The organism is Xanthomarina spongicola (assembly GCF_003148645.1).
In the GTDB taxonomy this organism is placed as follows: Bacteria; Bacteroidota; Bacteroidia; order Flavobacteriales; family Flavobacteriaceae; genus Xanthomarina; species Xanthomarina spongicola.
In genome coordinates this window covers 173,014-288,356 of the sequence record NZ_QGGP01000004.1, presented here as the reverse complement: position 1 = coordinate 288,356, position 115,343 = coordinate 173,014, and the positions used below count along the sequence as shown (strand labels likewise).

The following is a 115,343-nucleotide window of genomic DNA, read 5'->3' as shown; positions in this document are numbered from 1 at the left end:
CTAAAAAATTTGCACCAATATGAGAGAAGCTAACTGTTCCAAAAGCAATGGCAACAATAATCATGATGTCGGTTAAAGAAGGGTTTCTATTAACGCTTTTTGCAAAAGAGGTTACTTTTTCTTTTAAAGACTCAATGGCAGAATTATCTGCACCTAACCATTTATCAATGGCTTTAGATCTTCCAATTCCAATTAATATGATAGCCATCCATATATTTGCAACTACAATATCTACAAATACCATTTTACCATATTCAGATTGATTATACTCAAATATCTCAAGCATGGCAGTTTGGTTTGCACCTCCACCAATCCAACTTCCAGCTAATGTAGAAAGCCCTCTCCAAACAGCATCTGGACCAACACCACCAACAGTTTCTGGAGAAACCATAGAAATTAATAGAATGGCAATTGGGCCTCCAATAATAATTCCAACCGTTCCAGTTAAGAACATAACTAAAGCTTTCCAGCCTAAATTATAAACAGCTTTTAAATCAATACTCAAAGTCATAAGTACTAAAGCAGCAGGTAATAAATAACGACTAGACATATAATATAAACTGGTACTATGTTCTATAACTTCTCCAGTTTCTGAGGTTGTTTGCCATTCAGGAGCTATTAGTCCTAAAGTAGTTAAAACGGCAGGAAGCATGTAGGCCATAAATAGTCCTGGAACAATTTTATAAAATTTTGGCCAAAACCCTGTTTTTATAGATTCTGTGTAAAAAATAAAACCTAACGTCAACATTAGGAGTCCAAATACAATTGTATCGTTAGTAAAAATAGGTGGCTGTTGCATATTTATAATTTTGAACTGCAAAATACCAAAATAAAAGGTTATAAAAAAAGCAACTTTTTTAAAGTTGCTTTTTGTCTGTTTTTTTTGGCTCTCTGTTATGTTCTTTAAGGTACTGCATAAGTATCCACTCAATTTGTCCATTGGTGCTCCTAAACTCATCTGAAGCCCATTTTTCTATGGCTTTGAGCATCTCTTCATTTATTCTTAGTGCAAAGGCTTTCTTTTTCGACATATTATTTATTTATAAAAGTGTCTATACTATTTATCAATTCTTCAGATAAAGGAAAATCTGGTGAATAATAAGATTTTATATTGTCTTCGTCTTTTTCAATAGTTTTTAAAACATGATTCATATTTTCAATAATCACTAATTCAGAATTTGGTTTTTCTTCATGTAGTTTTTCAGCTTCTTCAACTTTAACCTGAAGATCTTTTGTTCCGTTAATAATAAGAACAGGAATTTCTAATTTTTTTATTTCAACTGAAGGATTATAAGCCATCCAAGTAATAAAGAAAGGTTGATTGGGTTTACTAAATAAATGTGCTAAAGCAGGATTTACAGTCTTTATGGTTCCAGTTTCTTTAAGCTCTGTTATATGTTCTTTTGCCATGTTGCCCATTTCTTCACTATATACTTTATAGCTATTGATAATAAAATTTCCCATATCATCACTTACACCAGCTATAGAAACATATCTATCGACATCTTCTTGAGATGCTAACATGGCAACTAAGGATCCTTGACTATGACCAATTAAAGTGATGCTATTAAATCGATTGTCGTTTTTAAAATTTGCTACGGCTAAATTGGCATCATCAACAAAACAATAAAAATCCAAATCGTCCATCATGAATTTTAAATTTTCCTTAGATGCACTTCGTTTGTCATATCGATAGAAAGCAATTCCTCTAATGTTTAAACTATCAGCTAATTGCTTAATATAATTGGCTTTTATGTTAACTCCATCTTGATTACCATTTCTATCTACATTTCCTGAACCATGAATAAAAATAACTAATGGCTGACTTTTTAAATCTTTGTTGTAAGACAAAGTACCAGGAAGTTTAATACTATCATTCATTAATAGAATCTCCTCTGAAATTATATTTGTTTGAGAATAGCTAATATTAAAGCTTATAAAAATGAATATATAAATTAATAATTTCATCTATCTGTTTTTATCTCGTTCTAATACAATTCTTGCTGAATTCTCAGCAATGTGAATTACTCTCCAGCCAGAAACAGCATGTTGATTTAAAGTTTCTTCTAAGCGTTCGTTGTTTTTACTTAAACCCATTTTCCAAGATATTACTTTGTATTCTTTCATAGATTTTTACTGTTTATCATTTTCATTTTTAAAGTAAGTTAAAGTTAAAAGGACACCAATGCAAGAACCAATAATGGAACCATAAACTATTCCCATAGCCACATCTCCAATAACAGTTCCTATGGTTGTTCCAAAACTCGAACCTAGCGCAACTCCTATTGCAATACTATAAGTTTGCTTTTTGTTCATTTTAATGACTTAAAGTTCCTGTGTTTAAAACAGGCGAAGCATCTTTGTCTCCACATAAAATTACCATGAGGTTACTTACCATGGCTGCTTTACGTTCATCGTCTAAATCTATAATTTGTTTTTTACTCAATTCGTGCAGAGCCATTTCTACCATGCTTACAGCTCCTTCTACAATTTTGTGTCTGGCTGCTACAATGGCAGTTGCTTGCTGACGTTTTAACATAGCATTTGCTATTTCTTGAGCATAAGCTAAATATCCAATTCTAGCCTCTAGAACTTCAATTCCAGCAATAGATAAACGTTCGTCAATTTCTTTTTCTAGTGCATTGCTTACTTCATTAACACTTGAGCGAAGTGTAATATCTTCTGTTAGACCTTCATCTGCAAAATTATCGTATGGATACATACTAGCTAACTTTCTAACTGCAGCATCTGTTTGTACGCGTACAAAATTTTCGAAATTATCTACATCAAAAGCTGCTTTGTATGTGTTTTGAACCCTCCAAACAAGTATAGTACTTATCATTACTGGATTACCAAGTTTGTCGTTCACTTTTAAACGTTCACTATCGAAATTACTAGCTCTTAATGATATTTTCTTTTTAGTATAAAATGGATTTACCCAATAGAATCCATTCTTTTTTACTGAACCAACATATTTTCCAAAAAGTAATAAAACTCTTGAATTATTTGGTTGAACCATTATAAAACCAGCTGCTATTATAATAGCTAACGGAATAAATAATAAGAATGCAGGGTTTTGTGCCAAAATAGCTATAGCTATTGTACCAAAAAATAATAATAAAAAAACAAATAGCATTAAGTAGCCATTTGCAGGAACGATAATTTTTTCTTCTTTCATGTTTATAAATTTATATAGTTAATTTAATATGATATTAAAATGATATCATAAAGATATGTATTATTTATTTAACTACAAAATAAAGTTTGGCACGATGATTGAAATGTATATTATACAAAAATTTACTACACAAGACTTTTTACAGAGTGTGGTTACTTTATAAAAAGGTAGTAATTCATATTTTTGGTTGGTTAGTTGGAAAAGCATCTGTTTTACAGATGCTTTTCTTTTTTAATATTATGTAATATGAAGATCTATTTAATAAATTCTACAATAGCAGGAATAAGCTCTGGACTTAATTGTCTAAAAGATTCATTATAAGATTTTGAGTTTTCTAGATCGTCTCCAAGAATAGGAAACATAACATGGTTCATGTTCTCAAGAATTAAAACACTACCATTTTGAGAAGCTTCTTTTAAAAGTTGTGCTTCTTCTATTGGCACTTGTAAATCTTTAGTTCCATTAATAACAAGTGTGGAGATATTAAGTTCTGAAATTATTTCTTGAGGATTATATTGCATCCAGCTACTAACAAAAGATTGGTTTTCTAAACTAAAAATAGACTCAAGTGCTGGAGGATAGTTTGTTGTGGTTTTTCCTTCTTTTAGAATTTGAAAAGCAATTTTAGATTCTTCTTCAAGTCCAGGAACTGTTAGTTTAATTTGTTCTAAAATTACTTGATCTATAGACTTTCCAGAACCTGCAATGGAAATAAATCCAGCTATATGTTCTTTAGAAGCAAGCATACCAACTAAACTACCTTGACCATGACCAATAACATATATATTTTTAAAAGTACTTTTTTCGTTAAAGTAATCTATAATTGAAACTGCATCTGAAACAAAGTCATTGAAACTAATATTTTTATCAACTCGCCCTTTTCTAATTTGTTTAACAATGCGTTTATCATATCTAAAGGTTGCAATGCCATTATTGGCTAACCCTTCTGCTAGTTTTTTTATACTATTATTTTTTTGAAAATTCTGATTTCCATTTCTATCAATAGGACCAGAGTCGCCAATAATTATTGTTAACGAAGGTTTGTCAATAGTTGTAGGTGTAAGTAAAGTACCATCAATAAATTGATTGATAGAAATATCTTCAGCTATAAAGACATTTTCTTGTGAATTAATTCTAGATACACTGCATAGTAATAATACAAATAGAACTTTTAGTTTCATAGCGTTTTAATTTAAACAGAGTGACAAAAGAATTTTATATCTCTTTATAACGTAAAATTACTTTAAAATTATCTTTTAATTGGATAAAAATTACTGATGATATATAATTAAAAATTGTGCATTTCGTCGATTATATGTGTTATTTCACCTTCAAATGTTAAAAAAAGATGCATTTCATCGAAAATAATAGCTTTTAAACGTTGAAATTGAAATATAATTTTACATTTGAAGTGTACTAAAATATTACTTTTTAGTTCAATGGATTAATTAATTAATATTTGCATTATGTTGTTGATACTAGAGACCCTAAATCGAACTACATAATAAAATGCAAGTAAAACTAAACCGAGGTTGAGGGACCTCGGTTTTTTTTATGCAATAAACCGAAATGTTAGATTAATTCGTTCTCCTATGTCTTTCTTGGTTTTCGGGATTTGGTGTAACCAAAAATGCTGCATTTCTCCCTTCATGATTAATAAACTGCCATGTTCTAATTCTAATTTATAGTTTTCATGTTTTAATGTTCTGTGTTTAAACTTAAAAATTCTAATTGCTCCTAAACTAACTGAGGCAATTACTGGATTGGTTCCTAATTCTTTTTCGTTGTCTGCATGCCAACCATTACTGTCCTTCCCATCTCTATATAAATTTATAAGTACCGAATTAAATGTATGTTTTGAAACAGACTCAACATCATTCTTTATTTTTAGTAACAACTTGCTAAATGGATGTGGTTTCATTGTAATACCAGAATAGGTATAATAGTTGTTGTTTTCAGCATACAAAGCAGTTAATCTAGGCTGTTTGTGTGTTTTGCCAAACAAAGTAATGTTGTCTTGTTGCCATATAACATTATCCAATAAGTTTTTAAAAAGAGAATTGGCTTCAGTTTGTTTATAAAACTGTGGTATGTAAATAAGTTCTGCTTGTGGCAGATTGTAAATGGTTTTTTCTGAAGAAAATAAATCCATCATTTAATTTTTCTCTAAATTAGCATAACTCTATGAAAATAAAAATAACCATATTAGTTTCTCTTTTTTTGATTCTTGTTTCATTCAAGCAAGATAAAAAGAGCTTACCCGAAGGTTTTGTATATGCAACGGCTATTATTCCAGATTTAGTTGTAGAATTAAGATATTACTCGACCCATAACTTTGTTGGTGATACTATTGAAGGCTACCATGCCAATAAATTAATTGTTACTAAGCAAACTGCAGAAGCTTTAAAAAATGTTCAAAACGAATTATTACTAAACAATTTATGCTTAAAAGTTTTTGATGGGTACAGACCTCAAGAAGCTGTAAACCATTTTATGACTTGGGCAAAAGACTTAAACGACACTATAAATAAACAGCAGTTTTATCCAGAAGTTAAGAAGAAACATTTGTTTCAAGAAGGTTATATTGCTTCTAAATCTGGGCATAGCAGAGGAAGTACCTTAGATTTAACCATTATAGATGCAAATACTCATGAAGCTTTAGATATGGGAAGTCCTTACGATTTTTTTGGGGAAGCTTCTTGGGTTAACTATCCAGATATTTCTGATGCACAAAAAACCAATAGACAGCTTTTGCAAACTATTATGTTAAAGCATGGTTTTAGAAATTATCCAAAAGAATGGTGGCATTTTACTTTAAGGCACGAACCATTTCCTGATACTTACTTCAATTTTCCTGTAGAATAACTCTCTAAAACTGCATACAAATCTTGTTTAATTTGTGAGTCCAAAACATTGTTTTTTGAAAATTTCTGATTGATTTCAAGCTCAATACCTATATAATTTTCTAAAAACTGTTTTCTTAAATAAGTTGTAAAACCATCTGCCTTTCCTAGATATGGATAATTATAACGAACTTTGTAATAAGGATTTATTTTTAAGATATCTTCTTTTAAGCTTATACTGAATTGCTTTTCTGAAGATCTTCTGGAATCAAATAATAAACTGAAATCACAATTCCTAAAATCGTCATTTAATATTGGTGTAAACGAATGAATTGAAAGATGCAAAACGGTTTCTCCAGCATTTATAAAGTTTTCTATCTGATTTTCAACTTTATTTCTATAAACTAAATAGTAGGATTCGATAAGCTGTTTTTTCTCTGTTTTTGAAAGGCCATTTGAAAATTCCGAAAACAGTTTTCTATGATGTAGCGATCTGTTAAGTTCTATTAATAAACGACTGGTTTCACTTGAAATAGAAAAGTTTGAAAGAGGTTTTAAATGTTTAAATAAATCTAAAGAACCTAAATCGTAACCTCTATGTGAGTTTAGAATATCTTGTTGATCATTAAAAAGTAATTTATAATTTTTTGGAATAAAATTTCCTCCATGTTCACAAGTTAAGACTAGTTTCATGGCAAGAAAACAGTGTTTTCTTGCAAGCAATCTGCTAGTTTTGAATAGACTTTTTTAATGTTAGGCTCAGAATAATCATCTCCAATTGCTTTTAAAATTCTGGTTGCTAACGTGCCTTCATTTAAAATAATTTCAATGGCTTCATGGTGTGATTCATGAATATTCTCTTTAGCCAATCCATATAAATGTTTCCAGATATTCTTTACTGAAATAGTTTCTTCAATTAAAAACAGGCTTAAATAATCCAAGTTTGAAATGGTGTAATTTTCAGCATCTTTGATAATTGGATTTAAAATATCAAATAGTTCCTGTTTTAACCATTTTTTCTGCTGTTGAATTGGTGCTAATTTTTTATAAACCAAAAGTTTTAAGACTTCAATAATTAACACACAAATAGCCATATCAGCTTTTGGACATTCTTGAATGTCTACTAATCTTATTTCAATGGCATTTCTATCGAAACGTGCTATAGCACCACGAGAGTTTAAAAAATGATGATCTAATATTTTCTTTGTGTCATGTGGTCTAATGGCTCTTTTAATAGGCTCGAAAATAGTAGCATAATAATCAACTTTACTAAAAACACGTTCAGGAATTACCAATCCTGTTAGTTCTGGAATTTCTTTCTGGTTAGTTTTGTAGTATTCCAAACGTGTGTCTTTAAAGCCTGTTTTTTTTCCTTCCAATATTGGAGAACTAGCGCACAAACCAGGGATTAAAGGCAGTATAATTCTAATAGCTGCATGGAGTTTCTCAAATTCTTTATCGTCGAAAAACGGTAAATTTATATGTGTACTTTGTACATTACTCCAGCCATGACCATTGCAATCAAAAATCCTGTTGTATAACTCGTAAACTTCACTATAGCTATGCTTCCAAAGCTCTGTGTCTTTTGCAGGGTTTAATAATGGATGTGCTGCAGTAGGTAATAAATGTGATTCTAATGGTTTTAGAAGCGCATTAATTTCTAAAACATTTTTATGAAATGCCTCAGATAAATCGTCTAAATTATTAGTTGGGCCATTGGTTTTTAATTCAACCACATGAGCTACCAATTCGTTACTCCAGGCTATGTCTCCATTTTCAATATCAGCAGTTAATTCACCAGCTTTTTTGGTCAATAATTTATCGACTATTGGAGCAGCTTTAAAAGATTTATTATAAACCAGCATGTATTCTAGTTCAATGCCGTAAACTTCAAATAAGTGATATTTTTTACTCATCTTAATCCAATCTATTTTTTAAAGCAGTTAGAATTTCAGTATAAACAAGCTCTCCATAATAGGCGTCTTCTACACCAAAATCAATATTCGGATTGTCGTTAATTTCTATAACCATAGGTTTATTATCTACTACTTTTATGTCAATTCCATAGAGTCCTTTTCCCATTAACTTAGCGGACTTTAATGCCATATCTAATACTTTTTTTGGTACTTTCTCTATAGGTAAGCAGTCTGCATTTCCATCCTGTTCGTTTTTTTTCTTAGCATCCCAATTATAGATTTGCCAATGTCCTTTAGCCATGTAATATTTGCAAGCAAAAAAAGGTTTGTCATCTATAATACCAATACGCCAATCGTAATCTGAAGGACAAAATTCTTGTGCTATAATTAAATCAGATTCTTTTAACATGTCTGAAACTAAGCTATTGTATTCTTCTTCTGTTTTAGCTTTTTTTACACCAAAAGAAAAGGTAGAGTCTGGAGCTTTTAAAACACAAGGTAAGCCAACTTGTTTAATAACATCGTTTCTATTTTCTTTATGGACAATAACTGTTTTAGGCGTGTCTATATTGGCATTGTTTAATGCTTCGGCCATAAAAACTTTGTTGCAGCATTTTAAAATTGCATCCGGATAATCTATAATGGCAATACCATCTTGTTGTGCTTTTCTTGCAAACGCATAAGCTTCGTTGTTAACTTCTGTGCTCTGACGAATAAATAAAGCATCGAACGAAGATAATCGAGACAAATCTTTTGGCTCGATAATTTCAGCATAAATATTCATCTTTTCAGCAATATCTATAAACTTTTTAAGCGCTTTTGGATTGCTTGGAGGAGCAGGATCGTTAGGGTTTACTAAAATAGCTAAATCGAAATCAGATTTAATCAATTTTGGAGTATCGTAGCGTTTTTTTGAAAAATATTGATTTGCAAAAACATGTACACTTTCCATATGTTCTAAAGGAATTTCAGATTCTGAAATGGCACGAATACTTTGCACGTTCCATTTGGTTGTGTGGTTAAATTTTACACGTAAAAAAGGAGCCTGAAAATGCTTGTAAAATAAGGTGCTCAATTCCTTATATTTTTGAGCTACATTTTGTCCAAAATAAATACTTAAGGTAAAATCTTGAGACTTGATGTTTTTTAAACTTTGCTGAATGACATCGTCAAATTCATCTGAAACGATTCGAACTAGTTTCAAGGCTTTTAAATCTACTATATTCTTAACTGTAGGAATAGGTAAATGCCCTCTAGCTTCAGCTAAAAGAGACACATAATAACCTTTAGTTTGATATGAATAATCTTTACAAAGGTTAAAAATTCGTGCATTTTTTAATAATGAAAATTTAGGATTGGTAAGATATTCTTGCGAAGAAATTACTGTAATATTCTCAATCGAAAAATGCCATTTTTCAGGTTGATTGACAACAATGTATTTTTTCATTTAAAGCGAAATCGCGATATATATTTTAAGCAAAATTATAGTATTTTTTAATATCTTTTACAAATGGGAATAATATTTTTATTGCATGTAACTAATTGTTTTTAAAATACTTAAAAAGCATGTTTATAGAAATTAATGTCCAGGCACCTTCTAAAAGAATAAAAGGAATATATTTTAGTAGTACAGATGCTAAACACGCTATTCCAGCTCCAATTAAATTAAGTAGAATAAATGGTAAATCGGTGTTTTTTAATCTACCTGTTACATTTAAAAAGTAAGCCAATAAAATTAAAAACACACCAATAAAACCTATCCAATCTAGCAATATCATTTTTTGCGAAGTTCAAAAATGTCTTTACGTCTGTCTTTAAGATTTCTAACACTTCCAAACTGATTTAATTCTCTTAACAAATCAATATCAACATCTGCAATTAATATCATTTCTGTATTAGTCGTTGCTTCAGCTTTAATGCCATTTGCTGGAAAAGAAAAATCGCAAGGTGTAAATACCATAGATTGTGCAAACTGGATATCCATATTATGTACTTTTGGTAAGTTACCAACACTTCCAGCAATAGCAACGTAGCATTCGTTTTCTATAGCTCTGGCTTGTGCACAGTGTCTTACACGAGAGTAACCGTTTTGAGTATCAGTTAAAAAAGGAATGAACAAAATATCCATGCCTTCGTCTGCTAATAATCTACTTAATTCAGGGAATTCAGAATCGTAACAGATTAAAATACCAATTTTACCACAATCAGTATCAAAAGCTTTTAATTGTGTGCCTCCTTGTAAACCCCAAACCTTTGCTTCGTCTGGAGTAACATGAAGTTTTTCATAACGTTCTATAGAACCATCTCGTTTACATAAATATCCAGCATTATAGAGTAAATCGTCTTTAACTTCTGGCATACTACCAGTAATTATATTGATGTTGTAGGTAATGGCAAATTCAGAAAATTTTTGAACAATAGATTCTGTGTGTTTTGCTAACTCTCTGATGGCTTCAGACTCAGATAAATGATTATTTTCAGCCATTAAAGGTGCATTAAAAAACTCTGGAAATAACGCAAAATCTGAACGATATCCTGATACTGCATCTATAAAGTATTCAGCTTGTTGCATCAGTTCTTCCAAATCTTTATACAGTCGCATTTGCCACTGAATAAGTCCTAAACGAACAATTTTCTTTTTTGTAGCTGCTTTTTTTGTAGGTTTTTCATAATAAATATTATCCCATTCTAACAAGACTGCGTATTCACCAGAAGCATTATCTCCTTCTAAATAGCCTTTTAGAATTCTAACAGGATGAAAATCATTAGAAATTTGAAAATTTAAAACAGGATCATGAATTTCCTTTCGTCTTACTTTATCAATGTATTCCTTAGGAGTCATCTCCTTAGAATATTTATGAAAGTTTGGTATTCTACCTCCAAAAGCAATGCCTCTTAAATTTAATTTTTCACAAATTTCTTTTCTGTAATCGTATAAACGTCTTCCCAAACGTAGACCACGAAATTCAGGTTTAATAAAAACATCTATGCCATAAAGAGCATCACCTTTATCTGCATCATGTGTGTTGAAGGTATAATTCCCTGTAATATCTTCGTAGGTATGTATGTCATCTATACTGTCGTAATCCACAATAATTGATAACGCACAACCAGCAATTTGATTATTAATTTTTATAACTACTTGACCTTCAGGAAATTTATCAATCAGTGTTTTTATTTGATTTTCTCTCCAAAATAATTCAGGCATTGAACTATATGCTTGTTGCATGGCACCTTTTAATTCTTGATAGTCGTCTAAAGTTAGATATTGTAATTCTATATTTTCAATGTCTTGTGGTTTCATATAATATGAATAAATTTTGTGTAAATGTAATCGAATTTATAATTGTAAATTAAAAAAAATATTCTAATTAATTTAAGCGATATATAGGATATTGCATATAGGCTTTTTCAGCATGATTAGAATGTTCATACAACCAATTTAATTGTGCATACCAATTAGCTGAAAAACTTGTGTCGCTTTCTTTTTTCTTTTCAAATTCTGCTCTCAAATCGGCATTTTTATCTAACATATCTTTAGCAGTATCTTCAAATACGTAAGGTGAAAAATATTCTTTTTGTTGCAGAACAGAATCGAAAAAATTCCAATTAAAAAACGAATCTGGAGCTTGTGGTTCAAGGGTTTCTAATAAATAGCGTTTTGAAGTTTGATTTGTTAGAATATAATAATCTCCTTTTCTGAAATTTACTTTTTCTTCAACAATATTTACACTTGTATTATAATGAGGGTAATGTCCTTCATAAGCACTTTTTCTAGTTTCAAATTCGACTATTTTATAAGTTGAAACAGTTAGAGTTGTGTCTTTTTCAAAACGTGTCATTTGTACTTGATTTAGTTTTAATAAATCAATCACATCATGCCAACCTTGGGGAATAACATATCCTTTTGGAACTGCAATTTCAACACTAGGTTTAAAATAATTCTGATAAATCACTTCTTTGGTAAACGGTTTACTTCTATCGTATTTTAAGCGTTGAGAACCTGTTACTTCACTTGTTGTCATGTCTCCTTCAAAACCTTTAAAATTTAAGGTTGAAGTTTTAGTTGTATCAATTTCCCAATTTAAAGGGTATGTTTTTACAGATTCAAATTCTTGAAAGGCTTTTTTCCTTAATTCAGTAATTGTTTCACCTTGCTCTTCAGTAATTTCTATCATGCTAATCATCAATTCATAGGTGCCTTCTACACGTTGTTTGTATGGTTTAAGCATATGTGTTTCTACCATCATTCCCAAGACATTCCATAAAGTTGTATAACCTGTTGAATATCTTGGAGAATCCATAAACTGACTATACCCAATTTCAGGAACTTGATTAAATACATTTACATAAGGTGTTATGTCCCAATCTTTTTCTGCTAATTTTTCTTCTAAATCAGGCATCATTTTTTGGTTTATATAGTTGCCTAAATAAGTTCCTAACTTATTATGTTGCGTAAATAAATGAGTTAAAGTATATTGATAATCTGCACCATTACTTACATGATTGTCGATAAACACATCTGGCTTAACAAAATGAAAAATTTCTGCAAAGCTTTTGGCATTTTTAGTATCACATTTTATAAAATCTCGATTCAAATCGTAATTTCTTGCATTGCCTCTAAAACCATATTCCTTTGGACCATTTTGATTGGCTCTTGTTCCAGTATTTCTATTTAAACTGCCACCAATATTGTAAATAGGTATAGTAACCAAAATGGTGTTTTTAGGAGCTTTAATTTTTTCTTGTGCTAAATCGCGATATAGCATCATGGTTGCATCAATACCATCACTTTCTCCAGGATGAATGCCATTGTTTATTAATAGAATTCGTTTATTTTTTCTTATTTCAGAAAAATTAAAATTCGAATCCTTGTTGAAAACAACTATATGTAATGGTTCTCCAGAATCTGTTTTACCCATTTCTAGCATAGAAATTTCAGGAAAAGTGTCGCTTAAATTTTTATAAAAACTAATAACTTCTTGATAGGTTGCCGTTTCTGTTCCTCCACTTTTTTCAAAGGTTGTTACAAATTGTTGAGGTGCTTGGGATATTAAAATATTGAAAGACAAAATGGTAAGTGAAAAGACAATAATTTTTTTCATGAAACAAGATTTAATGCATAAAACTAATCAATTTATAATAATATAACCTTGTGTTTAACCATATTAAGTCTATTTTTGCACCTCCAAAAAAAACAGGTATACATGACTGAATTCATAAGAAAGCGAGCAAAAAATGCTAAAAACGATATTTTATCTGGACTAACCGTAGCCTTAGCTTTGGTTCCTGAAGCTGTTGCTTTTGCCTTTGTTGCAGGTGTTGACCCATTAGTTGGTTTGTATGCAGCTTTTATGATTGGGTTAATCACTTCTATATTTGGAGGACGACCAGGAATGATTAGTGGAGCAACTGGAGCCTTGGCAGTCGTTATGGTTAGTTTGGTTGCCGAAGGAAATGCCATGGGAGCAGTAGGTGAACAATTAGGATTATATTACCTATTTGCTACTGTTATTTTAATGGGAATTATTCAAATGTTAGCTGGTGTTTTTAAGCTTGGGAAATTTGTTAGATTGATTCCTCATCCAGTCATGATGGGTTTTGTTAATGGTTTAGCTATAGTTATTTTCTTATCGCAATTAGGCATGTTTATGACATCTGAAAATGGTCAAGAAACATGGTTGCAAGGGCCAAAACTTTGGACTATGATTGGTCTTGTTGCTTTAACTATGGGAATCATGTTTGGTTTACCAAAACTTACCAAAAAACTTCCAGAAGCCTTAATAGCTATTTTAGTGGTTTCTGCAATCGTAATTTTTGGAAACTTAGATGTTGCAACTGTTGGTAGTTTTATTCGTGAAGGTGGAGGAGAAGGTTTAAAAGGAGGCTTACCAATGTTTCAAACAGATATTTTTAATAAAGTGCCATTAACTTGGGCAACCTTCAAATTTATAGCTCCTTATGCGTTAATTCTAGCTGCTATTGGTTTAATAGAATCTTTAATGACACTTAATCTAATAGATGAATTAACAGAAACCAGAGGGAATTCTAATCGAGAATGCCTGGCTCAAGGTGGAGCAAACATTGTTACAGGACTTTTTGGAGGAATGGGTGGATGCGCCATGATTGGTCAATCTATTATAAATATTAAAGGTGGAGGACGTGGTAGATTATCAGGTATTGTTGCAGCTCTAGCCTTATTAGGATTTATCTTATTTGCTTCTGGACTTATTGAACAAGTGCCTATTGCAGCTTTGGTAGGCGTTATGTTTATGGTAGTTATTGGTACCTTTGCTTGGTCTAGTTTTAGAATTATGAATAAGATTCCAAAAACAGATTTATTTGTACTTATTTTAGTTTCTGGACTAACGGTTCTATTCGATTTAGCTATAGCAGTAATTGCTGGTGTTATTGTAAGTGCCTTGGTATTTGCTTGGGAAAACGCTAGACGTATTCGTGCAAGAAAGCGTTTGAAGGAAGATGGTACCAAAGTATATGAAATTTGGGGACCTTTATTTTTTGGTTCTATAACGGCTTTTAACGATAAGTTTGATGCAAAAAATGATCCTGATAAAGTTGAAATTGACTTTGTTGAATCACGAGTAAGCGATCATTCTGCTTTAGAGGCAATTTCTAATTTAGTTGAAAAGTATAAGGCTGAAGGAAAAGATATCAAACTGAAACATTTAAGCGAAGATTGTAAAGCCTTATTATATAAATCTAATCCAAAGTATAGAGGTATTATAGTTGAAGCTATTGACGATCCTAGATATCATTTAGCAGCTAATCCTGAAGATTTTCCGAAGCCACTATCGGAATATAAGCTTTAGTAAACAGTCTCGGTTAGCAGTTTACAGTTACATTTAGAAAAAATTATTCGTCAAACTGAACTCGTTTCAGTTTCTAATAATTTTGATTATAAGTTTGTTGAGATTCTAAAATAAATTCAGAATGGCTGTTTTTACTTTTTCACTCTTACACTATCTGGAACTAAAACGGTATAGTCACCTTTGTTTCTAATCACATCGCGAACAATACTAGAACTGATATAAGAAGTGCTAGCAGCAGTTAATAAAAAGATAGTTTCTATTTTAGAAAGCATTCTGTTGGTATGAGCAATTGCTTTTTCAAATTCAAAATCAGCAGGATTTCTTAAACCACGTAAAATAAATTCGGCATCTATTTCCTTGCAAAAATCGATGGTCATCCCTTTGTAAGTAACAACTTTCACTTTAGGTTCATCCTTAAAAGCTTCTTCAATAAATTTTTTACGTTCGTCTAGTGAAAACATATATTTTTTATCAGCATTGATACCAATAGCAATAACAACTTCATCAAAAAGATGAACGCCACGTTTAATAATATCGTAATGACCTAAAGTTAAAGGATCGAAAGACCCAGGAAATAATGCTCGTTTCATAGAATAAAATTACAACTTTTAATTTAAAACTTCTTCAATTGCATTTTCAAATAATTCAGCCAACGAAATTCCAGCAGCAGCAGCTTGTTGAGGTAGAATACTGGCTTTGGTTAAGCCTGGAACTGTATTCACTTCCAATAAATGTGGTTCACCATCTTTAAAAATATATTCGCTTCTGCTAAAGCCAGTCATTTTTAAAATATCATAGACTTGTTTGGCAACTTTGTTTACTTTATTTGCCATGTCTTCACTTATTCTTGCTGGTGTTATTTCTTGCGATTCACCTAAATACTTCGCTTTATAATCAAAGAAATCATTATTGCTAACAATTTCTGTTATTGGTAAGACAGTAGTTTTGCCTTTATACTTAATCACACCAACAGAGACTTCGGTTCCATCTAAAAAAGACTCTATAATAATTTCATCGTCTTCTTTAAATGCCACATCAATAGCATGTTGTAAATCTTCAGTTTTATAAACTTTAGTAATACCAAAGCTGCTTCCAGCTTTATTAGCTTTAACAAAGCATGGTAAACCTACTTTGTTTACAATTGCTTTTTGATCTATAGCATCTCCTAGATTTATGTAAAAGCTTTCAGCTGTTTTAATGCCATAAGGTTTTAAAACACTTAAACAATCACGTTTATTAAAAGTAAGTGCAGCTTGATACATGCCACAACTAGTTTGTGGAATATTCAGGAGATTAAAATAGGCTTGCATGTTGCCATCTTCGCCTGGAGTTCCATGAATGGCATTAAAAACACAGTCAAATTTAATCTTTGAGTTGTTAATAGTAATGGAAAAATCATTTCTGTCAACTGGAAATTCTTGGTCATTATCATTTACATAAACCCATTTATTTTTAAAGATATGGATTCTATATGCAGCATATTTTTCGTTGTTAAGTGTTTGGTAAACAACGTTTCCACTTTTTAATGAGATTTCATATTCGCTAGAAAAACCTCCCATAATAATGGCAATGTTTTTTTTCATAAGTATAAGAAACGATGGAAAAAATCGTTAAGCTAAAATATCACTAATAAATCAAAACTAAAAACAGTTCTGTTTTTATATCTTTGTTGCACAAATAAATTTAAATGAGTCTGATACATTTTCTTAAAAGTAAAACATTCTTAAAGCAAATTATACTAGCTATAATAGCCTTAGTTGTATTGACATTTTTAATGCTTAAATGGTTAAAAATTTCTACAAATCATGGTGAGTTTGAAACTGTACCAGAGTTAAAAGGTAAATCTATTCAAGTAGCAGATATTGAGCTTAAAGAAAACAATCTGGTCATGGAGATTTTAGATTCTTCAAATTATAATCCAGATTATCCAAAATTTTCTGTGATTGAACAAGATCCTATTTCTGGAGAAAAAGTAAAAGAAAACCGTAAAATATATTTAACTCTTAATCCTTCAGGTTATAGAAAAGTACTGGTTCCAGATTTAAGAGAACGTACTTTTAGACAAGCAAAACCAACCCTTGAGGCATTAGGCTTTAAAGTAGGTAAGATTACTTATATAGATAATTTAGGAAAAGATGAAGTTCTCAAATTAATGTTTGAAGGTACTGAATTGAAAGAAGGAGACATGCTCCCAAAAACCTCTAAAATTGATTTGGTATTGGGTAATGGAAACAGACCAACTTCACAATAAATATGATAGAAAATATACCAGAGCAAGATAGTGACGAAGAATTATTCGAACATCATGCATTTACTGCAGATAAAGGTCAGCAACCACTTAGGATTGATAAATATTTAATGAATTTTATTGAAAATGCAACACGTAATAAAATTCAAGCTGCAGCAAAAAGTGGCAATATTTATGTAAATGATGTTCAAGTAAAATCTAATTACAAGGTAAAACCATTCGATAATATTCGAGTACTTTTCGAACATCCACCTTACGAAAACCTCTTAACGCCTGAGAATATTCCATTAGATATTGTTTATGAAGACGACGACCTGTTGGTTGTAAATAAAGAAGCTGGAATGGTTGTGCATCCAGGACATGGCAATTATTCTGGGACTTTAATAAATGCCTTGATTTATCATTTTGATAATCTTCCAAATAATTCTAGTAATCGTCCAGGATTGGTGCATAGAATTGATAAAGACACAAGTGGACTTCTAGTAATTGCAAAAAACGAAGAAGCCATGACACATCTGGCTAAACAGTTTTTCGATAAAACCAGTGAACGTGAATACGTAGCTATTGTTTGGGGAAATGTGGAAGAAGACGAAGGTACTGTTGAAGGTAATATTGGAAGACATCCAAAAAACAGATTACAAAATACTGTTTTCTTTGGTGACGATGAGGACAAAGGTAAACCAGCAGTAACACATTATAAGGTAATAGAACGCTTAGGCTATGTAACTTTAATTTCTTGTAAGTTAGAAACAGGTAGAACACACCAAATACGTGTGCATATGAAACATATTGGTCATACCTTGTTTAATGATGAACGTTATGGAGGAGAACGTATTTTAAAAGGAACCACTTTTACAAAATACAAGCAGTTTGTAGATAATTGTTTTAAAGTGTTACCAAGACAAGCGCTTCATGCAAAAACTTTAGGGTTTGTACATCCAAAAACTAAAAAGTTTATGAGTTTCGATACTGAGATTCCAGAAGATATGCAGCTATGTATAGATAAATGGAAGCACTATGTGAAGCATCAGGAAATGTAAGCAAAGTTAATTTAATGAAGCTCTAAACGTTTATAAATTATGAAAAAAACCATCTGGATACTGATATTTATGATAGCCATGAGTTGTGGTGGTGAGAAAATAATGATAAGGAATGCAGCTCCAGGTAATGGTTATATTATTGGGACTTTTACCTTAATTGATGAAAAACCTAGATATAATGGATATGGATTATTATATAAACCAGAAGATAAAAAACTCGGTTTTTTTGATGATAGTTTTGGTATATCGATATCAAGAGGCTTGCCACATCAAAAAGTAGAAAATAAAAGAGTGTATTTATTTATTAAAGAACACAAAGTAGGGGATTATGAGTTTTTCAATTATATTTTATCTACTAACCTTGGTTATTCTCAAAAAAGTATAAAATCTAAAAAAGAATTTTCAATTCCGTTTAAAGTTCAAGAAGATTCAATAAATTATATTGGAGATTTTACTTTTTATCCTAATGGTAATGAGAATGGAAATTTATTTGTAATCCAAGATAAGTTCGAACAAGATTTACCAAAATTAAAAGAAAAATATCCTAGAAAGAATTGGAAAATTGTTCAGAACAAAACTTTAAACAAAGGAGTCCTTAATGAATCTCTTGTTGAATTTAAATAGTTGTTTTGTTCAAGGATGAAGAAAATTCCTTTCAACGAAAAGTTGAAAAATTTTTAGAAAAGTTGGTTATATATATATATTGTAATATTAAAACTAATAAAATGATAAAAAACAAACTCACCTTTTTAAGTGCAATAGTTATTTTAATAACAAGTTTAAGTTGTAGTAGTGATGATGATTATGAAGAAACAGCTATTGAACCAATAGATAATTTTTACATAGAGAGTTATCACGGATTTTATGCTCAATACAACACCCATTTATCCACATTTTTTAATTATAATAATATAATTTCATTTGAGTATGATGATTCCAACAGAATCTCAAAACGAAATGGCGATATACTATATCTTGGCTCTGGCAGTGGAGGTGGAGGTTATTTGCACGATTCTCTCTATACAGATTTAGTCTATGCAAATAATAAAATACATCTTGAAAAAAAAGCGATTCCTTTTAATGGACTTACAGTTCGAGAAAATGAAACCATTATCGAGTTAGATGCTCATAATAGAATGATTAAGAAAATAAGGTTTCAAGAAAATGATTATCCAGAAAGAGATACTACAAATTACACCTATAGCAATGGGAAATTAATGTCATTTATTAAAACCTCAAATAGAGTCTCAACTAGTGGAGATTGGTCTGTTCGTTATTTTGAGGAATCAACGCTGTATTATACCAATAAAAATTTAGATAGTATTGTAACTATTTATTCGGGTAAAGAAAGTTCAGTACCTTATACAATACTTTCAAAGAAAGAAACCAAGCATTTTAGTGGTTACGATTCTGCCCAAAATCCTTTTAGAAAACTTCAAATTTTTGAAGAAACTTTTAATAGATCTTTATCTGAAAATAATTTTACAGAATATAGAGAAACTTCCAATGACTACGATTATCCAAATGATAATTATTATCTAACACCTACTTTAGGTCCTACCCAAGAAGAAGCTTTTCAAACTTGGAGTTTTGCCTATGATGAAAATGGCGAATGGATTTATGATCAATTTTAATTTCTATATGTAATAAAACCCAAATCTTATGAAATTCCCCTTCAAATCAATTGCATTCATTGCGTTTTTAATTTTAGCCATGTTCCAAACATCATGTAAAAGTGATGATGATAGTGGAGATGAATGCGAGGGTGTTGCTTGCCCAACAGATGCTCCAGGTCTTTATGTTTATATCATTGATGAAAACCAAGATCCAGTTGCTTTAGATGCTTATGAAGTCATTAATATTGCAACTGGAGAAGTTTTAACAACGCTAATTCCACCAGTTATATTTGAGCAATATCAGCAAGCAGGCGAATATCCATTATCTACTGGTCCTTTGGAAATAGGTCAAGAAAGAGATGTTTTATTTAAAGGGTTTATTAATGACATAGAAGTCATTAGCAGTAATTATAGGGTAGGAAGAGGCTGTTGTTATTTAGGTGTAGTTTCTGGAGATGTAAATTTGGTACTTGAATAAAGAAACCACATAAAATAAACACAAAATTACCTAAATTATTAACTTTGCTATAACAGTTTCCATTCGTTAGTTTATAGATTTATATGTAACTTTGAATCTATAATTAGAGACTTTTAATATCTGTAATTTTTCGTCTTTAATTGAAGTTTTTATTAATCTATAAAGAGATACCCACTTTCGTGGGTAATAAATATGAAGCTAGTATTATCACCAGCAAAATCACTCGATTTTGAAAGCAAATTACCAACAACAAAAACCTCAGAATCTCAGTTTCTTTCAGATTCAGAGCGCATCAATAAATTACTAAAAAAGAAATCGGCCAAGAGTTTATCTAAACTCATGAGTATTTCAAAAGATTTATCAGAATTAAACTATCAAAGAAATCAAGAGTGGAAATTACCTTTTACAAAAGACAATGCCAGACCAGCCGTTTATGCTTTTAATGGCGATGTTTACAGAGGATTGGATGTGTATTCTTTAGATGTAAAAAAAATAGATAAATTACAAGATACTGTAAGAATTCTTTCAGGTTTGTATGGTATTTTAAAGCCATTGGATTTAATGCAAGCTTACAGATTGGAAATGGGAACGAAACTTTCAATAGGAAGAAATAAAAATCTCTATGAATTCTGGAAAAAGAAAGTCACTAAAGCCTTAAATGATGAATTGGAAGACAACGAACTCTTTTTAAATCTAGCAAGCAACGAATATTTTAAAGCAATAGATGTTAAAAGCTTGAAAGTTCCAGTTGTTAATATCGATTTTAAAGAACTAAAAAATGGCGAGTATAAAACCATAGGTATTTTTGCAAAATTAGCCAGAGGATTAATGGCACGTTATATTATTGATACCAATGCAAAAACTTTAGAAGATATTAAAGGTTTTAACTTAGAAAACTACAGATTTCATGAGCAACTCTCCAAAGAAAACAGTTTGGTCTTTACAAGATAATAAACGTACTGAAGAAGAGCGTCATGCTTTTAAACCAACTGGTAAAAAGCCGAGAAATAAAACGCTTCAGTATATTTTGGTTTCAATATCTATTTTGTTTGTTATAAGTTATCTGCTCATCCAAATTTACGAGGATACTTTGCAAACCTGCATAACAGATACTTTTTGTATTAATTCAAAAGAAGATGTTATACTTTATACGTTGTATGTTTTTGTAAATATGAGTATTGTTATTTTATCCATTGCAGGAGCTTATGCAATAGGTAAAAAGTTAGGAAACTATTTTAAGGTTTAGGATTAACTTTTTTATTAACGTTTAATTGATCTTCTAATCGAGGACGTTTTTTTATTCTAGGTCTTCTAACACCAAATGTTCCACGATGTATTTTGCCTCTTTTGGTTTTTTTATCTCCTTTTCCCATAATTACTTTCCCACGAAAGTGGGAATCTCAATTAAATTAAACTTATTTTTGTTACTATAAGATACAAATTTTATAACTAATAAACAAGCTATACACAGTTTCTATACATGCATTTATACCAGCTATTTATACCTGAATGAGTCCAAATTAATTATTAAAAAGAGTAAAACGATAATGTGTTAATTATTTTTTTTAAGTTTAATTTTTTAAAAACTCAAATGCAATGAAATTTAAGCTGACATTTATTTTTACACTTGCCATAAGCACTGCTTTTTCTCAAGGATCTTTTTCTCATGCAGTAGGAATAGCTGGTTATTTAGGGACACGAGAAGCATCGTCTCAATCTATTGGTGGAACTTATTCGCCACGTTATAATTTTTTAAGTTTTGCAGAAAGTTCAACTTTGTCTGTAGGAACACATCTTGGTTTAGCTTTTAGCTTGAATAATAGAGATGTTAGTAATTTTACATATCATGTTCCAATTGTTTTAGAATATAATTTTGGACATGCAAGTTCTACGTCTAATAGCGAGAAAAAAAGTGGAGGTTTTATTGGTGTAGGTTATAGCTTTGAGTCTACACATGTAACAAGGTATTTGGGATATGGCTTAGGTAGCATTACTACAGAAGAAACCATTCAAGGACCAATGGCAAATGTTGGGATGCGTTTTAAAATAGCTAAGGAATCTTTTGGAATAAGAGCATCTTATTTATATGGAACAGGTGATTTAGAAGGAGGTTATATGATTTCTTTCGGATTTCAGTATAATTTTGGAATGAATTAATGTTCAAACACCAGCATCCTTACAAACCATTTATTCCTGAACATGCCACCAAATTAATTGTTGGAACCTTGCCACCACCTAGATTTACTATTGGAGATTTAAAACCTGCAGATGTCGATTTTTGTTATGGAAGTAGTGATGGACAATTATGGAAAATTTTAGATGAATTGTTTCAACTGAATTTAAAATATGAAACAACAAATGAAGCTATTTTGCAACGTAAGCAATTTCTAATTAGCAGACATATTGGTATTTGCGATATTGTTGAATCTGCCGAACGTGATAAAATTGATGCTTCAGATTTAGGCATGCAAAACATTGTTTTAAGAGATTTAGTTGGTTATTTAAAGAAATACCCAAAAGTTGATACTTTACTATTTACAGGTGGTAACAGTAAGAATGGACCTGAGTATTTTTTTAGAAGACATTTAAAAGAGTATAATCTGAAATTAGAATTGGTTTCCAATGAAGTTCCTAGAATTCATCAATTCGTCATTCCGAGCAAAATGCCTGCCAGCAGGCAGGAAGCGTGGGAATCTGTTGAAAAGAAACGTATCATTAAAACAGTATCCTTAACAGCACCTTCTGGAGCTGCAAATAGAGCAGTTGGTAGTATGCCATTATACAAACAACTCAAACAAAAAAATCCAGAGTTTAATACTCTGGACTTTAGAATGATGCAATATCGTGAGTTTTTTTAGTTTTCTTTAAATACTTTTTCTAACACCTTTTCTCCACCTACAATTGGTAAGCTAATAGATGTTCCATCTAAATCGACCGTTAATTCAGTTCCAGGTTCTGGCAATAAAGTAAATTGATTATCACTAGAATAAATCATTAAACCAATTTGCTGTCCTTTTGGAATAATTTGATCATCTGGTTGTAAATCGAAAGTCATAGTATAGAATTTTCCAGGCACTAATGGCTCACTTTCAGTTAACGATTTGTAATTCTGTAAATCTGCCCAACCACGAGTAATAATATTTTCAGTTATTTTAGCTTTTTTTTCTGTATTCCAAGGCAAAGACACTAGGCAAATTGATAGATTTGCTGCTGGTTTACTACTAGCTATTTTTACTGTAATTTTTGCTAATCCAGAAATATGGATATCTTCAGAAAGTGTTGGTGTAACATATAATAAGCGATTGTTTGAAGCTTCAGCTTGCGCTAAATCATTTCCAGTAATATTATAATCGTCAATTAAAGTTTCATTCCCTTGTTCTTTAGATTTATTAAGAGATAAACGACCTTTTTTTAATCCATTAGAATTAAGGTGCAAGGTCACTAGAGATGCATCTGGATTTGGATAATCCTTATAAGCTGTTGGACTTTCAGGAGAATCATTTTCTCTTACTATCCATGCTTTGGCATCGTTTTCTACACCATTATCAATACCATGTAAATAGTGTGTAAACCATCGATTCATCATAACCATAGGAGGAGGTCCACCATGTCCGTTTTGATGATAATATATTTGAGATGGTATCCCTTGATTTTTTGCTGCTTCATAAATTCTATAACTGTGTTCAGGCATTACATTCCAATCGTTAAACCCATGAGACATTAGTAAAGCAGCTTTCATAGGTTCCATATCGTTTAGGTAATCTCTTCCTGCCCAGAATTCATTATAATCTCCAGTTATTCTGTCCATTCCATTTTTCATTTCGGTGTCTCTAACTGTTTTATTACTAAATTCTCTTTTGGTAATGAGTTTTTTAGTGTCATTACCATCTAATGCTTTAGAATCATTGTTAACAGTAATATATTCTTCGCCACCACTATGAATAAAATCGTATAAAACATCAATATCTTCACCTAAATAACCACCTGGAGATCTAACCAATCCGTTGGATCTGTAATAATGATAATAAGAGGTGTTTGGAGCAATTGGAATTATAGCTTCAAGACCATCAACTCCTGTTGTTGCTGCTGCTAAAGGAATGGTTCCATTATAAGATGTTCCTGTCATTCCAACTTTTCCAGTAGACCAATAAGCTTTTACTTCTTCATTACCTTCTCTTTCTGTAAAGCCTTTAGCACGACCACACAGCCAATCGATAACAGCTTTAGGAGCAAGAGATTCGTTATCTGCTCCAACAGTTGGAGAACCATCAGACAGTCCAGTTCCTGGTGACGACGAGTGTACTACAATATAGCCTCTAGGAACCCATTTCTTAATATGTGAATTTGAAATAATAGGCCTTTCTCCTAAGCGAGTAACTTCTGGATGCACACGTTCTTTAGCAGCTTCTCCTATTTCATGATTAACATCCCAAAACAAACCATCTACATTTGGTGCAACTCCAGCAAAATAAGGACTAGACACATAGATAACAGGAAGTTTTAATCCCTGAGAATCTGTTTGTTCTGGCCTAGTTACTGCCACGTGCATTCGGTCTAATTTACCATCTCCATCTGTATCGAATTCTGTTTCAACCCATAAATCTGTTCTTATCCAATTTTCAGATTCACTAAAAGCAGGAACAATTTGTGCTTCGCCATTTTCAAAAACTGGTATAGCTTTTTCTTGTGAAAATGACATTGTAACACTTAACAAAAACAGGAAATTGAGTGCTAATTTGAAGGAAGTTTTCATAAAAGATATATTATATAAAGTGAGTTTTTATTTGTTGTTAACGAATTTCGTTCATTTTAAATTTATAAACAAGTTAGATATAGTAATAAGCCCAAGCCATAAGAACCAATTGTAGTGGAAGTCTTAAAATCAAGATCCATTTTGGAATTCCTGCACTTGCTTTTTCACTAGAAAGCATATAAAAATGTACCAGTAGAAACACAAGCAACATGGCAATAATACCATAAATAGCTAAAATCCTAGTTTTGTCAAAACAAAGAGCTAATCCTAATATTATTTCAGCAAAGCCACTAAGTATTACCAATAATTTATGATTTGGTAAATACTTAGGCATAATTCTCATATAAATTTTTGGTTTTATAAAATGCATAATGCCTGCAATTACATAAATGGTAGCCATTAAATATAAGTGCCAAGGATTATTCATCTTTATATACATTAAATGATATTCCCATACCATAATTATTTAATCCTGCAGATAGTAAACTGGAATCGTTAACATTTCCTTCTTTAAATTGAATCCATTGGTTCTTATTAACAAACACGCGTTTTATAAAGGTGTTATTTGATGAGATTTGATCTGTAAAAGGTAGTAGAGGTCTAAAGTTGGTTGGAATTTTTACAACACCATCTCTAGATTTAATTTCCTTGTATTTTTTATTAGGTAATAATTTTCCAGTTTTGTCTGTATAACCTAAAACTTGTATGGATACAAATAAACCTGATTTTGGTACGTAAACATCAAATCCAGATACATCTAAATTAAATTCGTCTCCATCCTTTTCAGTGACTCTAAAAACTATATTTTGGTATGTAAGAGGTTTTCCAGGAGAGCCATTATCATTATTGTAAATATTCACTTTAAATAAAGTTGAAAAAGGTCTTTTTTCAGCATTCGATTTATTTCTTTTTTTCCAATCTGAAGACTCTAAAGCGATTGGAAAATGGATGCTGGATAGTTTTTTTAGTTTATCGTCTGGATTGTTAAAATAAACAGCAATTTCAGATTCTATAGTTGGTAACCAACATTTATAATAATCATCGTCTAAATAAGGTTTTAGTTTTTCCTCTTTATATTTTCTATTTAATTTAGCACGAACAATTACTTCATCTAATTGATCGATATGAGGTTCTAACTCAAGTGTGTCAGGCAAATTTTCAGTGGCAATATTTAAATCTTTGAAGCCTAAAGCAGACACAAAAAGACTGTCAATATCTGGATATATTTTTTTAGTAAAAAGGAACGTTCCTTCATCGTCAGCAAAAACACCTTGTCCATTTCCAAACGAAATAGTAGCATAAGACACAGGATGTTTTGTTTGAGAATCTATTATAGCAGTTTGTGTAAAACTGAATACAGGGAAGAATAAAAAAATGTAAAAGACAGACTGTTTTAACATGCTAGTAGATAGTTCAAATTTTAAATGAGCACTAAATATACAGATTCTAAATCTAAAAATTACTAATAAAAAACCTGCTATTGATTAAATAGCAGGTTTTAGCGTGTTACATTGTAATAAGTTATTCTTTGTCTAAATCTTTAGTCATTTTAAAGCCAAAAAATAAGCCTAAACCTGCCATAAAGAAAATGGTTGCTGGATATACAGCTTCACTATCTATAGAAGAATAAGTATCCAATAAAGATGCTAAAAATGTTCCAAGCCCAATTCCCATTAATAATAAGGCAAAATTTAAAATAAGTACTTTCCAGATTGGAGCTGTACTTTGTTTGCCTTTCATAAAAATGCTAGCATCTGCACCTTTTTCAATAAGTGCTAAACGCTCTTTATTTCTAGTTGAAAAGTATAAGTAAAAAACTCCGAAAATTGCTCCAAATATAATTGGAATGATAATTAATTCTGATCCCATAACTGTTTGTTTTTAATTGATTAATTTTAATGTGTTCATAGCTTATGACGACACCTTTAATTATATGGTTACAACTTTCTCTAACTATTTTTATTTTTTATCTGTAACCACAGATAAAGAAATGTCGTCTAAAACACAAATGACCATCGAAAAAGACCAATACCACATCAATCAAGTGCTTGAAGGAAATACAAATGCCTTTACTGTATTAATTGATCAATATAAAGATTTAGTATTTACTCTGGCACTGCGAATGCTTAAAAATAGAGAAGAGGCAGAAGAAGTATCTCAAGATACTTTTATAAAGATCTTTAAGTCTTTGCAGAAATTTAAAGGCGATTCTAAGTTTTCAACTTGGATTTATAAAGTGACTTATAATACGTGTTTGGATAGATTGAAAAAGAATAAAAGACAACAACAAGTTGTAACTATTGATGAGTTTACTGAAAAACATGTCAAAACTATAGACAATGCACTTGAAAATCTGGTTGAAGAAGAAAAGAAACAAGCCATTCAAGAATGTATAAATTTATTGCCAAGTGAAGATGGATTTTTGTTAACCTTATATTATTTTGAAGAGCAGTCATTAGCAGAAATTTCAAAAATTGTTGGAATTTCAGCAAACCATGTCAAAGTGAAATTATACAGAAGTAGGCAAAAACTAGCTAGTATATTAAGAGAACGATTAGAACCAGAAATGATTACACATTATGAAAGAGAAAGAAAATAAACATATAGATAAATTGGTTGAAGATGTTATGAAGCATTCAGCTCTAGAAACTCCTTCATTTAATTTCACTACAAATGTGATGCAGCAAATAATTGCTGATTCTAAAAGTACAGCAACTCTTTATAAACCACTAATTTCTAGAACTGGTTGGATGATTTTATTTTTAAGTGTTATGGCAGTAATAAGCTATATATTATTATCTGGAGATACACAAAGTAATGGATGGTTTGATATTGTAGATTTTAGTGCGCTATCAAACTTTAAGTTACCTAATTTATTTTCAGGAATACAGGTTTCACATACCACTTTGTATGCATTACTATTTTTTGGAATTATGGTTTGTGTTCAAATTCCGTTATTGAAGAATTATTTTGATAAAAGGCTAAATATGTAAGTCTTTTAAAAATCTTTAGCAGCCAAAAATACCAAACACCAAACATATAATTAATACCAGCGTTTTTTCTTCTTTTTTGAAGCAGCACTTTTTCGCCCTTTTTTGTGTTTACTACTTGATTGTTTAGATTTATGAATTTCTGCTTTTGCCTTTGGATCTAAAGGATATGGATGTGCTTCTTCAACTGGTATTTGAATTTGTATTAATTGCTGTATGGTTTGAACATAGGCTTTTTCGTCTGCTCCACAAAAAGAATAAGACATACCAGAATTTCCAGCACGACCAGTTCTGCCAATTCTATGGACATAGGTTTCTGGTATGTTTGGTAAATCGAAATTAATTACAGCATCCAATTCATTAATATCTATACCACGAGCAGCAACATCTGTTGCAATAAGGATATTTACTTGACCACTTTTAAACTTTTTTAAAGCTGTTTGTCTATCTGTTTGCGATTTATCTCCATGAAGGGTTTCAACTTGATAACCGTTTTTAATTAAGGTTTGTTCTAACTTATCTACTCCAAATTTAGTACGTCTAAAAATTAATATACTGCCTTTTATTTCGTTTCTTAAAAGGTGTAAACACAATTCAATTTTGTTACGCTTTGGCACATAATACAAAACTTGCCCAATTTTATTTGCAGAAGATAAAGTTGGATGAATCTCAATTCGTTCAGGATTACTTAAAATAGTGTTAGCAAGTTGTTCTACCTTAAATGGCATAGTAGCCGAAAACAATAGAATTTGTTTTTGTTTTGGACATAAACTTTCTATATGTTTCATATCGTCTATAAAACCCATGTCCAATATTAAATCGGCTTCATCTAAAACCAATATTTCAACTTGATCTAAAGAAATAATGTCTTGTTTGTGTAAATCAATTAATCTTCCAGGTGTAGCAACTAAAATATCAACACCTTTTGTTAAGACATCAATTTGTGGCTCTATAGAAGTACCACCAAAAACAACTGTGGCTCTTAAGTTGGTATGTCTGCCATAAGCCTTGAAATTATTGCCAATTTGCAAAGCCAATTCTCTTGTAGGACTTACAATAAGTGCTTTAATCTTTTTACCTCCTCTTGGTGCATCTTGATTTTCGAATAACAACTGCAAAATAGGTAAAGCAAAAGCAGCTGTTTTTCCAGTTCCTGTTTGTGCAGAGGTAATAACATCTTTTTTAGCTAATACTAGTGGAATTGTTTTTTGTTGAACTAGAGTAGGTGTTTTATAACCTTGTTCTTCAATGGCTTTTAAAAGTGGATTTATAAGTTGTAAGTCTGTAAATGACATGTATTATATTTTCGACAAAGATAGATGAAAAAAAGGGATTCAATTTGCGAAGCATATTTTTTCATTTATATAAAAACTGGATTTAAGATGGCTTCAAAAAAAAATTAAAAAATTTAATAAATATATGATGCGCCTTAAAAATTAATTCTAAATTTGTCACTTCAAAATGAGAAAAAATCACGCACATAGCATTTGTAAGATGAATTGGAAATATTCCAAAGGCTAGAGCGTATTATATATTTAAAAATTATTAAAAGCGTTCTATTAAAAATTAGAACGCTTTTTTTATTAAAGACATTTAAAATGAATCAATTTAAAATAACATCGATTTGTAAGATTAATAAAATTGCATTTATGCCTATGCATAAGTGTAAACACATACCTATATATCGAAGAGAATAAAATAAGCCTATATAATAATTTTAAATCCCTTTGATTAACAACTAATCAAAGGGATTTTTTTTTGAAGCACATCATGAAAAATAAATTAACACTTATACTAAAAAAAGACATTTTATTAAAAGAACTTAAAAGCTATACTTGGGTTTTTGCAGGATCTGTATTACTGTCTATAGCCTATGTTATTTTTATAATACCACATAATATTGTACCTGGAGGTATTCTAGGATTGAGTATTGTTGTAAATAAACTAACGGGATTATCTATAGGACTTTTGGCCTTAATGGTAAATATTCCATTACTATTATGGGGAACCAAAGTTTTAGGTGTAAAGACAGGTATAAAAACGGCTTTTTCTATGGTTTTAGTGTCGTTTTATATAGATGTATTTTCAGCTTTGTTAAAAAATAAAATAGTTGTAGAAGATGTTTTGGTGTCTTCTGTGTTTGGAGGTGTTATTATAGGTTTGGCTGTTTCTATTGTTATGAATGCTGGAGCAACTACTGGAGGAAACGATATTTTAGTAAGAATTTTAGCTACAAAAATTAGATTGCCTTACAATCAATTGATTCTTATTATAGATGGTATTGTTATCTTTTTCGGTGTTTTAGTTTTTGAAGATTTTACTATGGCAGCTTACAGTATTATTGCCATTATAGCAATTAGTAAGACCATTGAATATTACATAAAAAAGTCATTAAAAAATATGACTTTACTAGTGTTTTCATCGAAAAACTTATTAATCCAAGAGTCTATTTTAGAGAATAAAAAGCACACAGAAGGTATTTTAAAATTGATTCATTATGATGAAAACGGAAAGCTAATTCTAATAACTAAAAACACTAAGAAATTAGAAAAGGTAAAAGAGCTTATTTATAAAATAGATCCAAAGGCTACTATTTCTGTTTTAGAATCTAATAGTAGTATGGCTTAATTAGTAATAAATTAAAAGATAAATGTTCTACCTGTTTATTTTAAAACTATCAAGATCTATGTCGTCTAAACCAATTTTATCGAAAGGAAATTCTAATTGATTTTGAATATTATAAAGAGAAATTAAAATAAACTCTGTTATTATTACAATAAAATATGCCACCCAAGTTGGAGTTAAATCTCCTAAATTATAAATAACTACAGGAGCATAAATAGTTGGAAAAATATAAATAAAAAGTTTACAATAAGCTTTGAGGCTTATAGGTGTTCTGTGCATATGAATGGCATGCAGGTTTTCAACACATTCGTGCATGTCTTTCATAAAACGGAACAATTTATCCTTAAGACTTCTTGGAAGAATTTCATTATTCTCTGAAATAAAAATAAAAATCTTATTAATTATTTTATCCAATTCATTGATACTAGCTTTTCTGTCAACTAGGTGTTCTAATACTTTCGTATTAATTTCAATTAAAATAGATTCAATTTCTTTCTTGTATTCTTCAGACAGGTTTTTATTACTTATAAAGAAATACTTCAACGTTTTTATAGTACTTCGAAATTCACTTAAATGCTCTAAAGCTTTTTCTCTACGCCTAAAAGAGCCTCTAATGGTAAAAACCAAAGGAAATATAATGGCAATACTTAAAAGGGTTAAATCCACATTAAATGTAAAGTGGTATAGATATGATAAATATGTAGTTGCCACAGATATTAATAGAGCAATAACAGTTCTATAATTTATTATTGAGATGTATTGTTTGATAGTTTGTTTTGTTAAAGTGTTATATTTGATGAAGTTAAGATAATATTATGAAAAAACAAGCTATATTTTTTCTGGTTCTCAATATTTTTTTCACAAGTTATTCTTATTCACAAATACCGATTGATAATTCTTCAACAACAGGCTATAAACTATTTTCTGAACAAAAAATCCTTAATTTAAAATTAAATTATTCTAACAAAGACGTAAAAAATAGCAAAGACGATTCGACGTATATTAATACCATCATGTCTTACAAACTAGATGATGGCACATGGGATTCTATACAATTAGGTATACGTAAAAGAGGATTTAGTAGGCTAGAGAACTGCTATTTTGCACCAATTAGAATGAAGTTTAAGAAAGATGATATACAAAAAACCATTTTTGAAGGTAATAAAAAACTGAAACTGGTTTTACCTTGTTTAAAAGAATCTGATAATAACGATAATGTTATTAAAGAATACATAGCTTATAAAATATATGAAATTGTTTCACCTTATCATTTTAAGACAAGACTTGTAGATATAGAATATGATGAAACTAAAGGAAGTAAAATAAAATCTTTTAATTTAAAAGGCATAATAAAAGAGGATGATAAAAACATTACTAAAAGATTTAATGGAAAAATATTTGAGAGAGAATTGGTTAACCCTTATGCTTTAGATACATTGACTTCAGTTAGGAATGCTTTTTTTAACTATTTAATTGGTAATACCGATTTCTCACAATCGTATTTGCACAATGTGAAACTAATTTATATCGATAAAAAAATCGTACCTATTTGTTACGATTTTGATATGAGTGGATTAGTAAATGCAAGTTATGCAGCCGTTTCTCCAACAGTTAATATAGAATCTGTAACCGAAAGAACTTACAGAGGTTTTAAAAGAGATCAACAAATATTCTATCAAGTAAGAGCAGAGTATTTAGAAAACAAATCAAGTATTTTAAAAAGTATAGACGATACTGAATACCTGTTTGAAAACCCGAAAGAGTTTAAAGAGTTACGAATTTTCGTAATGGATTTTTTCAATATTTTAATGAACGATTTAAAGTTTAAACAAAACATTATAGATCAAGCTAGAGATTAAGAACAACAACAACTTTCATTCAATTTACCTTTTTGTTTAGATAAGTTAAACCTTACTTTCGGACAATAAAACAACCCTTTCGTCCGTAACCATTTGATTTATTGCTTTTTAATAGCTTACCTTTAAACATCTCCCCAAGCTGATCCTTATCTTAAATGGATTTAGTTTATCCATTTATTATACAATTATCACTTATAAAGTATATCATTTTACCATTTGCAATAGTTGCAAATAGTGCTATTAATCAACTAAATAATAATTATTATGTTTAAAAAATGTATTGCATCGATAACGATGCTAGTTATGATTTTGGGAATTTCAATTCAATCTGAAGCTCAAGAATCCAAAGATTACCAAATGTGGCAAAACGTTATGTTAACTCCAGATTACACCAATCTTAAAGTGTTTGGTGAGAATATGAGAAAACACAACCAAACGTATCATAGTGAAGGAAATTTCAATGCTTATGTTTATAACATTACAACAGGACCAAATGCTGGAAGTATGATTTGGCAAATGGGCCCAATGATGTATAAACACAACGATTCCAGACCTGAAGGAGCTCACGATATCGATTGGAGAGACAATGTCATGCCTTACGTTAAAAAAATTCATACTGTTGAATATTGGTCTCAAGATGATGAGTTATCTAATACTAGTATGGTTAGAGGAGAAAGTGTTAAATATCCTATTTTATTCGTAAGAATGATGGAGTTAGCTGATGATCATCAATACCTACGTAAAGACTTTTTCTCAAAAGTTAGTGCTACTATAAAATCTATGCCTGGAGAAAATCCTTGGGGATTGTATTATAATAATTTCTTACAAGGAGACCTAGGAAGACATATAGCAACTGTTGGGTTTAATAAAAACTGGACCGAGTTTGATGAAGATGGTCCAAATTTTAAAGAAGCTTTCGAAAAACTATATGGAAAAAATAGTTTTCAAAGATTTCTAGATGCTAGAGATGATTTATTTAAAAACACCTTTGATGAAATCTGGGTATATAACAAGAATTTGAGTGGCGACTAACCAATTAACCAACCAAATATTATTGATAGAGACCACTTTGTAAAAGCAAAGTGGTTTTTTTATGGAATGAAAACATAAAATTGTAATTAAAAAATCATCTCACAACGTTTAATATTTATTAATAAATACCGATATTTCTAACATATTAAAACACATGAGAGACTTTCTTAATAAATATTTTGATTTTAAAATTGGTATTGCTGGAGCATTATTCATGGGAATAATTGTTTACTGTATTAATTATTTTTCTACAAACCTTATTATAGAATCTCTTACTGCTGCTTTAAAACAAGGAGCTTACACCTTTTTTTTTGGTGGACTTTTAATGAAAGGTTGCGAATACATTGCCATACATATTAAAAAGCACACGTTGGCTATTTTATCAGCTATTCTTATTCCAACTGTATTAACTTTAATTCTAACTTATGGTATGCATCTTTTAAAAGGGACTCCAAAACCATTAGCATCTACCATCCCTACATTAATGATTATTCCTGCAACTGCAGTTTGGGCTATTAGGAAGAGAAAAAACAAAATTACTGAAGAATGAATATTTAGAGTTAAATGAATACAGAAACCAATAGCATATTATCTTCAAGGAGTCTTGGTCAACTTAAGTTGAAAAACAGGATTATTAAAGCTGGTTGTTTTGAAGGAATGTCTCAAAATGGTGGTGTTACACCAGACCTCATTGAACATCATAGAAAAATGGCAGCTGGTGGAACAGCTATGACTACTGTAGCATATTGTTCTGTAAGTCACGATGGTCGTGCCTATGATCACGAAATGTGGATGCGAAAAGAACTTATTCCAGATTTAAAAAAGTTAACATCTAAAGTGCATGAAGAAGGAGCATATGCATCTATTCAACTTGGACATTGTGGTTATTTTGCAAGTAAAAAGGTTATTGGTAAAAGACCTTTAGGCGCTTCGCCAAAATTTAATTTATTTAGAATGTCTTTTGCTAAAGCTATGAATGCTGCAGATATTTTAACAAAAATTGACGATTTTGTAAATGCAACCTCTATGGCTATTGAAGCTGGTTTTGATGCTGTAGAAATCCATGCAGGACATGGTTATTTATTAAGTCAGTTTTTGTCTCCTTACACTAATAAGCGTAAAGATGAATTTGGTGGTAGCTTAGAAAATAGATTGCGTTTTCTTGTTGAAATTATTAAAGGCATTAGAAAGAAAGTAGGAGCAGATTTTCCTATTCTTGTTAAAATGAATCTTTACGATGGTATTAAAGGAGGTTTAGAAACAAATGAAGCTATAGACATAGCTAAAGTACTCGAAACAGTTGGTGTAAGTGGACTTATTCCAAGTAGTGGGTTTACTTCAAGAACACCTTTTTTAATGCTTCGAGGTAGATTGCCCATTTTCGAAATGGTAGCGAACCAAACTAGTTGGATTATGAAATTAAGTTTAGCTTTATTTGGGAAACTGATGGTTCAGGAATATACATATACCAAACTCTTCCATTTAGAAGACGCTAAAAAAATAAATGATACAGTAAACATTCCTGTTATATATATTGGAGGCATTAAAACTCCTGAAGATGTAGCTCAAGCACTCGATTCCGGTTTTGATTTTGTACAAATTGGTCGTGCTTTAATTCACGATAATAATTTTGTAAACAATTTAACAAATAAGTCAAATAACCTAAATATATGTGATACATGCAACCGTTGTGTTGCCGCTATGGATGGAGGAGGCGTTTATTGCGTTTCTAATATTACAGGAAATTATCTGGATTAATTTTGCATAACCGTTTTTGAATAAAACAAAAAAACCACCTTCTTAAAAGGTGGTTTTTTTATATAAGTCTTATTTAATAAAACTATTTTATCATTTCGTAACTACGCTTAATAAAATTGGTAAGTTCTTCACCCTTTAAAAGTCCTTGAGACAATCTGGCTAAGTCTAAACTTTGGTTTATTAAACGTTCTTGTTTCTTTTTAGTTTTGGTAGCAAGAATGTCGCTAACTAATTCAGAATTTGTGTTTACAACTAAGTTGTACATGTCTGGCATATTACCCATTCCAAACATGCCACCACCAGTTTGTTGCATTTCTTTCATTCTACGCATAAACTCAGGTTGCGTAATCATAAATGGTGTAGATTCACTATCCATAGTTTCTAATTGAACCGAGAATTTTTCAGCAGGAATCACTTCTTTTAAAAGTGTTTCTAATTCTGTTTTTTGCTCTTCAGTTAATTTAGAAATCTTAGTATCTTCTTTCTTAATTAAATTATCCACATGATCTGCATCTACACGAGTAAACGTAATATTTTCTTTAGTAGATTCCAGTTTTTGCATTAAATGACTCACAATTGGAGAATCTAATAATAACACTTCGTAACCTTTAGTTTTAGCAGCTTCAATATAACTGTGTTGTGCATCTTCGTTTGAAGCATAAAGAATCACTAATTTACCGTCTTTATCGGTTTGATTTGCTTTTATTTTATTGAAAAGCTCTTCGTATGTATAATGAGTTCCATCTACAGTAGGATACAAAGCAAAAGCATCAGCTTTTTCAAAGAATTTATCTTCAGAAAGCATTCCATATTCAATGACTATTTTAATGTCGTTCCATTTAGCTTCAAAATCTTCTCGGTTTTCATTAAATAACGATTTTAATTTATCGGCAACTTTTCTTGTAATATATGATGAAATCTTTTTAACAGCTCCATCTGCTTGTAAGTAAGAACGAGACACGTTTAATGGAATGTCTGGAGAATCAATAACACCACGTAACATGGTTAAGAATTCTGGTACAATACCTTCAACATTATCTGTTACAAAAACCTGATTTTGGTATAATTGTATTTTATCCTTCTGAATGTTTAAATCATTTGTCATCTTAGGGAAATACAAGATTCCAGTTAAGTTAAACGGATAATCTACATTTAAATGAATGTGAAATAAAGGCTCTTCGAATTGCATTGGATACAACTCTCTGTAGAAACTTTTATAGTTTTCATCTTCTAAATCTGCTGGTTGTTTTGTCCATGCAGGATTTGGATTGTTAATAATGTTATCTACTGTTTTTTTCTCTGGTTTGGCATCTTCTGGAGCATCTTCAGGTAATGCCACATTTACTTCCTTTGTTCCAAATTTAATTGGAATAGGCATAAACTTGTTATACTTAGTAAGCAAGTCGTTAATACGAGCTTCTTCTAAAAATTCTGTAGAATCTTCAGCTATATGAAGAATAATTTCTGTTCCTCTTTCAGTTTTATCATGAGGTTCAAGCGTAAATTCTGGGCTACCATCGCAAGTCCAATGTGCAGCTGGTTCATCTTTAAAAGATTTGGTAATAATTTCTACTTTTTCAGCAACCATAAAAGCTGAATAGAAACCAAGACCAAAATGACCAATAATTCCAGAATCTTTACCAGAATCTTTATATTTATCTAAAAACTCTTCAGCTCCAGAAAAAGCAATTTGATTGATATACTTTTCAACTTCTTCAGAAGTCATTCCTAAACCTTGATCGATAATATGAAGTTTTTTACCTTTCTTATCAATTTTCACTTCTATTTGTGGATTACCATATTCCACTTTTGCATCACCAATATTTGTAAGGTGTTTCAGTTTTAATGTAGCATCTGTAGCGTTACTTATTAACTCACGTAAAAAGATTTCGTGATCGCTATAGAGGAATTTTTTAATTAATGGAAAGATATTTTCTACCGAAACATTAATATTTCCTTTTGTCATAATGTATAATTTTATTAATAATATGTTTATTTCTAATGATTTCAATAAGACAACAAAAATGCCAAGCATGAAAATGTGACAAACTGACACGAAAATATTTTAAGGAACTATTAGTCTATATTGTATATTTAAACCTGATACATAAACAATAAAATTAGTGTGGCGTTAGAATACGATTATGTGATTATTGGAAGTGGTTTTGGAGGATCTGTTAGTGCATTAAGACTTTCGGAAAAAGGCTATAAAGTTTTGGTTATTGAAAAAGGGAAATGGTTTCAAGATAAGGACTTTCCAAAAACAAACTGGAATTTAAAGAAATGGCTTTGGGAACCAAAAGCAAAGCTAAATGGCATTTTTAAAATGACCTTTCTAAATCATGTGACAGTGCTTTCAGGCGTAGGAGTTGGAGGAGGTTCTTTAACTTATGCCAATACGTTACCTATACCTAAAAAAGAGTTTTTTAAGACTGGAAGTTGGGCACAATTAAATGATTGGGAAAGGCAACTAAAACCATTTTATGATACTGCTTACACCATGTTAGGAGCAGACACGAATCCTAAATTGTATGAATCGGATTTACTGATTAAAGACCTAGCAAAAGACATTGGGAAAGAAGCTCATTTTGAAGCTACCAAAGTCGCTGTATATTTTGGAGAAGCTGGTAAAAAAGTAGCTGATCCTTATTTCAACGGAAAAGGTCCAGATAGGACTGGTTGTGTCTTTTGTGGTGCTTGCATGACAGGTTGTAGATATAATGCCAAAAACACGTTGGATAAAAATTATTTGCATTTAGCACAACAGCTTGGTACTGAAATTTTAGCTGAAAAAGAAGTTTATAATGTGTCAGTATTAGGAAATGAGGATGGTTCAGATGGTTATAAAATAGAGTATAAGTCTAGTATAGGTAAAAAATCAAAAGCAAGTGTTACAGCAAAAGGAGTTATTTTTTCTGGAGGTGTTATGGGAACGGTTCCGTTGTTGTTAAAACTAAAAAAATCTTCCTTACCAAGCCTATCTGATGCTGTTGGAAAAAACATCCGAACCAATAATGAATCCTTGTTATTGGTGACTTCCACAGATAAAAATCCGAAGGATTATTCCAAAGGTATTGCTATTGGTTCTATTTTGCATACAGATGAAAATAGTCATTTAGAACCTGTACGTTATGGCGAAGGTTCTAGTTTCTCAAAAGCTTTGACTATGCCAACCATTCATAATAAATTTATGATTTTTCGTTTGTTAGGAATCATCGGATTGTTTTTTAAAAAGCCTTCTAGATTTTTTAAAACCATCTTTTCAAAAAATTATGCACAACGAACAACTATCTTATTATTTATGCAAACTTTAGATAGTACGCTACAAATTAAATTAGGCAAGTTTACCAAAATGAAAACCGTTAAAGAATCTGGACCAAAACCAAGTGCCTTTATTCCTGAAGCTATGGAATTAGGTAAACAGGTTGCCAATAAAGTAAACGGAATTCCCTATGCCAATTTTACAGATGCTTTGTTAGGAACTCCAACCACAGCACACATTTTAGGTGGAGCTGTTATGGCTGAAAATGCATCAAAAGGAGTTATTGATAAATATAACATGGTGTTTGGTTATAAGAACATGATGGTTTGCGATGGTTCCATGATTTCTGCAAATCCTGGAGTAAATCCCTCTTTATCTATTACAGCCATTTCAGAACATGCTATGAGTCATGTTGGAAATAAAAAATAAGAATTAAGCAGTCATCTTCATAAGTTTATAAAACAGAAAAAGAGGTAGCGAATTATGCTACCTCTTTTATTTAATCTATTGGTTCATTTTTAAAACTTCTTTTGAAGCTTTAAAAATTGCCTTTTTAGATGTGCTATTAATTGTATTTTTTAGTTTAAGACTGTTTTGTAAATTGTACATCAACTACTAATTTTACTTTGTCTGAAACTACAATGCTACCTGCTTCTGTTACCGCATTCCAAGTTAAATTGAAGTCTTTTCTGTTAACTTCTCCTCTAATTTCAAAACCTGCTTTTGTTTGTCCGTAAGGATCTACAGCTACACCATTTAATTCAGCATCTAATGTAATTTCTTTGGTTACGTCTCTAATAGTTAAATCTCCAATTAGTTTGTCGCCATCAAACGATTTAGAAACAAATGTCATTTCAGGGAATTTTTCAGAATTGAAAAAATCATCCGATTTTAAATGTGTATCTCTGTCTTTGTTTTTGGTATTTATAGAGGCTGTTTTTGCACTAAAAGCAAACTCGACATTGTCGAAATTATCACCATCTGTTTTTGCAGTTGCTTTAAAATCTTCGAAATGACCTGTTACTGTTGAAATCATCATATGCTTTACTTTAAAAGCAATTTCTGAATGTGCGTTGTCGATTGACCAATTTGTTTTGTTACTCATCTTTATAGTTTTTAATTGTTAATATTTAATTTATTATTTTTTTAATACGTCTTGAATGTCTGTTAGTTTTTTAAACTGTGCATTAGCATAAGGACATAATGGTGTGATTTTGATGTTTTTTTCTCTTGCCATTTCTACAATTTTGTAGAGCAGTTGTTTCCCAACATTTTTGCCTTTAAACTCAGGATCAACTTCTGTATGATCGATAATAATATGATTTTTTCTTGCAATGGAATAGGTCATTAATCCAGCTCTTTTGTTATCTTCCCTAGCCATTGCAAAGCCTTTGTTTTCTTGTTCTTTTATGATTAGTTCCATGTTGTATTTATTAAAATTGTTATAATTATCTTGTCATTGGCACTTCCATTAAAAGGACACGTGCATTTTCTGTAGCTTTTACATAAATGGAGTCTGTATCCCAAATCCCCATGCCATCTCTTTTGGAAAGTTTTTCATTATTGATTTCAACGTCACCTTCAAGAATAAAAGCATAAACGCCATTTCCTTCTCTTTTGATTTTGTATTCATCTGAGTTTCCTTTTGTGAAATTTCCAATATGAAACCAAGCGTCTTGATTGATCCAAACACCTTGATCATCTTTATTAGGCGAAAGCACTTGGTAAAATTCATTGGTTTTTACAATATCTCTAATAGAAATTTGGTCATAACGTGGCGTGACATTTTTCTCTTTAGGGAATACCCAAATCTGAAGAAACTTCACTTCTTTGTCTTTATTTTTATTGTATTCCGAATGTGTTATTCCAGTTCCTGCACTTAAAACCTGTACATCTCCTTCTCTAATAACTGCCACATTACCCATACTGTCTTTATGTTCTAAATCGCCTTCTAAGGGAATAGAGATTATTTCCATATTGTCATGTGGATGCGTTCCAAATCCCATTCCTGCTGCTACAATATCATCATTTAAGACACGTAGTACACCAAAATTCATTCTTTCTGGATTGTAATAATTAGCGAAGCTAAAGGTGTGGTGTGAATTTAACCAACCGTGATTTGCTTGTCCTCTTGTTTCTGCTTTGTGAATTACTGTATTCATAGTATGTATATTTTTATTTGGTATATGATTAAATCCTACTTGTTGCATCAAGGTGTCGTAAGTAGAATTTATAGATTTGTTATTGTTTGCTTTAAGTATTTGTGGAGCGATAGCACTAACAACACCTGTTAAAAGGGCATTTTTAATAAATTTCTTACGGTTCATATGCTTTGCTTTAAAGTATGATACAAAGATATTACCAATGTGAAGACTGTGGAATATGAAAAAAAGGGGTAAACGTATGAAAATCCGACATTTATCTAGAAACTAGGACCTTATCTCATGTAGCTTGAAATTTGAAGGGGATAATTGTGTGTGTTTTTTGAAAAATGCACTAAAATTGGCTGGCTCATTGAAGCCTAACTCATAGGCAATTTCTTTATTGCTTAAATCCGTGAAATAAAGTAGTCTTTTCGCTTCAGTTATAATTCTTGCTTGAATATAGTCTTTTGCAGTTTTACCAATTTTGGCTTTAAAGGTTCTGTTTAAATGGTCTGGTGTAATAAATAGCTCATTGGCATAAAAGGTGGTAGAGTGTTCTTTTTTATAGTTGTTATTTACGGCATTTTTAAAAGTCCGAATTAGGTTGTCTCCAGAAGAGTCTACATCCAATTCGATAGGATTAATAGAACAAATATTATTACATTCTATCAGCAAGAGTTTTAAATAGGAACCAATAGATAAAAGTTTCATTGTTTTATTACTGTAGAATAGCCTAAAAATATTATCTGCAAAATTTTCTATGGTAACAAATTGTTCATTATTTGGCTCTAAAGGTGGGCTTTGTCCATAATTTTGAAAGAGATTCAAACTATCAATAAACGATAATGGAATAGAATTTTCAACTAAAAACTGATTGGAAAAAGTCATGGCATATCCCAAAGATTTTTCTGTTTCTATAACTTGGTGTACTTGTCCAGGAGCAACAAAGAAAACTTGTTTGTTTGATAAGCCATAAGCGTTAAAGTCTATCTTATGTTGGCCTTTTGCTTTATTTATAATTAATACTGTATAGTAATTATGTCTGTGTGGTTCATCAACCTTTCCATTTCGTTTTTTGTAAATATCTTCCATTTTAGATATCCCAAAACTCATGTTTTCGTTTTCAGAATTTACTTTTTGATATGTTTTTACAATGTTCATTATTAAATAACTAAAACTGCTTCCGTGAAATTTAGTAACTTTATTAATCAGTTTTAACTTCAGTTTCAGGTGTGTTTTTCACATTGTTTTCCAGCCATGTATCTTGTTCCCAAAGCATATGTAATATAGATTCTTCAGCTACATAACCATGACTTTCTTTTGGCAGCATAACTAATCTAACTGGAGCACCTAATCCTTTTAAGGCATTAAAGTAACGTTCACTTTGTAATGGGTAGGTTCCAGAATTATTATCTGCTTCACCATGAATTAAAAGTAAAGGAGTTTTCATGGTGTCACAATGCATAAAAGGAGACATATTATAATAAATCTCAGGAGCTTCCCAATAATTACGTTCTTCACTCTGGAAACCAAAAGGAGTTAGTGTTCTATTATAAGCACCACTTCTAGCAATACCAGCTGCAAATAAGTTAGAGTGAGATAATAAATTAGCTGTCATAAACGCACCATAACTATGTCCACCAACAGCCACTTTATTTCTATCAATATAACCTAAGTCATCAACTGCATCAATAGCTGCTTTTGCATTGGCAACTAATTGCACAATAAACGTATCATTAGGTTCTTCGTCTCCTTCACCAACAATAGGGAAAGATGCATCGTCTAAAACTACATAGCCTCTGGTTACCCAGTAAATTGGTGAACCATACCAAGGATAGGTAAACTCATTAGAATTTTTAGTGTTTTGCCCAGCGCTACTTTTATCTTTAAATTCTTCAGGATAAGCCCACATAACCATTGGGTATTTTTTACCTGCTTCATAATCTGTAGGTAAATAAAGCGTTCCTGTTAATTCCAATCCATCTGCACGTTTGTATTTAATCACTTCCTTTTTAACATTTTGAATACTCATAAAAGGGTTTTCAAATTGTGTTAAAGAAATTAATCCAATGCGTTTTTTAATGTTTCTAATGTAATAGTTTGGATATTCATTTTTAGACTCTATTTTTACAATAAACTCACCTTGTTTTGCATTTAATGCCATTGAAATATCTTCAACTTTATCTGTTAATCCAGATTGATACAATCTGTTTGTTTCTAAAGTTTCTAGATTAATTTCATCTACAAATGGAAACTTTCCAGCGTCGCTATAACCATCTCCAATTAGAAAGGCGTTATTATTATCTAAGTCCAAAATATATTCGTCGAAATCGTTTTTTGTGTACACAAAACTTCCAGGATTGCTATACACATCTTGATAGTTTCTATCGAATACAACTTTTGGTTCTTGACTATTATCTGAAGGGTTAAACAAATAGGTTCTTGTGTTTCTGGTATTCCACCAGTAATCGTAAGCCAAGGCTGTATTATCATTTCCCCATTGTATATACCTATATCGATCTTTTGTTTTTAGAAGCGAGGTTACTTTTCCAGTAAAAGGTGCATCTTGTTGAAACACTTCATCTCTAAAAGGGACTTCATTTTCTGGATCTCCACCATCTAAAGCTTCTGCCCAAACCAATGTTGAAGGCTTATCATTTCGCCAGGTAACATCTCTTTTCCCTTTTCTTTCAGCCATAAAACCTTTTGGTAAATCTTCTATTAATGGGACTTCTAGAAATGTATTTACAAAATCGCCATTAGCTTTATATATTGTTGTTGTAGAAGGAAATCTGTAGTAAGGCACTAAATAAGAAAATGGTCTGTTAATAGTAGTAACCATTATATAATTTCCATCTGGTGAAAACGAGATATCTCGATACATATCGGTTTTTTTCCATAAAGTTGAAACACCATCTAAAGTAATTTTATGTAATTCTGCTTGAGCTAATAATTCAAAATTATACTCATCGTTTTTGTTTTTAAGTAAATCTTGATAGGTTCTGTTTTGGGCTTCAACACCAGCTTCACTTATTGAAATTGTTGGTCCAGTTGGTATCGCTTCTTTTGTATCTATTAAAGGGTTTCTGTTAGCTGGAAGCGTACTCACTAAAAGAGATTTACTGTCTTTAAACCAAGTAACGGGATTTCCCATATTAGCATTCAAATTTGCCTTACTAATTTTAGTTGCCTTAGCATTATTAATATCTAAAACCCAAAGCTCTACTCCAGAATTTACTGTATTAGTGAAAGCCATATATTCTTGATTTGGCGACCATGAGAAATTTGCAAAACGTTTCTTTTCAGGTAATCCGGTTACTTTTTGTGTGTTTCCATCTTGACCTATTCTAACAGTAATATCTGTATAATATCTAGTTCTACTACCAATATTAGTTACAGGATTGATACGTAATCCACCCAAACGCATTTCTGTTTCAGAAAGTTCATCAATAGATTTAAAATTACTTCTATAAAGAAATACAATGTTATTTCCTTTACTATCTATTCTTATGCTTGGAGCCATTGGAGCTTCAGCTAATTCTAGAATATTTTGATGAGGTTTTTGATAGGTTAAATTTTCCTGTCCAAAAGAAATGAGAGAAAAAAACAATACAATGTTTAATAATAATGATTTCATATGGTTATATATTTTTGGTTTTTAAAGCTACTAAATCTAATGCTTTAAATTATTAAAAGGATGTTAAAATAGTAGACCTATTATGAAATTCATATTTAAATTTAAATATTATAAGAATACTATATATAATGATTAAATTGCAACACTGTTTTGAACATATAAAAAAATGATTTATGTATAACTCGAAAATTATTGGATTAGGATATTATGTTCCTGATAATGTTGTAACGAATGATGATCTATCTAAAATGATGGATACCAATGATGCATGGATTCAAGAGCGTACAGGAATACAAGAAAGACGATGGGTTAAACCAGGCTCTGGAGATACTACTTCAGTAATGGGAGTTAAAGCAGCTAAAATTGCAATAGAACGTTCTAGAATAGATAAAGACGATATCGATTTTATAGTGTTTGCAACTTTAAGTCCAGACATGTATTTTCCTGGACCAGGAGTACAGGTGCAACATGCTCTTGATATTAAAACCGTTGGTGCTTTAGATGTTAGAAACCAATGTTCAGGTTTCATTTATGCCATTTCTGTAGCAGATAATTTTATTAAAACTGGTATGTATAAAAATGTACTAGTTATTGGGAGTGAATTACATTCGCATGGTCTAGATAAAACAGATAGAGGCAGAGGTGTTTCGGTAATTTTTGGAGATGGAGCAGGTGCTGCAGTTTTAACCAGAGAAGAAGATACTAGTAAAGGAATTTTATCTACACACTTACATTCGCAAGGAGAACATGCAGAAGAATTAGTGCTTATTGCTCCAGGAATGGGAAAACGTTGGATTAATGATATTCTTGCTGATAATAATCCTGATGATGATAGTTATTTCCCTTATATGAATGGCCAGTTTGTATTTAAAAATGCTGTGGTTCGTTTTAGTGAAGTTATCAATGAAGGGTTACAAAAAAACAATTTGAATGTTGATGATATTGACATGCTTGTTCCGCATCAGGCAAATTTGAGAATAGCGCAATTTATTCAGAAAAAATTTAAACTTACAGACGACCAAGTTTTTAATAATATCCAAAAATATGGTAATACAACTGCAGCTTCAATTCCAATTGCTTTAACTGAAGCATGGGAAGAAGGAAAAATAAAGGGAGGAGATACCGTTGTTCTTGCTGCTTTTGGTAGTGGATTTACTTGGGGATCTGTTATTATTAAGTGGTAAATACATAATAAATAAAATAAAAAAAAGCCTCGAAACAAGTCTGTTTCGAGGCTTTCCAACTATTAACCAATTTTAACTAACACTAACCATAAAAAGTTTTTTTATAGTTTGATTACTTAAAAACTTATCACTTATTATATAGACGTAGAAAAGCTGTTTTTATTTCATCTCTTAACGTTTTTAACTATCATTTAACAAATTGTAATTAAAAACCCGAAGCATTAGCTTCGGGTTTTTTCAATTTAATAGCCAGACTTAACACTAACCATCAACTATTATGTTGACTATTAAATATATTGTATTTTAAGATGCCAAATTTTGTGTTTAATAAATAGACGCCTATTTTTGATAACTGTTACTCTTTTTAACATTGCTTAACAACGATTTAACAAATGGATAAGAAAACTTTAGTGTTTGGAGCCTCTTTAAAGCCTGATAGGTACTCAAATATGGCAGTAAATAGATTGATTAATTCTGGTCATGAAGTAGTTGCTTTTGGTATGAAAGAAGGCACTATTAATAATGTAAAAATTGATACAAGCTTAATGCCTTATGAAGATATTGATACAGTAACCTTATATTTAAATCCTAAGAGGCAAGAGGCTTATTATAACTATATAATATCTTTAAATCCAAAACGTGTTATTTTTAATCCAGGAACAGAAAACCCTGATTTTTATAATCTTTTAAAAGAAAATAATATCGATTTTGAAGTGGCTTGTACCATAGTCTTACTTTCTACGAATCAATACTAGCCCTAAGAAAGTTAAGAACCCATTCAATATTAAGATAAAGAACCCAAATTCAAAACCAAACCATTTTGAACTGTTCACACTTATTATATAAGATAGAACAGGCGAAAGAATTGCAATTACTGGAACTAACTTGTCTTTTACTTGCCATTTAGTAAACAAACCAAAAGCATAAAGACCTAGTAAAGGTCCATACGTATAACCTGCAAAAACAAAAAGTTTAGCAATAACACTTTCATCTTTAATTAGGTATTTGAATGAGATAATTACCAGAATCAATATTAAAGAGAACAAAATATGAATCTGCTTTCTTTTAGCTATTTGCGCTTTTTCGTCAAGTTTCTTTTCAATATCTAAAATATCAATACTAAAAGAGGTTGTTAATGCAGTTAAGGCACTATCTGCACTACTGTAAGCTGCTGCAATTAATCCGATTAGAAAGAATACAAACACACCAATACCTAAATGATTTTTTGCTAATATTGGAAACAAATCATCTTTATGTGCATCAATCCCATTTTGTTGTGCATAAACAGTTAAAAGTAGTCCTAAACATAAAAAGATAAAGTTAACTACAGTAAGAACAATAGTAAACCAAAACATATTTTTTTGTGCATCTTTTAGTGTTTTGCAGGTTAGGTTCTTTTGCATCATGTCTTGGTCTAAACCTGTCATAACAATAGCAATAAAAGCACCAGAAATAAACTGTTTCCAAAAGTAATTACTGGATTTAAAATCGTCGAAGAAAAAGGTTTTAGACATCTCATTATCTAAAACAAAGCCTAAGATATTTCCACCTGTCAAACCTAATTCATCACTCACAAAATAAATGGCAACACCAACTGCAATAAGCATAAAGAGCGTTTGTAAGGTATCTGTCCAAACAATGGTTTTTATGCCAGATTTAAAGGTATACAGCCAAATTAATAAAACCGTAATGATAACAGTTTGCCAAAAGGCAATACCAATATCGTCAAAAAGAATAACCTGAAGAACGTTAGCTACTAAAAATAGTCTAAAACTGGCGCCTACAACTCTTGATAATAAGAAAAAAGACGCTCCAGTTTTATAGGAATAATTACCAAAGCGTTCATCTAAATAGGTGTAAATTGAGGTTAAATTAAGCTTATAGTACAAAGGAAGTAAAACAGTTCCAATAACTAAATAGCCTACAATGTAACCTAAAACCACTTGCATATAACTAAACTGCGAAGCTTCAATCCAACCAGGAACCGAAATGAAAGTGACTCCAGAAAGTGAAGCTCCAATCATTCCAAAAGCAACTACAAACCAAGGAGATTGTTTATTTCCTTTAAAAAAAGCATCGTTTCCAGACTTCTTCCCAGTGAAATAAGAAATTAAAATTAATACTCCAAAATAGGCAGCTATTAAAAGAATAATTTGAGTAGCATTCATAAATAAAATGGTTTCAAGTGTTCAAATTACACGTATTATATGGCAAATTCCAAATTTTTGTATGGGAAGCATCTATAAATAAAAAGAATTACTGAAAATTAGTGTAATTTGTGGCTAAATAGTAAATTCGCAGCTATGGAATTTTCGTCTAAACTTTTAGAAAAAGCAGTCAATGAAATGTCGCAATTACCAGGAATTGGTAAGCGCACAGCCTTGCGTTTAATGTTGCATTTATTAAGACAGCCTGAAGATCAGACTGTGCAGTTAGCTAAAGCTTTAGAGTCTATGAGGTTAGATATTAAATTCTGTAAAAGTTGTAATAATATTAGCGATAAAGAGGTTTGCGAAATTTGTGCTAATCCACATAGAACTAAAGAAATTATATGTGTAGTAGAAGATATTCGCGATGTTATGGCAATCGAAAACACAAGCTCATTTAAAGGATTATATCATGTTTTAGGAGGAAAAATTTCACCTATGGATGGCATTGGTCCTAACGAATTAAATATTCAACCTTTAGTAGAAAAAGTAAAACAAGGAATCGTTAAGGAACTAATTTTTGCTTTGGGTTCCACCATGGAAGGAGATACCACTAATTTTTATATATATCGACAAATCCAAGATTATAATGTTACAACTTCTACCATTGCAAGAGGGATTTCAGTTGGAAACGAATTGGAGTATACAGACGAAATTACCCTTGGGAGAAGTATTATTAATCGAATTCCTTTCGAAGCTTCATTAAAATCTTAATATATACGTTTGAAACTATCAATCATCATATTAAATTATAATGTACGTCATTTTTTAGAGCTTTGTCTAAGAAGTGTCGAAGCAGCTATAACCAATATTGATGCCGAAATTATTGTAGTGGATAATAATTCCCCAGACGATAGTTGCCAAATGGTAAAACAACTATTCCCAAAAATTAAACTCATTGAAAATAAGTCTAACGACGGTTTTTCAAAAGGTAATAATATTGGAGTAAGGCAAGCTCAAGGAGACTATTTGTGCATATTAAATCCAGACACAATAGTTGCTGAAGATACCTTCGAGATTTTATTGAAATTTGCTGAAACCAAATCAGATTTAGGAATTTTAGGTTGTAGATTAATAGATGGTAAAGGACAATTTCTGCCAGAAAGTAAGCGTAATATACCAACACCTGTTGTTTCTATTAAAAAAGTTTTAGGTTATACAAAACCTTACTATGCTTCACAAGTAAACGAAAATAGTATTGGTAAGGTAGCGATACTTGTTGGAGCTTTTATGATAATGAAAAGAAATGTATATCTAGAAGTTGGTGGTTTTGATGAAGACTATTTTATGTATGGAGAAGATTTAGATTTATCTTATAAAATATTGAAAGCTGGTTACCAAAATTATTACAATCCAGAAACATCAGTTATTCATTTTAAAGGAGAAAGCACCTTAAAAGATGAAACCTACGCCAAACGATTTAATAGTTCGATGCAATTGTTTTTTGAAAAGCATTTTAAAGCCAATTGGCTATTTAATGTATTAATTTGGTTTGGTATTAAAATAGTCTCGCTTTTTTTCCCAAAAGGCGAAGCATATTCGAATAGTGTTAAGGAGTATGTATTTATTTCAAATGAAATAAACCAAGGAATACAAAACACTTTGAACAAGAAAATGGTAGTTCAAAATTCAGTTAGTAAGTATATTCCAAAATTCGAATATATTTTAGATACGCATTTTTTAGGCTTTAAAAAGTCTATAGAAATTGTCTCTAATAATAATAAAAAAGCATCAAGTACTTTTAAATTTTTACTCAAAAATTCTAAATTTATTTTGGGTAGTAATAGTTCTAAAAGTAGAGGCGAAGTCATTCATATAAAAAATAATTAATTGAATAAACTGTAATAGATTCAATGATTTTTCATTAATTTTGCAGTCATAATTTAAAAAAACACCTTTCCATTACAGATATGGCAAAATTTGAATTAAAACTCCCTAAAATGGGTGAAAGTGTTGCTGAAGCAACCATCACTTCTTGGTTAAAAGAAGTTGGTGAAACTATTGAAGCAGACGAAGCAGTTCTTGAAATTGCAACAGATAAAGTTGATAGCGAAGTGCCTAGTGAAGTTACTGGCGTTTTAGTTGAAAAATTATTCAACGTGGACGATGTAGTTCAAGTAGGACAAGTTATTGCTGTTATAGAAACTGAAGGTGAAGGCTCAGTTGAAGCTGCAACACCAAAAGCAGAACCAGCACAACAAGCTCCAGTTGCAGAACAGGCTGCTGTAGCTCAAGTAGCGCAAACGGTTGAAACTGCTAAAGAAACTGTGACTGCTGTAAGTTCATCGGAAGATAGATTCTATTCGCCTTTAGTGAAAAACATTGCTAAAAAAGAAGGCATTTCTCAAGCTGAATTAGATGCGCTTGCTGGAACTGGAAAAGATGGTCGCGTGACTAAAAATGATATTCTAGCTCATTTAGAGTCTAGAGGTTCTGCTCCACAACAAACTGTTGCCACTTCTAGTACTTCGACTTCGCTCAGTACAGGCTCTGTCGAGAAGTCTCAAGCAACTCCTGCTAAACTTGAAAAACCTGCTCCAACTCCTGTAGTTGCAAGTGGAGACGATGAGATAATAGAAATGACCAGAATGGGCAAAATTATTGCACATCATATGGTTGAGTCGGTTCAAACTTCAGCTCACGTACAGAGTTTTATTGAAGCAGATGTGACTAAAATATGGAATTGGCGTAAAAAAGTAAAAGATGGTTTTGCAAAACGTGAAGGAGAAAACTTAACCTTTACACCAATCTTTATGGAAGCCATTGCAAAAGCCTTACGCGATTTCCCAATGATGAATATTTCACTTCAAGGAGATACTATTGTAAAGAAAAAACATATTAATTTAGGTATGGCTGCAGCTTTAGGAGATGGAAACTTAATTGTTCCTGTTATTAAAGATGCTGACCAACTTAATTTAGTTGGAATGACTAAAAAGGTAAACGATTTAGCAAATAGAGCTAGATTAAACCAATTGAAACCAGACGATATACAAGGTGGAACTTATACAGTAACCAATGTTGGTACTTTTGGTAGCATCATGGGAACACCAATTATTAATCAGCCACAAGTTGGGATTTTAGCTCTTGGAGCTATTAGAAAAGTGCCTGCAGTTGTTGAAACTCCTGAAGGAGATTTTATAGGCATTCGTTACAGAATGTTCTTATCGCATTCTTACGACCACAGAGTTGTAAATGGAGCTCTTGGAGGCCAATTTGTTAAAGCTGTTAAAGATTATTTAGAAGCTTGGGATTCTAATAGAGAAATCTAACAAATCCCTTTGAAAAAAAGGATCTCATTTATATAAAAACACAAAAGCACCATTTTAGGATGGTGCTTTTTTTTGTTTTCATCCATTATCTTTTGTTTCGTATTTATTAATTTAACTGATGAGAAGAGGAGAACTAAAACGATTTTTAAGTTTGTCGTAATTTTGTTATTTATTGGGTTTATTCAGAACGTTTCATACAACCTAGTTTAACTAATACTTCAGTATTCTCACAGTAATCAAATATTGAATCTAATTTTTTATTTGGAATTAGAGTATCTTTATTTATAAAAAGTAAATTTTTATTTTTCAGAGTAAAAGTGTCTGCTTTTCTGTTGATTTTTGTTATGGAATCATAAATCATTCCTTCAAAGTCATCATCGAAAAGAATTATAGTTTTATTTTCTAACTTCCAAATTCCGAAATGATTATCTTGACATTTATCATTAAAATATATATATGTTGAGTCTTCATTAAAAGTAATTTTATAATGTTTTTTTTCATTGACTTTATGAGCATAATAAGTCTTTCCACTAAAATTTTTATAAGAATTACAACTTACAATTGTAATAATGGTGAATAATAACAAGACTTTTTTACCAATTATCATTTGAATATTTCTGTGTTTTTATGTGCTACTAATGTAAAGATATAAATCCGTTTTAATGATTTAAATCAGCTGTTAGACGAAGGTCGTGCATTTTTTTCTAAAAGTCAATTTAATTCAAAGCCCAAATAATAGCTTTTTCTTTAGTAGCTCTAAAAATGGTACTGTGTTTTTCATCAGGTTCGTCTTGATAGGTCCATGTCAGATTTTCAGGAGCTTCAGCTTCTAAAATCTTGGCGAGCTTTTGTGTGTGTTTGGAAATATCTTCTGCACCAGAACCTGCAAACCATAATTTTTTCTCATCAGAAGGGAAAACGGCTAAATGGTTATTGGCTTCTTTAACCAAATTGAAATTGTTCCACCAAAGGGATGGATCCATGGCTATATATAAATCAAAAGCTTTAGGCGCTATCAAAAAGGTTTCCATAACAAACAATCCTGCTAAAGATTCTCCAATTATCCCTTTTTTGTTGGTTGTTCTATAAGTGTTGTTGATTTTGGGCATCAACTCATCGGTTATAAATCCACGGAAATTCTTGGCACCATCAGTTAGTGGACAGTATTGTGCATCTGCTTCAACTTCCGAAAAACCAGATAGATCTCTTCCTCTTTCCGTGTTTTCAATACCAACAAGAATATAAGGTGGAATGCTTTTTTCTTCTATAAGCTTTGCAAGGGTATTTGCAATATGTGGAAAATCTTCTTTGATGCCACCATCTGGCATGTATAAAACTGGAAACGAATCGTTACCATTTTTATAAGTAGGAGGTAGCCAAACATTAATTACTCTAGTTTCATCAACTTGACTGGATGCTATTGTGAAATTGTCGTGTTCTGGAATGGGGTCGTTATATTGTGGATTGTTTTTACAGCTTAAGGTTAGAGTAAGAAGAAACAATAAAAAAGTTATTTTATTCATTTTTAAATTTTAAAGAGTGATTGTTCTAGTGTTTTTTATTATTCAACTTTCTTGGCTTTAGTTTCACCATTAGCCATAATGGTTAGTTCAGTTGTGTTCTTATTGAAACTTATACGAATTCCAAAGTCAAAAACCTCGAAAGTATGATTGTTTATAGGTGACATTTCTGCTTTATGAGTTTTCGGGAATTGAATAAATAGTTTTCCTCCTTCTTGAGATATGGTTGCATAAGCTTCAGGTCTAAATTCATATTTTCCTGCATATGTTTCTAGTTCTTTATTTTTTAGAATCACTTCAGGTTGATATCTGTTGTACTTCTTCATGACTTCAATGGTTTCATCATGTGGAAGTCTGTAACTGGTATTTCCATGAATACCTTCCATAGTTTCGGCAGCAACCATGGCATTGATGATGGCTTCTTCAACTGCTTGAACTGTTGCTTCAAATAGTGGAGAAATCATATCGTTGGAAACACTCTCAACTGTTGTGTTTTCAGACCTGCTAAAAGCACCTTCATTTGCAGTTGAAAAGGCTAAAAAGATATCTCCAGAACCATTGCTTCCACGTCCACCAACATTTCCAATACCTAATGGAATTCGTTGCGCAATTCGTTTTAATTGATGTGGAAGTAAAGGTGCATCTGTTGCAACAATAACAATTATAGAGCCATCACCTTCCTTTCTGTTAGATATTGGGTCGCCTTTATATTCTTCACTTTTTATGTTCAAGAGTTCCATACCAACTGGAACTCCAGCAATAGTCAGATTTCTCTTGGCACCAAAATTGGACTGTACAAGGACGCCAACAGTATACATAGAATCGTTAATGTGTACCACTCTAGAAGACGTTCCTGTACCACCTTTAAAGCCTAAGCACATCATGCCTGTTCCACCACCAACATTGCCTTCAGCTATTTGACCACTAGACGTATTTTCTATGGCTTCTATCACGTGCTCTTCCTTCACGTGAAAACCATAAATATCATTTAGAAAACCATCATAAGTTTCAGCTACAACAGGATAAGTGTACCACCATTTTTCACCACGATACCAATCTGTGTCAACAAACCATTTTAATACAGCTTGCCTTACTTCGCCAACACTATTCGTGTTAGTAATCATAACTGGAGTTTCTAAAAAACCAGATTCTGTCACCCAAGTGGTTCCGGTCATTTCTCCATTGCCATTTAGACTGTACCAATTGGCATAAACAGGACTAAATTTTTTAGCTTTTCCTCTTGGAAATATAGCTGTAACTCCAGTTCTAATTGGACCTTCGCCAAGTACATTCTTGCCTTCGCCTTCTATGATAGTACTATAGCCAACTTCAACACCTTGAACATCTGTAATAGCATTAAACTCACCAGTATTTCCTGCAAAAGGAATTCCTAAATCTCTTGCTCTAGGGTTTTGGCTATAGGTTATTTGAAAAATGAAAATTATAGATAAAGTGAAAATATATCTTTTCATGATTATTTGTTTTGATTGGTTTTCAGGTAATTGAAACGAAGTTCGGCTAATTATCTAATAAAGCCAAATTTCGTCAATTAGTTTTAGTTGATAGGTGGCCATTTTTATTTATTCTCAGTATCTTTGCACAAAATATATTTCATGCAACTTAATCTCACCAAACCCATCTGTTTTTTCGATTTAGAAACCACTGGAGTTAATATTTCACAAGATAGAATTGTGGAAATTTCCATTCTAAAAGTCTATCCAGATGGAAAGGAAGAACGCTATACACGTTTGGTAAACCCTACCATTCCTATTCCTGCCGAAGTCACAAAAATTCATGGGATTTCAGATGCTGATGTAGCAGATAAACCTACTTTTAAAGAATTAGCTAAAGAGATACATAACCTGATTAAGGATTCAGATTTGGGAGGTTTTAATTCAAATAGATTCGATATTCCTCTTTTAGCAGAAGAAATGCTTCGTGCAGACATTGATTTTGATATGAAAAACAGATTGTCTGTAGATGTTCAGACTATTTTTCATAAAATGGAACAAAGAACTCTTGTGGCTGCTTATAAATTTTATTGCGATAAAAATTTAGACGATGCTCATAGTGCTGAAGCAGATACCTTGGCAACTTACGAAGTGTTAAAAGCACAAGTTGCTAAATATGATACTTTAGAAAACGATACTAAGTTTTTAGCAGATTTTAGTTCTCGTAAAAAGTTTGCCGATTTTGCAGGATTTTTAATTTATAATAAAGAAGGGGAAGAATGTTTTTCATTTGGTAAACATAAAGGAAAACGTGTTGTAGATGTCTTAGAAAATGAACCTGGATATTTTGGTTGGATATTAAATGCCGATTTTCCGTTATATACTAAAAAGGTATTGACATCTATTAAATTAAGATCTTTTAATAATAAATTGGAATAGTTTTCACTCAGCGAAACTCTGTGAATCTATGTGTAGCAATGTGAAACAGTCCAACTCAACAACAAACAACAAACAACAATGAAGCTTATTTGTATTGGTAGAAATTACACAGACCATATTAAGGAGTTGAAAAATGAAAAACCAACAGATCCTGTGGTGTTTTTAAAACCAGACACAGCCATTTTATTAAAGAAGCAGCCCTTTTTTATTCCAGATTTTTCTGAGGATGTGCATCACGAAGTAGAAGTTTTAGTAAAAATTAATAAAGTTGGAAAACATATCGATAAAAAATTTGCTCATAAATATTATAGCGAGATTGGCCTAGGAATCGATTTTACGGCTAGAGATTTACAGGCCAAACTTAAAGAAAAGGGATTGCCTTGGGAAAAAGCCAAAGCCTTTGATGGCGCAGCAGTTATAGGAAATTGGATAGCTAAAGAAGGTATTGAGGATGTAAATAACTTATCTTTTTCATTAGAAAAAAATAACCAAGTCGTACAAACAGGAAATACCAGTCACATGCTTTGGAAAATAGATGAACTTATAGAATATGTCTCAAAATATTTTACTTTAAAGATTGGAGATATTATCTTTACAGGAACACCAGCAGGAGTTGGCAAGGTAGTTGCAAACGATAAATTAGTAGGATACATAGAAGACAGACAAATGTTTTCAATAACAGTAAAATAAATGGAACAACATTATAAATTATATAGAGTAAGAGAATTAGCAGATGGTGACGAAGATTTTGTAAAAGCTTTGGCAGAAGCTTTTTTAGGAGAAGTACCTGAAGATGCAGAACGATTAAGAGTAGCAGTTTCAGAAAACGATTATTATAATGCATATCAAGCAGCACATAAAATGAAACCTACTGTAGATCTATTCGAACTAGGTGTGCTTCAAGATTTAATAGAAGTACAGGATTGGGGAAAATTTGAGAAAACAGGTCTAGATATCTCCGAAAAATTACAAATAGTTCTTACTGCAGTTGAAAATGCTACAAGCGAGTTAAAAGCAGACTTTAATCTGTAATGCAAGCAGAAATTATAACCATAGGCGATGAAATTCTTATTGGTCAAATTTTAGACACCAATTCAGCTTTTATATGTAAAGCTTTAAATAATATTGGAGTTTCTGTTTATCAAATAACCTCAGTTCAAGATGATAGAGGTCATATTTTGAAGTCTTTAAAAGAAGCTGAAGAGAATGCAGATATCATTATAATTACAGGAGGTTTAGGTCCTACAAAAGACGATATAACCAAGAATACCCTAGCCGAATATTTTAACGACACTTTAGTGCAAAGTGATGCAGTTTTAAAAAATATCCAACATCTTTGGAAGAATTACATCAAGCAACCATTAGCCCAAGTAAATATTGATCAAGCTTTAGTGCCTTCTAAGGCTCAAGTGTTGATGAATGTTAACGGAAGCGCTCCAGGTATGTGGATAGAAGAAAATGGCAAAATATTTATTTCTCTTCCAGGTGTTCCTTTTGAGATGAAAGCTTTAATGAATAATATTGTTATTCCTAAACTTCGTAAAACATACAAATTTCCATTTATTAAGCATGCTACCATATTAACTTATGGTTTAGGTGAAAGTTCTTTAGCTGAAAGAATTGAAGCATGGGAAGATAATTTGCCTGTTTTTATGAAGTTGGCTTATTTACCTGGATTAGGTAGAGTTAGACTACGATTATCTGCAAAAAATATGGATATGGATTTAGTTGAAACAGAAATGCAAAAGCAAATAGAAATGCTTTTACCTCAAATTCACGATATTTTTGTTGGTTTCGAGGCAGACGATTCTATTGAAGCCATATTAGGAAATCAATTAACACTTTTAGGAAAAACAGTAGCAACAGCCGAAAGTTGTACTGGAGGAAAAATTGCTGAATCGTTTACTAAAATCCCAGGCGCTTCAAAATATTTTAAAGGCAGCGTTGTAAGTTATGCAACACAAACTAAAATAGACGTTTTAAAAGTTCCAGAAGAGCTTATTAATTCACATTCTGTAGTTAGTTCTCAAGTAGCAGAGGCTATGGCTAAAAATGTTTTAGACTTGTTTAAGTCAGATTATGCTATAGCTACTACAGGAAATGCTGGACCAGACAAAGGAGACTCAAATGCTGAGGTAGGAACTGTTTTTATTGCTATAGCTACAAAAGACACCGTTTATTCTGAAAAATTTAATCTTGGGAATCACAGAAAAAAAGTGATTCGAAAAGCTGTAAATAAAGCTTTTGAAATGCTTCAAAAAGAAATTTTAAAAAAGTAACAATTTTAGTTTGTTGATATTATAAAGTTTTACTAAATTTGCAGCCTGTTTAAAATATCTATGATAGATTTTTAGAAAACAGAACAAATAACAATTTTAAAGTTAGAAGAAATGTCAAGAGTTTGTGAACTTACTGGTAAGAAAGCGATGGTTGGAAACAACGTATCTCACGCAATGAATAAAACAAAACGTAAATTTGATGTAAATCTTATTAAAAAGCGTTTTTATCTTCCAGAAGAAGATAAGTGGGTAACTTTAAAAGTTTCTACTGCTGCATTAAAAACAATTAATAGAATTGGAATTGCTGCTGCATTAAAAGAAGCTAGAACTAAAGGGTTTTTAAAATAATAACCTCAATTAAAAGTTAAGAAAATGGCAAAGAAAGGTAACAGAATACAAGTAATATTAGAATGTACAGAGCATAAAGAGTCTGGACAACCAGGAACTTCTAGATATATTACAACTAAGAATAAAAAGAACACGCCAGATAGAATGGAAATTAAAAAATTCAATCCTATCTTAAAGAAAATGACTGTTCATAAAGAAATTAAATAACTAGAAAACTTTATTTAAGTTTTAAAAAGCATAAAACATGGCAAAGAAATCAGTTGCATCGTTACAAACAGGATCTAAAAGATTAACAAAAGCTATTAAAATGGTGAAGTCTCCTAAAACAGGAGCTTACATGTTTGTTGAATCAATTATGGCACCAGATCAAGTAAACGAGTGGTTATCTAAACAATAATCCTTTTTGTATTACAATATTTTAAGCTGCTTTCTATTTTAGAAAGCAGCTTTTATTTTATATTTACAATTGTTATGACAAATCTTCAGCCAAATCAATTAGGCAAGACTTTTGTTTTATAATATGTAATTGAACAATCACAAATGAGCTTTTTTAAAAAAATATTTTCTTCAGAAAAAAAAGAAACACTAGATAAAGGTTTAGAAAAATCTAAAACCAATTTCTTTAACAAGTTAAGCAAAGCTGTTGCTGGAAAATCTAAAGTAGATGATGAGGTTTTAGACAATCTAGAAGAGATTCTTGTAACTAGTGATGTTGGCGTTAATACAACCCTTAAAATAATTAAGCGTATTGAAGCTCGTGTACAAGAAGATAAATATCTTGGTACAGACGAGTTAAACAAAATTCTTCGGGAAGAAATTGCTGGCTTATTAAGTGAAACCAATTCTGGTGAAGAATCAGATTACACCATACCTAAGTTACCTACTAATAACGAAGGCAAAAAGACGCCTTATGTGTTAATGGTTGTTGGTGTTAATGGTGTTGGTAAAACAACAACTATTGGAAAATTAGCTTATCAGTTTAAAAAGCAAGGTTTGAATGTGGTTCTTGGAGCTGCTGATACCTTTAGAGCTGCAGCAATAGATCAATTACAGGTTTGGGCAGATAGAGTAGATGTGCCTATGGTAAGACAAGATATGGGAAGCGATCCTGCTTCTGTTGCCTTTGATGCTTTACAATCTGGAGTTACACAAAATGCCGATGTTATTATTATTGACACAGCTGGAAGATTGCACAATAAAGTAAACTTAATGAACGAGCTTACTAAAGTAAAGCGTGTCATGCAGAAAGTTATAGGAGATGCACCTCACGATGTATTATTAGTATTGGATGGTTCTACAGGACAAAATGCATTCGAACAAGCTAAACAATTTACAGCAGCAACAGAAGTAACCTCACTTGCAGTAACCAAATTAGATGGAACAGCAAAAGGTGGTGTAGTAATTGGTATTTCAGATCAGTTTCAAATTCCTGTTAAATATATTGGAGTAGGTGAAGGTATAGAAGACCTTCAAGTATTCAATAAATACGAGTTTGTAGATTCGTTTTTTAAGTAATAAACTAACTTATAATAAAAAGCCTTAAGAAATAACTCTTAAGGCTTTTTTATTTGTGATTATTTACAATTTATGGTCCAGTAACAGTAATTGGGCCAACCCAATCGCTATAACCATCTACACTACAATTGGCACGAACATAGAAATCGTAAACAACGCCAGTACTTGTATGGTTTGTTAATTGAACAGGGTTGTAACTTGTATCTATAATAGCATCAGAACCAGCAGGCGTGCCTAAAGCACTTTTACTTAATTGCCATGTGTTTTCTCCGTTTTGAGCATCCCAAACAAACACTAAGTAATCTGAACCTCCAGAAGTATATATTTGATTTAATTCAAAGTTTTCTGGGTCTAAACAATTTTCATTCAAAGGTACGTCTTCTGTTGTTACACTTACTGGGCCAATCCATGCACTATAGCCAACATTATCGCAAACATTTCTTAAGTAAAAATCATAAGTAGTTTCAGCATTCAAACCTGCTATTGTAGCATGTTGATCGTAAAAATCAGGTTCAACTTGTGTGGTTCCATTCCCTAAAGTAAATCCTTGTAATCCATACTCAATTTGAGAGCCATCAGAACTAGGGTTACTCCAATTTAATTCTATTGAATTATGAGTTACAGATTCTGGGTATAAACCCTCAGAAAAATCTGATGGATTATTGCAATATGGATTGTCTAATAAAGTTACAAAGTTAAAAGGTCCAGCCCAATTGCTATAGTCATTTGTGCTATTGCAAAAAACTCTAGCATAAAAAGCATATTGAGTTTGTGGTAATAAATCTTCTACTTGAGCATATTGTTCAGGAACAGTTAAGGTTGTTCCAGAACCTAAACTAAAACCAAATGGTCCATACTGTGCTTGATATAAAGACGATTGAACATTTGTGCTCCAGCTAAATTGAGCTGTTGTATTTGTTAAATCGTATACATTTAATCCATTGGGTTTTGGGCAATTATTGGAGTCGTTTGAATCGTCTGAACTATCACTAGAACAGTTAAAAACAAGCAAACCAATTGAGAGTAATAAAATAATTTTTTTCATTATGAATTTATAAGAATTTTCGGTCGCGAATATAGAAATTGTAAGACAATTAAAGAAGATAAAATTTCAAAAAATATTTAGTGTAATTAACTCTAAAAAGAAGCCTATATTTGCAGTCCAAAATAATAAGATGAGAACAAAATCACTTAAAAAGAACAAAATCAATGTGGTAACACTTGGCTGTAGTAAAAATGTGTACGATAGCGAAGTGTTAATGGGACAACTAAAAGCCAGTGGTAAAGAGGTTGTACATGAAGAAGAAGGAAACATTGTGGTTATTAATACATGTGGCTTTATAAATAATGCCAAAGAAGAAAGCATTAATACCATCTTAGATTTTATGCAGAAAAAGGAAGATGGCGATGTGGATAAAGTATTTGTGACTGGTTGTTTAAGCGAACGATACAAGCCAGATCTGCAAAAAGAAATTCCGAATGTAGATCAGTATTTTGGTACTACAGAATTACCAGGATTATTAAAGGCTTTAGGAGCAGATTATAAACACGAATTAATTGGTGAACGATTAACAACAACGCCTAAAAATTATGCCTATTTAAAAATTGCTGAAGGATGCGACAGACCTTGCAGTTTTTGTGCCATTCCTATTATGCGTGGCAAACATAGATCGACACCTATTGAAGAAATAGTTATTGAAGCTGAAAAATTAGCAGCAAATGGTGTAAAAGAATTGATTCTTATTGCTCAAGACTTAACTTATTACGGACTCGATATATACAAAAAAAGAAACCTTGCCGAATTACTTGAAGCACTTGTAAAAGTTGATGGTGTTGAGTGGATACGTTTACATTACGCCTTTCCAACTGGATTTCCAATGGATGTACTAGATGTGATGAATCGTGAACCTAAAATTTGTAATTATTTAGATATTCCACTACAACATATTTCAGATAGTATTCTTAAAAGTATGCGTCGTGGAACGACTAAAGAGAAAACGACTAAACTACTTAAGGAGTTTAGACAAGCTGTTCCAGAAATGACAATTCGTACCACACTAATTGTTGGTTATCCAGGTGAAACTGAAGAAGATTTCCAAGAATTAAAGCAGTGGGTTACAGACATGCGTTTTGAACGTTTAGGTTGTTTTACCTATAGTCATGAAGAAAACACACATGCTTTTAATCTAGAAGATGATGTTCCTGAGGATGTGAAGCAAGATCGTGCCAATCAGATTATGGAAATTCAATCGCAAATATCTTGGGAATTAAATCAAGCTAAAATAGGACAAACCTTTAAGGTAGTTATCGATAGAAAAGAAGGTGAATATTTTGTTGGAAGAACAGAATTCGATTCTCCAGATGTGGATAACGAAGTGCTTATTGACGCATCAAAAACCTACTTAAAAACAGGAGAATTTGCAACAATAACAATTACTGAGGCAGCAGATTTCGACCTTTATGGTGAAGTTTCTGTCATTCAGAGTGAAGTGGAGAATCTATAAATAAAATAGATTTCTCCTATCGTCGGAATGACAAGATTGTTTGGATTTAGATGAAGGAGTAACTTTTATGGAGAAGTTGTAAACTAAATAGAAAAGGCTTAACAACCATCAGCTGGTCCAAAAGTAAATACCAGTTCTTGATCCATTTTTTCTCCAATAGAATTTTTAGCAGGAATCCATTTTCCAGGAATATTTTTTAGAAGTTTAATAAACCTTTCATCAATTGAAGGATAACCAGTTGTCATGGCGTCGTGTTTTACATCTGTAACAATGCCATTTTTTGTCACTATAAAAGATAATTTAATAGCTCCAAGATTATCTCCCTTTATAACATTCATATATTCTTTGCTGTTAATCTTAAGATATTCGATGAGTGTTTTTTTACCATCCACATAAGTCGCTTGCTTTTCTGGAGTAACAGTAATATGTGGGCCGAAAAATTTATCTTCTATTTTACCAGTCTCTAAATTCTTTCCTTTAAACTCGGTTCTTATCGTAAAATGACTAAAGTAATCTGTTGATTTTAGAATTTTCTTTTGTGCTTCAGTGAGTTGGTATGTAGTTCCTCTTGCACGGATTTGTGATAGCTGATTGTTCTTTATAACAATTACATCTACAGAATAAATCTGTTCTATTTGTGATTTTTCTCCTTCATTAAGAAAATCATAGATGGTAGTAGCATTATGTACATCATGTTTATTTACAGCTTCAAATCGTGCATCCACACCATAGTATAGTTCTGGAATAACTTTTTCTCTTAGATATTCATTGTTTTGATTTTGAAAAACAAGGTCTTTATTTATTGAATTTTCTTCAATAGACTCTGTATTAGTCCAGTTTGTAAAACCAAAGATTACTAAACTAAAGATGATTAGTGTCGTGCTTAAAATAAAAATGCGTGTTTTCATGCCATATATTTTTTAAGATTAATTTTCTCAAATATATATCTGTCAGTTGCTTATGAAAGCAAATTATATGTAAAAAAAGTGTAAATTTTCTGTAAAACTTTTCAGTGAGAGTTTCTAAGAGAAGTGTGTTTGCATTTACGTGTATGGCTTTCTTATGAATGACTACTCACATTATAATGAACTTCGATATCTCATCATTATTTTATGTGAACCTGTAGTTTTTTGATGATAATACATGATAGTTTTATCTACTGTTAGTGTAGGAGCTTCAACTAAACTTGAAATAATTTCTGAAAATAAAACTTGAGGAACAGAAAAATTGCTTGAAGAATTAGGTCTCACTGCAACGCATATTTCAAAAACAGTATTCGACGTAATTGACCCTTTTAAATATCTTGTGTAATAAAATTCAAGGTTATCGCTACTTATACAAGGCGCATAATAAATATAATTTTCATTATTAATGTTTTGAAGGATGGATGCTGAATTTGGAAGCGTATTAAATGTTGATGCATTTTCTTTTTGAGCAATTCCTAATGTTGTTTCACAAGGGTCTTGACAATTCATATCATCAAATCTAGCATTATTGAAGTATAAATGTTGTCCATCTAAACTTATTCCATGATCCATTATTAACCAACCAGGCGTGTTCATGTTAAAATCTCCTTGAACTCTTCCAATATCACTAATATTACCTGCATTAAAAGTCCCATGAAAGAGGTTATTTAATTCACTAGGATAATTTCTAGTGGATGTCCAATAAAAATTTCCGTTGTCATCCATGTCAGCTACGGCATCTAAATGTGGTGAAGTTGTTTGGTTGGCTCCAGTTAATTCCCCAACATAGTTAAAAGTTGAATCATTTACTTTAGTTGCATAATAGAGCTTTGTATTTATACCATCATTTAAGTTATTAAAGAATAGATAGCTTCCATTTGGTGATATAAAAGGTTCCATAGCATCAAACAATAAACCATTAATTGTCACATCTATTTCTGAACCATATGAAGGATATATTAGTAAACCAGTGTCATTCTCATCATCATTTGAAGAACATGAAACCAATACAATTGATAATATTGTAATAATGTGAAGAGTTTTTATTCTCATTGATGTTTTTAATTTATAACCAGTGTTTTATATATGACATTAAACGAAGTTCGACTTTTTTTAGTACAAATTCAAACATAACATTTATTACTCATACACCAACAAATCTCCAGGTTGACAATCCAGCGCTTCACAAATAGCTTCAAGCGTACTAAACCTGATGGCTTTGGCTTTTCCGGTTTTAAGGATAGATAAATTGGCTAAGGTCAATCCCACTTTTTCTGAAAGTTCGTTAAGCGACATTTTTCGCTTAGCCATCATCACATCTAAATTTACAGTTATAGCCATAGCTTATACAGTTAGTTCATTTTCGGTTTGTAAAGCAACTCCTTTTAAAAAAATAATCGCAATAATATAGATAACTGCTGCCATTAAAATAAAGGCTTGGCTGTCTGCCCAATATTCGTTTAGTGTATCAATATGATATCCATGATGTTGCAAATTTTTGGCAGATTGTCGTGCTATAAAACTTAATATTCCAATAGAAAACGTGTAGTAACTAATCTGTAAAATCTGTCTCGAAACAAAAACGTTGAAGGGTTTTGATAAATCTATTTTGGTTACTAGCACAATCACTAGATAAAATAGATACGCTTTCATAATTGAGATGAACAATATAAAACTGTACATGCTGTAAAAAGCCAATTTACTACGTTCATGCATCTCACTTAAGTCCAACTTTTGATATAGGTTTTGTACGAATTCTGGATTGAACAGGCTGAAAAAGAAATTTACAATCAAGCCTCCTGCTTCAATACATAAACCAACAAAAATAATCCAAGCAACAATTTTCAGACCTTTAAATACGATGTTATTTGTTTGTGACATAATTATAGTGATTTAAATTATATCACAAATATCAATAAAAATTTATCGAAAAACAATAAAAAAAAGTTGTTATTTAATAAATTATTAAAATCAATGAATTGTGTTAACCATGAATAGTTTCCGATTTCCCATAACTCTGAATCACTTCTGCCTCAAAATCAATCAGTTCTTTCCAGCGTTTATCTACATCCACATCTTGACCATATTTTCTAGCAAAACCAATAAAAGTGGTATAGTGTCCAGCTTCGCTAATCATCAATTCATGATAAAATTTAGAAAGTTCTGGATCTTTAATTTTTTGAGAGAGAAGTTTAAAACGTTCACAGCTTCTGGCTTCAATCATGGCAGAGAACAAAAGTCTATCAACCATACTTTGAACTCTGTTTCCACCTTTATTCATAAACTTATAAAGTTCATTTACATAACTATCTTTACGCTCGCGACCCAATTTATAACCTCGTTTTTTTATGATTTCATGAACCATTTCAAAATGTTCTAGCTCTTCTTTTGCCAAGGCTAACAAGTCGGTTACTAAATCTTCATGTTCAGAATTAAGAGTAATAATGGTTATGGCATTTGTGGCAGCTTTTTGCTCACACCAAGCATGATCGGTTAATATTTCTTCAATATTTGTTTCTACAATATTCACCCAACGTGGATCTGTAGCTAATTTTAAGCCAAGCATATCTGTTATTTTAAGTAAAGATAAATATTCTTTTCTGGTATTTGTCCATTATATTTTAAGTTATTTTTAAGACTAGAAACCTTATCTTTACTTTTTTAAAAACTGCAAAGCGTAACTATGCCAACAGACTGTATTCCGTTTAAAGACACCAACTATTTTTCTAGTTTAATTTGCAATTATTTAGATGAAAACAATCATCTAAAATCTTTCTATAACAGGTTTCCTAATCTGGAAAGTTTTAAAGAGCAAATAGAAGAAAAAAAGAAATCTTTTCAAGCGCAGTCGAGAACTACTTTAGCAACAAGCTTAAAAAAACAATATCAAAATATAAATATTTCATCACAAACCCTTCAGAATATTGAAGCCTTAAAAGATGAGAATACGTTTACTATAACTACAGGTCATCAATTAAACTTATTTACAGGACCTCTATATTTTTTCTATAAAATTATTTCTACCATTAATCTGTGTAAAGAATTAAAAGAAGCTTATCCAAAGCAAAATTTTGTTCCCATTTATTGGATGGCAACAGAAGATCATGATTTTGAGGAAATCAATTATTTTAATTTTGAAGGAAGAAAAATCCGATGGAACAGAAATGCTTCAGGAGCAGTTGGAGAATTAGATTTAGAAGGTCTAGAACAGATTTCAGATTTATTTGGGTCTCATTTAAATACTAGTAAAAATGCAAACGAATTAAAGAAGTTATTCAAAGAAGCATATACAAAACAAGATAATCTAACCGAAGCTACCAGATATTTGGTAAACGAATTATTTTCTGAAACAGGCTTGGTTATTTTAGATGGAAACGATAGAGAATTAAAGAGATTATTCAGTCCTTATGTGAAAGATGAATTGCTTAATCAAACATCCTTTAAAAAAGTTTCAGAGACAAACCAACAAATAAACAACTTACCTGAAAACTACAAAATTCAAGTCAACCCAAGAGAAATTAATTTATTCTATATAACAGAAAATCTAAGAGAACGTATTGTTTTTGAAGATGACAAATATAAAGTCCTAAATACAGAAATCGTATGGGATTTGAGTGAGATAACAAAAGTGCTCTTAGAGTACCCAGAACGTTTTAGTCCGAATGTGATATTAAGACCATTATATCAAGAAGTTATTTTACCAAACCTTTGTTATATTGGAGGAGGAGGAGAACTGGCTTATTGGTTCCAGCTAAAATCCAATTTTGAAGCTCAACAAGTGCCTTTTCCTATGTTATTACTAAGAAATTCTGCTTTATTGGTTTCAAAGAAGCAGCAAAATAAGTTAGAGAAACTGGACTTAGAAATGGCAGATTTATTCTTGAATCAAACCGATTTAATAGAAAAAGTAACCAGAAAACTTTCAGAAATAGATATTGATTTTTCTAAACAGAAAACCTTCTTAAAGCAACAGTTTAAAGATTTATACAAACTTGCAAAACAAACAGACAAGTCCTTTTTAGGAGCAGTTTCAGCACAAGAGAAGAAACAAATTAATGGTTTAGAGCATTTAGAAAAGAGATTACTAAAAGCACAAAAAAGAAAATTAAAAGAAATTTTGGATCGTGTTATCGAACTTCAAAACGAATTATTCCCAAATCAAAGCCTTCAAGAACGACAAGCAAATTTTTCTGAGTTTTATTTAGAATATGGAGACCAATTTATTCAACAGTTAATGTTAAATTTGCAACCTCTAAAAGGAGAGTTTTTAATATTAAATTTAGAGTAAATCCATGCACAAAATCGATATAGAACTAATAGAAATGACCTTAGATGTCATGAAGTATGCTATTGGTAGAATTTCAGCAACCGAGCATCCTATTGGTAAACCAAAAAAATACGAAGAACTTAAAGAACTTGTTGGCGAAACCGTTACAGGAAAAGGTGTTGGTGGCGAATATGCTTTCAACTTGTGGAAAGAGCATTTATCCAAAGCTAATGTCCCAGTAGATCATCCTAGAAACTTGGCTTTTGTGCCTGCAGCTCCAACGCGAGCAGCCATTATGTTCGATTTGGTTACCTCTGCATCTAGCATTCATGGAGCTTATTGGATGGAAGGAGCAGGTGGTATCTTCTGTGAAAACGAAGCCATGAAATGGATTGTATCTTTAACAGGATTGCCAGAAGGTGCTTTTGGTGTTTTTACTAGTGGTGGAACAGCAGCCAATTTATCTGCAATTGTAACTGCAAGGGAACACTGGAGAGAAGACGATACCTATAAAAGAGAAAAAGGCTTGATTATCACATCAATTGGAGCACATTCATCTATTAAAGCCATGGCTAAGGTTGCAGATGTAGATATTCTATTGGTAGATTCTGAAGAAAGATTAACAGGCTCTGATCTTCGTGAAACTATTGATAATCTAAATTTCCACCAACGTAAGCGTTTGTTTGCTGTTGTTGGAACTGGAGGAACTACTAATGCTGGAATTATTGACGATTTAGAAGGAATAGCTGAAGTTTGCGAAAAAGAAAACATTTGGTTCCATGTAGACGCAGCTTATGGTGGAGGAGCTCTAGCAGCAGACTCTGTAAGACATTTGTTTAATGGAATTGAAAGAGCAGATAGCATTACTATCGATCCACACAAATGGATGTTCTCTCCTTACGATTGTGGTGCAGTTATTTATAAAAATCCTGAATTAGCTAAAAATGCACATTCGCAACAAGGTTCTTATCTAGATATTTTTAAAGACGAAGGTGCTCATGGTTTCAATCCAACCGATTATCAAATCCAATTAACACGTCGTGTTCGTGGTTTGCCTTTGTGGTTCTCCTTGGCAACTCATGGTACAGATAGATATAAAAAATCTGTGGAAAGAGGTATCGAGTTAGCACAAATTGCTGGTAGAATGATTGAAGAGAATCCGAATGTAGAATTAGTTAGAGAACCAAGTTTGTCTTGTGTAATATATAGAAGAATAGGATGGAAACCAGAAGATTACACACATTGGACCTACGAAAATCATAAAAAAGGATTTGCATTGGTAACACCAACCAAATGGAAAAATGGGGATACTTTTGAAACGGTTTCACGTTTTTGTTTTATCAATCCGGATACCACAGAAAATGACATTCATTTGATTTTGAAGTCCATGAATTAATTTCAAAAACTAGTTTGCTAAATTTATTATTATAAAATCTATTACTATTTTTGCGCATGCAACACAACAACATCCTTATTTTAGATTTCGGTTCGCAATACACACAACTTATTGCACGAAGAGTGAGAGAACTCAATATTTATTGCGAGATTCATCCATTTAACAAAATCCCAAAAAACTTAGATACTTTTAAAGCAGTTGTTCTTTCTGGAAGTCCATTTTCAGTAAGAGGAGAAGATGCTGTGCATCCAGATTTATCTGAAATTAGAGGTAAGAAACCATTGTTAGCCGTTTGTTATGGAGCGCAATATTTAGCACATTTTTCTGGAGGAGAAGTAGCTCCTTCCAACACTAGAGAATATGGTCGTGCTAACTTATCTTTTATAAAATCTAATGAAGCTTTCTTTAAAAATATAAATGAAGGAAGCCAGGTGTGGATGAGTCATAGCGATACCATCAAACACCTTCCTACAAATGGTGTTTTATTAGCTAGTACACACGATGTAAAAAATGCAGCTTATAAAATTGAAGGAGAAGAAACTTATGCCATTCAGTTTCATCCAGAAGTATATCATTCAACCGATGGAAAACAACTATTGGAGAATTTTTTAGTTCATATTGCAAAAGTAGAACAAGACTGGACACCACAATCTTTTGTAGAAGAAACGGTTGAAGATTTACAAAATAAATTAGGAAACGATAAAGTTGTTCTTGGTTTGTCTGGAGGCGTAGACTCTTCTGTTGCTGCCATGTTATTACATAAAGCAATTGGTAAAAACCTGTATTGCATATTTGTAAATAACGGCTTGTTACGTAAAAATGAGTTTACAGATGTCTTAGAGCAATACAAAGGCATGGGACTTAATGTAAAAGGAGTTGATGCTTCGGCACGCTTTTTGGATGCATTAGCGGGATTGAGCGATCCAGAGTTAAAAAGAAAAGCTATAGGTCGTGCGTTCATTGAAGTTTTTGACGATGAAGCGCATTTAATTGAAGATGTTAAATGGTTAGCTCAAGGCACTATTTATCCAGATGTTATAGAAAGTGTTTCTGCAACTGGTGGACCAAGTGCAACTATTAAAAGTCATCATAATGTTGGTGGTTTACCAGATTTTATGAAACTAAAAATAGTTGAACCTCTAAAAGCATTATTTAAAGACGAAGTTCGTCGTGTTGGAGCTTCCATGGATATGGACGCTACCTTATTAGGTCGTCATCCATTTCCTGGACCAGGATTGGCTATCAGAATTTTAGGAGATATTACTGCCGAAAAAGTTCGTATTTTGCAGGAAGTAGATGCTGTTTTTATTAATGGCTTGAAAGAATGGAATTTGTACGACAAAGTATGGCAAGCAGGAGCTATTCTTCTACCAGTAAATAGTGTAGGAGTTATGGGAGATGAGCGTACGTACGAAAAATGTGTGGCTCTTAGAGCTGTTGAAAGTACAGATGGTATGACAGCAGATTGGGTAAATTTACCTTACGAGTTTTTACAAAAAACATCGAACGATATAATAAATAAAGTAAAAGGCGTTAATAGAGTAGTGTACGACATTAGTTCAAAGCCACCTGCAACTATTGAGTGGGAATAAATTCCTGCGAAATCGAAGATTAACGAATTCCGAATAAGAAAATTGGAATTAATGAGTAAGGCAGAAATCTAATTTCTGAAGTTAAAAGTGATGTTGCATTTTATTAATACTACAAGGTTTTAAAATCTTGTAGGAAAACAAATGAAAGACCTAACGCAATTTTGAACGTATAATTAATAATATGAAGAAAATAATATACATTCTATCTCTAGTTTTAATGTTTGGTTGTGTAACAACTCAAGCTCAAAACTACAAGACTCATAGAGTAAAACAAGGAGAGACCATTGAAAGTATTGCAAAACAATATCAAGTAACTCCTTACGATATTTTCGGATTAAATCCAGATGCAAAAAAAGGTTTAAAACCCAATTCTGTATTAATTATTCCAAAATCTAAAGTAAATTCAAATGCACCTCAGGCAACTATAGAAAAAGAGTTAATAGGATTCAAAGAGCATAAAGTAAGACGAAAAGAAACTTTATATAGTTTGTGTAAAGAATTCGATGTAACTGAAGACGAACTTAAAAAACATAATACCTTTTTATATGCCAATAACTTACGAAAAGGCGATTTATTAAAAGTGCCAGTTTTTAAAAAAGTATTTACGGTTTCAGAGCCTGAATCTACTACAAAGAGCTATACAGTTTTGCCAAAAGAAGGTAAATGGAGAATAGCATATAAATTCGGAATTACTATCGATGAGTTAGAATCTCTGAATCCTGGAATGAACGAAGTTCTTAATGTTGGTGAAGTAATAAACGTTCCAAACATTAACGAAACAGAAGAAAAACCAATAGACGAAGCATATTCCTATTATCAAGTATTACCAAAAGAAGGTTTTTATAGATTGAAACTTAAACTTGGTATTGAGCAAGATCAATTAGAAACTTTAAATCCAGGTCTTAAAGAATCAGGTCTGAAAGAAGGTATGGTTTTAAAAGTTCCATTTAGTTCTTCAGTGAATCAATCTAGTCAAAACGAAGAAATATCTGAAACAAATTTAACAGATCAGGTCAGTGATTATAATACCAAACATCTAGTTATTATGTTGCCTTTTCAGTTAAATAAAGTGGATATAGATTCTGTTCAGGATGCTAAAAGAGAATTGACAAAAAACCCTTATTTAAGCATGTCTTTAGATTTCCATTCTGGAGCTTTGGTAGCCTTAGATTCTCTAAAAAAATTGGGTATTTCTTTAAAAGTAGATGTTTATGATACTAAAAATTTATTAAGCGAAGTATCTCATATTTTAAATACAAATTCGTTTCAAGATGTTGACGCTGTTTTAGGTCCATTTATGCCTAATAATGTAGAAAAAGTTGCATCTGAATTAAAAACATATAATATTCCAGTTGTTTCTCCAATTACTAAAAATGTAACTCTTTCTGAAAATGTCTTTCAATCTAGACCTTCAGAAGATCTGTTATATGACAAAATGATAAACTTTGTAAAAAATGATAGCACCATAAATCAAATTATTATCATTTCAGATACAAAACATACAAAAGTAAGCGACAATCTAAAGCGAACATTTTTATCTGCTTCATTAGTCACTTCAAGAAAAAATAAAAAGGGAGAAGATGCTTTTTATGTTTTAGATGAAGACATTTCGAGTAAATTGAAACTTGGAAAAAACCTAGTGTTTTTAGAATCTGATAATCCAGGTTTTATTTCAAATGTAACTAGCAAATTAAATTCGTTTAAAGATAAAGATAAAGACATCATCTTGGCCACAACCAATATGAATGCAGCTTTTGAAGATGATGAGGTTTCAAATTATCATTTATCTCATTTGCAATTTCATTTTCCAACAATTTCTAAAGCTTATAATGAAGACGATAAAAACTCTTTTGTTAAAACTTACGAAAAACGTTACGGAATTACACCAAATAAAATAGCAGTTCGTGGTTTCGATCTAACTATGGATGTGGTTTTACGTATGGTAACTTCAGAAGACATGTATTTGTCTGTAAATGAGGCTCCATTAACGGAATATGTGGAGAATAAATTTGCCTATAAGAAGAAGTTTTTAGGAGGTTATTATAACGATACTGTTTATCTAGTTAAATACCAAGATTTAAAAATTGTTGAAGTAAATTAAACACTTAATTAACCACAAGTATGTTTAAATAATACAATATGTTTATCTAAATCAATCTTTTATGTGGCTTAAATTAATAGTGTTATTTGCGCTTTTTATAAATTGTTTTATAAGTTTCTCGCAAAACGAAGAACCTATACTTTTATGGGATGATACGTATAAATTATCTTGGAACGACTTTAAAGATCAACCAGATCCAAATACAGATGTTGTAGCCATAACAGCATCTGGAATTACATTTCAGTATTCTATAAAGAAAAGCGATGATGAAATTACAGGATTTACTACTCAAGTAAAGACTATTTTTTATCCTGAAAAATCTTGGCATAAACCAGAAAGAGCAAATAAACACATTTTGTCTCACGAGCAACTTCATTTTGATATTACCGAATTGCATTCAAGAATATTTAGACAGCAACTTTCTTTATTGTTAGTTTCTGAAAATCTTTCTGAAAATCTAGACTCCTTATATAATGATATAAAGAATGATTTAAGAAACATGCAAAATTTATACGATGCAGAAACAGATTATTCTAGAATTATTGAAGCTCAAGCCAAATGGCAAGAGCAAATACAATTAGAATTGTCTAAATTATCTAATTTTAATTCTTCAATGTAATTTGATACAACCAGATAAAAACTTTCTTATAAAACTGGCTCATACTAAAATGCCTTACGGTAAATACAAGAATAGAGACCTTATCGATTTACCAGAATATTATGTGGTTTGGTATTACAATAAGGGTTTTCCAAAGGGAAAATTAGGAGAAATGCTTCAAACAGTTTATGAGTTAAAACTAAATGGATTAGAAGATTTAATTAGAAATATAAAACGCCAATTTCCTAAGTAAAGAAAATTGGCGTTTTATAATAAGACAAGCATTAGTTACTCAACTTTTTCTAAAGTAATAGCCATTGCTTCAGCGTAAGTTAAAATAACTACTTGACCAACGTGTAGTTTTTGTATTAACTCTTTGTCTTTCATGTGGATGGTAGTAAAATTTCCATTAGGACCTTCAATATTAACATACATAAAAGGTAAGTTTATAACTTGAATGGTAACCACAGCTTGAACAATAGCACCTAAAGCAGCACCTGGTTTTAAATCTGCAGGAGCTTTAGCTTCTTCTGTTACAATTACTAATGGGTTTTCTAATTCTTCTTCAGTTGGATTACGAAATTCTGCTTTCATGTACTTGTAAAAATCAAAAGTAATAACATCTCCAACTTCAATATCGTCAAAACGTTCAACTTCTTCTCCAGCTGTTACAGTATGTAATTCTCCTTTAGATCCAATTATAGAAATCTCACGAGTTTCTTTATTAATTTCAGTAATGGTACCTTGCATTTCAACAAGCTCCCATTTTTCTTTATCTTCTAATTTTGTTTCTTTGTCTTGGGAAAAACCAGCAGTAGTTATTAATAAAAATGCGATTAAATAAACCCAATTTTTTGTAATTGATTTCATAAATATTTCTTTTAAAGTTTAAGTGAATAAGTTTCGCTTCAAAATTAGTTTTTTATTTTTTGATATTTCTTGTAATCAAATAATTATTTGAATATAATAATTGAAAATAAATTACTCCAAACAATACCTTAATTACTCGTTTAATTTTGTAAATTTGCCTGCGTTTAACAACGCAACATGACAACTACAACAAAATACATATTTGTAACTGGTGGTGTAACTTCTTCTTTAGGAAAAGGTATCATTGCAGCTTCTCTTGCAAAATTACTCCAGGCCCAAGGTTACAGGACAACAATTCAAAAATTAGACCCTTATATTAATGTCGATCCAGGGACATTAAATCCGTATGAGCATGGCGAATGTTATGTGACTGACGATGGCGCAGAAACCGATTTAGATTTAGGTCATTACGAGCGTTTTTTAAATGTTCCAACAAGTCAGGCTAATAATGTTACAACTGGTCGTATTTATCAAAGCGTTATTCAAAAAGAACGTAGAGGAGAGTTTTTAGGAAAAACGGTTCAGGTAATTCCTCATATTACAGACGAAATTAAAGAACGTGTTCAAATTCTTGGTAAATCTGGAGACTACGATATTGTTATAACAGAAATTGGTGGAACGGTTGGAGATATTGAGTCTTTACCTTACGTAGAGGCTGTAAGACAGTTAAAATGGGATTTAGGAGATAATAACGCTATAGTTATTCATCTAACCTTGGTGCCTTATTTGTCTGCTGCTGGAGAGTTAAAAACCAAACCAACACAACATAGTGTAAAAACATTAATGGAATCTGGAGTCGTGGCAGATATTTTAGTGTGTAGAACAGAACATGAATTGCCAGATGAACTAAGAAGTAAACTAGCAAAATTTTGTAATGTTCGTGAAGAAGCTGTAATTCAATCTATTGATGCTTCTACCATTTACGATGTTCCTAACCTCATGTTAGAACAAGGTTTAGACAAAGTGGTTTTAAAGAAATTAGCTTTAGAAAGTCATACACCAGATTTAACACAGTGGAATAAATTTTTACAACGTCATAAAAATCCAACTACAGAAATAACAATTGGTTTAATTGGCAAGTATGTAGAATTGCAGGATTCTTATAAATCTATTTTAGAAGCATTTATTCATGCTGGAGCAGAAAACGAAGTAAAAGTTAATGTTGAGCCTATTCATTCAGAATATTTAAATGAAGATAGTGTTAAAGCTAAATTAGCACATTTAGATGGTGTTCTAGTAGCACCTGGTTTTGGAGAACGTGGTATTGAAGGTAAAATAGATGCAGTTAAGTATGTTCGTGAAAACAACATACCATTTCTTGGTATTTGTCTAGGAATGCAAATGGCAGTTATAGAATTTGCAAGAAATGTATTAAACTTGAAAGATGCCAATTCTACTGAGATGGATGCAAAAACCAATCATCCTGTAATCGACTTAATGGAAGATCAAAAAAACATTACAGATAAAGGTGGAACTATGAGACTTGGTGCTTGGACTTGCGAATTAAAAATGAATTCTTTAGCACAAAAAGTATATAAATCTAATAGTATTTTAGAAAGACACAGACATCGTTTTGAGTTTAATAATAAATACAAAAAACAAATTGAAGCAGCAGGCATGATTGCAACTGGACTAAATCCAGATACTGGTTTGGTTGAGATTATCGAAATTCCAGAACATCCTTGGTTTGTTGGTGTACAATATCATCCGGAATATAAGAGTACTGTAGCAAATCCACATCCTTTATTTGTGGCATTTGTAAAAGCTGCTTTAAAGCACAAGAAAAATGGGAAAAGTGTCAGTATGGCACAAAAATAATATTGGAGAGCTTTTTGAGTTATCCAAAAGTCTCTTAAAAAGAAAGAGCGTTTAAAATAAATAACCACAACATGGTCTCTTACCTGTATAGGTGGAGAAAATTTATAATATGGAAGAAAAGAAAATTGACATAAATTCGATTATCGGATTTGTACTTATTTTTGGAATACTAGTGTACATGATGTACACAAACAAACCAACAGAAGAAGAACAAGCAGCACAAGAACAGGCTAAACAAGAGCAAGTTGAAGCTGAGAAAAAAGTGGCTGAAAATGATGTAGCTGTTACAACAGCAGAAGATTATTCAGTTGCAACAATATCAGATTCTACACAATTAGTAGCTTTAAATAATAAATTAGGTGCTTTTGCCTATTCATCTACGCTTCCTTCAGCAACAAATAACGAAACCGTTGTAGAAAATGGTGTTTTGTCTCTTAAGTTCAGTAATAAAGGTGGTTATTTATCTGAAATTAAACTAAATAAATTTGTCGATTTCGATTCTGTTCCTATCTATTTAGTTAGAGATGGAAATACAGATTTCAATATTAATTTTGGAACAACCGATAGCAGAATATTAAATACAAAAGATCTTTACTTTCAACCAACGGTTACAAAAAATGGAGAGAATACTGTAGTTTCTATGAAACTAAAAGTGTCTCCAGAAAAATATTTGGAGTATCGTTATGAACTAAAACCAAATGATTATATGGTAGATTTTACCATTCAATCTAAAGGGTTAAACAATGTTATTAATAGCTCTCAAGAAGTAAATTTAGATTGGAAATTAGACACCTATCGTCATGATCAAAGTATTTCATACGAGAATCGTTATACAAGATTAACTTACCAATACGAAGAAGGGAAAATAGACAAACTATCACAAGCTGGTGAAGACGAGGAAACAATTCAAGACCTTAAATGGCTTTCCTATAGACAACATTTTTTTAGTTCTATATTAGTTTCTAAAGAGCCATTAAAAAATGTTAGAATCACGTCCAAAGATTTAGTTGCAAACGAAGATATTGATACGTTATTTACAAAACAGTTTACTACAAAACTGCCTCTAGCATTTCAAGCAGGAGAAATTAATCAACCTTTGCAGTTCTATTTCGGTCCAACAGATAGTAAGATTTTAAAAAAATATGATGATAATCTAGACGAAAGTATTCCATTTGGATGGGGAATTTTTGGATGGATTAATAAAGCCTTATTTATACCTTTATTCGGTTTCTTAAGTGGCTTCTTACCTTATGGTATTGCTATTATTGTCATGACCATTCTTATTAAGTTATTAATGTCTTTTGTACAATACAAACAATTCTTATCTCAGGCAAAACTAAAAGTTTTAAAACCTGAATTAGATGAAATAAAAGAAAAGTATAAAGACAATAAAATGAAAGCGCAACAAGAAACTATGGCGCTTCAAAATAAAGCAGGAGCAAGTCCATTAAGTGGATGTTTACCAGGATTAATTCAATTACCTGTATTCTATGCCTTATTTATGTTTTTCCCTACAGCTTTCGACTTAAGACAGAAAAGTTTTCTTTGGGCAGACGATTTATCTTCTTATGATGCTGTAGCAACATTACCATTTAAAATTCCTTTTTATGGAGATCACGTAAGTTTGTTTCCAATCTTGGCAGCTATTGCTATTTTCTTTTATATGAAAATGACAACAGGACAACAAATGGCATCTCAACCAACTCAAGAAGGTATGCCTGATATGGCTAAGATGATGAAGTACATGATTTATCTCTCGCCATTAATGATGTTGTTTTTCTTTAATAACTATGCATCAGGATTGAGTTTATATTACTTTATCTCAAACATAATTAGTATTGGTATTATGTTAGTTATAAAGAATTATATTCTAGATGAAGATAAAATTCATGCGCAAATTCAGGTGAATAAAAAGAAGCCTAAAAAGCAAAATAAATTTCAAAAGAAGATGGCAGATATGATGGAGCAGGCAGAACATCAAAAACAAGCTCAGCAAAAACGTAAGAAATAACACGTTTTGCTTAAAAATAAGTCTTTCTGAATTCATTTTCAGAACCTCAACAAGCTGCATTTTTGCAGCTTGTTTGTTAAACAACATTTTAGCTTTAAATTCGTTTTTAATATAACATTTTAAGAACCTCTCAATGAGTATGAAACAAATCCAAATCCTTTTAATACTTCTAATGCCAACATTATTCATGGCACAATCCATCAATCTATTAGATGAAAATGGTAAAAGACATGGTGTCTGGAAGAAGAATTTTGAGAACACTAATATTATACGTTACCAAGGAGAATTTAATCATGGTAAAGAAATAGGTCTTTTTAAATTCTACAAAAACATTAACAAAGAAGCTATTTTAACTGCAACCAAGCAGTTCAATGAAAAAAACAATATAGCAGAAGTGACCTTTTATGCATCCAATGGAAAAGTGATTAGCAAAGGACAGATGAATGGAAAAGATTATATAGGTGAATGGACCTATTTTCATAAAAATTCCAATCAGGTTATGACCTTAGAGCATTATAACAGTCAAGGTCAATTAGAAGGCGAAAGTTTGGTATACTATAACAGTGGACAATTAGCTGAAAAAAGAAACTATAAAGACAATAAATTACACGGAAAAGCAATCTGGTTTGACGAAACCGGAAAGGAGATGAAAGAATATAACTATGTAAATGGAGAATTACATGGGAAAGCTAATTTTTATGATGCTACTGGAACTTTAGAAATTGAAGGTCAATATAAAAACGATAGAAAAGATGGGGTTTGGAAATACTATAAGAATGGTGAATTAACTGAAGAAAAGGATTTTACACGCTATACTAAAAACCCGTACTTAAAAAAGGATTAATTTTTTATTAGACTATAAAAATATAAAAGCTCCTTATAAAAATAAGGAGCTTTACTTTTTTAGGTATTTCGCAAGTTGAGTAAGCTATTAATCAATCGAAGTTTGGAGTCCACCTAAACATAAGTGCTGTAAATATAGAAAAAAATAATCTTATTTAAAACTTTCAAAATTCTAAATTTTTTAAAGCTTCTTAAGTCATTGATAACTATTAGTTTAAAAAAATCAATATGAATTTTAAATAAGTTTAAAAGTGACAAATACCTGTAAAATCCATATCTTTGCAAATTGAAAATATGAAGAATAAACGCGTAATAGTTGGACTTTCTGGAGGTGTAGATTCCAGTGTAGCTGCATACTTGTTAAAAGAGCAAGGTTATGAAGTTATTGGCTTGTTTATGAAAAACTGGCATGACGATTCTGTAACTATTTCTAACGAATGTCCTTGGTTGGACGATAGTAACGATGCCATGCTTGTGGCAGATAAATTAGGCATTCCGTTTCAAACGGTTGACTTAAGCGAACAATATAAAGAACGTATTGTAGACTATATGTTTAACGAATACGAAAGAGGAAGAACACCTAATCCAGACGTGCTTTGTAATAGAGAAATTAAGTTCGATGTCTTTATGAAAATCGCTTTAGAACTTGGAGCAGATTATGTAGCGACTGGTCATTACTGTAGAAAAGGAACCATAGAAAAAGATGGTAAAGAAATTTATCAATTACTTTCAGGAGCAGATTCAAATAAAGATCAGTCTTATTTTCTATGTCAATTGTCTCAAGACCAATTAGCAAAAGCGTTGTTTCCAATAGGCGAATTGCAAAAGCCAGAAGTTAGAGAAATTGCAGCTCAACAAGGTTTAATTACAGCCGAAAAGAAAGATTCGCAAGGACTTTGTTTTATAGGAAAAGTGAGATTGCCTGAATTTCTTCAGCAACAACTAAAACCTAAAGAAGGTGTTATTGTTGAGGTTCCTAAAGATTTTGATGCCTATAACCAAGAGCTTCCAAACTTTTCCTCTAAAGAAGGAGAACTTGAATATTTATCAAAAAAAATACCATATGCCATTCAAGATGGGAAAGTAGTAGGTAAACATCAAGGAGCCCATTATTTTACTAAAGGACAACGAAAAGGTTTGTCAGTTGGTGGAACTGTAGAGCCTCTCTTTGTTATAGACACCAATGTAGACGATAATATTATTTACACTGGTCAAGGAAATAAACATCCTGGTTTATTTAAATCGGTTCTATTCGTAACTAATGAAGAATTGCATTGGATTCGTGAAGATCTTCAACTTAAAGTAGATGAAACTATGGATGTCATGGCTAGAATTCGCTATAGACAAGCATTACAAAAAGCCACTCTTTACAGAGTAGATTCTGGTTTATATGTAGAATTTCAAGAACCTCAATCTGCCATTACAGAAGGTCAATTTGTTGCTTGGTATCTACAAGATGAATTAGTTGGTTCAGGAGTAATTTCTTAAATTGCATGAGTAAACAGTTTACTCATGACCTCAAGACTACTTTTTTTATTACTGCTTTGTTTTCAACTTCAAATTTTTGCTCAAGAAGATGCTTGGGTTTATTTAACAGATAAAGAAGATGTAGCAGCTTCCATTGCAAATCCCATTTTAATTTTATCTCAAGAAGCCATTGATAGAAAGCAGGCTCATGGAATAATAATTGATGAACGCGATGTGCCTGTTAATGAAAATTATATTTCACAATTAAAAACAGAAATAGGAATTACAGTACTTGCCAAATCCAAATGGTTTAATGCTGTTCATGTTCGTGGCAGTGAAACAGACATCAATAATTTATTGGGATTAGCATTTGTGGATTACATTGTGTTTGCTGATAAGAATTTGAATGCCAGAATAAGTGAACCAAAAAATAAATTCGATTTTGAAGCAGCACGAACAACTTTTAACTATGGAGATGCTGCTAATCAAATTCAAATGATTCATGGAGATGAATTACATCAATCAAATTTCACAGGAACAGGAATGACCATTGCAGTAATTGATGCTGGATTCCCAGATGTGAATACCATGGGAGGATTTCAACGATTAAGAGATAACAATGGCATTATAGGTGGTTACGATTTTTTTGATAGAAATCCGGATGTGTATGCAAACACCTCAAGTGGTCATGGTACTTATGTTTTGAGTACAATGGCTGGATATATTGAAGATGCATATGTAGGTACTGCACCAGATGCATCTTACTATTTATTTAGAACCGAAAATGCACCAAACGAAAATCCGGTTGAAGAAAGTCTTTGGGTGGAAGCTGCCGAACGTGCAGACAGTTTAGGTGTAGACATAATTAATTCGTCTTTAGGTTATAAAACCTACGATAACCCGAATTACACACATTCAGATTCAGATTTAGATGGTTTAACTACTTACATTAGTAAAGGTGCCAATATCGCTTTCGAAAAAGGCATGTTAATTGTAAATTCTGCTGGAAATGCTGGAGCAAACGGGTTAAATGCACCTGCAGATGCTGCTGGCGTATTTACTATTGGTGCAGTGGATGCAGATAGAGAATATGCTTACTTTAGTTCGGTAGGAAGTATGTTTCAGCCAACACAAAAACCAGATGTGGTTACTCAAGGAGAAGCTAGTTATATTATAAGGCGTAATAATACCATTGGTACAGCTAATGGCACGTCTTTTAGTTCTCCAATTATGGCTGGAGCATTGGCTTGTTTGTGGCAAGCTTTACCAGATTTAAGCAATACTGAAATTATGCAATTGGTTCGGGAAACTGCTTCACAATATAATTCTCCGGATTATTTTTTAGGTTATGGAATCCCTAATTTAGCCTTGGCTTTAAGTCAAGTGTTAAGTATTGAAGAAATTGAAAATGCGCAAACTCATATACGTGTCTATCCTAATCCAGCTTATCATGCTGTTCATATTTCTTTGCCTTCAACGGAAAAGCAAGTACAAATTATAGTGTATAATATTTTAGGAAAAAAAGTATTGGATAGACAACTAAGTGAATCATCGACAATAGATGTATCATCATTGTCTAAAGGTGTTTATCTATTAAAAATGGAAACACAAAACGGATCATTTACTAAAAAATTAATCAAGAATTAATGCAAAACAGAATCACACAATTATTCAATATAAAATATCCTATCATCCAAGCAGGCATGATTTGGAATTCAGGTTGGCGTTTGGCCTCAGCAGCTAGTAATGCTGGCGCATTGGGTTTAATAGGAGCTGGATCTATGTATCCTGATGTCTTAAAAGAACACATTCAAAAATGTAAACAAGCTACAGATAATCCTTTTGGTGTTAATGTCCCAATGCTATATCCAAATATTCAGGAAATCATGGATATTATTGTGGAAGAAGGCGTAAAGATTGTTTTTACTTCAGCAGGAAACCCAAAAACATGGACAGGTTGGTTACAAGAAAAAGGCATTACAGTAGTTCATGTGGTTAGTAGTGTCAAATTCGCATTAAAAGCTCAAGAAGCTGGAGTAGATGCTATAGTTGCTGAAGGTTTTGAAGCTGGAGGACATAATGGAAGAGACGAAACTACCACCTTAACTTTAATCCCAATGGTGAAGGAACAATTACAAATCCCGTTGATTGCAGCAGGTGGTGTTGCAACTGGAAAAGCCATGTTGGCAACTATGGTTTTAGGAGCAGATGCCGTTCAAGTTGGTAGCCGATTTGTGGCTAGTGAAGAAAGTTCAGCACATCAAGCTTTTAAACAGGTAGTGGTTGATGTTAAAGAAGGTGATACCCAATTAACTTTAAAAGAACTGGCACCTGTAAGACTGGTGAAAAACAAATTCTTTAACGAGATTCAAGACCTATATAAAACCTCTCCAACTAAAGAACAGCTTATAGAATTATTAGGAAGAGCCAGAGCCAAACGAGGTATGTTTGAAGGCGATTTAGACGATGGCGAATTAGAAATAGGACAAATTGCAGGCTTGATTCACGACATTAAACCAGCTGCTCAAATTGTGAAAGATATGATGTTGGAATTTGAGGAGGCGAAGAAAAGTGTTTTGAATTTTTAAATTATTGTTTCATTAACTCATCAATAGAAACTTGATATAACCTACTAGAACCATTATCAGCTTTATTGAGTTCTGTTATAAGCTCTTCAGTTGTTAATGGTTTTTCTTGTTGTACTTTGGTATTATCTCGTTTACTAGTAAAGTATAAGGTATTTGTTTTGGTGTCAACAAAAGGGCAATAATCCATTTTATCTGAATTTATGTTGTCACCTAAATTTTTGGCAACAGTCCATTGATCTTCTGTTTTGAAACTGATGTACAAGTCACCACTTCCAAAACCATCTTTTCGGTTATAACTTCCAAAAAGTAAATAAGACTCGTCTGGAGCTATAAAGGCATTGTATTCATAGCCTTCAGTATTTATAGATAAACTTAGTTTTTCAGGAGTTTGGTATGTTTCATTTTTAAATTCACTGACATAAATATCATCCTTCGTTTTTAAATCTGGATGATCTCTAGTAAAATAGAAATTCCCATTATTAGCAATAGAAGGGTAAAACTCTCCATGTTTTGTATTTATTGGAGATCCCATATTTATTGGTTCAGACCAAACTTCATTTAAAGTTTGTCTTTCAACAAACCAAATATCAAAATCTTTGGGTTCAAGAGTTTCGTTAGATAATGGTCTGGTTGACACAAAATAAAGTTTCAATCCGTCGTTTGAATAAAAAGGTTCCAAATCGAAAAACTGACCAGAAAATGAAGCTACTTCTGGTGTAGACCAACTATTATTAGTTTTCTTTGAAATTACAATTGCTGATAAATTCCCCAAGACACTTTGAGCAGTAAACATCATTTCATTGCCATTTGGTGATATAGCAAGATCTCTAACGTTTGGAAAATTACTAGTGATTTCGGCTAAAAATAATTCAGGAGTTTCTTGAGAAATACCCAAAAGACTAAAAAATAATAACAAAGTAGTACTAATAGATTTCATATAATTATTTTGAAACAAGATACTACAGGGATTTTATTAGTTATCTTAAAATCATGTTAATCTAGGATAAAAAACAACCTTAGTTAGTTTTACAAAAACCTAAATACTACTTTTGCCGAATGGTTTATACCATTTTGTGATAATAATTTATTAAAAGAAAATAAAAAGATTTTTGTGTTAGGCGAGAAAGAAAAATCAAGCATAGCATCGTTACGGTTTATTTTTATTTTGAAGCATAGCGCAAAAAGGTATTATTTAATTGAAACAATTACTATCATTAAATGGTATTAAGTAACTATACAAAAGAATTTAAATACAACTGGAAACTATCAGCTCCTGTCATGTTAGGTATGCTAGGTCATACTTTTGTACAGTTTATTGATAATATAATGGTTGGGCAATTAGGTACAGCCGAATTGGCAGCAGTATCTTTAGGTAATAGTTTTATGTTTATTGCCATGTCTTTAGGAATCGGTTTTTCTACTGCCATAACACCATTGGTTGCTGAAGCAGATGCTGCAAAAAACTTCTCAAGAGGTAAATCGGCTTTTAAGCATGGTTTGTTTTTATGTACTGTTTTAGGAGTGTCATTATTCCTGTTAGTGTTTTTTGCAAAACCACTTATGTATTTAATGAAACAACCCATAGAGGTGGTCGAATTGGCCATACCTTATTTAGATTTGGTTGCAGTTTCATTAATTCCTTTAATTGTTTTTCAGGCTTTTAAACAATTTAGTGATGGCTTATCTATGACTAGATACCCAATGTATGCTACAATCCTAGCAAATGTTATAAACGTCATTCTTAACTATCTGCTAATTTTTGGAAAATTCGGATTTCCAGAACTCGGAATAGTTGGTGCAGCCTATGGAACCTTAGCTTCTAGAATAGTTATGGTAGCTTATTTGTGGTGGTTGTTAAAAGGAAAAGAGAAATCGAAAGCTTATTTAACTAACATAAAGTTCTTTTCCTTAAATAAATTGATGCTTCAAAAATTAATGAATTTAGGATCGCCAAGTGCCATGCAAATGTTTTTTGAAGTAGCCATTTTTACAGCTGCTATTTGGTTAAGTGGACTGTTGGGTAAAAATCCACAAGCTGCCAACCAGATTGCTTTAAACTTATCTTCTATGACCTTTATGGTAGCTATGGGATTAAGTGTCACATCTATGATACGTGTAGGAAATCAAAAAGGACTTAAAAACTATCTGGAGTTAAGACGTATTGCGTTTTCTATTTTTTTATTAGGATTTATTTTTGCTGTTATTTTTGGGTTGTTATTTTTTATTTTCCATCAACACTTGCCAAAAATTTATGTCGATTTTAACGATTTAGAAAACCTAGCAGATAATACTGAAGTAGTAAGTATTGCTTCAAAACTATTAATAGCTGCAGCCTTTTTTCAGATTAGCGATAGTATACAAGTGGTTATGCTTGGTGCTTTAAGAGGTTTGCAAGATGTTAAAATACCAACAATAATTACCTTTATATCCTATTGGATTATTGGTTTTCCAATTAGTTTTTACTTAGGAAAAGAAGAGGCTTATGGAAGCTTTGGTATTTGGTTAGGTTTACTAGCTGGTTTAACAACAGCAGCTATTTTATTGTATATTCGATTTAATTATTTAACTAAAAAGTTAATTTTGTCAAACAACTAACAACTAACAACTAACAACTAACAACTAACAATTAACATGGATTTTCCTAAATTTTTACTTGGCGATAACACAGATTACCCAAGTGCTATATTTGTAATACATACAGAATTCCCTAGATTTATTATTAATTTAGAGAATGATGAGGTTGAATGGCTTGAAGATTTCGACCAGCATGATCAAAAGGAACTTGAAACTGAAGCTGAAGGATTAATCCAACAAGCAACAGATTTTTACGATAGAGAAATTTTACGTTACGAAGACTAAACAAGATGCTTGAACAATTAGTACAACTAGATACAGAACTTTTTTTATACCTAAATAATTTAGGGACTACAACTTGGGATGCTTTTTGGATGTTTTATACAACAAAGTTTTATTGGATTCCGTTCTATGCTGTTTTATTGTATTTAATATTTAAGCAACAAAGTCTTAAGTTTTTTGCTGTTACTATAATTATAATAGTGCTTATGGTAACATTTACAGACCAAGTTACTAATTTGTTTAAACATGGTTTCGAACGTTTTAGACCTTGTCATCAAGAAGGAGTAAAAGACGTTATGAGGATTGTTAAAGAAGGTTGTGGTGGACGATTTGGTTATTTCTCAGGTCATGCATCTAATTCTATGGCTGTAGCTGTTTTTGCAGGATTGTTATTAAGACATAAATACAAAAATTTGATTTTCTTTTTACTTTTCTGGTCGGCTTTAATGGGCTACAGTAGAATTTATATTGGTGTTCATTATCCACTGGATGTATTGAGTGGTTTTATTTTTGGATCACTTTCAGGATTTATGTTTTATAAAATAAGTCAGTTTATAAAGCATAAGTACGAGCTTTATTAAGTTATTTCCTTTCAAAAATATAATACACATTCAAAAGCCTGTCATTGTACTGTTTCGAATCTTCAGGGAAACGATTTATATTATAAGTCGTAATTTCTTTTATGTAATATATACCTTCTAATTTAGTTAGGGTCTTTTCATTAAAAGTTTCTTTTGTTAACAGACCAAACTTGTCATCATCAGGCAAGTTATCTAGTCCATCATGAAAGGATATAAAAGGAATTTTTTCTCCATAATACCAAAGCATTTCTGGTGAGATATAGTTTTCACCATACATGTTAATACCTTGCTTTTTAACTTCAGCTTTTAGACCAGTTATTGGGTTGTATTTTTCATTTGTAAATCCTTTTGTAAGTGGTAAGGCTGTTATGATAACACAGGCAAAAAACAAAACTGTTAAAGAAAACACTTTCGACATGTCTTTCTTCTTTAAATAAAGTAAAATAAACACACCAATACTGAATAATACAACTGAAGCTAAAATGTATGAAAACAGATGATTAGAGATAGTGTCTTTCAAAAACACATAACTTAAAATAGGAAAAGCGATACCTATAAAGGCAATCAATCCAAAATTAAAATAGACAGGAATGGTTTCTTTTTTATCTGTCATATTTTTAAAATGTTTAATCAGATAATCTACATAAAACCCAATATTAATGGCTAATGGAATTAAAACAGGCATTAAATACCTTGATTTTTTCTCAGGAATAATCGAAAGTAAAACGACTGCAAAAAGCGTCCAAAGAATACTAAATTGATAGACTTTTAAATAACTTACTCTAGACTTTAAATATGGATACAGCAGGCTTATAAATGCAGGAATAGTCCAAAGACCACTTTGTACAAAAAAGCTCCAGTAATAGTAAAAGGGTCTAATGTTGTAGCTTGACCAATTGGAAGTTTCCTTTTGAGTAATGGCATTAAATGTTGCAGGATCTTGAAACCTCACATACAAATACCACCAAGCACCAATAGCAAAGGTTAGGATTAAAATACTAACAAACGAAAATGCTTTAGCTTTTACTTGCTTGTATTTAAAAGTAAATCCATAGGCCAGTAAAAACGGCAACATTAAAGCGTACATTGAAATAGGACCTTTACATAAAAAAGATAAACCTAAAAAGCATCCTGCTAATAAGCTGTGTTTCCAATAGTTTTTTTCTTTTTTAAATACTGAGAATAAATGATAGATGGCTATACACATAAAACCATGTGTAAAAATATCCCAAGGAGCTTCAATAGTAATACCAATAATATAGAATGATGTTAAGGCAATAAATGCATTCCTGGTACTTAAAGAGATATCTTCTGTGGCTATTTTAGATATTTTAAATATATAAATACCAATAACCATGATAAATAGAATGGCTGGAAGTCTTAAAGCAAAGGTGCTTTTTAATCCAAAAAGCATTCCAGAAATGGCTGTTAACCAGGTTGGTAAAGGAGGTTTTTCGTAACGTGGTTCCCCATTCATAGTTGTTAATAACCAGTTGCCATCATCTACCATTTCTCTAGCAGTAATAAAATTTCTGGCTTCCATAATAGAAACGTCTATCACATTCAAATTAGGCAATAGCATGACTAGTGTAAAGACAATAATACTTAATATGGGATATTTTTTAAAAAGCTTTATCATTTCGATTTGTTTAATAAAACAAGGTTTCTAATGTAAATGACTGTTCCTAATATATGACCAACAAACAAAACAGGATCTTCTCTAAAAATGGCATAGGTTAGAATTAAAATAGAACCAACCAAACTTAAAACCCAGAACCCAAGTGGTAAGGCAGATTCTTTGCGTCTTTCAGAATAAATCCATTGATAAACAAAACGAAGTGTAAAGACTATTTGAGACACAATACCTAAAGTCAATAACCAAAACGGAATGGCTTCATTTTTAAATAATAATTCAACGTCTATCACATTATTATTGTAATAGAAAATAACGATTAAAATAGGGACAAAAAATAAAAATAACTGAATTAGCTTAGGTAAACGTTGCCATTGGTTCTGTAATTGTAAGTTTCTTATATATATAAAGTAGGTAAGTGCCTGACCAAACATAATAGCAAAATCGTTTCTTAAATATCCATAAATAAATAACAGGAAAGAGGCAATTAAGCTTAAAGACCAAAAAAGCGTTGGCGTAGAAACTTGTTTTTTCTTTTCGGATGTTAGCCATTGAATTATCAATCTAGAAGAAAATAAAATCTGTGCTAGAAATCCAATGCTATATATAATCCAGCTATCCATTATCCTTTTTTAGCTATGGAATAATTAATGTATTTTCTCTTCATCCATAAATAAGCAAAGCAATCCATTAATGGTCCAAGTAAACGGTTCCACAATCCAAATTTAGCTGTTCCAGCTATTCTAGGAAAATGCTGAACAGGAATCTGAATAATTTTCCCTTCTTGCAATAAAATCATAGCAGGTAAAAATCTGTGTAAACCTTTAAACATGGGAATACGTTTGGCATAGTCTGTTTTAATTACTTTTAAAGGACAACCAGTATCGTCCATCCCATCATGAGTAAAAGCACGACGAATGCCATTAGCAATAGTAGACGACATATTCTTTACAAAACTATCTTTTCTATTGGCTCTAACACCAGTTACTAAATCGTATTCGCCAATATGTTCAAGTAGTAAATTAAAATCTTCAGGAGCTGTTTGTAAATCGGAGTCAATATAACCAACAAGTTCTGTATCAGCACAATCAAACCCAGCTTTTATAGCGGCACTTAAACCTCTATTCTCTTTAAAACTAATAAAAGTAAAATCTGTTTGCCTGCTACAAATAGCTTCAATAAGTTCTTGGCTTTGATCTTTCGAACCATCATTAACAAAGAGGATTTTTGTTTTCTTGGTGGCTATTTTTATATAATCAAGTAATGCTTGTTCTACCCGAATTAAATTATCTTCTTCATTATAAACTGGAACTATAATGGTAAAATTGTAATTCATAAATGGATTGTTGGTTTTACAAATGTATTCTTTTTTGAAGAATTCTAATCTTACAAAAAAAAAATGTTTCTTTGTAAGAATAATTAGAATAATCATTTATGAAAATTTTAGTAACAGGAGCCGTTGGATTTATTGGTTCTCATACAGCAGAGCGTTTACAAAGTTTAGGTCACCAAGTTATTGGGATTGATAATTTTTCACCTTATTATAGTGAGACTTTAAAAAAACTAAACGAAAAAGCGCTAGGTGAAAAGGGGATATCTGTTATTAAAAAAGATTTAAGAGATCAGGATTTGGCAGATAGCTTGCCAAAAGACATTGATTATATTTTTCATTTTGCTGCACAACCTGGAATTTCCAAAACATCTACGTTTGAAGATTATTTTTCAAATAATATTATTGGGACAAAGAATCTAATTGATTATGCGTTACAACTAACAAACTTAAAGATGGTTGTTAATATAGCTACCTCTTCTATTTATGGTTTAGAAGCAACATTTCCAGAAAGTGTAGCTCCAAAACCTGCTTCGCATTATGGTGTTACAAAATTAGCTGCCGAACAATTAATTCTTCAAAAATCTAGAGAAAAGCAATTTAAAGCTTGTTCTTTAAGATTGTATTCTGTTATAGGTCCAAGAGAGAGACCAGAAAAAATGTACACAAAATTAATAGCTTGTGGGTTTAATAACGAGGCTTTTCCATTATATGAAGGTAGTGCAACTCACTTGCGTAGTTTTACTTATGTTGGAGATATTGTTGATGGTATTGTAAGTGTTATTAATAATGAAGATGCTGTTGATGGCGAAATTATTAACCTTGGAACAGAAGTAGAACACACAACTCAAGAAGGTATTGAAGCTGTTGAAACGGTTATTGGAAAAACGATACAGATAAATCATGTGGAGGCTAGAGCAGGAGACCAGCTTCGTACAAAAGCCAATATTGATAAAGCTAAAAAATTACTTAATTACAATCCACAAACAACCTTATTAGAAGGTGTTAAAAAGCAGGTGGAATGGTACGAGGCTAATTTCTTATAGTCTTAATTATACGTAGTTGTGCAATAGCATTGATTTATCTTTGCCAGCCACTTATTAAACAGAACTTTCGGATTTTAGCTACAACCTTACAATTTAACAACAAACACCTTAAAGAATTATTCGTGTATTCGTGACAAAAACTCTATATCTTGAATTTTAAACCTTGAATTTTAAGAGATAATCAGCAGCTGCAAAAGGCGTGGTTTTATTTTCTTCAATAAGTTGTAATTGTTTTTCTAAAGCTGCTTTCATGTCTTTGTTATTAAAGAAGTTAGACTTTAAATGATCTTCGATGGTTTGTATCAACCAAAACTTGTTTTGTTCACGACGCTTTTTCTGAAAATATGTGTTGTTAGATGTAAGATTTACATACTCTTGAATTTGTTCCCAAATAGCTTCAATTCCTTCATTTTTTAGAGCACTACAAAGCAATACCTTTGGTTGCCATTCCGATGTTTTTTTAGGATATAAATGCAAAGCTCTGTTAAATTCTACTTTAGCTAGTTTTGCCGATTTTAAATTATCTCCATCAGCTTTATTAATAGCAATTAAGTCTGCCATTTCAATAATACCACGTTTAATACCTTGTAGCTCGTCTCCAGCTCCAGCTAATTTTAGTAGCAAGAAAAAATCAACCATACTATGTACAGCAGTTTCACTCTGGCCAACGCCAACGGTTTCTATTATAATGGTATCAAAGCCAGCAGCTTCACAAAGAATAATGGTTTCACGTGTTTTTCTGGCAACTCCTCCAAGAGAATCTCCTGAAGCCGAAGGTCTAATAAAAGCCTGTGTGTCTTTTACAAGCGCTTCCATTCGTGTTTTATCTCCCAAAATACTGCCTTTAGTCAAGGAACTACTGGGATCGACAGCTAGAACGGCTACCTTTTTACCTTGACTGGTTAAATGGGTTCCAAAGGCTTCAATAAACGTGCTTTTTCCAACACCTGGAACACCAGTAATGCCAATCCTTACAGATTTGTTAGCATTTGGTAAACAACCAGTAATAATGGTATGTGCTTTTTTAAAATGTAACGGATTTTTACTTTCAATAATAGTAATGGCTCGGCTTAAAGCAGTCATGTTACCATTTAAAATCCCTGAAATTAAATCTTCAGCAGAAGGCAGCTTATGGCGTTTAGATTTTATTTTTGAAATAGAAGATGTATTAATGCTTTCAGGTTCTTGAATTCCTTCTTTTTCTTCCAATGCCGATTTTCTTTCTTTTGCCACGAATTTGTTTTATTTTAAAGGAACAACCACTTTCGTATCATCCCAAGCCATGGTTAAAGATAAGTTATCTGTAGAATTATCAAAGCCAATGGTAAACTGTTCTACTGTTATGTTTATTTTTTGCACAGGAACTTCAATATCAATAACATCAAATTCAGGCTCTCTCATAGGTTTCATTTCCATATCAACTCCCCAAGAATATTGTTTCTGATTAAACATAACATGCCATATTGAATCGTCAGGAATTGTCCATAAGGTATATTTTCCAGCTGGAAGAGAATCTTTGCCTACTTTCAAGGCTTTATTGGTTTCAAAAGTTGTAGCTTCATTAGCTCCAGTTCGCCAAACTTGATTATAAGGAACTAAAGCACCAAAAATCTCACGATTACGTTTTGATGGTCTGTTATAAAACACTTTTAACTCTATATCATCCACTGTAAAGCTGACTACCTTTTTTGGACTTAAGGGTTTTTTTAATAACCCATCATTTAAAACAGAGTACACAAAAACACCTATAGCAACAAGAACTAAAAGTCCAATAATCCATTTTAAAAATCTATTCATAACTACTATTTTAATTGTTGTATAAAGATACTTCAAAAGTCATATTCTTTAAAACGGAAACGTTAATTTCTTTTCAAATATTTTCGATATCTTCAAAAATAATTTTCATTTTTTGCAACAAACCATTTTTTCACTCGTCTTTAAAGAGAACTAATCTAAAAAACCAAAAGTAGAGCATGTTTCAAAATCATATTATTGAAAAATGCAAGCAAAACAATCGTAAGGCACAAATGCAGTTATACAACCAGTACTGCCAAGGGATGTATATTGTGGCAAAACGATTTGTTAAACATGAAGCCGAAGCCGAAGATGTGGTTCAGGATGCTTTTATTAAAGCCTTTTCTAAACTCCATCAATATCAAGCTGAGGTGACTTTTGGTGCTTGGTTAAAACGTATTGTTGTTAACACTAGTATGGATGCTTTAAAGTCTAAAAACCAACGTTTGGTTGAATTAGAAGAGGTGCACCTAAAAGTAGTAGATGCAAGTGATGAAGACAAATGGTTAGTAGACGATGCTGTAAGTATAGACAATATTAAGGAAGCCATTAATAATTTATCTGAAAAATATAGGTATGTCGTCATGCTTTATTTAATTGAAGGTTACGACCATCAAGAAATTTCAGAGATTTTAAAAATTTCGGAAGTGGCTTCTAGAACACAGCTTTACAGAGGGAAACTAAAATTACAGGAACTGTTAAAACACACAAAAGATGGCACAAGATCTTAGAGATATAATTAAAAATGATAACAAGCAATCTACTGAAAGAATGCCTGAAGGTCATGAAGCTCGATTTCTAAATAAACTGGAAGCAGAACTTCCAGAGAATCAAAAATCGTCTTGGTCTTGGATGCAATTGGCTGCAAGTATTGTGGTCGTATTTGGTTTGAGTTTTGGTGCTTATAAGTATATCAATAAACCAATAGACATACAAGTGGTAGACACACAACTAGAAACAGTTGAGAAACCAACAAAGTCTTTAGGAGATATTTCACCAGATTTTAAAAAAGTAGAAGATTACTATCTGGCTAATATCAATTACGAGTTATCAAAAGTGAAATTAACACCAGAGAACAAAGAGCTTATTGACGGTTATATCAGTCAGTTAGATGCACTTAATAAAGAATATAAGCGAATCTCCTTAGAGCTCACAAACTCTGGTCCAAATGAGTTAACAGTAAATGCACTTATTACCAATTTAAAGTTTCGTTTAAACCTTATGTATCGTCTAAAAGAGCAATTAGAATCATTGCAAACATCAGAATCAAACAAAAAACGAACAAACATTTAAAATAATCAAAATGAAACGAATAATAATAGGCATATTTTTTCTAATGGTAATGAGTGTTTCGGCACAACAAAAGTTAGATAAAATATCACAATCCATAAAGGTAACAGATCAGGTTACATTAGATTTGAATACAAACCATACCAACATTGAAATAGATACTTGGAATAAAGATATTATAGAGATAGAGGCTTATGTAGAAAGTAGTTCTTTAAGCAAAGAAGAACTAAAGGAATATTTAGAAGCATGGAAAATTCAAGTGGAAGGTTCAAACGACTTTGTGTCAATTACGTCTGGTACAGATAATTTACCTTGGACATTAAATAACACGCTTTTCGATGAGCAATCTATTGTGGCATTGCAGGATTTGGAATTTGAATTGGCAAATATGCCAATCGTGGAAAATCTTTTAGAATCTTTAAATCTAGCCGACATGCCTAAAATGCCTAAAATGCCAAAATTACCAGAGCTTCCAGAAGGGATGATTAATTCGGATTTCGATTATGAGAAATTCCAAGAAGAAGGCGATGCTTACATGGAAAAATGGAGTAAGGAATACAGCGAGAAATATGGCGATGAATATGCCAAAAGAATGGAAGACTGGGCTAAACAACTTGAGTCTAGCCAGGAAATGAAAGACTTTGAAAAGAAGATGGAAGCTTGGGGTGAAAAATTTGGAGAAGAGTTTGGCGAGAAATTTGGAAAAGATATGGAAGCTTGGGGAGAACAATTTGGAAAAAGCATGGAGCTTTGGGGAGAAGAGTTTGGCAAACAAATGGAAGAACAAGCAAAATTATTTGAAGAGAACCAAGATGAATATGAAGAGCTTCATGAGTCTTTGTTTAACTCTCCATCTGATTTAAGAAATCTGAAAGTTAAAAAAACCATTAAAATTAAAATGCCTAAAGGAGCTAAACTCAAAGTGAATGTGCGTTATGGCGAATTGAAAATGGTTTCTGTAATTAACAATTTAAAAGCCGAATTATCTCATACTAGTTTATTAGCAAATAGCATTGATGGAAGCCAGACTTCCATCAATGCGTCTTATTCTCCAGTTACTATATCAAATTGGATTATGGGAGAGTTAAAATTAAACTATGTAGAAAAAGCACATATCAGTACTGTAAATAGATTGGTATTAAGCGCTAATTCGTCTAATATAAACATTGGAACCCTTCAAGGCAATGCTATTATTGATGGAAGTTTTGGCGATTTAATTATTAGTAATATTTCAGATACGTTTAATAATCTAAACATTGTTTTAGAAAATAGTAAAGCTCGTGTTACCTTGCCTAAAGCAGATTATAACTTACAATATAAAGGCAAATATTCTAAATTAAAACATCCTAAAAAATCTTCCGATGAAGTGAATTCTAGCTTCTCAACAGGTAATTTAACAAGTAATAAAACCATTGTGGTTAATGCCAAATATAGTCAAGTAGAATTAAAATAGAACTCTCTTCAAACTCAATGATCTATAACCACTTTATATGTTGCCTTTTCTCCAGACACAGAAGTAAGAGTCATTAAATATAATCCGTTAGTTAATGTGCTTAAAGTGTCAATATTTAAATGATTGTTTGTCATTTTAATATCTTTATCAATAAATACAAGCTTCCCATCTATAGTATATAAACGAATCTCATTTATTTCTGATGTATGATTAGTTGTTATATTTAAATTACCTTTTACTGGATTAGGATAAATAGAAATATTGCTCTTAAAATCTTCATTTGAAATATTTAATGTTTCAAAAACTATTGAATTTGTTGCTCCTAAAACATTTTGTCCGGCTGCATTAGTGACTGCTGTACCAAGAGCTCCACTAAAATCATGCATTATTGAAATGGTTGAACTGTTATCTATGACATTAAATACAATTGTAAAAATAGTTTCAGTGCCACTAATATTTCCAGAAAAATCCCCTCCAGCATACTCTATTACACCATTCCCATTGTCTATATTATTTGCTAATTCTACTTGAAAATTATAGACAGGTGTTAAACTAACTGCTTGAATAAGAGATGGGTCATAATCTAGAGTAACCTGAACACCTCTATAATTTGAACTTGCTACTGCTACCAGTTCATAAGTGAAATTTTGACCATTGCTTAATGGTGGATTAGCGTCGTTAACACTAGCAATTAAGTCTACTTGCCCTAAACTCATACTGGAGTAAAAAATTAAACTAAATGTTGCTATTAATAACTTCCATTTATAAGTAATTGTTTTCATAATATATATATTAATTGTTTTGTGTTTCTCCAATGGTTGAAAAATTACCTGATAATAATCCAAAGTCCAATATATTAATAACTTCGTTACCATCAAAATCTGCAGAGCTATTATAGCCTGAATCTGAAGAAGTTAAGCCAAAAGAGCCAGATAGAATTCCAAAATCTAAAATATTTACAAGATTATCGTTATTTGCATCACCAGCTAAAAGTTCTGTAATAGTTTCTGAAGCATTTGCAGTTAAATTAATAGTAATTACTCTTTGTAAATACATAGGATGTTTTACAAGAACTTTATAATTGCTCTGGCTTATTGTTGAACTTAATGAGAGATTCCCTAAATTATCACTAGTTTCAGAGAAACTATAAGCAGGTGTTATTAAATCATTTAAATCGTATAAAATAACAGAATATGTTCCACTAAAATCTACTCGTCCTTGAAGGCTCACGCTTAAATCTAAATTAAATTCAGGGATAACCACACTTATGTTTTGTATACAGGATGAAGACGTGTTATTAGAAGCATCAGTCACTGTCCAAGTAATAGATGTGTCACCTAGTGGATATGGATCGGTTAATGCTAATGCATCAGATCTAATACCTAAATAAGTTAATGTATTAGAACAGTTATCTGTAGCTGTTGGTTCTATAATAATTATGTTCGTTTCGGTAGTTCCAACTGAAACATTTTCTATAATATTTGTTGGACAAGTAATTACTGGTGCTTCAGTATCGTCTAGAACAGTCCATTGAAAATTAGTTGAAGTATCTAAACTACCAGGTTTAGATACAGTAACTGTTACTTGGAAAACACCATCGTTGTTTGGACCTCCAGTTACAGATGTTTCATCAATAACTCCAAAAATCAAACCGTTTGTTGGTTCAATATCTATGCCTGTTGGCTGACCAGTAATTTCAAAGGTTAAATTATCGGCAGGATTTCCACCAGAAGCTATAGCTGAAAAATCTGAAATTTCTAATTCACAATTTGTTTGGTCAGCTATTGGTTGTATTTCAAGTTCTGAATATTTTAGACCTAATATTTCAATAGCATTTATTATTGGATTTTGGATATTAGTTGCGATATGCATTTGTAAATTTCCATCAGTTAAAGTAACATTGAATTGTAGCATACCTGCAATTCTATGCCCAAATTCAGCAGATGGGTCAAAGTCACTTCTTCTTCTTTGGCCTTCAATGTTAATATCCATAACACGTTCGCCTGGCTCAGAAGTTCCATTGTATAAATTAGCTATGTATAGATTCACAATATATTCTCCATTTGGAAGAGGTACTGTAAAAATCATAGGAAATTCTTCATTGCTATTTCCTCGTTGGATGCGCATTACTTCAATATATTCTGTTGAAGAGATATAATCTGGAATAGATTCGTCTCTTAAATTGTAGTTCATACCTGTAAGAGAATATGGAGAGCCTGAAGATAAAATATAGGAAGGTCCAACAAATGCTGTATTGTCTTCCCATTCTGGGCCTCCATCTGATGCAGTTACTGCAGTACCTCCAGCATTTATTCTTACAATAGGAGTAAAAATATCTGTTATTTCACCAATAAGAGGTAAAGCTAATGGTGAGTTATTTCCAGAATGAACAATATTTAAAACACCATTTTTAGTTCCAATAATTTGATCTGAATCAAAATCTATTGGTACAATAACTGAAGTACCAGGGTTAATGTCGAAAGGAAATGTAACATCGCTTGAAAATAAGGATGCATCTGTACCAGTAAAGTTAAAACCAGTTACAGTAATTGCGCTATCTGTAGGTCCTCCATCATTATTAATCGTAACGAGTTTAGTACGTTGCGAATTAATATCAGGTGTTAAGCCAAAGTCTAACACATCTGGTATTACAGATAAAACACCATCCAGATTTTCGTACACTTTAATAAAATCCCAAGTAGCGGTAAAAGAGTTTGGTGTAGAAGCCGTTCTAGCAGTTGAAATTAAACTAACTGCCAATCCTTTATTGTCAGAATCATCTAAAAAACTAGCAGGTAATGTAATTGGAGACCCTAATAAATTTAAAGTTTGACCATCGTCTATAGAATAAAAAGGTTGTACTGTGTTTGTTGCCGGATCAATAGATGCATAAAGATCTAACGAACTAGAATTTAAAATATTTGGAACATCATATTTAGTATCGCTTGTAACAACACCTCCATCTTCTAATAAAACTTGCAAACCATAATTTGCATCATTATTGAGAACACCATTCATAATTACAATTTTTAAGTAATTATCTTGATCTCCATTTCCGAAACTAATGCCATATGATTGAAAATCTACAGGAGTTTGTTGTGAACCTCCTGAACCAAAATATGGTGATTCTACTTTAGAATGAATTGTAAATGGATTAGAATTACTGTCTACATTAATACCAAATTGAAAACCATAATCTTGTGTATTTAAGTTTCCAAAGGCATCTCCACCAGTAACTTGATCTACGGTCGCTTTCCCAGCAGCACCACCAAAAGACATATCATCAGTGTCAAATTGATCTAAATAGTCTGTGTTACCCGAAGGGTCCAACATAAGTCCAGTAAACCCTAAACCAAACATACCAGTTCCTGGGTCATTATTCCAAAAAGGATATAATATGGGAAGATTGGTTGTTGAACCATTATTAGGATCTATTGCAAAAGCATCATTAACATCAAGAATAAAGTCGTTGTCATCATCTGGATCGTTTAGATCAGAAATAAAGTCGCCATCATTATCAGTTGGTTTACTACTTTGAGAACATATATTGGTTCCATTATCTAACTCATCTTGATTTGTAAATCCATCACCATCATTATCTGCATTGGCATCATAACCTACATCTCCAGGTTGTAAGCAACTAATGTCTGATGGTTCAAAAACGGTTACGTTGCTAGAGCCATAAGTAGCAGCCCAAACTGTTCCTGGAAAAATATCATTATCTCCTTGTGCAATAACATCTAACGGAATACTTCCAAAACCTTGAAAGGTTGCTTCGTGTTCTAAAACAGAATCTCCTGTTGGGTTTAGCTTATATCTATTTATATCTCCATTAAAGGATGCGGTTAAGATATTACCTTGCATTATGCCACCAAAATTTGAAGCTGTATATTCAGTAATTCCATTAGTAGATGAACTCACAACATCAAGTATATTATTTTTTGTGCTAGCAATGGGCTCATCTAGTAAGTATTCACCAAGTCTAGATTGTTCTGGGAAATCACCAATTGTAAATGATGTATTAAAATAACCAGATACACCAGGTAAAAGATCTACAAGGTCATGCGATTCTATAAGTGACCATGTTGAACCAGTGTCTTCATATACATTTACTTTTGCTCTGGATGGAAAAGCTAATATAGGATTTGGGTGCCCACCATAATATGTACCATTTGCATCAGTAGTTAAACCAATATAATGTAAAGGATCGCCATGTAAATTTGATCCATTTTCATTAAATTCATTTGTAATGTAATGGTTTACTGGGTCATAGGTAATAGTTTTTTCATCTCCTAAAAATACATCTGTTGCTTTGTCATAAATTTTTGGAAAACCTCCCCATTGACCATTAGGGCCATTATCTGAACTGTAGATTTTACCTCCTTCAGAAATTACAACGTCGTAAGCATTACGATAGCCTGGAGAAAAAATTTGAATAGGTCCACCAACTTCAGGAAATGCTTGATTTAAACTGTTGTTTCCACCAAAAGGATCACCTAAGTCAATTGTTGAGTTATATAAAGGATGCCCAACTTCATAAGGGAATTCAGGATGTGTGTTATTAATATCAATTCTTGAAGGGTCATTTAATGTCGGCAAATCATATATAAATTCTGTTCCAGAACGCAAATCTGTATATACAGGCATGCTCTCTAATTGAGTTAAATTTACAATTAAAATTGCTGCAGAAAGAAAATATTCTGGAGTACCAGCAAAGTTATTACTAGGAGCTCCTTTATTTGTTTGCCCACCTTGAGCAACTAGAAGAAAAGTTGACCCATCACGTTCAAACATATCCATGCCATTAATTGCATGATTTTCTTCACATCGTGGTAAACCACGTATTAGGTCTATTTTTTCCCAACTACTACCATTCCAAGTTAATTTTGAAATCATACTTGAATTAGTATCTAAATTTGTGTCGCTACCAGAACCACCACCACCAATTAGATAGTCGGAGGAGGTTACATAAAGAACTGGGTTTAGTGAAGTTCCAGCCGTCATTATACCAGTAATTAACCTTTGTTGACTTGGATTAAAAAGACCTGAATCTGTATGGTTTGGAATACCTAACCGGATGTTAGTTATCTGTTCAGAGTTTATAACATTGTACGTCCCACTACCTTGTGGAGCGAGATCTCTTTCAATAGTAAAAGCCCAAATAACACCATTTTGTTGCGAAACATAGAGTCTGCCATCTGGTCCAAAATCTAATGATGTTGGATTTAAAACGTTGGCATCAATTAAACCAGAAGATCCGAAACTTATAGTTTGAGATGTTAAGTCGATTGATAAACTAAAAAAGGATATAACTGCTAATAAAGAAATTGCATAATTAAATTTTTTCATAAAAAATAAATACATAATTTTAATTTTTTCGTTTGTAGCTATTAATCGAAAAAATAATTTTTATTTTATGAGGAAGAATCTTAAGTTAAAATTAATGAATTTATATAAGAAGAAGGTTTTTTAAAAAGACTTTTCGTTAAAACGAAAAATATATCGGTTATGAAGATTAAATAAATAAAAAAGCCAAGCTAAGCTTGGCTTTTTTTTAACATATATTAGAATTTTATTCTTCAATTAGAACCCAATCGCCTTTAGCAATTAATGGTTCGGCTTGTTTGTATTTAAGCGTTTTATTTTCACCACTCATAACATGCTTGATAGTCACTTTATCGTTACGTCCAATTTTTGGTTTATCTCGAACAATAGTTTCTACCACATCTTGCTGACGTTGCGTGTTTCCAGCAGCTCTGCTTTGTGCAGAACGTTCATCTAGATTTGGAATCTCGTCTTTTTGAGTTTTTAAGTTTTCTTTTCTCTTTGTTTGTTTGGCTTCTTGAATCGCATTTGTTTCTTCAGTAGGTAATTCACCTTTAAATAAGAACGAGATTACGTCCTTATTTACTTGATCAATCATGCTTTTAAATAATTCGAACGCTTCAAACTTATAGATTAACAAAGGATCTTTTTGTTCGTGAACTGCTAATTGAACCGATTGTTTTAACTCATCCATTTTACGTAAATGCGTTTTCCAGGCATCATCTATAATAGCAAGAGCAATGTTCTTTTCAAAATCGGTAATTAATTGTTTTCCTTGAGTTTCATATGCTTTTTCAAGATCTGTAACAACCTGTAATGTTTTTACACCATCTGTGAAAGGAACAACAATTCGTTTGAATTTATCACGTTGATTTTCATAAACATTTTTAATAACAGGAAAAGCAGAGTCAGCATTTCTAGTCATTTTTTCTTTGTAATGATTGTATGCTTCTTTATAGACTTTAGATGAAATTTCCTGAACTGATAATTTACCAAATTCATTAGCAGTAATTGGAGAGCTCATTGAGAAATAACGAATTAATTCAAACTCAAAGTTTTTATAATCGTTTACGGCTTTGTTTGCCTCAGCAATACCTTCAGATGTATCATAAATCATATTGGCTAAATCTACACGAAGACGTTCTCCAAATAAAGCGTGATGACGACGTTTGTAAACAACTTCACGTTGCGAGTTCATAACATCATCATACTCTAAAAGTCTTTTACGAATTCCAAAGTTGTTTTCTTCTACTTTTTTCTGTGCACGTTCAATAGACTTTGAAATCATAGAATGCTGAATCACTTCGCCTTCTTTCAAGCCCATTCTATCCATCATCTTAGCAATACGTTCGCTACCAAATAAACGCATTAAGTTGTCTTCTAGAGATACATAAAACTGAGAGCTTCCTGGATCTCCTTGACGACCAGCACGACCACGTAACTGTCTGTCAACACGACGAGAATCGTGACGTTCTGTACCAACAATAGCAAGACCACCAGCTTCTTTAACAGCATCTGTTAATTTAATATCTGTTCCACGACCAGCCATATTGGTAGCAATAGTTACTTGCCCAGTTCTACCTGCTTCGTCTACTATTTCGGCTTCTTTTTTATGTTGCTTAGCATTTAATACGTTGTGTGGTATTTTACGAATGCTTAACATTTTACCAAGTAACTCACTAATTTCAACCGAAGTGGTACCAATTAAAACTGGTCTGCCAGCTTCAGATAGTTTCGTAACATCATCAATTACGGCATTGTATTTTTCACGCTTGGTTTTATATACTAAATCGTCTCTGTCATCTCTAGCAATAGGTCTGTTGGTCGGAATTTCAACTACATCTAATTTGTAGATTTCCCAGAATTCACCAGCTTCTGTTACAGCAGTACCTGTCATACCAGACAGTTTACGGTACATTCTAAAATAATTTTGAAGCGTTACTGTTGCAAACGTTTGAGTGGCATCTTCAATTTTTACATTCTCTTTGGCCTCAATGGCTTGGTGTAATCCGTCGCTATAACGACGACCATCCATAATACGACCAGTTTGCTCATCGACAATCATGACCTTGTTTTCCATAACAACGTATTGAATGTCTTTTTCAAATAAAGCGTAGGCTTTTAATAATTGATTTAATGTATGAATACGTTCAGATTTAACACCAAAATCTCTAAATAAGTCTTCTTTAAGATTAGCTTCTTCTTCTGAAGATAAATTTTGTGCTTCAATTTTTGCGATTTCAACACCAATTTCTGGCATCACAAAGAAATCTGGATTGTCTTTACCAGATAAAAACTCAATACCTTTATCTGAAAGTTCTATTTGATTGTTCTTTTCTTCAATAACATAGTAAAGCTCGGCATCTACCTTTGGCATCTCTCTGTTATTGTCTGCCATGTATTGATTTTCTGTTTTCTGAAGCAACAGTTTAATACCTTCTTCACTTAAAAACTTAATAAGGGCTTTGTTTTTAGGGATTCCTCTATAAGCTCTTAATAATAGAAAACCACCTTCTTTGGTGTCTCCTTCAGCAATTAGTTTTTTAGCTTCCGCTAAAACACCAGTTAAATATTTACGTTGTACAGAAACAATCTCTTCAACCTTAGGCTTAAGTTCTGTAAACTCATGTCTGTCTCCTTGTGGTATAGGTCCGGAAATAATTAATGGAGTACGTGCATCATCTACTAAAACAGAATCAACCTCATCGACAATAGCGTAATGATGTGGACGTTGTACTAAATCGTTTGGCGAATGTGCCATATTATCACGTAAATAATCGAAACCAAATTCGTTATTTGTTCCGTAAGTAATATCTGATAAATAGGCTTTTTTACGAGCTGCAGAGTTTGGTTGATGATAATCTATACAATCGACACTAAGACCATGAAACTCGAATATTGGAGCCATCCAAGCGCTATCACGTTTCGCTAGATAGTCGTTTACTGTTACAAGATGCACACCTCTACCAGCTAGTGCATTTAAATAAACAGGAAGTGTTGCCACTAAGGTTTTACCTTCACCAGTTTGCATTTCTGCAATTTTCCCTTGGTGCATAGCAATACCTCCAATAAGCTGTACATCGTAATGCACCATGTCCCAAGTAATAGGTTTTCCAGCTGCATCCCATGAATTTGCCCAGATTGCATGGTCGTTGTCAAGTGAGACATAATCTTTATCTCCAGAAAGTTCTCTATCGAATGCCGAAGCAGTGACTTTAATTTCTGTGTGGTTTACAAAACGTTTAGCTGTTTCTTTTACAACAGCAAATGCTTCAGGTAAGATATTATTTAAAACCTCTTCGGTAACTTCATAAATACGGTCTTTAATACTATCTATTTCTAGATAAATATCTTCACGTTTGTCAATATCTTCTGTAGCTTCAGCCTCTTTAAGTAATAGGTCTATATTGTCGTTGAAGGGTTTCCTTGCTTCTGCAATTTGAGTTTTAAAAGCGTCTGTCTTAGCTCTTAGTTCATCGTGAGAAAGTGCTTCAAGGGCAGCTTCAAAAGTCTTTATCTCTTTTACTATAGGCATGATAGCCTTAACATCTTGTTTCGACTTATCGCCGACAAATACTTTTAGTACAGAATCTAAAAAGGTCATGTGTTATTATTTTTAGTTATATCAGCAATAAACTGATAAATATATGTTGAGTTTTTTTAAGAGTTTTTATAACCCTCAAAGTTACGGTTTGTTATTAAGTTTCCCGAAAAATTAGACACAAAAAAAGCCTCTAAACGAGACTTTTTTTAATAATGTTTACTTATTAGTATTCATCCTCATTCCAGAGGTAATCTTCGTCTGTTGGATAATCAGGCCAAATTTCTTGGATTGATTCATATTGGTCTCCTTCGTCTTCAATAGACTGAAGATTTTCAACTACTTCCAATGGTGCTCCAGTTCTAATTGAATAATCAATTAATTCATCTTTAGTTGCTGGCCAAGGCGCATCGCTTAAATAAGATGCTAATTCTAATGTCCAATACATTTTATAATTGTTTTTATTTTTTGCAAAAATAAATTTTTAGTTCATATAAACAAGAAAAAAATCAATTAATTATACATCAATAAAAAGAACGTTTTTTCTCACTGTTTTTTAATTAAAACAAATCCAGTTTTTGCAGTGATTATTATTATAACAAACGAATTAATGTTTTTCGGGAATCCATTTAATTTCGTTTGCCTTTAAATCTGATGACAACTTTCGTGCCAAGACAAAAAGGTAGTCAGATAGACGGTTTAAATACATTAAGGTGCTTGGCTCAACTGGCTCTAAGTCGTTTAATGCAGCTGCTAAACGTTCTGCTCTTCTACAGACACAACGTGCTATGTGACAGAATGACACCGTTTGGTGACCACCAGGTAGGATGAAGTTTGTCATAGGAGGAAGGCTGTCGTTCATAATATCCATTTCTTTTTCAAGTCGCTCGATGTTCTCTTCTGAAATTTTTGGGATGTTTAAACGTTCTTTTCCACTTTTTAAAATAGCCTTTTCTGGATCGGTTGCTAAAATAGCGCCTACAGTAAATAAACGATCTTGGATATGAGATAATACATCTTTGTAATGTGGATTGATATCCTGGTCTTTTAATAAGCCTATATGAGCATTCAATTCATCGACAGTTCCGTAACTTTCTATGCGAATATGATGCTTTGGAACTCGTGTACCACCAAATAAAGCTGTGGTTCCTTTGTCTCCTGTTTTTGTGTAGATTTTCATGTGATAAAGTTAAAAGTAAAAAGTGAAAAGGCAAAAGGTTATAAGTTAAAAAGTATGATACCTTATTTAAGAGCCAAGAACCATGAGCCAACCTGCCGTCATTAGTAGTAAACCTGTATTGTCACACTGAGCAAGCCTGTGCTGGGCTGTCACACTGAGCTTGTCGAAGTGTTGTCTAAACATCGAAGCGTGACAATCTGTTTATTAGCTGAACAAAATATTACAATCGAATTACAAAATCCTCCTTCACTTGTTCTGTTCTAAAAAAAACAAAGCCCCAAAAAAACGTATCAATGGTTACAGAAACTTTAGGATGCTTCTTAATTGTTTCCCAGGCTTCTGTCATGTCTTTAGACCAGTAAATATCATCGAAAATAAAAAGCGTGTTGTTATGAGTTTTAGGGAGAAGTTTTTCAAAATATCTTAATGTAGCTTCTTTGTTATGGTTGCCATCAAAAAATACGAAGTCAAAACTGTTTTGTTCAATCTTCTCTATGTGCGAATCAAAATCTCCAACAAGCAATTTGACATTTTTATTCTTAGATAAATTTGATTTTGCAGTATTTGAGATGTTTGGGCAACCTTCAATACTTGTTATTTGAGCTACTGGATTTCCCAAATGAATTGCTTGAGTAGCAATACCTAAAGAGGTTCCTAATTCTAGTATGTTTTGAAATTGAAAGTATTTAGAAAGTCTAAAAAGTAATTTTGTTCGTTTAAAGCTGGTTCCAGAATGTTTGGCAATAGACGAAATAGCTCTGGAGGTGTTATTAGTGACTTTGGAGCCAGAACCTAAATCTGTAATTTCTAGTGTATTCTTATTGGCTAATAATGCTGTTCTATAATCTTTTAAGTCTTTGTATTCCGGATAGACTTTAGAATCATAAAAACAATTCGTAACTAAATCATATACAAAAGGAGAGTGAACACCATGTTGGTTGGTGGACTTTAATAGGAATTGTATGTATTGTTTTTGTTGGTAAAACATATTTAAACTAGTAATTTCATAGTATAAATTTTGATGTCATTGCGAGCCTGCCTGCCGGAAGGCAGGGAGTGACGATAGGAATGACGTGGCAATCTGTTACTTGTTTGCGAAAGCATCATGAGATTGCCACGCTTCGCTCGCAATGACGGACTTTTTTTGTTTTATATTGATTTATTGACACATCGACTCATTGATTCATTGCGACTGAGACTGCAAACTATTTTCACTCCTCCAGCTTCGAACTCAACTCAAACCAACGCATTTCTTTTTCATCAATAGCATCCAAAATGGTTTGGAGTTTTTGTGAGAGGTCTTGAATTTGTTCTGGTGTTAAGCTCTCATCATGAAATTGCTTCTCTAATGCTTTTTTATCAAATTCCAGAGAAGCTAATTTACTTTCAATATTTTTATATTCTTTCTGCTCGTTATAAGATAGGTTGGTATTACTGTCTTTTTTCCATTGCTTTTTGTCTTTTTTAGAATCGTTTGAACTGGATTCAATTTCTTGACTATCTTCATAAGTTCTAAAGTCGGAATAGTTTCCTGGAAAATCTTCTATGATGCCTTCACCACGAAAAATAAGCAAATGGTCCACAATTTTATCCATAAAATACCTGTCGTGAGACACCACAATCAAGCAGCCAGGAAAATCTAGTAAAAAGCTTTCCAAGACATTTAGGGTAACAATATCTAAATCGTTGGTTGGCTCATCTAGTATTAAGAAATTCGGATTCTGAATTAAAACCGTACATAAATACAAGCGTTTGCGTTCGCCACCACTTAGTTTTTCAACAAAATCGTATTGTTTTTTTCTATCGAATAAAAAGCGTTCCAATAATTGCTGCGCACTTATTTGTCTCCCTTTTTTTAATGGAATATACTCCCCAAATTCTTTAATAACATCAATGACCTTCTGGTCGGGTTTTACCTGGATTCCAGCCTGTGTGTAGTACCCAAACTTAACCGTTTCTCCTAAAACCACTTTTCCAGAATCTGGTTTTTGGGTCTGGGTAATTAAATTTAAGAAAGTCGATTTTCCAGTTCCGTTTTTACCAATAATCCCTAAACGTTCCCCTTTTTGGAAGGTGTAATCAAAACCATTTAAGATAATTTTATCTTTATAAGCTTTAGAGACTTTGTGCAGTTCAATAATTTTACTGCCCAAACGCTCCATGTTTAATTCTAACTGAATCTCATGGTCGTTTCGGCGTTGTTGGGCCTTGTGTTTAATATCGTGAAAATCGTCTATACGCGACTTCGATTTCGTGGTTCTGGCCTTAGGCTGTTTGCGCATCCAATCCAATTCTTTCTTAAAGAGTTGTTTGGTTTTTCCAAGTTCTACAGCTTCATTCTCTATGCGTGCATCCTTCTTTTCCAGATAGTAAGAATAATTTCCTTTATAAGTGTACAGTTGCCCTTGATCGAGCTCGATTATTTCATTACACACACGTTCCAGAAAATACCTGTCGTGAGTAACCATAAATAAGGTCATTTGTTCTTTGGCAAAAAAGTCTTCCAGCCATTCAATCATTTCCAAATCTAAATGGTTGGTAGGCTCATCTAGAATTAAAAGATCAGGTTTCTGTAATAAGGCAATAGCTAGAGCTAGTCTTTTTTTTTGTCCTCCAGAGAGTGTATTTACTTTCTGGCTCAAATCTTCTAGTTTCAGTTGAAACAGGATTTGCTTGTACTGGGTTTCAAAATCCCAGGCTTGAAAACTATCCATTTGCTCAAAAGCTTTCTGATACCCTTCTTCATCTTCTGGGTGTTCTAGAGCTTTTTCATAGTTTTTTATGACATCTAGAATGGGGTTCTTGGTATCAAAAATGGCAGCTTCAATTGTTAAGTTGTTGTTCAGTTCTGGATCTTGAGATAAAAAAGCCACTTGAATGTCTTTCCTATAAATAATATTTCCAGTATCTGGCGTGTCTTTCCCTGAAAGCATATTTAAAATAGAAGTCTTCCCAGTCCCATTTTTAGCAACAAAGGCTATTTTTTGATCCTTATGAATACTAAATGAAAGGTCTTGGAAGAGACTTAACTCTCCATAAGATTTTGAGATATTTTCTACAGTTAAATAGTTCAAAGGGCTAAGTTTTTTGCAAATAAACGTATAAAAACCAAAATTAACTACATTAGTTTTGATATTCCTATCGAAAAGTTATATTTGTGATTAAACTATAAATGTCCTTATGAAGAAGCAGTTCGTTCTGGTATATCTACTTATAAGTATCGGTTTTATGTCTTGTATTCCAAATAAAGATTTGGTGTATTTGCAGAACATGGAAACAGCTACAGATACTACTCAAGTGATTACTGAAAAACAGAAGCCTTATCGGATTCAAATTAATGATATTTTGAATATTCGTGTAAAAGCGTTGGATCAAGATAATGTACAAATTTTCAATCCTGTAGGGGAAGAAAATTTGAATGCTGATGGAGAAGAGAGAGCTTATTTTGATGGATTTACAGTTGATTTACATGGGAATATTCGAGTGCCAGTTTTGGGAGAAATAAATGTACTTGGGTATACTACCGAAGAAATAGAACAGCTTTTAGAGAAAACTTTATTAGAAGAAGAGTTTAAAGAGACTGCTAATATTTTTGTCTCTGTAAAATTAACAGGGATTCGTTTTACTGTAAATGGAGAAGTCAAAAGAACTGGTACACAAACACTTTATCAAGCGCGAGTAAATGTTTTTGAAGCTTTAGCTAATTCTGGAGATATTGAGATGACAGGAAATAGAGAAGATGTATTGATTATTAGACAGTATCCACAAGGTCAAAAAATTCATCATGTCAATTTGTTGGACGCTAAAGTGATGCAATCTCCTTATTACTATATTCAGCCCAATGATATTATTTATGTGAAACCTTTAAAGCAAAAGTCTTGGGGTACTGGAACAACTACAATGCAGACTGTAGGTACTATTGTTACTGCACTTTCTTTAGTAACGACCACTCTTTTATTAATTGATAGAATTTAAAGCATGGCAGAATATGAAGATATAGATCAAGAAGGGGGAAGGATTAACTTCGATTTTAAAGGGTATTTATTTAAAGTATTGAACCTTTGGAAGTTTGTATTGGTATGTATAGGTGTTGCTCTTATTATCGCATATTTTATAAATGTTAGAAAGCAGAATGTTTATAAATTAGATTCATTAATTTCGGTTGAGAATGACCAGAATCCCTTTTTTACAGCAAATACAAGTATTTCTTTTAATTGGGGAGGTGTTTCTGGTAAAATGGGAAAGACCATCACAACTTTACAAACCCGAACTCATAATGAAAAAGTAGTTGATTCTTTGAAATCTTATATGAATTACTTTGTTGAAGGGAAATACCACAAGGTAGACATATATAAAGATGCTCCTTTTGTATTCGAACTCGATAAATCAAAACCTCAATTACTAGGGCATTTTATTGGTATTCGTTTCTTAACAAATAATACATTTGAGATTTATACGGAGTTTGAGTCTGAAAAAGGTTCAGGACAACTATATGACTCTAAAGAGCGAATACCAGTTTCTATCCCTATAGGAATTTTTAAGCAGCAATTTCAAATCGGAGAAGTTATTAATTTACCATTTTTACATGGGATTGTTAGGTTACGTAACGAAAGCCCTGTCAAGCCAGGATTGGAATTCTATTTACGATTCAGTAATTTTGATAGTGCAGTGAATGGCTATAAGCAAGGCATTGGAGTGAAGCCCTCTACTAATTCTTCTGCATCTGTTTTGGTATTATCTCTGGCAGGTAATAACAAGTCTAAAATTGTAGATTACTTAAATACCACAGCTGTCATTTTAAGTAAATCGGAGTTGGAACGTAAAAATTTATACGCAACAAATACTATTAAGTTTATTGATAGTAGTTTGGCAGCAGTCAATGCTAGTTTAAAAGATTTTGGAGATGAGATGAATAACTTCAGAAAGGAAAACAAGGTGTTTGATGTTTCTTCTGAAATGAAAGATATATCTGATAAGTTAAAAGAATTTGAATCCCAAAAAGAGACTGAACAAACAAAACTTAATTATTTAGATGCGCTTGAGAATTATTTACGTACTAAAACAGATTATACACGTATTGCTGCTCCAAGTTCGGTAGGAATTCAGGAGTCTAATATTATGAGTTCAGTATCTAAAATAACAGCCTTGGCAATTGAACGTCAAAGTATGGAATACTCCATGAGAGAAGATTCTGATATTTTTAAAGACATTGACAGACGAATCAATGCAGAAAAAAATGTCTTATTAGAAACTATCGATGCAACAAAAAGTACTATTCGTGCGCTTTTGAGCAACTTACAACGAAATATAGCAAATTTCGAAGCTAAGTTAAGTGGTTTGCCTGAAGATCAACAGGAGTTTTTAAAAATTCAGAGAAAACTGGATATTAGTCAGGAGGCATACGATTTGTATATGGCTAAACGCAGTGAAGCAGCTATTGTAAAAGCAGCAAATGTATCAGATATAGGTATTATTGACGAAGCCAAAGATATTGGTGGTGGCTTGATAGGTCCTAATAAATCGTTGAATTATATGATGGGATTGATGCTTGGTTTCTTTATTCCCATGTTTCTAATCTTTGTTATCTTTCTTCTAGATCATACCATTCATGGATCTGATGAAGTAGAACGCTTGTCTAAAATCCCAATAATTGGGTTGATTGGTAAATACAGATATCATAATAATTTAGTGGTTTTTGAAAAACCAAAGTCTGCTGTAGCTGAGTCTTTTCGCTCCATACGTTCCAGTTTACAATTTGTTTTGAATAAGTCTCAAATAGAGGGAGGTAGAACTATTTTAATTACATCTTCGGTAAGTGGAGAAGGTAAAACCTTTTGTTCTATAAATATTGCTACGGTTTACGCATTAAGTGGTAAAAAGACTATTTTATTAGGACTGGATTTACGTAAACCCAAAATATTTGATGATTTTAAAATAGACAATGAAACTGGGATTGTTAATTATCTTATAGGCGAAAAAACTTTTGATGAAGTAAAATTTCATACACATGTCGAAAATTTAGATGTGGTAACTGCTGGTCCTATTCCTCCAAACCCATCAGAGTTATTAATGAGTCCTAAATTGAAGATGCTTATAGCTGATCTTCGGGAGACATATGATATTATTATATTAGACACGCCACCTTTAGGCTTGGTTACAGATGCTTTTGAATTGGTAAAATATGCAGACACCTCAATATTTATGGTGCGTTTAGATTACACCAAAAAGGGAATGTTGCAACTTGTCAATGCAAAACACCGAGCTGGAGAAATCAAGAATATTCACTTTATTCTGAATTTCTACAAGCATAAATCCAATCAAAATTACGGCTATGGATACGGTTATGGCTATGGCTATGGCTATGGCGTCTATGGTAATGCGTATCATGAAAATGGAAAACAAACAGTTTTTAAAAAAATAAAAGATTTTTTAAAAAGAATTTAAATCAAAATAGGCTTTTAAATTAATTTATATATATGAAAATAAATAATATCGCCATTGTTGGTCTCGGCTATGTAGGTTTGCCTTTAGCAGTGGAGTTTGCAAAAAAATATCATGTCATCGGTTTTGATATCAATACCAAACGTATTGCAGAACTCAGATCTGGAAAAGATAGAACATTAGAAGTTGAAGAAAATCACTTAAAAGAGGTTATTATTACTAATAAAACGAGTGAAAAGGGTCTTTTTGTTTCAAGCGATTTGGTTGATATGAAAGATTCTACTGTTTATATCATTACAGTACCAACACCAACAGACGAATTAAATAAGCCAATTTTCACACCCTTAGTTAAAGCAAGTGAAAGCATTGGAAGCATTCTTAAACCTAATGATATTGTTATTTACGAATCTACAGTATATCCTGGTGTAACCGAAGATATTTGTGTTCCAATTCTAGAATCTGTTTCTGGGCTTAAATTTAATGTAGACTTTTTTGCAGGATATTCGCCAGAACGAATAAATCCGGGAGATAAAAAACATACTGTTACTAAAATTTTAAAAGTAACTTCTGGTTCTACTCCTGAAATAGCAAAAGTTGTTGATGATTTGTATAAATCTATTATCACTGCTGGAACTCATATGGCGCCTTCCATTAAAGTGGCAGAAGCAGCCAAAGTTATTGAGAACTCCCAAAGAGATATTAACATAGCTTTTGTAAATGAGTTATCAAAAATCTTTAGATTATTAGATATAGATACTAAAGCTGTTCTGGAAGCAGCTGGAACCAAGTGGAATTTCATCAATTTTACGCCTGGATTGGTTGGAGGACACTGTATTGGTGTAGACCCCTACTATTTGGCTCAAAAAGCCATAGAATCTGGTTATAATCCTGAAATTATTTTAGCTGGAAGAAAGATGAATGATAGCATGGGAGGTTATGTGGCTCAAGAAACAGTTAAAATAATGATTAAAAAGGGAGCGACTATAAAAGGTTCAAAGGTACTCGTGTTAGGTATTACATTTAAAGAGAATTGTCCAGATATTAGAAATTCTAGAGTTATTGACATTATTAGAGAATTTGAAAGCTATGATGTTGATGTGGATGTATTTGATCCATGGGCTTCTTCAGAAGAGGTTAAAGAAGAGTATAACTTTGATTTGATTTGTAATAAAAATGACATTAATAATAATTATGATGCTATAGTATTAGCTGTATCTCATAATGAGTTTTTAGAAATAGATCTTCAACAATTAAAATCTAATATCGGAGTTATATTCGATGTAAAATCCTTATTACCAAAACATACTGTAGACGCTAGATTATGATGTATAAGCACAAATATCATTTAGAGGATTTGTCTCAATTTTCTTTCTTAATTACTGGAGGAGGAGGTTTTATAGGTTCCAATATTGTAGAATATTTGTTGAAATATAATGCTAAAAAAGTTAGAGTATTAGATGATTTTTCAAATGGACATCGAGAAAATTTAACGGAGTTCCATAGTAATCCAGCTTTTGAATTAATGGAAGGAGATATTAGAAATCTGGAAACTTGTAAAAAAGCAATGCAAGATATGGACTATGTGTCTCATCAAGCAGCTTTGGGTTCCGTACCACGTTCAATTAATGATCCTGCAACCACTAATGAAGTTAATATTAGCGGTTTTTTAAATATGATGATTGCCTTAAAAGACTCAAAGACTGTAAAACGTATGGTTTATGCTGCATCTAGCTCAACTTATGGAGATAGTAAAGCGTTACCAAAATTAGAAGATAATATAGGGAAACCTTTATCTCCTTATGCAGTAACCAAATATGTGAACGAACTGTATGCAGATGTTTTTGGAAAAACATACAATACAGATGTTGTTGGTTTACGATACTTCAATGTGTTTGGGCCAAAGCAAAGTCCAGATGGTGCTTATGCAGCAGTAATTCCATTATTTATGCAAGCATTAAAAGATAATAAGTCGCCAAAAATTAATGGCGATGGCGAGCAAACACGAGATTTTACATTTGTAGATAATGCCGTTCAAGCAAATATTCGTGGCTTTTTTGCTTCTAAAGCAGCAAGCAACCAAGTGTTTAATGTAGCATGTGGAGAACGTATTAGTGTCAATTATCTTTGGGATTCTTTAAAACAAGCAGCAAATTCTAATTTGGATGCTCTATATGGACCCGAACGTCAAGGAGATGTAAGAGACTCATTAGCTGATGTCACTAAAGCAGAACGCTTAATAGGCTATCAACCTAAATACTCGGTTGGAGAAGGCTTGAAGATTACTTGGGATTATTTTAACAATTAGTTGTTTAGACTTAAGTTGTAGAGTTGTTCCTCAGCTTTGCAACAGAAGGGTGGTTCGAAATTACGAAATAAAAAGAGCTCGCTATGAAAAGGATTCTTTGTTCAAAGGCTAAGGTTTAAGATTTTTGTTTTTAGATTTTTGTTTTTAGAATTTTGTTTTGTGGAATTTGGAATTTTTCACCAATTCTTCATTATTAATTTTTCATTATTAACTATATTAGCCACAACCAAAAAAAAGGACTTACATTGAGCAAGATTGATGACGATGCATGGTTATATACCATTTCTTCAAAACGGAAATTAATAGATTTTAATTTTAAGGAGATTTGGCACTATCGCGATTTATTAATGCTATTTGTAAAACGCGATGTGGTTACGGTCTATAAACAAACTGTTTTAGGACCATTATGGTATTTAATTCAACCCTTGTTTACAGCGCTAACTTTTACCCTTATTTTCAATAAAGTGGCTAATATAGAAACTGGTACAGTGCCACCATTCTTATTTAATTTAGCAGGCGTCTCTATCTGGAATTATTTTAATACCTGTTTATCTTCTACTAGCGATACGTTTAAAACCAATGCCGCTATTTTTGGAAAGGTCTATTTTCCAAGGATCATTGTGCCTTTATCCATTGTTATCTCTAACTTGATGAAGTTTAGTATTCAACTCCTCATCTTTATAGCTTTTTATATTTATTATTATATGAATGGAGCAGCAATTCACATAAATAATAGCATTCTGTTTTTTCCAGTTATTGTCATGCTAATGGGCTTATTAGGACTTGGAAGTGGAATGATAATTTCGAGCTTGGTTACTAAATATCGCGATTTAAAGTTTTTAGTGGGCTTTGGCGTGCAGTTGTTAATGTATGTGTCGGCTGTTATGTATCCTTTGGCTCTTATGCGAGAGAAATTACCAAAAATTGCCTGGATTGTAGAATATAATCCCTTAGCTTATATAATTGAAACAGCACGTTATATGTTACTTGGAACTGGTACTCTTAGTTTGTTTGGAATTATATATACCATTTCTGTAACATTGCTGGTTTTGGTTTTTGGAATTATAATCTTTAACAGAACCGAGAAGACATTTATTGATACGGTGTAGTTATTTTTACGAATATTAATTAAAGAAACAGAAATTATTGAATTAAGATTTTATGGTAATACTTAAAGCCAAAAACATTAGTAAACAATACCGACTAGGTCTTGTAGGTACTGGAACTATCAGCCACGATTTAAATCGTTGGTGGGCTGGTATTCGTGGCAAAGAAGATCCATATCTAAAAGTGGGTGCAGTTAACGACCGAAGTACAAAGGCAGATAGCGACTATGTGTGGGCTTTGCGTGACATTAATTTTGAAGTAAACAAGGGAGAAGTTTTAGGAATTATAGGTAAAAATGGCGCAGGAAAAAGTACCTTATTAAAAATATTGTCTCGTGTAACTATTCCAACCACAGGAGAAATTAAAACCAAAGGACGCATTGCCAGTTTACTGGAAGTAGGTACTGGGTTTCATCCAGAACTTACTGGAAGAGAGAATATTTATTTAAATGGGGCTATTTTAGGAATGACTAAAGCTGAAATAAAGGCTAAAGAACAAGAAATCATCGATTTTTCAGGCTGCGAACGCTATGTAGATACACCTGTAAAACGCTATAGTTCTGGTATGACAGTACGTTTAGCTTTTGCAGTAGCAGCACATTTAGAGCCAGATATTTTAGTGATAGATGAGGTGTTGGCCGTAGGAGATGCCGAATTCCAGAAAAAAGCCATTGGCAAGATGCAGGATATAAGCAAAGGAGATGGGAGAACCGTCTTGTTTGTAAGCCATAATATGGCTGCAGTAAAAAGTCTGTGCTCACGTGCTATTGTCTTAGAACATGGGAAAACTGTTTTTGAAGGAGAAACGGATGATGCTGTTGATTTTTATTTAGAGAATGCAAATACCATATTAAAAAGTAGGACTAATATTTTTCCATTGGAAAACACAAATTACGGCATTATTTTTAAAAATATTTTTATTAAAGAAATTGAACAAAGCAGTATATGCGTTAAACTATTAGTTGATACTAAACTTGAAATTAAAAATATTGGCTTTGGAATTAAAATTAAAGATTTTAATGATATAGTTATAGGGAGTATAACACCAGCTATTACTGGTGAAAGTTTTAATTTAAAAAAAGGGGAATCAGAAATTTCATTTTATTTAAAAAACTTTTTGACTTTATTTTCTGGAGGAAATTATTACTTTGATGTTTGGGTTGCAAAACCAAAATTAGAAATGATAATTTATGGAGAGAATGTTATAGGATATGTTATACCTAAAAAAGATAGATTTAGTACAGGTGTTTTTCATGAAAGAAACAAGCATGGAATTATTAATATGGAAGGAACAATAACAATGTAATGATTAATTTAAAAATAAGGAATAAAATAAAGTCTTTAATAAAAATCAAGAATAAAAAAGATGGAATTGACATAAAACCTAATGATGTTTATTTGGTGTCATTTCCTAAATCTGGTAATACTTGGATGCGTTTTTTATTGATTAACTACCTGTTTAATCCAAAATCAAAAAAGTTGGTTTATGATGATTTAGAAGTGTTTATTCCTTCAATTCAT

Annotated in this window: 111 protein-coding genes and 1 pseudogene (2 of these 112 only partly in view); 59 read left to right on the top strand and 53 right to left on the bottom strand. The window is 31.9% G+C overall.

Annotated features, from left to right (window positions below; genetic code table 11):
• From LX78_RS10185 to LX78_RS10150, 8 genes are all read right to left on the bottom strand, one after another.
• Window positions 1–799 carry the 5' portion of a DUF819 family protein gene (locus LX78_RS10185; RefSeq protein ID WP_109682554.1) on the bottom strand. It extends 512 nt beyond the left edge of the window, so 799 of the gene's 1,311 nt are visible here — the first part of the coding sequence; the start codon lies at window positions 797–799; the stop codon falls past the left edge of the window.
• A 58-nt stretch (window positions 800–857) separates the two neighbouring features.
• Window positions 858–1,031, bottom strand: coding sequence for an Arc family DNA-binding protein (locus LX78_RS10180; RefSeq protein ID WP_109682553.1), 174 nt, complete (start codon window positions 1,029–1,031; stop codon window positions 858–860).
• Between the two features lies 1 nt (window position 1,032).
• Entirely contained in the window at window positions 1,033–1,968 is a 936-nt protein-coding gene (locus LX78_RS10175) for an alpha/beta hydrolase family protein (RefSeq protein WP_109682552.1), read from the bottom strand.
• Window positions 1,969–2,127 carry a DUF4177 domain-containing protein gene (locus LX78_RS10170; RefSeq protein WP_109682551.1) on the bottom strand — a complete coding sequence of 53 codons (159 nt, stop codon included), beginning with the start codon at window positions 2,125–2,127 and terminating at the stop codon, window positions 1,969–1,971.
• Between the two features lie 6 nt (window positions 2,128–2,133).
• Entirely contained in the window at window positions 2,134–2,316 is a 183-nt protein-coding gene (locus LX78_RS10165) for a hypothetical protein (RefSeq protein WP_109682550.1), read from the bottom strand.
• A gap of 1 nt (window position 2,317) precedes the next feature.
• Window positions 2,318–3,178: an SPFH domain-containing protein gene (locus LX78_RS10160; RefSeq protein WP_109682549.1), complete on the bottom strand. Its 861-nt coding sequence runs from the start codon at window positions 3,176–3,178 to the stop codon at window positions 2,318–2,320.
• 254 nt (window positions 3,179–3,432) lie between these two features.
• The gene (locus tag LX78_RS10155; protein ID WP_109682548.1) at window positions 3,433–4,359 is read right to left on the bottom strand and encodes an alpha/beta hydrolase; all 927 of its coding nucleotides are present in this window, start codon (window positions 4,357–4,359) and stop codon (window positions 3,433–3,435) included.
• A 371-nt stretch (window positions 4,360–4,730) separates the two neighbouring features.
• Window positions 4,731–5,333, bottom strand: a complete 603-nt coding sequence (locus LX78_RS10150) for an alpha-ketoglutarate-dependent dioxygenase AlkB family protein (RefSeq protein WP_109682547.1) — start codon at window positions 5,331–5,333, stop codon at window positions 4,731–4,733.
• Between the two features lie 29 nt (window positions 5,334–5,362).
• Here LX78_RS10150 and LX78_RS10145 point away from each other — a divergent pair, with 29 nt between their 5' ends.
• Window positions 5,363–6,043 (top strand): M15 family metallopeptidase, encoded by a 681-nt coding sequence (locus tag LX78_RS10145; RefSeq protein WP_109682546.1) that lies wholly within the window; start codon window positions 5,363–5,365, stop codon window positions 6,041–6,043.
• Here the strand turns inward: LX78_RS10145 and LX78_RS10140 are convergent.
• From LX78_RS10140 to LX78_RS10115, 6 genes are all read right to left on the bottom strand, one after another.
• Window positions 6,019–6,714, bottom strand: coding sequence for an N-formylglutamate amidohydrolase (locus LX78_RS10140; protein ID WP_109682545.1), 696 nt, complete (start codon window positions 6,712–6,714; stop codon window positions 6,019–6,021). The genes LX78_RS10145 and LX78_RS10140 overlap by 25 nt on opposite strands.
• Window positions 6,711–7,937 (bottom strand): glutamate-cysteine ligase family protein, encoded by a 1,227-nt coding sequence (locus LX78_RS10135; protein ID WP_109682544.1) that lies wholly within the window; start codon window positions 7,935–7,937, stop codon window positions 6,711–6,713. Before LX78_RS10135 ends, LX78_RS10140 begins: the two co-directional genes overlap by 4 nt.
• A gap of 1 nt (window position 7,938) precedes the next feature.
• Entirely contained in the window at window positions 7,939–9,384 is a 1,446-nt protein-coding gene (locus tag LX78_RS10130; RefSeq protein WP_109682543.1) for a RimK family protein, read from the bottom strand.
• Between the two features lie 91 nt (window positions 9,385–9,475).
• Entirely contained in the window at window positions 9,476–9,715 is a 240-nt protein-coding gene (locus LX78_RS10125; RefSeq protein ID WP_109682542.1) for a CBU_0592 family membrane protein, read from the bottom strand.
• Entirely contained in the window at window positions 9,712–11,241 is a 1,530-nt protein-coding gene (locus tag LX78_RS10120; protein WP_109682541.1) for a bifunctional GNAT family N-acetyltransferase/carbon-nitrogen hydrolase family protein, read from the bottom strand. The genes LX78_RS10125 and LX78_RS10120 overlap by 4 nt, the downstream gene beginning before the upstream one ends.
• A 67-nt stretch (window positions 11,242–11,308) precedes the next feature.
• Window positions 11,309–13,042, bottom strand: a complete 1,734-nt coding sequence (locus LX78_RS10115; RefSeq protein WP_109682540.1) for a M14 family metallopeptidase — start codon at window positions 13,040–13,042, stop codon at window positions 11,309–11,311.
• A gap of 102 nt (window positions 13,043–13,144) precedes the next feature.
• On the opposite strand from LX78_RS10115, the gene LX78_RS10110 reads away from it, so the two are divergent.
• Window positions 13,145–14,767: a SulP family inorganic anion transporter gene (locus LX78_RS10110; RefSeq protein ID WP_109682539.1), complete on the top strand. Its 1,623-nt coding sequence runs from the start codon at window positions 13,145–13,147 to the stop codon at window positions 14,765–14,767.
• Window positions 14,768–14,898: 131 nt separating this feature from the next.
• Here LX78_RS10110 and coaD read toward each other — a convergent pair whose 3' ends face one another.
• Entirely contained in the window at window positions 14,899–15,357 is a 459-nt protein-coding gene (gene coaD / locus LX78_RS10105) for a pantetheine-phosphate adenylyltransferase (RefSeq protein ID WP_109682538.1), read from the bottom strand.
• Between the two features lie 18 nt (window positions 15,358–15,375).
• Window positions 15,376–16,350, bottom strand: coding sequence for a D-alanine--D-alanine ligase (locus LX78_RS10100; protein ID WP_109682537.1), 975 nt, complete (start codon window positions 16,348–16,350; stop codon window positions 15,376–15,378).
• A gap of 104 nt (window positions 16,351–16,454) precedes the next feature.
• On the opposite strand from LX78_RS10100, the gene LX78_RS10095 reads away from it, so the two are divergent.
• The 7 genes from LX78_RS10095 to LX78_RS10065 all read left to right on the top strand — a co-directional run bounded on the left by LX78_RS10095 (window position 16,455) and on the right by LX78_RS10065 (window position 21,395).
• Entirely contained in the window at window positions 16,455–17,018 is a 564-nt protein-coding gene (locus LX78_RS10095) for a PASTA domain-containing protein (RefSeq protein ID WP_109682536.1), read from the top strand.
• 2 nt (window positions 17,019–17,020) lie between these two features.
• Window positions 17,021–18,055 carry an RluA family pseudouridine synthase gene (locus LX78_RS10090; protein ID WP_109682535.1) on the top strand — a complete coding sequence of 345 codons (1,035 nt, stop codon included), beginning with the start codon at window positions 17,021–17,023 and terminating at the stop codon, window positions 18,053–18,055.
• A gap of 39 nt (window positions 18,056–18,094) precedes the next feature.
• Window positions 18,095–18,679, top strand: a complete 585-nt coding sequence (locus tag LX78_RS10085) for a hypothetical protein (protein WP_146192570.1) — start codon at window positions 18,095–18,097, stop codon at window positions 18,677–18,679.
• A gap of 101 nt (window positions 18,680–18,780) precedes the next feature.
• Complete coding sequence (locus LX78_RS10080; protein ID WP_146192569.1) at window positions 18,781–19,689, top strand: hypothetical protein; 909 nt, start codon at window positions 18,781–18,783, stop codon at window positions 19,687–19,689.
• A 28-nt stretch (window positions 19,690–19,717) separates the two neighbouring features.
• On the top strand, window positions 19,718–20,149 hold the full coding sequence (locus LX78_RS10075) for a hypothetical protein (protein WP_109682532.1): 432 nt from the start codon (window positions 19,718–19,720) through the stop codon (window positions 20,147–20,149).
• Window positions 20,150–20,341: 192 nt separating this feature from the next.
• Window positions 20,342–21,100: a peroxide stress protein YaaA gene (yaaA, locus tag LX78_RS10070; RefSeq protein WP_109682531.1), complete on the top strand. Its 759-nt coding sequence runs from the start codon at window positions 20,342–20,344 to the stop codon at window positions 21,098–21,100.
• Complete coding sequence (locus LX78_RS10065) at window positions 21,057–21,395, top strand: hypothetical protein (protein WP_109682530.1); 339 nt, start codon at window positions 21,057–21,059, stop codon at window positions 21,393–21,395. The genes yaaA and LX78_RS10065 overlap by 44 nt, the downstream gene beginning before the upstream one ends.
• Here LX78_RS10065 and LX78_RS10060 read toward each other — a convergent pair.
• Complete coding sequence (locus LX78_RS10060; protein ID WP_109682529.1) at window positions 21,385–21,522, bottom strand: 30S ribosomal protein THX; 138 nt, start codon at window positions 21,520–21,522, stop codon at window positions 21,385–21,387. The two genes, LX78_RS10065 and LX78_RS10060, sit on opposite strands and share 11 nt — an antisense overlap.
• A 223-nt stretch (window positions 21,523–21,745) precedes the next feature.
• Between LX78_RS10060 and LX78_RS10055 the strand changes: the two genes are divergently transcribed.
• Both LX78_RS10055 and LX78_RS10050 read left to right on the top strand, forming a co-directional pair.
• The gene (locus tag LX78_RS10055; RefSeq protein ID WP_109682528.1) at window positions 21,746–22,306 is read left to right on the top strand and encodes a hypothetical protein; all 561 of its coding nucleotides are present in this window, start codon (window positions 21,746–21,748) and stop codon (window positions 22,304–22,306) included.
• Window positions 22,306–23,007, top strand: a complete 702-nt coding sequence (locus LX78_RS10050; protein ID WP_109682527.1) for a uracil-DNA glycosylase family protein — start codon at window positions 22,306–22,308, stop codon at window positions 23,005–23,007. Before LX78_RS10055 ends, LX78_RS10050 begins: the two co-directional genes overlap by 1 nt.
• Here the strand turns inward: LX78_RS10050 and LX78_RS10045 are convergent.
• The 4 genes from LX78_RS10045 to LX78_RS10030 form a co-directional block, all read right to left on the bottom strand.
• Window positions 23,004–24,902, bottom strand: a complete 1,899-nt coding sequence (locus tag LX78_RS10045) for a Xaa-Pro dipeptidyl-peptidase (RefSeq protein WP_109682526.1) — start codon at window positions 24,900–24,902, stop codon at window positions 23,004–23,006. The two genes, LX78_RS10050 and LX78_RS10045, sit on opposite strands and share 4 nt — an antisense overlap.
• Window positions 24,903–24,975: 73 nt before the next feature.
• The gene (locus LX78_RS10040; RefSeq protein ID WP_109682525.1) at window positions 24,976–25,329 is read right to left on the bottom strand and encodes a DoxX family protein; all 354 of its coding nucleotides are present in this window, start codon (window positions 25,327–25,329) and stop codon (window positions 24,976–24,978) included.
• A complete protein-coding gene (locus LX78_RS10035) occupies window positions 25,322–26,302 on the bottom strand; it encodes a peptidase associated/transthyretin-like domain-containing protein (protein WP_109682524.1) in 981 nt (326 codons plus the stop codon). The genes LX78_RS10040 and LX78_RS10035 overlap by 8 nt, the downstream gene beginning before the upstream one ends.
• 121 nt (window positions 26,303–26,423) lie before the next feature.
• Window positions 26,424–26,771, bottom strand: coding sequence for a DUF6249 domain-containing protein (locus tag LX78_RS10030; protein WP_109682523.1), 348 nt, complete (start codon window positions 26,769–26,771; stop codon window positions 26,424–26,426).
• Window positions 26,772–26,910: 139 nt separating this feature from the next.
• Between LX78_RS10030 and LX78_RS10025 the strand changes: the two genes are divergently transcribed.
• On the top strand, window positions 26,911–27,501 hold the full coding sequence (locus tag LX78_RS10025) for an RNA polymerase sigma factor (protein WP_109682575.1): 591 nt from the start codon (window positions 26,911–26,913) through the stop codon (window positions 27,499–27,501).
• Complete coding sequence (locus LX78_RS10020; protein ID WP_109682522.1) at window positions 27,482–27,895, top strand: hypothetical protein; 414 nt, start codon at window positions 27,482–27,484, stop codon at window positions 27,893–27,895. The genes LX78_RS10025 and LX78_RS10020 overlap by 20 nt, the downstream gene beginning before the upstream one ends.
• 50 nt (window positions 27,896–27,945) lie before the next feature.
• Here LX78_RS10020 and LX78_RS10015 read toward each other — a convergent pair whose 3' ends face one another.
• Window positions 27,946–29,187, bottom strand: a complete 1,242-nt coding sequence (locus LX78_RS10015; protein WP_109682521.1) for a DEAD/DEAH box helicase — start codon at window positions 29,185–29,187, stop codon at window positions 27,946–27,948.
• Between the two features lie 475 nt (window positions 29,188–29,662).
• On the opposite strand from LX78_RS10015, the gene LX78_RS10010 reads away from it, so the two are divergent.
• Window positions 29,663–30,520 (top strand): YitT family protein, encoded by an 858-nt coding sequence (locus tag LX78_RS10010; protein ID WP_109682520.1) that lies wholly within the window; start codon window positions 29,663–29,665, stop codon window positions 30,518–30,520.
• Between the two features lie 27 nt (window positions 30,521–30,547).
• Here LX78_RS10010 and LX78_RS10005 read toward each other — a convergent pair whose 3' ends face one another.
• A complete protein-coding gene (locus LX78_RS10005; protein ID WP_245881514.1) occupies window positions 30,548–31,228 on the bottom strand; it encodes a hypothetical protein in 681 nt (226 codons plus the stop codon).
• Window positions 31,229–31,332: 104 nt separating this feature from the next.
• Here LX78_RS10005 and LX78_RS10000 point away from each other — a divergent pair, with 104 nt between their 5' ends.
• From LX78_RS10000 to LX78_RS09985, 4 genes are all read left to right on the top strand, one after another.
• Entirely contained in the window at window positions 31,333–32,376 is a 1,044-nt protein-coding gene (locus LX78_RS10000; RefSeq protein WP_109682518.1) for a hypothetical protein, read from the top strand.
• Window positions 32,377–32,640: 264 nt separating this feature from the next.
• Window positions 32,641–33,408, top strand: coding sequence for a hypothetical protein (locus tag LX78_RS09995; RefSeq protein WP_146192568.1), 768 nt, complete (start codon window positions 32,641–32,643; stop codon window positions 33,406–33,408).
• 154 nt (window positions 33,409–33,562) lie between these two features.
• Window positions 33,563–33,958: a hypothetical protein gene (locus tag LX78_RS09990; RefSeq protein WP_109682516.1), complete on the top strand. Its 396-nt coding sequence runs from the start codon at window positions 33,563–33,565 to the stop codon at window positions 33,956–33,958.
• Window positions 33,959–33,972: 14 nt separating this feature from the next.
• On the top strand, window positions 33,973–35,166 hold the full coding sequence (locus LX78_RS09985; protein ID WP_109682515.1) for an NADH:flavin oxidoreductase: 1,194 nt from the start codon (window positions 33,973–33,975) through the stop codon (window positions 35,164–35,166).
• An 82-nt stretch (window positions 35,167–35,248) separates the two neighbouring features.
• On the opposite strand, the gene htpG is transcribed toward LX78_RS09985, so the two are convergent.
• Window positions 35,249–37,132, bottom strand: a complete 1,884-nt coding sequence (gene htpG, locus LX78_RS09980) for a molecular chaperone HtpG (protein WP_109682574.1) — start codon at window positions 37,130–37,132, stop codon at window positions 35,249–35,251.
• Window positions 37,133–37,291: 159 nt separating this feature from the next.
• Between htpG and LX78_RS09975 the strand changes: the two genes are divergently transcribed.
• The gene (locus LX78_RS09975; RefSeq protein WP_109682514.1) at window positions 37,292–38,857 is read left to right on the top strand and encodes a GMC oxidoreductase; all 1,566 of its coding nucleotides are present in this window, start codon (window positions 37,292–37,294) and stop codon (window positions 38,855–38,857) included.
• A 154-nt stretch (window positions 38,858–39,011) separates the two neighbouring features.
• Here the strand turns inward: LX78_RS09975 and LX78_RS09970 are convergent, their stop codons facing one another.
• The 5 genes and pseudogenes from LX78_RS09970 to LX78_RS09950 form a co-directional block, all read right to left on the bottom strand.
• Complete coding sequence (locus LX78_RS09970) at window positions 39,012–39,533, bottom strand: YceI family protein (protein WP_109682513.1); 522 nt, start codon at window positions 39,531–39,533, stop codon at window positions 39,012–39,014.
• Between the two features lie 33 nt (window positions 39,534–39,566).
• Window positions 39,567–39,857: pseudogene (locus LX78_RS09965) on the bottom strand (GNAT family N-acetyltransferase); the annotation flags it as partial.
• 19 nt (window positions 39,858–39,876) lie between these two features.
• Window positions 39,877–40,590, bottom strand: a complete 714-nt coding sequence (locus tag LX78_RS09960) for a pirin family protein (RefSeq protein ID WP_109682573.1) — start codon at window positions 40,588–40,590, stop codon at window positions 39,877–39,879.
• Window positions 40,591–40,857: 267 nt separating this feature from the next.
• Complete coding sequence (locus LX78_RS09955) at window positions 40,858–41,733, bottom strand: AraC family transcriptional regulator (protein WP_109682511.1); 876 nt, start codon at window positions 41,731–41,733, stop codon at window positions 40,858–40,860.
• Between the two features lie 43 nt (window positions 41,734–41,776).
• Window positions 41,777–44,209, bottom strand: coding sequence for an alpha/beta hydrolase family protein (locus tag LX78_RS09950; RefSeq protein ID WP_109682510.1), 2,433 nt, complete (start codon window positions 44,207–44,209; stop codon window positions 41,777–41,779).
• Between the two features lie 173 nt (window positions 44,210–44,382).
• Between LX78_RS09950 and LX78_RS09945 the strand changes: the two genes are divergently transcribed.
• Both LX78_RS09945 and LX78_RS09940 read left to right on the top strand, forming a co-directional pair.
• Window positions 44,383–45,393: a 3-oxoacyl-ACP synthase III family protein gene (locus LX78_RS09945; protein WP_109682509.1), complete on the top strand. Its 1,011-nt coding sequence runs from the start codon at window positions 44,383–44,385 to the stop codon at window positions 45,391–45,393.
• Window positions 45,394–45,785: 392 nt separating this feature from the next.
• Window positions 45,786–46,148 carry a CoA-binding protein gene (locus LX78_RS09940; protein ID WP_109682508.1) on the top strand — a complete coding sequence of 121 codons (363 nt, stop codon included), beginning with the start codon at window positions 45,786–45,788 and terminating at the stop codon, window positions 46,146–46,148.
• On the opposite strand, the gene LX78_RS09935 is transcribed toward LX78_RS09940, so the two are convergent.
• A complete protein-coding gene (locus LX78_RS09935) occupies window positions 46,125–47,561 on the bottom strand; it encodes a sodium:solute symporter (protein WP_109682507.1) in 1,437 nt (478 codons plus the stop codon). The two genes, LX78_RS09940 and LX78_RS09935, sit on opposite strands and share 24 nt — an antisense overlap.
• A 135-nt stretch (window positions 47,562–47,696) precedes the next feature.
• On the opposite strand from LX78_RS09935, the gene recR reads away from it, so the two are divergent.
• The 3 genes from recR to LX78_RS09920 all read left to right on the top strand — a co-directional run bounded on the left by recR (window position 47,697) and on the right by LX78_RS09920 (window position 50,869).
• On the top strand, window positions 47,697–48,314 hold the full coding sequence (recR, locus tag LX78_RS09930) for a recombination mediator RecR (RefSeq protein ID WP_109682506.1): 618 nt from the start codon (window positions 47,697–47,699) through the stop codon (window positions 48,312–48,314).
• A gap of 9 nt (window positions 48,315–48,323) precedes the next feature.
• Window positions 48,324–49,430 (top strand): glycosyltransferase family 2 protein, encoded by a 1,107-nt coding sequence (locus LX78_RS09925; RefSeq protein ID WP_109682505.1) that lies wholly within the window; start codon window positions 48,324–48,326, stop codon window positions 49,428–49,430.
• 80 nt (window positions 49,431–49,510) lie between these two features.
• The gene (locus LX78_RS09920; protein ID WP_109682504.1) at window positions 49,511–50,869 is read left to right on the top strand and encodes a dihydrolipoamide acetyltransferase family protein; all 1,359 of its coding nucleotides are present in this window, start codon (window positions 49,511–49,513) and stop codon (window positions 50,867–50,869) included.
• Window positions 50,870–51,047: 178 nt separating this feature from the next.
• On the opposite strand, the gene LX78_RS09915 is transcribed toward LX78_RS09920, so the two are convergent.
• The 3 genes from LX78_RS09915 to LX78_RS09905 all read right to left on the bottom strand — a co-directional run bounded on the left by LX78_RS09915 (window position 51,048) and on the right by LX78_RS09905 (window position 53,861).
• Window positions 51,048–51,476 carry a hypothetical protein gene (locus tag LX78_RS09915; protein WP_109682503.1) on the bottom strand — a complete coding sequence of 143 codons (429 nt, stop codon included), beginning with the start codon at window positions 51,474–51,476 and terminating at the stop codon, window positions 51,048–51,050.
• A gap of 109 nt (window positions 51,477–51,585) precedes the next feature.
• On the bottom strand, window positions 51,586–52,392 hold the full coding sequence (locus LX78_RS09910) for an alpha/beta hydrolase (protein WP_109682502.1): 807 nt from the start codon (window positions 52,390–52,392) through the stop codon (window positions 51,586–51,588).
• Between the two features lie 38 nt (window positions 52,393–52,430).
• Window positions 52,431–53,861 (bottom strand): P1 family peptidase, encoded by a 1,431-nt coding sequence (locus LX78_RS09905; protein WP_109682501.1) that lies wholly within the window; start codon window positions 53,859–53,861, stop codon window positions 52,431–52,433.
• Window positions 53,862–54,002: 141 nt separating this feature from the next.
• On the opposite strand from LX78_RS09905, the gene LX78_RS09900 reads away from it, so the two are divergent.
• From LX78_RS09900 to ftsY, 8 genes are all read left to right on the top strand, one after another.
• Entirely contained in the window at window positions 54,003–54,779 is a 777-nt protein-coding gene (locus tag LX78_RS09900; RefSeq protein ID WP_109682500.1) for a 3'-5' exonuclease, read from the top strand.
• 78 nt (window positions 54,780–54,857) lie between these two features.
• A complete protein-coding gene (locus LX78_RS09895; RefSeq protein WP_109682499.1) occupies window positions 54,858–55,469 on the top strand; it encodes a fumarylacetoacetate hydrolase family protein in 612 nt (203 codons plus the stop codon).
• Window positions 55,470–55,811, top strand: coding sequence for an Hpt domain-containing protein (locus LX78_RS09890; protein WP_109682498.1), 342 nt, complete (start codon window positions 55,470–55,472; stop codon window positions 55,809–55,811).
• A complete protein-coding gene (locus LX78_RS09885; protein ID WP_109682497.1) occupies window positions 55,811–57,058 on the top strand; it encodes a competence/damage-inducible protein A in 1,248 nt (415 codons plus the stop codon). The genes LX78_RS09890 and LX78_RS09885 overlap by 1 nt, the downstream gene beginning before the upstream one ends.
• 111 nt (window positions 57,059–57,169) lie before the next feature.
• A complete protein-coding gene (gene rpmB / locus LX78_RS09880; RefSeq protein ID WP_109682496.1) occupies window positions 57,170–57,406 on the top strand; it encodes a 50S ribosomal protein L28 in 237 nt (78 codons plus the stop codon).
• A 24-nt stretch (window positions 57,407–57,430) separates the two neighbouring features.
• Entirely contained in the window at window positions 57,431–57,613 is a 183-nt protein-coding gene (rpmG, locus tag LX78_RS09875; RefSeq protein WP_109307876.1) for a 50S ribosomal protein L33, read from the top strand.
• 37 nt (window positions 57,614–57,650) lie between these two features.
• A complete protein-coding gene (locus tag LX78_RS09870; RefSeq protein WP_109682495.1) occupies window positions 57,651–57,803 on the top strand; it encodes a DUF4295 domain-containing protein in 153 nt (50 codons plus the stop codon).
• A gap of 143 nt (window positions 57,804–57,946) precedes the next feature.
• Window positions 57,947–58,921: a signal recognition particle-docking protein FtsY gene (ftsY, locus tag LX78_RS09865; RefSeq protein WP_109682494.1), complete on the top strand. Its 975-nt coding sequence runs from the start codon at window positions 57,947–57,949 to the stop codon at window positions 58,919–58,921.
• 70 nt (window positions 58,922–58,991) lie between these two features.
• Here the strand turns inward: ftsY and LX78_RS09860 are convergent, their stop codons facing one another.
• A complete protein-coding gene (locus LX78_RS09860) occupies window positions 58,992–59,966 on the bottom strand; it encodes a fibronectin type III domain-containing protein (protein WP_109682493.1) in 975 nt (324 codons plus the stop codon).
• 130 nt (window positions 59,967–60,096) lie between these two features.
• Between LX78_RS09860 and rimO the strand changes: the two genes are divergently transcribed.
• Entirely contained in the window at window positions 60,097–61,425 is a 1,329-nt protein-coding gene (gene rimO, locus LX78_RS09855) for a 30S ribosomal protein S12 methylthiotransferase RimO (RefSeq protein WP_109682492.1), read from the top strand.
• A gap of 98 nt (window positions 61,426–61,523) precedes the next feature.
• Here rimO and LX78_RS09850 read toward each other — a convergent pair whose 3' ends face one another.
• From LX78_RS09850 to miaE, 5 genes are all read right to left on the bottom strand, one after another.
• On the bottom strand, window positions 61,524–62,333 hold the full coding sequence (locus LX78_RS09850; protein ID WP_109682491.1) for a hypothetical protein: 810 nt from the start codon (window positions 62,331–62,333) through the stop codon (window positions 61,524–61,526).
• 171 nt (window positions 62,334–62,504) lie between these two features.
• Entirely contained in the window at window positions 62,505–63,443 is a 939-nt protein-coding gene (locus LX78_RS09845; RefSeq protein ID WP_109682490.1) for a PD40 domain-containing protein, read from the bottom strand.
• 87 nt (window positions 63,444–63,530) lie between these two features.
• Window positions 63,531–63,731 carry a helix-turn-helix domain-containing protein gene (locus LX78_RS09840; RefSeq protein ID WP_007648541.1) on the bottom strand — a complete coding sequence of 67 codons (201 nt, stop codon included), beginning with the start codon at window positions 63,729–63,731 and terminating at the stop codon, window positions 63,531–63,533.
• Between the two features lie 3 nt (window positions 63,732–63,734).
• Window positions 63,735–64,271, bottom strand: a complete 537-nt coding sequence (locus LX78_RS09835; RefSeq protein ID WP_109682489.1) for a DUF2975 domain-containing protein — start codon at window positions 64,269–64,271, stop codon at window positions 63,735–63,737.
• Window positions 64,272–64,374: 103 nt separating this feature from the next.
• Complete coding sequence (gene miaE / locus LX78_RS09830; protein WP_109682488.1) at window positions 64,375–64,956, bottom strand: tRNA-(ms[2]io[6]A)-hydroxylase; 582 nt, start codon at window positions 64,954–64,956, stop codon at window positions 64,375–64,377.
• Window positions 64,957–65,073: 117 nt separating this feature from the next.
• Here miaE and bshC point away from each other — a divergent pair, with 117 nt between their 5' ends.
• The 6 genes from bshC (at window position 65,074) to LX78_RS09800 (ending at window position 72,597) form a co-directional block, all read left to right on the top strand.
• Complete coding sequence (gene bshC, locus LX78_RS09825; protein ID WP_109682487.1) at window positions 65,074–66,678, top strand: bacillithiol biosynthesis cysteine-adding enzyme BshC; 1,605 nt, start codon at window positions 65,074–65,076, stop codon at window positions 66,676–66,678.
• A gap of 4 nt (window positions 66,679–66,682) precedes the next feature.
• Window positions 66,683–68,053: a pyridoxal phosphate-dependent decarboxylase family protein gene (locus tag LX78_RS09820; RefSeq protein ID WP_109682486.1), complete on the top strand. Its 1,371-nt coding sequence runs from the start codon at window positions 66,683–66,685 to the stop codon at window positions 68,051–68,053.
• Between the two features lie 56 nt (window positions 68,054–68,109).
• Window positions 68,110–69,645, top strand: coding sequence for a glutamine-hydrolyzing GMP synthase (gene guaA / locus LX78_RS09815; RefSeq protein ID WP_109682485.1), 1,536 nt, complete (start codon window positions 68,110–68,112; stop codon window positions 69,643–69,645).
• A gap of 181 nt (window positions 69,646–69,826) precedes the next feature.
• Window positions 69,827–71,746, top strand: coding sequence for an amino acid ABC transporter substrate-binding protein (locus tag LX78_RS09810; protein ID WP_109682484.1), 1,920 nt, complete (start codon window positions 69,827–69,829; stop codon window positions 71,744–71,746).
• A gap of 61 nt (window positions 71,747–71,807) precedes the next feature.
• Entirely contained in the window at window positions 71,808–72,365 is a 558-nt protein-coding gene (locus LX78_RS09805) for a DUF922 domain-containing protein (protein ID WP_109682483.1), read from the top strand.
• Between the two features lies 1 nt (window position 72,366).
• Window positions 72,367–72,597, top strand: coding sequence for a DUF3820 family protein (locus LX78_RS09800; RefSeq protein WP_408068260.1), 231 nt, complete (start codon window positions 72,367–72,369; stop codon window positions 72,595–72,597).
• A gap of 35 nt (window positions 72,598–72,632) precedes the next feature.
• On the opposite strand, the gene LX78_RS09795 is transcribed toward LX78_RS09800, so the two are convergent.
• Window positions 72,633–73,214 (bottom strand): hypothetical protein, encoded by a 582-nt coding sequence (locus LX78_RS09795; protein ID WP_109682482.1) that lies wholly within the window; start codon window positions 73,212–73,214, stop codon window positions 72,633–72,635.
• A gap of 177 nt (window positions 73,215–73,391) precedes the next feature.
• On the opposite strand from LX78_RS09795, the gene LX78_RS09790 reads away from it, so the two are divergent.
• The 6 genes from LX78_RS09790 to LX78_RS09765 all read left to right on the top strand — a co-directional run bounded on the left by LX78_RS09790 (window position 73,392) and on the right by LX78_RS09765 (window position 81,941).
• Window positions 73,392–75,032, top strand: coding sequence for a CTP synthase (locus LX78_RS09790; RefSeq protein WP_109682481.1), 1,641 nt, complete (start codon window positions 73,392–73,394; stop codon window positions 75,030–75,032).
• A gap of 109 nt (window positions 75,033–75,141) precedes the next feature.
• Window positions 75,142–77,043: a membrane protein insertase YidC gene (gene yidC, locus LX78_RS09785; protein WP_109682480.1), complete on the top strand. Its 1,902-nt coding sequence runs from the start codon at window positions 75,142–75,144 to the stop codon at window positions 77,041–77,043.
• 172 nt (window positions 77,044–77,215) lie between these two features.
• The gene (locus LX78_RS09780) at window positions 77,216–77,887 is read left to right on the top strand and encodes a toxin-antitoxin system YwqK family antitoxin (RefSeq protein WP_245881512.1); all 672 of its coding nucleotides are present in this window, start codon (window positions 77,216–77,218) and stop codon (window positions 77,885–77,887) included.
• Window positions 77,888–78,165: 278 nt separating this feature from the next.
• On the top strand, window positions 78,166–79,374 hold the full coding sequence (gene mnmA / locus LX78_RS09775) for a tRNA 2-thiouridine(34) synthase MnmA (RefSeq protein ID WP_281267909.1): 1,209 nt from the start codon (window positions 78,166–78,168) through the stop codon (window positions 79,372–79,374).
• A gap of 24 nt (window positions 79,375–79,398) precedes the next feature.
• The gene (locus LX78_RS09770; RefSeq protein WP_109682478.1) at window positions 79,399–81,000 is read left to right on the top strand and encodes a S8 family serine peptidase; all 1,602 of its coding nucleotides are present in this window, start codon (window positions 79,399–79,401) and stop codon (window positions 80,998–81,000) included.
• Window positions 81,000–81,941, top strand: coding sequence for an NAD(P)H-dependent flavin oxidoreductase (locus tag LX78_RS09765; protein ID WP_109682477.1), 942 nt, complete (start codon window positions 81,000–81,002; stop codon window positions 81,939–81,941). The genes LX78_RS09770 and LX78_RS09765 overlap by 1 nt, the downstream gene beginning before the upstream one ends.
• A 1-nt stretch (window position 81,942) precedes the next feature.
• Here the strand turns inward: LX78_RS09765 and LX78_RS09760 are convergent, their stop codons facing one another.
• The gene (locus LX78_RS09760) at window positions 81,943–82,878 is read right to left on the bottom strand and encodes a TolB-like translocation protein (RefSeq protein ID WP_109682476.1); all 936 of its coding nucleotides are present in this window, start codon (window positions 82,876–82,878) and stop codon (window positions 81,943–81,945) included.
• 281 nt (window positions 82,879–83,159) lie between these two features.
• Here LX78_RS09760 and LX78_RS09755 point away from each other — a divergent pair, with 281 nt between their 5' ends.
• Genes LX78_RS09755 through LX78_RS09745 form a run of 3 tightly spaced genes read left to right on the top strand, consistent with a single transcriptional unit; the run spans window position 83,160 to window position 85,378 of the window.
• Entirely contained in the window at window positions 83,160–84,536 is a 1,377-nt protein-coding gene (locus LX78_RS09755) for an MATE family efflux transporter (RefSeq protein WP_109682475.1), read from the top strand.
• Window positions 84,537–84,572: 36 nt separating this feature from the next.
• Complete coding sequence (locus tag LX78_RS09750) at window positions 84,573–84,800, top strand: hypothetical protein (protein WP_109682474.1); 228 nt, start codon at window positions 84,573–84,575, stop codon at window positions 84,798–84,800.
• 5 nt (window positions 84,801–84,805) lie between these two features.
• Window positions 84,806–85,378 carry a phosphatase PAP2 family protein gene (locus tag LX78_RS09745; RefSeq protein ID WP_109682473.1) on the top strand — a complete coding sequence of 191 codons (573 nt, stop codon included), beginning with the start codon at window positions 84,806–84,808 and terminating at the stop codon, window positions 85,376–85,378.
• A 1-nt stretch (window position 85,379) separates the two neighbouring features.
• Here LX78_RS09745 and LX78_RS09740 read toward each other — a convergent pair whose 3' ends face one another.
• Genes LX78_RS09740 through LX78_RS09730 form a run of 3 tightly spaced genes read right to left on the bottom strand, consistent with a single transcriptional unit; the run spans window position 85,380 to window position 88,347 of the window.
• Window positions 85,380–87,017 (bottom strand): ArnT family glycosyltransferase, encoded by a 1,638-nt coding sequence (locus LX78_RS09740; RefSeq protein ID WP_109682472.1) that lies wholly within the window; start codon window positions 87,015–87,017, stop codon window positions 85,380–85,382.
• Window positions 87,014–87,634, bottom strand: coding sequence for a lipid-A-disaccharide synthase N-terminal domain-containing protein (locus LX78_RS09735; RefSeq protein ID WP_109682471.1), 621 nt, complete (start codon window positions 87,632–87,634; stop codon window positions 87,014–87,016). Before LX78_RS09735 ends, LX78_RS09740 begins: the two co-directional genes overlap by 4 nt.
• On the bottom strand, window positions 87,634–88,347 hold the full coding sequence (locus LX78_RS09730) for a glycosyltransferase family 2 protein (protein WP_109682570.1): 714 nt from the start codon (window positions 88,345–88,347) through the stop codon (window positions 87,634–87,636). Before LX78_RS09730 ends, LX78_RS09735 begins: the two co-directional genes overlap by 1 nt.
• Window positions 88,348–88,445: 98 nt before the next feature.
• Here LX78_RS09730 and LX78_RS09725 point away from each other — a divergent pair, with 98 nt between their 5' ends.
• On the top strand, window positions 88,446–89,387 hold the full coding sequence (locus LX78_RS09725; RefSeq protein ID WP_109682470.1) for an NAD-dependent epimerase/dehydratase family protein: 942 nt from the start codon (window positions 88,446–88,448) through the stop codon (window positions 89,385–89,387).
• A 156-nt stretch (window positions 89,388–89,543) separates the two neighbouring features.
• Here LX78_RS09725 and meaB read toward each other — a convergent pair whose 3' ends face one another.
• Window positions 89,544–90,620 carry a methylmalonyl Co-A mutase-associated GTPase MeaB gene (meaB, locus tag LX78_RS09720; RefSeq protein WP_109682469.1) on the bottom strand — a complete coding sequence of 359 codons (1,077 nt, stop codon included), beginning with the start codon at window positions 90,618–90,620 and terminating at the stop codon, window positions 89,544–89,546.
• 9 nt (window positions 90,621–90,629) lie between these two features.
• Complete coding sequence (locus tag LX78_RS09715) at window positions 90,630–91,184, bottom strand: DUF2911 domain-containing protein (protein ID WP_109682468.1); 555 nt, start codon at window positions 91,182–91,184, stop codon at window positions 90,630–90,632.
• A gap of 176 nt (window positions 91,185–91,360) precedes the next feature.
• Here LX78_RS09715 and LX78_RS09710 point away from each other — a divergent pair, with 176 nt between their 5' ends.
• The 3 genes from LX78_RS09710 to LX78_RS09700 are packed head-to-tail and all read left to right on the top strand — an operon-like array spanning window position 91,361 to window position 93,924.
• Window positions 91,361–91,912 (top strand): RNA polymerase sigma factor, encoded by a 552-nt coding sequence (locus LX78_RS09710; protein ID WP_109682467.1) that lies wholly within the window; start codon window positions 91,361–91,363, stop codon window positions 91,910–91,912.
• Complete coding sequence (locus LX78_RS09705) at window positions 91,896–92,474, top strand: hypothetical protein (protein ID WP_109682466.1); 579 nt, start codon at window positions 91,896–91,898, stop codon at window positions 92,472–92,474. Before LX78_RS09710 ends, LX78_RS09705 begins: the two co-directional genes overlap by 17 nt.
• 10 nt (window positions 92,475–92,484) lie before the next feature.
• Window positions 92,485–93,924, top strand: a complete 1,440-nt coding sequence (locus tag LX78_RS09700) for a hypothetical protein (protein ID WP_146192567.1) — start codon at window positions 92,485–92,487, stop codon at window positions 93,922–93,924.
• A gap of 14 nt (window positions 93,925–93,938) precedes the next feature.
• Here the strand turns inward: LX78_RS09700 and LX78_RS09695 are convergent, their stop codons facing one another.
• The 7 genes from LX78_RS09695 to LX78_RS09665 form a co-directional block, all read right to left on the bottom strand.
• The gene (locus LX78_RS09695; RefSeq protein WP_170109839.1) at window positions 93,939–94,706 is read right to left on the bottom strand and encodes a T9SS type A sorting domain-containing protein; all 768 of its coding nucleotides are present in this window, start codon (window positions 94,704–94,706) and stop codon (window positions 93,939–93,941) included.
• 10 nt (window positions 94,707–94,716) lie between these two features.
• The gene (locus LX78_RS09690; RefSeq protein WP_170109838.1) at window positions 94,717–99,273 is read right to left on the bottom strand and encodes a malectin domain-containing carbohydrate-binding protein; all 4,557 of its coding nucleotides are present in this window, start codon (window positions 99,271–99,273) and stop codon (window positions 94,717–94,719) included.
• Window positions 99,274–99,496: 223 nt separating this feature from the next.
• The gene (gene secA / locus LX78_RS09685; protein WP_109682462.1) at window positions 99,497–102,853 is read right to left on the bottom strand and encodes a preprotein translocase subunit SecA; all 3,357 of its coding nucleotides are present in this window, start codon (window positions 102,851–102,853) and stop codon (window positions 99,497–99,499) included.
• Between the two features lie 163 nt (window positions 102,854–103,016).
• Window positions 103,017–103,238 (bottom strand): DUF2795 domain-containing protein, encoded by a 222-nt coding sequence (locus tag LX78_RS09680; RefSeq protein ID WP_007648604.1) that lies wholly within the window; start codon window positions 103,236–103,238, stop codon window positions 103,017–103,019.
• A 159-nt stretch (window positions 103,239–103,397) separates the two neighbouring features.
• On the bottom strand, window positions 103,398–103,970 hold the full coding sequence (locus LX78_RS09675; protein WP_109682461.1) for a cob(I)yrinic acid a,c-diamide adenosyltransferase: 573 nt from the start codon (window positions 103,968–103,970) through the stop codon (window positions 103,398–103,400).
• A gap of 220 nt (window positions 103,971–104,190) precedes the next feature.
• Entirely contained in the window at window positions 104,191–104,958 is a 768-nt protein-coding gene (locus LX78_RS09670) for an O-methyltransferase (RefSeq protein ID WP_109682460.1), read from the bottom strand.
• Between the two features lie 223 nt (window positions 104,959–105,181).
• Window positions 105,182–107,044 carry an ABC-F family ATP-binding cassette domain-containing protein gene (locus tag LX78_RS09665; RefSeq protein WP_109682459.1) on the bottom strand — a complete coding sequence of 621 codons (1,863 nt, stop codon included), beginning with the start codon at window positions 107,042–107,044 and terminating at the stop codon, window positions 105,182–105,184.
• 106 nt (window positions 107,045–107,150) lie between these two features.
• On the opposite strand from LX78_RS09665, the gene LX78_RS09660 reads away from it, so the two are divergent.
• The 7 genes from LX78_RS09660 to LX78_RS09630 all read left to right on the top strand — a co-directional run.
• Window positions 107,151–107,945 carry a polysaccharide biosynthesis/export family protein gene (locus tag LX78_RS09660; protein WP_170109837.1) on the top strand — a complete coding sequence of 265 codons (795 nt, stop codon included), beginning with the start codon at window positions 107,151–107,153 and terminating at the stop codon, window positions 107,943–107,945.
• A 3-nt stretch (window positions 107,946–107,948) separates the two neighbouring features.
• Complete coding sequence (locus LX78_RS09655) at window positions 107,949–110,414, top strand: GumC family protein (RefSeq protein WP_109682457.1); 2,466 nt, start codon at window positions 107,949–107,951, stop codon at window positions 110,412–110,414.
• A gap of 32 nt (window positions 110,415–110,446) precedes the next feature.
• A complete protein-coding gene (locus tag LX78_RS09650) occupies window positions 110,447–111,736 on the top strand; it encodes a nucleotide sugar dehydrogenase (protein ID WP_109682456.1) in 1,290 nt (429 codons plus the stop codon).
• Window positions 111,736–112,716: an SDR family oxidoreductase gene (locus LX78_RS09645; RefSeq protein ID WP_109682569.1), complete on the top strand. Its 981-nt coding sequence runs from the start codon at window positions 111,736–111,738 to the stop codon at window positions 112,714–112,716. The genes LX78_RS09650 and LX78_RS09645 overlap by 1 nt, the downstream gene beginning before the upstream one ends.
• 245 nt (window positions 112,717–112,961) lie before the next feature.
• Entirely contained in the window at window positions 112,962–113,825 is an 864-nt protein-coding gene (locus tag LX78_RS09640) for an ABC transporter permease (protein WP_185117709.1), read from the top strand.
• 52 nt (window positions 113,826–113,877) lie between these two features.
• Window positions 113,878–115,128: an ABC transporter ATP-binding protein gene (locus tag LX78_RS09635; RefSeq protein WP_109682455.1), complete on the top strand. Its 1,251-nt coding sequence runs from the start codon at window positions 113,878–113,880 to the stop codon at window positions 115,126–115,128.
• Window positions 115,128–115,343, top strand: partial view of a sulfotransferase domain-containing protein gene (locus LX78_RS09630; RefSeq protein WP_109682454.1) — the start only. It continues 561 nt past the right edge of the window; 216 of the gene's 777 nt are visible here — the first part of the coding sequence; the start codon lies at window positions 115,128–115,130; its stop codon lies off the right edge, out of view. The genes LX78_RS09635 and LX78_RS09630 overlap by 1 nt, the downstream gene beginning before the upstream one ends.

Excerpts from the sequence above, each read along its gene's own strand:
- LX78_RS10180 (WP_109682553.1), bottom strand. The coding sequence starts at position 1,031 with ATGTCGAAAAAGAAAGCCTTTGCACTAAGAATAAATGAAGAGATGCTC.
- LX78_RS10175 (WP_109682552.1), bottom strand. The coding sequence starts at position 1,968 with ATGAAATTATTAATTTATATATTCATTTTTATAAGCTTTAATATTAGC.
- LX78_RS10170 (WP_109682551.1), bottom strand. The coding sequence starts at position 2,127 with ATGAAAGAATACAAAGTAATATCTTGGAAAATGGGTTTAAGTAAAAAC.
- LX78_RS10165 (WP_109682550.1), bottom strand. The coding sequence starts at position 2,316 with ATGAACAAAAAGCAAACTTATAGTATTGCAATAGGAGTTGCGCTAGGT.
- LX78_RS10160 (WP_109682549.1), bottom strand. The coding sequence starts at position 3,178 with ATGAAAGAAGAAAAAATTATCGTTCCTGCAAATGGCTACTTAATGCTA.
- LX78_RS10155 (WP_109682548.1), bottom strand. The coding sequence starts at position 4,359 with ATGAAACTAAAAGTTCTATTTGTATTATTACTATGCAGTGTATCTAGA.
- LX78_RS10150 (WP_109682547.1), bottom strand. The coding sequence starts at position 5,333 with ATGATGGATTTATTTTCTTCAGAAAAAACCATTTACAATCTGCCACAA.
- LX78_RS10145 (WP_109682546.1), top strand. The coding sequence starts at position 5,363 with ATGAAAATAAAAATAACCATATTAGTTTCTCTTTTTTTGATTCTTGTT.
- LX78_RS10140 (WP_109682545.1), bottom strand. The coding sequence starts at position 6,714 with ATGAAACTAGTCTTAACTTGTGAACATGGAGGAAATTTTATTCCAAAA.
- LX78_RS10135 (WP_109682544.1), bottom strand. The coding sequence starts at position 7,937 with ATGAGTAAAAAATATCACTTATTTGAAGTTTACGGCATTGAACTAGAA.
- LX78_RS10130 (WP_109682543.1), bottom strand. The coding sequence starts at position 9,384 with ATGAAAAAATACATTGTTGTCAATCAACCTGAAAAATGGCATTTTTCG.
- LX78_RS10125 (WP_109682542.1), bottom strand. The coding sequence starts at position 9,715 with ATGATATTGCTAGATTGGATAGGTTTTATTGGTGTGTTTTTAATTTTA.
- LX78_RS10120 (WP_109682541.1), bottom strand. The coding sequence starts at position 11,241 with ATGAAACCACAAGACATTGAAAATATAGAATTACAATATCTAACTTTA.
- LX78_RS10115 (WP_109682540.1), bottom strand. The coding sequence starts at position 13,042 with ATGAAAAAAATTATTGTCTTTTCACTTACCATTTTGTCTTTCAATATT.
- LX78_RS10110 (WP_109682539.1), top strand. The coding sequence starts at position 13,145 with ATGACTGAATTCATAAGAAAGCGAGCAAAAAATGCTAAAAACGATATT.
- coaD (WP_109682538.1), bottom strand. The coding sequence starts at position 15,357 with ATGAAACGAGCATTATTTCCTGGGTCTTTCGATCCTTTAACTTTAGGT.
- LX78_RS10100 (WP_109682537.1), bottom strand. The coding sequence starts at position 16,350 with ATGAAAAAAAACATTGCCATTATTATGGGAGGTTTTTCTAGCGAATAT.
- LX78_RS10095 (WP_109682536.1), top strand. The coding sequence starts at position 16,455 with ATGAGTCTGATACATTTTCTTAAAAGTAAAACATTCTTAAAGCAAATT.
- LX78_RS10090 (WP_109682535.1), top strand. The coding sequence starts at position 17,021 with ATGATAGAAAATATACCAGAGCAAGATAGTGACGAAGAATTATTCGAA.
- LX78_RS10085 (WP_146192570.1), top strand. The coding sequence starts at position 18,095 with ATGAAAAAAACCATCTGGATACTGATATTTATGATAGCCATGAGTTGT.
- LX78_RS10080 (WP_146192569.1), top strand. The coding sequence starts at position 18,781 with ATGATAAAAAACAAACTCACCTTTTTAAGTGCAATAGTTATTTTAATA.
- LX78_RS10075 (WP_109682532.1), top strand. The coding sequence starts at position 19,718 with ATGAAATTCCCCTTCAAATCAATTGCATTCATTGCGTTTTTAATTTTA.
- yaaA (WP_109682531.1), top strand. The coding sequence starts at position 20,342 with ATGAAGCTAGTATTATCACCAGCAAAATCACTCGATTTTGAAAGCAAA.
- LX78_RS10065 (WP_109682530.1), top strand. The coding sequence starts at position 21,057 with ATGAGCAACTCTCCAAAGAAAACAGTTTGGTCTTTACAAGATAATAAA.
- LX78_RS10060 (WP_109682529.1), bottom strand. The coding sequence starts at position 21,522 with ATGGGAAAAGGAGATAAAAAAACCAAAAGAGGCAAAATACATCGTGGA.
- LX78_RS10055 (WP_109682528.1), top strand. The coding sequence starts at position 21,746 with ATGAAATTTAAGCTGACATTTATTTTTACACTTGCCATAAGCACTGCT.
- LX78_RS10050 (WP_109682527.1), top strand. The coding sequence starts at position 22,306 with ATGTTCAAACACCAGCATCCTTACAAACCATTTATTCCTGAACATGCC.
- LX78_RS10045 (WP_109682526.1), bottom strand. The coding sequence starts at position 24,902 with ATGAAAACTTCCTTCAAATTAGCACTCAATTTCCTGTTTTTGTTAAGT.
- LX78_RS10040 (WP_109682525.1), bottom strand. The coding sequence starts at position 25,329 with ATGAATAATCCTTGGCACTTATATTTAATGGCTACCATTTATGTAATT.
- LX78_RS10035 (WP_109682524.1), bottom strand. The coding sequence starts at position 26,302 with ATGTTAAAACAGTCTGTCTTTTACATTTTTTTATTCTTCCCTGTATTC.
- LX78_RS10030 (WP_109682523.1), bottom strand. The coding sequence starts at position 26,771 with ATGGGATCAGAATTAATTATCATTCCAATTATATTTGGAGCAATTTTC.
- LX78_RS10025 (WP_109682575.1), top strand. The coding sequence starts at position 26,911 with ATGACCATCGAAAAAGACCAATACCACATCAATCAAGTGCTTGAAGGA.
- LX78_RS10020 (WP_109682522.1), top strand. The coding sequence starts at position 27,482 with ATGAAAGAGAAAGAAAATAAACATATAGATAAATTGGTTGAAGATGTT.
- LX78_RS10015 (WP_109682521.1), bottom strand. The coding sequence starts at position 29,187 with ATGTCATTTACAGACTTACAACTTATAAATCCACTTTTAAAAGCCATT.
- LX78_RS10010 (WP_109682520.1), top strand. The coding sequence starts at position 29,663 with ATGAAAAATAAATTAACACTTATACTAAAAAAAGACATTTTATTAAAA.
- LX78_RS10000 (WP_109682518.1), top strand. The coding sequence starts at position 31,333 with ATGAAAAAACAAGCTATATTTTTTCTGGTTCTCAATATTTTTTTCACA.
- LX78_RS09995 (WP_146192568.1), top strand. The coding sequence starts at position 32,641 with ATGTTTAAAAAATGTATTGCATCGATAACGATGCTAGTTATGATTTTG.
- LX78_RS09990 (WP_109682516.1), top strand. The coding sequence starts at position 33,563 with ATGAGAGACTTTCTTAATAAATATTTTGATTTTAAAATTGGTATTGCT.
- LX78_RS09985 (WP_109682515.1), top strand. The coding sequence starts at position 33,973 with ATGAATACAGAAACCAATAGCATATTATCTTCAAGGAGTCTTGGTCAA.
- htpG (WP_109682574.1), bottom strand. The coding sequence starts at position 37,132 with ATGACAAAAGGAAATATTAATGTTTCGGTAGAAAATATCTTTCCATTA.
- LX78_RS09970 (WP_109682513.1), bottom strand. The coding sequence starts at position 39,533 with ATGAGTAACAAAACAAATTGGTCAATCGACAACGCACATTCAGAAATT.
- LX78_RS09960 (WP_109682573.1), bottom strand. The coding sequence starts at position 40,590 with ATGAATACAGTAATTCACAAAGCAGAAACAAGAGGACAAGCAAATCAC.
- LX78_RS09955 (WP_109682511.1), bottom strand. The coding sequence starts at position 41,733 with ATGAACATTGTAAAAACATATCAAAAAGTAAATTCTGAAAACGAAAAC.
- LX78_RS09950 (WP_109682510.1), bottom strand. The coding sequence starts at position 44,209 with ATGAAATCATTATTATTAAACATTGTATTGTTTTTTTCTCTCATTTCT.
- LX78_RS09945 (WP_109682509.1), top strand. The coding sequence starts at position 44,383 with ATGTATAACTCGAAAATTATTGGATTAGGATATTATGTTCCTGATAAT.
- LX78_RS09940 (WP_109682508.1), top strand. The coding sequence starts at position 45,786 with ATGGATAAGAAAACTTTAGTGTTTGGAGCCTCTTTAAAGCCTGATAGG.
- LX78_RS09935 (WP_109682507.1), bottom strand. The coding sequence starts at position 47,561 with ATGAATGCTACTCAAATTATTCTTTTAATAGCTGCCTATTTTGGAGTA.
- recR (WP_109682506.1), top strand. The coding sequence starts at position 47,697 with ATGGAATTTTCGTCTAAACTTTTAGAAAAAGCAGTCAATGAAATGTCG.
- LX78_RS09920 (WP_109682504.1), top strand. The coding sequence starts at position 49,511 with ATGGCAAAATTTGAATTAAAACTCCCTAAAATGGGTGAAAGTGTTGCT.
- LX78_RS09915 (WP_109682503.1), bottom strand. The coding sequence starts at position 51,476 with ATGATAATTGGTAAAAAAGTCTTGTTATTATTCACCATTATTACAATT.
- LX78_RS09910 (WP_109682502.1), bottom strand. The coding sequence starts at position 52,392 with ATGAATAAAATAACTTTTTTATTGTTTCTTCTTACTCTAACCTTAAGC.
- LX78_RS09905 (WP_109682501.1), bottom strand. The coding sequence starts at position 53,861 with ATGAAAAGATATATTTTCACTTTATCTATAATTTTCATTTTTCAAATA.
- LX78_RS09900 (WP_109682500.1), top strand. The coding sequence starts at position 54,003 with ATGCAACTTAATCTCACCAAACCCATCTGTTTTTTCGATTTAGAAACC.
- LX78_RS09895 (WP_109682499.1), top strand. The coding sequence starts at position 54,858 with ATGAAGCTTATTTGTATTGGTAGAAATTACACAGACCATATTAAGGAG.
- LX78_RS09890 (WP_109682498.1), top strand. The coding sequence starts at position 55,470 with ATGGAACAACATTATAAATTATATAGAGTAAGAGAATTAGCAGATGGT.
- LX78_RS09885 (WP_109682497.1), top strand. The coding sequence starts at position 55,811 with ATGCAAGCAGAAATTATAACCATAGGCGATGAAATTCTTATTGGTCAA.
- rpmB (WP_109682496.1), top strand. The coding sequence starts at position 57,170 with ATGTCAAGAGTTTGTGAACTTACTGGTAAGAAAGCGATGGTTGGAAAC.
- rpmG (WP_109307876.1), top strand. The coding sequence starts at position 57,431 with ATGGCAAAGAAAGGTAACAGAATACAAGTAATATTAGAATGTACAGAG.
- LX78_RS09870 (WP_109682495.1), top strand. The coding sequence starts at position 57,651 with ATGGCAAAGAAATCAGTTGCATCGTTACAAACAGGATCTAAAAGATTA.
- ftsY (WP_109682494.1), top strand. The coding sequence starts at position 57,947 with ATGAGCTTTTTTAAAAAAATATTTTCTTCAGAAAAAAAAGAAACACTA.
- LX78_RS09860 (WP_109682493.1), bottom strand. The coding sequence starts at position 59,966 with ATGAAAAAAATTATTTTATTACTCTCAATTGGTTTGCTTGTTTTTAAC.
- rimO (WP_109682492.1), top strand. The coding sequence starts at position 60,097 with ATGAGAACAAAATCACTTAAAAAGAACAAAATCAATGTGGTAACACTT.
- LX78_RS09850 (WP_109682491.1), bottom strand. The coding sequence starts at position 62,333 with ATGAAAACACGCATTTTTATTTTAAGCACGACACTAATCATCTTTAGT.
- LX78_RS09845 (WP_109682490.1), bottom strand. The coding sequence starts at position 63,443 with ATGAGAATAAAAACTCTTCACATTATTACAATATTATCAATTGTATTG.
- LX78_RS09840 (WP_007648541.1), bottom strand. The coding sequence starts at position 63,731 with ATGGCTATAACTGTAAATTTAGATGTGATGATGGCTAAGCGAAAAATG.
- LX78_RS09835 (WP_109682489.1), bottom strand. The coding sequence starts at position 64,271 with ATGTCACAAACAAATAACATCGTATTTAAAGGTCTGAAAATTGTTGCT.
- miaE (WP_109682488.1), bottom strand. The coding sequence starts at position 64,956 with ATGCTTGGCTTAAAATTAGCTACAGATCCACGTTGGGTGAATATTGTA.
- bshC (WP_109682487.1), top strand. The coding sequence starts at position 65,074 with ATGCCAACAGACTGTATTCCGTTTAAAGACACCAACTATTTTTCTAGT.
- LX78_RS09820 (WP_109682486.1), top strand. The coding sequence starts at position 66,683 with ATGCACAAAATCGATATAGAACTAATAGAAATGACCTTAGATGTCATG.
- guaA (WP_109682485.1), top strand. The coding sequence starts at position 68,110 with ATGCAACACAACAACATCCTTATTTTAGATTTCGGTTCGCAATACACA.
- LX78_RS09810 (WP_109682484.1), top strand. The coding sequence starts at position 69,827 with ATGAAGAAAATAATATACATTCTATCTCTAGTTTTAATGTTTGGTTGT.
- LX78_RS09805 (WP_109682483.1), top strand. The coding sequence starts at position 71,808 with ATGTGGCTTAAATTAATAGTGTTATTTGCGCTTTTTATAAATTGTTTT.
- LX78_RS09795 (WP_109682482.1), bottom strand. The coding sequence starts at position 73,214 with ATGAAATCAATTACAAAAAATTGGGTTTATTTAATCGCATTTTTATTA.
- LX78_RS09790 (WP_109682481.1), top strand. The coding sequence starts at position 73,392 with ATGACAACTACAACAAAATACATATTTGTAACTGGTGGTGTAACTTCT.
- yidC (WP_109682480.1), top strand. The coding sequence starts at position 75,142 with ATGGAAGAAAAGAAAATTGACATAAATTCGATTATCGGATTTGTACTT.
- LX78_RS09780 (WP_245881512.1), top strand. The coding sequence starts at position 77,216 with ATGCCAACATTATTCATGGCACAATCCATCAATCTATTAGATGAAAAT.
- LX78_RS09770 (WP_109682478.1), top strand. The coding sequence starts at position 79,399 with ATGACCTCAAGACTACTTTTTTTATTACTGCTTTGTTTTCAACTTCAA.
- LX78_RS09765 (WP_109682477.1), top strand. The coding sequence starts at position 81,000 with ATGCAAAACAGAATCACACAATTATTCAATATAAAATATCCTATCATC.
- LX78_RS09760 (WP_109682476.1), bottom strand. The coding sequence starts at position 82,878 with ATGAAATCTATTAGTACTACTTTGTTATTATTTTTTAGTCTTTTGGGT.
- LX78_RS09755 (WP_109682475.1), top strand. The coding sequence starts at position 83,160 with ATGGTATTAAGTAACTATACAAAAGAATTTAAATACAACTGGAAACTA.
- LX78_RS09750 (WP_109682474.1), top strand. The coding sequence starts at position 84,573 with ATGGATTTTCCTAAATTTTTACTTGGCGATAACACAGATTACCCAAGT.
- LX78_RS09745 (WP_109682473.1), top strand. The coding sequence starts at position 84,806 with ATGCTTGAACAATTAGTACAACTAGATACAGAACTTTTTTTATACCTA.
- LX78_RS09740 (WP_109682472.1), bottom strand. The coding sequence starts at position 87,017 with ATGATAAAGCTTTTTAAAAAATATCCCATATTAAGTATTATTGTCTTT.
- LX78_RS09735 (WP_109682471.1), bottom strand. The coding sequence starts at position 87,634 with ATGGATAGCTGGATTATATATAGCATTGGATTTCTAGCACAGATTTTA.
- LX78_RS09730 (WP_109682570.1), bottom strand. The coding sequence starts at position 88,347 with ATGAATTACAATTTTACCATTATAGTTCCAGTTTATAATGAAGAAGAT.
- LX78_RS09725 (WP_109682470.1), top strand. The coding sequence starts at position 88,446 with ATGAAAATTTTAGTAACAGGAGCCGTTGGATTTATTGGTTCTCATACA.
- LX78_RS09715 (WP_109682468.1), bottom strand. The coding sequence starts at position 91,184 with ATGAATAGATTTTTAAAATGGATTATTGGACTTTTAGTTCTTGTTGCT.
- LX78_RS09710 (WP_109682467.1), top strand. The coding sequence starts at position 91,361 with ATGTTTCAAAATCATATTATTGAAAAATGCAAGCAAAACAATCGTAAG.
- LX78_RS09705 (WP_109682466.1), top strand. The coding sequence starts at position 91,896 with ATGGCACAAGATCTTAGAGATATAATTAAAAATGATAACAAGCAATCT.
- LX78_RS09700 (WP_146192567.1), top strand. The coding sequence starts at position 92,485 with ATGAAACGAATAATAATAGGCATATTTTTTCTAATGGTAATGAGTGTT.
- LX78_RS09695 (WP_170109839.1), bottom strand. The coding sequence starts at position 94,706 with ATGAAAACAATTACTTATAAATGGAAGTTATTAATAGCAACATTTAGT.
- LX78_RS09690 (WP_170109838.1), bottom strand. The coding sequence starts at position 99,273 with ATGAAAAAATTTAATTATGCAATTTCTTTATTAGCAGTTATATCCTTT.
- secA (WP_109682462.1), bottom strand. The coding sequence starts at position 102,853 with ATGACCTTTTTAGATTCTGTACTAAAAGTATTTGTCGGCGATAAGTCG.
- LX78_RS09680 (WP_007648604.1), bottom strand. The coding sequence starts at position 103,238 with ATGTATTGGACATTAGAATTAGCATCTTATTTAAGCGATGCGCCTTGG.
- LX78_RS09675 (WP_109682461.1), bottom strand. The coding sequence starts at position 103,970 with ATGAAAATCTACACAAAAACAGGAGACAAAGGAACCACAGCTTTATTT.
- LX78_RS09670 (WP_109682460.1), bottom strand. The coding sequence starts at position 104,958 with ATGTTTTACCAACAAAAACAATACATACAATTCCTATTAAAGTCCACC.
- LX78_RS09660 (WP_170109837.1), top strand. The coding sequence starts at position 107,151 with ATGAAGAAGCAGTTCGTTCTGGTATATCTACTTATAAGTATCGGTTTT.
- LX78_RS09655 (WP_109682457.1), top strand. The coding sequence starts at position 107,949 with ATGGCAGAATATGAAGATATAGATCAAGAAGGGGGAAGGATTAACTTC.
- LX78_RS09650 (WP_109682456.1), top strand. The coding sequence starts at position 110,447 with ATGAAAATAAATAATATCGCCATTGTTGGTCTCGGCTATGTAGGTTTG.
- LX78_RS09645 (WP_109682569.1), top strand. The coding sequence starts at position 111,736 with ATGTATAAGCACAAATATCATTTAGAGGATTTGTCTCAATTTTCTTTC.
- LX78_RS09635 (WP_109682455.1), top strand. The coding sequence starts at position 113,878 with ATGGTAATACTTAAAGCCAAAAACATTAGTAAACAATACCGACTAGGT.